This window comes from Pedobacter chitinilyticus (genome assembly GCF_003313385.1).
Lineage (GTDB): Bacteria > Bacteroidota > Bacteroidia > Sphingobacteriales > Sphingobacteriaceae > Pedobacter > Pedobacter chitinilyticus.
In genome coordinates, this window is sequence record NZ_QMHN01000006.1 from 1 (window position 1) to 111,057 (window position 111,057).

Consider the following 111,057-nt stretch of genomic DNA (forward strand, 5'->3'; position numbering starts at 1 on the left):
GTAGGAAAACTTTCACTTTCCGCAAGAAAAAAATAAAACTTTTTTTCTTCCTGTTTGTTGCAGCTTTTCATCAGCCCCTCTTCCTCCGAAGCGGAGTGCAAAGGTAGGAAAATATATCCCGTACGCAACACACAAAACCCTTTTTATGGCAAAAATCCACATAAGACCCTGGTAAACAACAGGAAAAAATGCGGTTCAATGAATAAACATCAAAGAAATAGCCAAAAATGAAAAGAAAGGACCATTTCTTTCGTCCACAAGAAATGAATATGGGAGCTTCAGCACAAGTCACAGATATCAAAGGCAACAGAGGCTTCATCTCCGTATCGCAAATCGAAAAGATAGGATGGCCATAGCTTAATAATAATGCGGGGCAAATAACCTATACAATATCATACATACGACAAACCTAATCATATACTACATGCGCGGCCAACATTCCTATTCCATCACTCCCTTCCATGGAGGGAAAATAATACATATATATACATCTATTAATTAAGCTCAACTCTCACACCATAATTAGGCAGACGTGTATCATATATATATTAAAAACTTTACTTGAAAACTAGGCCCACCTTACTATAATACAAAGGAAGCATTAGCACAAAATGTTTCTTACGGGTCACTTCCAACCTCTTCTTTTTTGCCACAACTCCATCTAACCCTCTGCTTCCATAAGCCAATACCTTCGTCAATCCATCATTTAAGAGCTCACAAAAACAAATCTACCCAACAAAGAGAGTATGCCTGGAAATTCCAGCATACAAATCTTAAATATGCAGCGCACCTCCATCACACCAAGCTTACACAGAAAAGTTTGTCTGGAACGTCTGGTTTCTTGGGACACGATATACTCCACACATATATTATGGATCATTTAGATATTTTCATGGTCATGTTTTAGCAATACACATATATATAAAGCCAATTGAGTATAGCTAAAGTAAAGCTACCCTTGATTAAAAGACCAACTACAGTGCAAAATGCATGCACTTATACGGACTTCTACGCACTTGTACGAAGTTTTACGGACTTTTGGAAAGGATATTGATGGAGGTAATACGATAGCAACCCCTAATTTATAAAAATTAATGGAGAAGCATTGCATCTCTTTTTGATCATCTACCGCTCCACCAGAGCACATGCTCTTTTAACCATTAGCATTTAAGTTGCTTTCTAAACCCGACGGGAATGGAAATCCTTTTTGTTTTTTTCTACTCCGAGGAACGCAGAAGCTCTTTTTAGTCTGTATAAGCAACCAGATCCTTTACTAGCGTTCAGGATGACTAATAAAAACAAAAAGATTGGAATGAACGGCGGGACTGTCCTTATATAGTAGCGGTGCTATTGCTTTTCAAAAATTGGTTAGCGGTTGTTAAAATTTGTTAAGTATTTTAAAGCTGCAAAGGGTTTAACTAGTTTAGCCCTTATTATTTAATTGACGTTGTCGTATTATTACCTTATCTTTGCAAAATGTTTAAAATTAAACACCTTATTATTTGTGGCATCGCCGTTCTGCTTATGGGCATGGGGGCGTGCAAAAGTCGTTTCGAAAAATTGCGTTTGAGCAATGACGTGGCCAAGAAATATCAAGAAGGGATTAGACTTTATAATAAAAAGGATTATAACAAGGCGTTGATCTTATTTGAGGGTCTGGTTCAAAAGTACCGTGGTACTGCTGAAGCGGAAGACTTAAACTATTATTATGCTTATACATTATATCGTTTAAAGGATTACACTACTGCTCGTTATAAGTTTAAGGAGTTTGCCGACACTTATCCTGCAAGTAAAAATGCAGAGGAGTGCCGATACATGGGCGCTTATTGTTATTATCTAGATTCTCCTAAATCGTCATTAGATCAAGAGAATACTTACAAGGCAATTGATGCGTTACAGTTATTTATTAACCTTTATCCTAAAAGTGACAGGGCTAAACAAGCTGCACAGTATATTGCGAACTTAAGGGACAAACTGGAAACTAAAGCGTTTGACAATGCTAAGCTTTACTATGATTTAGGTGGTTATGATATTACCAACTACAAATCGGCTGTGGTAGCACTTAAAAATGCTCAAATTGAGTTTCCTGATATTAAGTATGCTGAGGAAATGAACTTATTGATTGTTAAGGCTCAATTTATGTATGCTAAAAACAGTTATGCCAACAGACAGGAAGAACGTTTTGAGCAAGCGATTGAGTATTATAACGAGTTTATGGAGGCCTACCCTGATAGCAAATATGCCAAAGAGGCTAAACAGTTGAAACAAGATAGCGAGAGTGGCATTGTTAACGCTAAAAAACAGCTCGCTGAAAACGCTGCGATGATAGCTAAATACAAAGCGCTAGAAGAAAGCGACAAAAAGAAAAAAGACACTACTACTAACAAGAATTTAGATAATAAAACACAAAAATAAAATGAGTACTCCAAAACCAGCTATACCAAACACTACGGTTACTAGAAATGTTCATGATTTGGATAGGACAACCGACAACATCTATGAGTCTTTAGTGGTTATTGCTAAGAGAGCTAATCAGATTTCGAACAACATGAAAGAAGAACTTCATGGCAAGTTAGCGGAGTTTGCTTCGTCTAACGATAATTTGGAAGAAGTTTTTGAAAACAGAGAGCAAATCGAGATCAGCAAGCACTATGAGCGTTTGCCTAAGCCTAGCTTAATTGCCATCGACGAGTTCTTAAATGACAAGGTTTACCACAGAAACCCTAGTAAAGAGCAAAAATAGTATTATTGCTTAGGCAATACTTTATGATAACTGGCCACAGGTATACAGAGATTCCAAAATCTGTACATCTGTGGCTAAATGCTTTTTAAGCTATTGGATTTTCTATCTATATTTGCTTTCAGATGCTGAAAAATAAAAACATTATCCTTGGCGTTTGTGGCAGTATTGCCGCCTACAAATCGGCTTTGCTGGTGAGGTTACTGGTTAAAGCTGGTGCCAATGTTAAGGTGATTTTAACCCAAGATGCGAGTAATTTTATTACGCCGCTTACTTTGGCTACCCTTTCAAAAAACCCCGTTTATACTCAATATTTTGAGGCCGAAACTGGCGTTTGGAGCAACCATGTTGAGCTTGGCCTATGGGCCGACTACCTGCTGATTGCACCCGCTAGTGCCAATACACTAGGCAAAATGGCCAATGGTTTATGCGATAATTTACTCACGGCAGTTTACCTTTCGGCGAAATGCCCAGTTTTGTTTGCTCCTGCAATGGACCTAGATATGTGGAAACATGAAAGCACGCAAGATAATGTTGTCAAGTTGAAACAGATGGGCAATACAATGATTGCTCCTGGTAAAGGTGAGCTGGCAAGTGGCTTGTATGGCGAAGGCAGAATGGCAGAGCCTGAAGAAATTTTAGCCTTTTTAGAAAACGAAATCAAAAAAGGTCTTCCTTTATTGGGCAAAAAAGTATTGGTTACCGCAGGCCCAACTTACGAAGCCATTGATCCTGTACGTTTCATTGGTAATCATTCCTCTGGTAAAATGGGCTTTGCTTTGGCGGAAACGTTATATCAACTTGGTGCTGACGTGACTTTAATTGCAGGACCTACTTCTCTAAAAAGTGGCGATGGCATTAAAAGAATTGATGTGACTAGTGCTGCTGAGATGCTGAATGCTTGTATTGCTCAATTTAACGGAACTGATATTACGGTGATGAGTGCTGCTGTAGCAGATTATACGCCAGTTGAAGTGGCACAGCAAAAGATTAAAAAGAAAGAAGATCATTTTAACATTGAGCTTAAAAAAACCACCGATATTTTAGCTACCCTGGGCAAACAAAAATCTGATGGACAGCTGCTGGTAGGCTTTGCCCTAGAAACAACTGACGAAGAAAACTACGCCAAGGAAAAGTTGAAAAAGAAAAACTTGGACTTGATTGTACTCAATTCCTTAAATGATAAAGGTGCGGGTTTTAAATCGGAAACGAACAAAATTACTATCTTTAATAAAGCTTTAGAGAAAACTGCCTTCGAAACAAAATCGAAAACAGAAGTAGCCAAGGATATTTGTGCTGAAATACTAAAGTTGATGAATATTAATAACGCTAATCTCTAAAAATCGATGAAAAAAACTATTGGCATATTCTTTTTAACGTTGGCCAGCTTATTTGCTCATGCACAGGAATTGAGTACCCGTGTTCAAATTTTGGCCCCAACCATTAACAATGCCAATAGACGAAGCTTGGATGTGCTGCAAAATACCATTAGGGATTTTATGAACAATAACAAGTGGACTACCGAAACGTATTTGCCTCAGGAAAAGATTGAATGCAATTTGGTAATTAACATTACCGCTTGGGATGGCAATGCCAATTACACTGCCGAAGCTCAAATTCAATCGAGCAGACCTGTATATGGTAGCTCCTACTCTACCACCTTGCTGAACATGAGCGATAAGGATTTTAGCTTTAATTTCACCGAAGGACAAGCGCTCGACTTTTCTGAACAGAACTTTCTAAGCAATTTGAGTTCTCTTTTAGGATTTTATGCCTATACGATTATCGGATTGGATAAGGATAGCTTTGTAAAGCAAGGAGGCACTCCTTATTATCAAAAAGCCTTAAACTTGGTGAATGTTGCACAAACGGCTGGGGCAAAAGGCTGGCGACCTGTAGATGGTTTGCGTAACAGATATTGGTTAAACGAAAATTTACTTAGCAATTCATTTAAAGGGCTTAGAACCTTTATTTACGAATACCATTTAAATGGGCTGGATAAACTACAAGAAAATGCTAGTGCAGGCACTAAAAATATCTTATCTTCTTTATCAGACCTTAAACAAACGGACCAGCAAAAGTTGGGGTCTATTTTTCCAAATGTATATTTTGCTGCAAAAGCTGAAGAAATTACCAATGTGCTATCCCTTGCAAATCCACAAGACAAGATGAAAGCTTATAACCTGTTGATTGAAATTGACCCTCCTAATAGCGGGAAATACGACGGGCTGACTAAAAGAAATTAAAAAAAACCTTCTCTATTCTTATCTAAAATGTGTTTTCAGCTACTTCAACAGTATTAGCTGCAACATTTTCTATCTGCTTGCGTCTTATTGAAAAATCAAGATCGTTAAAATTTTGTTAAAATATTTTGATTATACGAAAATGTTCGTACATTTGAATACGAAAAAATTCGTACAACAGATGAGCAACACAACTTTGAAGCCTACGGAAGGCGAAATGGAAATTTTACAAGTGCTTTGGGAAAAGGGCAATTGTACGGTTAGGGAAGTACACGAAGCATTGGATAAAAAGGATTCGGGTTATACCACTACCCTTAAACTAATGCAGATTATGCATGAAAAAGGATTGGTTGATAGGGACACGAGTTCAAAAACACACATCTACAAAGCGTTAGTGAACAAGGAGACGACACAACAACATTTGGTTAAAAAAATGATCGACAATGTGTTTAACGGATCGGCAGCAAGATTAGTGATGCAGGCTTTAGGCAACAAAAGTGCGAGCAAGGAGGAGATAGATTTAATTAAAGAATATCTAGACAAACTTGAAAACAAATAATCATGGAAGCCATTATCAACAACCTTATTAAAGCTATTGGATGGAGCATTTTACATTCTTTATGGCAAGGTGCAATTGTATTTGCGATACTATTTATCGCATTATCTGTAAAGCCTAAAATGAGTGCTAGGCTGAAGCATAACTTGGCAATGAGTTCACTTTTTCTAATTTTCATTAGTTTTTGTCTAACTTTTGCATCGTTATTTAACTTGCCTTCAAAAGCAACTGATGCTGTTGGCAATGTTCAACTTAGTGATCATGCGCTTCAACAACTTTACAACCTAACACATAGCTGGAGCTTTAAAACCGAAAGCTATTTCCCTTATATCGTAAGCTTATATGTTTTGGGAATTAGCTTCCAATTAGTGGTGCTTGTGTCTGGCTACATCAGACTTAAACAACTGAAAAACAACAATATTTCTAATTTCCCATCAGAGTGGCTCAATGTTGCTCAAACCATGTTGCAAAAACTCAACATCAACAAAAAAGTCCAATTTTACCTATCCGAAAAAGTAAATGTTCCATTGGCCATAGGCTTTTTAAAACCTGTAGTTCTTTTCCCCGTTGCGCTAGTTGCTCAGCTCGACATTAAACAGGTAGAAGCTATCTTGATCCACGAACTTTCTCACATTCGACGAAACGACTATATGTTAAACCTGATCAAAACTGGTATTGAAACGTTATTGTTCTTCAATCCTTTTGTATGGCTTAGCTCTAGGTTTATCCACATCGAAAGAGAACATGCTTGTGATGATTTAGTAGTAAAATTTACTGGTGCACCAGTTGCCTACGCCCATGCGCTATTAAAGTTGGAGCTCATCAAAGACAAAACCCAACCTGCCCTTAGCCTAGCTGCTACTGGCAATAATCAACACTTGTATCAACGTATTAAAAGAATTACCGATATGAAAACGAACTATATGAATGCGAAGCAAAAAATATTAGCCCTTTGCTTAACGCTGGCCACCGTGGTTTCATTGGCCTGGATTAATCCAACTAAAAAAGAAAATACTGCTAAAAAACATCAAAAAACTACTTCTGTTCATCAACTGATAAGCACTCCTCCTACTCAATTAGTCAGCTTGAAAGCAGACACAGATACTGTTAAACGTAAAAAAGGTTTCAAAGCCATCATCAAAGATAAAAATGGCAATAATGTAGTTTACCATTCATTAGAAGAAATGCCAGATAGCGTTAGGATGAAACTAGCGGAAATGGATAAATACTTCAATTCGAAAGAATGGAATGACAAAATAGCTAAGATTACATTCAATGGGAAAGAACTAGATAAAATGTTTAATTCCAAAGAATGGAAAGATAAAATGGCCAAAATTGAATTTAACAGCAAAGAGCTTGAAAAAACCTTCAACTCTAAGGAGTGGAAAGACAAAATGGCTAAGATTGAATTTGACGGTAAAGAATTTGAGAAGATTTTCAATTCTAAAGAATGGAAAGATAAAATAGCCAAGTTTGATTTCGATGGCGTAGAATTGAGCAAAAAATTTGAGTCGGCAGAGTGGAAAAAAAGCATGGAGGATATTAGCAAAATGGGCAGAGACATGTCTGAAAAATTCAGTTCTCCAGAATGGAAAAAGAAAATGAAAGAGATGGATGAGCTTAAAAATTCTCCAGAGTATAAAAAGCTTCGTGAAAAATATGAGAAGGATTTAGAGGAATTGAAAAAGAAAAAAGGTATAAGTACTGAAAAAGCTTTCCTTATTTACGATGGCTCAAGTCCAATGCAAATTGCTTCATTGCCACAAAATACTTTAGAAATCATTAACAAAGTTTTGATTAGCCCAAAAAACCTAATTAAAATTGAAAAATCTGTCGAGCCAGTAATGCCAAAACCAGCTAACTAACCGCATGTAAACCAAACAAACATCAAGTGAAACCTTAAAAGGGCAAGAGTAATCTCTTGTCCTTTTTTAATTATTGTGGAGATAAGCGAGGCATTTTGAAGAACAAAACTTTCCTTGAGAAAAAGAAAGCAAAACTCCTTCGTATTTGTTGTTTGTAAAAAAATCTGCTTACCGAGCTATTTCTCGAATTAAAATTACATTTTTGCAAAAATTTTTTGAAACAATGCAGAGTTACTCCGAATTTCTTGATCTTAGTGTGGGCTTTCCTCAAGATGGCTTTAGCATCATAGATGATGAGCTATATTTCCACGATCTTAATTTGATGGAAATGATTGAAACGTATGGTACTCCCCTACGCTTTACCTACTTGCCCATGGTTAGCAAGAAAATCCAGCAAGCAAAATTGCTGTTTCAAACTGCTATCATCAAAAACAACTATCGAGGTGACTATAAATACTGCTATTGTACAAAAAGTTCGCACTTTAAGCACATTGTAGAAGAGGCCTTAAAAAACGATATTCATCTAGAAACCTCTTCAGCTTTTGACATGCCAATGATTGATGCCTTAGAGAAAAAAGGTGTTGTTTCTAAAGATATCACAGTAATCTGTAACGGCTTCAAAACCTTTCAATATAAGCAGTATATCATTGACATGCTACACGATGGGTTTAAGAATATCATTCCTGTTTTAGATAACAAGGAAGAGTTCAACCTTTATGATGACGAAATAGAAATGGATACTCCTTGTAATTTAGGGATCCGTATCGCCGCAGAGGAACAGCCAGACTCTCAGTTTTACACGTCTCGTTTAGGTGTTAGGTTAGAGGACGTGATTGATTTTTATAACAGTAAAGTGGCTGCAAATCCTAATTTCAGGGTAAAACTGCTCCATTTCTTCATCAACTCTGGTATTTCTGATACGCCTTATTACTGGAATGAGCTAGAGAAATATGTAACCCTTTATTGCAAGTTCAAAAAAATCAATCCTGATTTAGATACCTTGGATATTGGTGGCGGTATGCCATTTAAAGATAGTTTGGTTTTTGATTTCGACTATGAGTACATGGTGAACGAAATTGTAAAACGTATTAAAGAGATTTGTGCTGAACACGATGTGGTTGAACCAGACATCATTACTGAATTTGGAAAATATACTGTAGCAGAAGCTTCGGGTATTTTATACAAAGTATTGGGCCGTAAACAACAAAACGATCGTGAAAAATGGTTGATGTTGGATGGATCGTTCATTACCAACTTACCAGATGTTTGGGCTTTAAACCAGAAATATATTTTATTGCCTATTAACAATTGGGATGCGGAATATGAGCGTGTAAACCTTGGTGGTATCACTTGCGATGGCCAGGATTATTACAACCAAGAAGCGCATATGAACAGTGTATTTATGCCGCGTACCCGTAAAGTTCAATATTTGGGCTTTTTCCATACTGGTGCTTACCAAGAAGTATTAAGTGGTTATGGGGGTATCCATCATTGCCTATTGCCTAGCCCTAAACATGTGATTATTCGCCGCAACAGAGATGAAACTTTCAACTTTGAGGTTTTTGGCGAAGAGCAAAACAGTAAGCAAGTACTTAAAATTTTAGGTTATACTTAGTATTTAGATTAAGGAATAAGTAGCAAGGAATAAAGACCGAGCTGTATCAATCCTTTCCATTTTTGGGAGGGATTTTTTGCTTTTAACATAAGGGACGTTAAGCAACAATCTTTTTTAACCACCTAAGACATCTTAGAACATTTTTTCTTTACTACCCGTCTTAATTTCTTAATGTTTGATTATTTACCACCTAAGACACCTTAGAGCATTTTAGTTTTTGAAACCATGAAGATATTAAGTTGCATAAAGAAATAGTTTAGGAAAAAACTAGTAAATTGGATTTACCAATCCTCTAATCTATGTTAGAACACATCAAACTCAACAATATCTTTCTCATTGATATTGAAACCGTTCCTCTGTACGAGAATTTTGATGAAATGCCTGCTCATTTTCAAGTATTATGGGACCAAAAAAGCCAATACCAACGGCCAGCCGGACAAACTGCAGCTGAATTTTATGAACGTGCTGGCATTTGGGCCGAGTTCGGTAAAATTATTTGCATCAGTATCGGTTTTTTCCATTTAGAAAAAAAGCACATCCACTTAAGGATACGCTCTCTTGCCGCACACGACGAAAAGCTATTGTTGTTACAATTCATAGAACTATTGAACAACCAGTCGAACAATTTACAGTTATGCGCACATAATGGAAAAGAATTTGATTTCCCCTACCTGTGCAGAAGAATGTTGATCAACGGCCTAAAAATTCCAAAAGTATTACAGCTATCAGGAAAGAAACCATGGGAAATCAATCATCTCGACACGCTGGAGCTATGGAAATTTGGTGACCATAAGCATTTTACTTCGCTTAACTTACTGGCTGCAATTTTTGATTTACCTACGCCTAAAGGTGATCTAGACGGCAGTAAAGTTAGGGAAGTTTATTATCAACAAAAGGACCTGAATAGGATAGCCCGTTATTGCGAAAATGATGTCATCACTTTAGCCCAAGTTTTATTACGCCTTAAAGGATTACCGATAATTCCGCCAGAAAATATTACTTTAGTAGAGTAATGCTTAACGTAAAAGACCTTGCCGTAAAATTCTACAACCAAGAAGACAAAATTTGGTTGGAAACTGTCCATAAAGTGAGTTTTAACCTTGAAAAAGGAAAAGTACTAGGTATCGTGGGTGAATCTGGCTCAGGAAAATCGGTTACTTCTTTTTCGATCATGCGTTTACACGACAGTAAAAACACGCAAATAGATGGAGAAATAAAGTTAGACACCATCAATTTGCTTCAACTTGATGATAAGGAAATCAGGAAATACAGAGGCAACAAAATTTCGATGATTTTTCAAGAGCCAATGACTTCCCTCAACCCAGTATTCACTTGTGGTGAACAAGTAAGGGAAGCGATCATGTTACACCAAAACATCGACAAAGAAACAGCAAAGGATAAAACCATTAACTTATTTAAAGAGGTTCAGCTTCCACGGCCTGAGAATATTTTCGAAAGCTATCCTCACCAACTTTCTGGAGGGCAAAAACAGCGGGTAATGATTGCCATGGCTTTAAGCTGTAATCCAGAGTTGCTGATTGCAGATGAGCCCACTACCGCATTGGATGTGACCGTTCAAAAAACCATTCTGCAGCTTTTGTTACGTTTAAAAACAGAGCGTAACATGGCCATGATTTTCATTTCGCATGATCTTGGTTTAATGAACGAAATAGCCGATGAGCTTCTGGTAATGTATAAAGGTGATATTGTAGAACAAGGCAATGCTAAAATCTTATTTGAGAACCCTCAACATCCCTATACTAAAGGTTTGTTGGCTTGTCGCCCCTCTCCCAAACGATTATTGAAAAAACTACCTACCGTTGCCGATTTCCTTAACGAAAGCAAAGCGGTGGGTTTAAAGCATTTGCTAGAAGAAAATGCCTATACAAAAGAAGAAGTTAACCAAAGAAGAGAAAAACTCTATCAACAGGAACCACTTTTAAAAGTACAAGAATTATGTACTTGGTATCCTATTAAAAAAGGCTTGTTTGGAAAAACTCAGGATTTCGTGAAAGCTGTTGACCACGTTTCTTTTGAAGTTTTTCCTGGCGAAACCTTAGGTTTAGTAGGCGAATCTGGCTGTGGCAAAACCACCCTTGGACGTACTATTTTAAGACTGGTAGAACCAAGCTCTGGTCAATTGATTTTTGAAGGAAAAGACATTACCCATATTGGGAAAAAAGAATTAAGAAGCTTGAGAAGAGATATACAGATTATCTTTCAAGATCCTTATTCTTCCCTAAATCCAAAAATAACGGTGGGACAATCTATCATGGAACCTTTGATTGTACATGGCGTTTTTGCTAATGATATGGAGAGAAAAGCCCACGTGATACAGCTCCTCGAAAAAGTGAATTTAGGGGCCGAATATTTTAATCGCTACCCTCACGAGTTTTCGGGCGGACAACGCCAAAGAATTGTCATTGCTAGGGCTTTAGCTTTGAAACCTAAATTTATCATCTGCGACGAATCTGTATCGGCACTTGACGTATCTGTACAAGCTCAGGTTTTAAACTTGCTCAGGAACTTACAAGAGGAATTTGGTTTGACCTACATATTTATTTCCCATGACTTAGCTGTGGTAAAACACATCTCTGATCGGATGATCATTATGAATAAAGGAAAAATAGAAGAACAAGGCTTTCCAGAAGAAATTTATGAGCATCCAAAAGCGGCCTATACCCAAAAATTGATTGAGGCAATACCTGGGAATTTTTAAACAAAAAACATGGGGAATACCTTACTCAAAAATAGAATAATTCCCCAATACAAAACCACAGTTCCACAACCATATGCTATAAAGATGACGCATAAAAGGTGTTTAAGCGCATATTCTTAATAGTTTTAGATTTTGGTACAGTTTTTTCATATGGAATATTCAGATTATATCAATTAAAACTAAAAGAAATGTCAAAAAACAAGTATTTATTAGTTGCCTCGCTCTTATTAACTGCAACTATTTACTCTTGTAAAAAAGAAACGCAAGAAGTAGTGGCTAAAGAAGATGGAGCATCAAACATCATCAAAATCAATAGCAATCCTTCAAATCGCGTTGATTTGAGTAATGAAGGTTTAACCTTAGACTTTCAAGCGGCAACAGAAACTAATGGAAAAGTAGCTACCGCTGCTACAGCTTCTGCTGAATTCCCTTATCAATTGGTTTTCAAAGGAAAAATCAATCCACTAATTGGAGCTAGCAACAATGCACTTAGCGCATTAGAAGTATCAGCTTATGGTAACTACTACGCAATTGCTTATCAAACACCAGGTGCTGCTTACGGTGGTGGTGTAGATGTGATCCAAATTCAATCAGGTGCCCCTCAATTAATTTCTTCAGTAAGCACTCCAGATGCTGATGTAACCTGCATTAACAACGGGGGCGGTCGCCTTTACTTAGGTATGGACCTTAAAACTTTCGAAAGCTATAGCTATCCTGCACCTGCAGTAGTTGGTATCGTTAAAACTAACGGTGGTAGCTTAGAAGATCCTCAAGTAGTAGGCTTGGAAGGCTACTCAACCAAAGATGTTAAATACAATACTCAAAATGGCAAATTATACGCTGCTTCTTCTACTAATGGAGGTGTAAGTATCATTTCATTTGCTGGACAAAAAGCAAGCAGAACTGCTTTCCAATCTTACGGTGGAGCTAGATCTATCACTTTCTCAAACAACGATATCATTGCTACCAATGGTTATAGCTATACTACTTTAGATGCGAATACAGCGGCACAATCAACTTACAAATGGTGGCCAATCCAAAGCAACGAAGTAAATATCGGTAGCGTTGCTTCTTTAACTAACGGTAATTTCCTTTTTGGAAATAACTACTACCTTATCCACGTAGATAAAACAAATGGTCAGCTTTTAGATCAAGTAGATTTAGGCGGATGGGTAAATTCAATCTCAATTGTTGCTGACAAAATTTATGTTTCTACTGGAAACAGCTTAGTGGTAGCGCAAATTGAAAACAACAAAATCAAAGTTCTTGCTAAAACACACTTCTCAAGTACTTTTGGTGGCGACTTTAACGTAATCAGTTCTAGAGTTGCAGGTAGCTATGTATTTGTAGCTTGTGGCAACAGAGGAACTTACGTATTCAACCTTAAAAAATCCTAGTTGATATAATTGTTAATTTTTTTTTGAAAAGGCCCGAGTAAAATCGGGCCTTTTTCATTAAACACCTATTTGAATCGTAATTATTATTAGATTAAAAAAACCTTTCCTATGGTTACATTTGTTATCTTCGGTACAATTGGAAAACGATTATGGCAAAAAATAAGAATGCTCAATTCAAACTTGTTCTCACTCAGCTCATCAGCGATATTTTTGAAAAAAACAAAAACATTGCACTTAATCATAAGCAGGTAGCATCACGTTTAAATCTTAGCGATAAAACATCTATCGACACAATTTTAGAGGTTTTGATTGAACAAACAGAAAAGGGAAAATTTGTAAGGCCCGAAAGAGGAAAATTCAAACTTAAAGACCTTAAAACTTTTATCACGGGTACTGTGGATATGACTGCGGATGGCTCTGCGTTTATTGTGCCTGATGACGAATTTGAAAAAGACATCTTTGTTGCGCCAAGAAAGCTCAGAAATGCCCTTCATGGTGATAAAGTAAAAGTATATGTTTTTGCTAAGAAAAGTGGCGGCAGAAGAAATGAAGGTGAAATCGTTGAAATTATTAAACGAGTTAAAACCGAATTTATCGGTGTTGCCAAAATATCTGATCGCTTTGCATTTGTCATCCCTGATGACAGGAAAATGCTACACGATATTTTCGTACCGCTAAGTGACTTAAATGGTGCCAAAAATGGACAAAAAGTACAAGTGGCTTTAACAGATTGGCCAGAAGGCGCTAAAAATCCAATTGGCAAAATCATCCATATTTTAGGAGACCAAGGCGAAAACAATACCGAGATGAACGCCATCTTGGCGGAATATGGTTTTCCATTAAGCTTTCCTTCCGAAGTAGAAAAAGAAGCTAACGCCATTCCAGAACAGGTTAGTGAAGCCGATATTAAAGGACGAAGAGATTTTAGAGATACGGTTACTTTTACGATAGACCCGATTGATGCCAAAGATTTTGATGATGCCATCTCTTTCAAAAAATTGGAGAATGGACATTACGAAATTGGCGTACACATTGCCGATGTTTCTCACTACGTACAACCTAACTCTAATTTAGATAAAGAAGCTTACCATAGGGCTACCTCTGTTTATTTGGTAGATAGGGTAATCCCAATGCTTCCTGAACGATTGAGTAATGGTGTATGCTCGTTACGTCCAAATGAAGATAAGCTTTGCTTTGCCGCTGTTTTTGAGCTCGACGACCAAGCAAATATCCTTGATCAATGGTTTGGCCGTACGGTAATCCATTCGAACAGACGTTTCACTTACGAAGAAGCGCAACAGGTAATTGAGACTAAACAAGGAGATTATGCAGAAGAAATCCTGAAACTAAATGAGCTGGCCTACGTGCTTAGAGACGCTAAATTCAAAAATGGTGCGATCAGTTTTGAAAGCACCGAGGTGAAGTTCAAATTAGATGAATTTGGCAAGCCCATTGGCGTTTACGTAAAAGAACGTAAAGATGCCCATAAGCTCATTGAAGATTTTATGTTGCTGGCTAATAAAAAAGTGGCAGAATTTATAGCGAAAAAAGGAAAAGGCAAGCAAAAATATACTTTCGTTTATCGTACACACGATTCGCCAAATATGGAAAGCTTAACTAGTTTCGCCAGTTTCGCTTCGAGGTTTGGTTATAAAATTAGTACAAAATCTGACAAGGACATTGCCAAATCCCTTAATTACCTGATGGAAAATGTAGAGGGCAAAAAGGAGCAGAATATTTTGACTTCGTTGGCTATCCGTTCCATGGCAAAAGCCATTTATACGACCAAAAAGACAAGCCACTACGGTTTAGCTTTTGATTATTATACACACTTCACCTCTCCTATCCGTAGATACCCTGATGTAATGGTGCATAGACTACTTGCGCTATACTTGGATGGTGGAAAATCGGCCAATGCCGAAGAATATGAAGCAGCTAGTGTGCATTCATCAGCAATGGAAAAACGTGCGGCAGATGCAGAAAGAGCTTCCGTAAAATACAAACAAGCCGAATACTTGGAAAACAATATTGGTTCTGTGTACACTGGTATAATTTCAGGTGTTACCGAATGGGGAATGTATGTAGAAATTGAAGAGAATAAGTGTGAAGGCATGATCCGATTGCGCGATATTAGTGATGACTTCTACGTATTGGATGAGAAAAACTATTGCATCATCGGACAGCGCAAGAAACGCAAATACCAGCTTGGTGACGAAGTGCAGATTAAAGTGAAAAAAGTAGACCTTTCTAAGCGACAAATAGATTTTTCATTGGTACAGGACTAAATCAGTGTTGATTTCATTTCTGCGGTCTGATTTTTTACCTTTGGCCTTTCATTCACTTTGATGCGTAACTGCCTTTTAACTGTTTTTTTGCTGTTTGTGTTCACCACAATCAAAGCCCAAACCATTCAGGGTAAACTGGTTGATGAGATCACTGGCGAAGCGATTCCTTTTGTTTCTATTGGTGTGATGGGCACCAACAACACTACCGTAACTAACGATGCGGGAGAGTTTATCCTTAAAAACGTCAATTTTCCAGTTAAATTAAGATACAGCCATGTGAGTTACTTTATGCTAGAGCAAGAACTCAACGGGCCTGCAAACAATCTAATAGTTAAATTAAAGCCTGCAGCAATCAATTTAAAACCTGTAGTGGTTGACCCCTATCGCGGTTTAAAACTGGTTAAAGCCGCGCTGGAAAAAGCCGCAGGATTTAGCACCCAACATTTTTACGGCAATGCCTTTTATCGTCAGTTGACTTCATTAAATGGCAAACCAAGCCAAGTATATGAGCTTTTCTACGATTTGGAATTTAATCTATCTAAAGTAAAAGGTTGGATCGCCAAGCAAAGCAGATTTGCAGAAACAAATGATGGGATCGCCTTTTCGATGAGCAATCAATCCTATCTTACCTTTTCTCTGGCAGGCTATCTGTTTGAAGAAAAGAAGACAGGTAAAACAGTTACCCTAAAAAGCTTGAATGATTTCGAAATCTCTATAGAGAAATACATCGAACAGAAAAATCAGGATATTGCAGTGGTTTCCTGCAAATACAAAGGCAACAAAAAGCAATTCTACATCAATTCAACTTATTATATCGGCGTAGAAGACCTTAAAATTTACCGATTGGAGAATAGCATTTTTAATCTACCCATCAAACTTAGCGGTTCATCCAGCAAAATACCTCCAATAGCAACTACTATAGCTACTTTTAACGGAGAGAAAACACCAATCCCAGTGATTGAGAATATCTCCACCAAGCTATATCTTAATTTAATTGCTGGCGGCAGAACATTAACACCCGTCATCAGCTCGATGTTAACCATATATCAGCTAGACAAAACACTCAACACACAAAAATTTACTGAACTAACCAAAAACGTAAAAGATAAAGCCATCATCGAATCGATTGCGTACAACCCAATTTTTTGGAAAGACAACCCCTTTGTGAAGCAAACCACTTTAGAGGAATCTTCCATTAAAATGATGGAAAGCAAATCGGCGTTTGGTACCATGATAGATCCATAATAATGCACAGCCCTACAGAATTACAACAAATTATTGAAAACGAGATATTTAAATTAGCTTATCCATCAAAGCCAGCTGATTTATATGACCCCATTAAATACATTATGAGTTTAGGCGGCAAACGCATTAGGCCCGTTGTTGTATTGATGGCGACAGAGCTGTTTACCGATGAGCCGTTAAAGGCGATTGACGTTGCCTTGGCCATTGAAACCTTCCATAATTTCACCTTAGTGCACGATGATATTATGGACAATGCACCACTTAGACGTGGTAAGCAAACTGTACACGAAAAATGGAGCGTAAACAATGCCATTTTAAGTGGCGATGTGATGATGGTCGAATCCAACAAACACTTATCCAAAGTTGACATAAGCGTGCTAAAACCAGTGCTTGATACCTTTAACCAAACCGCTCAGGGCGTTTGCGAAGGGCAACAACTGGATATGGAGTTTGAAACCAGAGATAATGTAAGCATTCCAGAATACATTGAAATGATTCGCTTGAAAACAGCAGTTTTGTTGGGCGGAGCGATGAAATTAGGAGCTATTGTAGGCGGTGCCGATGAAAAAAATGCAGATTTACTGTATCAATTTGGAGAAAACCTTGGCGTAGCTTTCCAATTACAGGATGACATTTTAGATGTTTACGGCGACCCAGAGAAATTCGGCAAGCAAGTGGGTGGTGACATCATCTCCAATAAAAAAACATTCCTACACCTCACCGCGAAGGCACTGGTACAGCCAGAAGAACTGCCTACCCTTTTGGGCGATCACGAAAACACCGAAATCAAAGTTAAAGCAGTTACTCAGTTATACGACAGTTACCAGGTAAAAGAACAAGCGAATGTAGAGATGGAAAAATATTTAAACAAAGCTTATCAAGCACTGTATCAAATCGCCGTTTCGGAAGATAGAAAAAACCTTTTAAGGCAATTGGCGAAGCAAATTATGGATAGAGAAAGTTAGCTCTTAAATTTTCTTCTAACCAAGATATAGTCACTAAAAAAATGATTATTATTGGCACATGAAGAAAACTATCTATTCATTATCGATCTCACTTTTACTTTGTTTTTCTGCTAACGCTCAAAACAGTTTAAAAAGTGCATGGGAAAGCTTCTTAAAAAATGATACCGAAGCTGCCAAAAAAAGCTTTGAGGAACTAGCCAAACAACCTCAATTTGCTAACGATGCCAATCTATCCTTAAGTTTACTTGCCGAGCTTGAGCAAAAAAATGATGACGCATTCAACTATTTCCAAAAATTTTATGTAGGCAATAAAAATGTAGAACCTTATCTTTCTGCATTGTGGCGCAGTCCAGCGGTAAACAGTAGCTACAGCAAAATACGTCCTGAAGCAATGCTGCTGATGAATGAAATCGTGAAGAACAAATCTTTTGATGGTTCATTGAACGCGATGGCCTCTTCGGTGATCGGGAAACATTATCTAAATGTTAAAAAAACGGCAGAATCTGAAAAGGCGTTTGCACAAATTGGAAACTTAGACCATTGGCTAATTACGAGCACATTTGAAAACATATCAACCAGCGGCTTTGATAAAAATTATGCTCCGATTAATCATCCGCAAATGGATGCCAAATTTACGGGCAAAAAGAACGTTGAATTCGGCTGGAGAAAAGTACCATACCTGAAAAGAGAAAAATGGTTTGACTTTACATTTTATGACGATTCGTATAATGCCATCCTATTTGCTCAAACCTTTGTTAACGCCCCTTCCGAAATAGAAGGTCAGCTTAGAATTGGCGTATCTGGTTCTGTAAAAGTATGGGTTAATGACCAATTGATTATTACCGAGGCTGAAGAAAGAAACAATGACTTGGACTCATATATCTCTACCTTAAAGCTAAATAAAGGTTACAACCGAATTTTGATACAAATAGGAGAAAGTTATGCAGGCAATTCCAATTTTATGCTAAGGCTGACCGACAACAATGGCTATCCAATCCCTGGCCTTACCCATATTAATGAATACCAGCCTTACCAAAAAGAAGAAAGTTTTAAGGCGCAAAGCATTACCCCAAAAGCCTATGCCTATTTTAAAAACCTAGTAGCTGCCGACACCACCAATTACCTTAACCAGCTGCTATTGGCTAAACTCTACTTAAGAGATGATTTCGTATTTGAACCAAGAATTATCCTTGAAAAATTAAAGCAAAAATTTCCTGAAAGCACCTACCTAAACACTTTGATGATTACCCTTCATTCTAAAGAAGATAATCGTACTGGTGTAGAAACCTTACAGGAACAAATTAAAACTTCGGACCCGCAAAGTACTTATGCATTAAGATTAACCTATAGCGACTATTATAACCAAGAAAATTATGATAAAGCAGAGGAAATTATGATGCAATTGGAGAAAAGATTTGGGGAGGATGAAGACATCGTCAGCAAAAAAATTGGTATATCGGGGAAGAGAAATGAACAAGATAAAGTTTTCAGTTTAGTAGAAAAGGCTTACAAAAATTGGCCAAATAATAGAAATTTTTCTTACGTCAAGTACATCTTAGAAAAAGAAGTGAAAAAGAATTCACAAGCAGAAGGCGTACTGGTTAAGTATCTAAATGATAATGAAGATTATGAATATGCTACAGTTTTAGCTAGTGCTTATTTCAATAAGGGAAATAGCAAAGGCGGTTTAGATGTGTATTTAGAAAAACTAAAAGCAGATCCTGTAAGTACTGGAATTTATAGCGATTTGAGCGAAAAGTTCTATGCGTTGCAAAAATACGATAAAGCCGAAGAGTACATTAATAAAGCAATAGCTTTAGCTCCTTATATTGGTTCTTATTACCACACACTGGGTAAAATATATGAGGCACGCAAAGAAAACACTAAAGCCGAAGAAGCTTACAAAAAGTCCCTAAGCCTTAACCCCAACTATTATGATGCAATAGAACAGTTACGAAGGTTAAAGAAAAACAAAGACGTATTCAGTTATTTTGAACAGCCAGATGTTGTTGCCATCATTAAAAATGCTCCAAAAGCACAAGATTACCCAGATGACCACTCGGTTATTTTAAACGAAGAAGTTCAATCGGTGGTTTATGAAAACGGTGGTTCAGAAGAAAAGCACTTTTTTACCGCAAAAATACTCACTCAAAAAGGACTAGAAACCTATAAGCAATATAATATCTCCTATAACAGCGACCAGAATTTAAACGTAGAAATTGCCGAAACCATTAAATCAAATGGCAGTAAAACACCAGCCGAGCAAAGTGACAATCAGCTTGTTTTTACTAACCTAGAAGTTGGAGATGTCATCAACATACGATATAAATTGAGAAATTACAATGTAGGCAGCCTAGCATCACACTTTTGGACTTCGTTTTACTTCTCTCACGGAACCCCGTATGTGAACACCAAATTTTCATTGTTAATAAGCAAGAACAAAAAATTCAATCATAAATTTTCTTTATCAGAAATACCAGTTCTTAAAACTGATGCAGACGAGTTTGATTTATATACTTGGAAAGCCGAAAAAAATGCAGGCATGACCTACGAAGACAAAATGCCGCCTCTTGATGATGTTGCGAATATACTTTACCTATCTACCATACCAGACTGGCAGTTTGTTGCCGATTGGTATAACAACCTAGCAACAGCAAAAGCCAGAAGCAGCTATGAGATTAAAACATTAGTAAATGAACTTTTCGCTGGGCAACAGCTTAATGATACACAAAAAATAAAAAAGATATATCAGTACATTACCCAAAACATCTCCTACAGTTCTGTCTCCTTTAGACAAAGTGGTATTGTCCCTCAATCGCCAGCTACCGTAATTAATTCTAGAATAGGTGATTGCAAAGACGTTTCCACTTTATTTGTGGCCATGTGTAAACAGGTGGGAATAGATGCAGAATTGGTATTGGTAAGAACAAGAGACAATGGTCAAAATACCTTATTACTACCTAGTATCGACTTTAACCATTGTATTGCTAAAACCAATGTTAATGGGATAGAAAACTACATAGAACTTACTTCTAACTTTTTACCTTTTTCTTCATTCAACAATCAGGATATAGGAGCTCCCATCCTACCTATCAATAAAAATAGCAATCAACTGATTAAACTACAGCCTAAAAATAGGGTGCAGAACCGCATGAGCTACCAAACTAAAGTAACTATTAAGGATGCAAACATGTACATTACCGAAACTAATTTCTGTACAGGTTCAATGGCAAGCTCAATACGTTCTAGCTATAAGGATCTTTCGGTTAAAGATCAATTGAAAAAAATGAAAGAAGAAATTAGTGCTAGATTCCCTGACAACGAAGCAGTTTCTTTGAGCTTTGAGAACTTAGATCCTAAAACATCAGTTTCCGACACCTTAAAAGCAACTTCAGCTTATAATTTACTAAAAGTATGTAAGCCAGTAGCTGGAATGAATATATTTTCTTTGCCTTGGACAACTGCCATCCCGCCTTCTTCATTGACCATCACAGATCCTAGGCATTTTGGTATTGATCTAATCCAATTATTTTGGGCAGACAGGACTGACGAGCAAATAGAATTGTCTTTTCCAGAAGGCAAAAAGCTAATGGAAGGCATCAAGCCTCTTTCCATAGATAATGAGTATTTTAGTTATAAACTCAATAGTTTTCCAAAAGGCAATACCGTTATTGTTAAGCGTGAATTGATTTTCAAAAAAGATTTTGTAACCAAAGAGAAAGTAAATGATTTCAATGCTCAGTATAAACAAGCAGTAGAGGCCGACAATCAGCAGTTAGCTTATAAATAACAAGTGCAGCTTGCAAAAAAGCGTCAGAACATTATCTGACGCTTTTTTATTTCCATTTATACTAGTGAAATAAGCTTATTGGTGGCGTTTTAGGTATGGCCACAAAAGTACATCAATAGCATTTTGATATTCGTTGAGTGCATCCTCCCCCACATGTTGATCGGTAAGCTCATTATGGGAAAGCCAAAAGTCATTAATGATAAAAAACTGCTTTACCAAACCGCTCTTATTAGAAGTGGGAATATCATCTCTAAAAATACCATTGGCGATTAAATTCTCGAACACCTTTAGAAATTGCTGCTCCCGTTTTCGGATAAGCTGGTAATAAGCATCTCTTATTTCTGGTATCCAATTCCCTATTTCAACGAAGTTGATAAATATGAACCTGTATTTATTGACCAATTTAAACGAAGATTCAGTTAAAAAAGCAATCGCACTCAAATCAAGCGGAACACTTTGTGCATTAGCCATCAATCCATCATAAGCTAAGGCAAGTTCATCAAACAAAGCCCTTATAATGTCCTCGGTATGCTTAAAATGGTAATGTAAATTCCCTCCGCTCATGCCTATACTCGCCGCAATATGTCTGGTGGTGATATTCCTAATTCCTTGCTCATTATAAAGCAATAACGCGGCATTCAGTATTTTTTCTTTGGATTTCACACTCAAATTTAGAACATTTGTTCTAAATTTGAAAAAAAATAAAAATAACCCATTATGGAAGAAAATAAACAGGGCAATTGGTTTTTCAGAAATTTATACGAAATCAGGACTACGATATTTCCTGAAGATGTTAATGACTCCAGGCTGAAAAAAACTGGGAAAAGAATTGGATGGTCGATGTTTTTAATGCTTGTATTATGTGCAGCCGTAGGCGTTTTAACCGCAGCGTCTTTCGCTCATTAATTCTCATCACCCTCGACAAGTACTTTATATTTTATTGCTGTTCGTGGTTATTGATCAGGTACACCCGAAAACTACACTTCCCCATCCCTCTTCTTAACAATTGGCTAACTGATTTTGTATTTGTGCCATTGATTGCACATGTTGCATTTGTATTAGGCTCACTAATCTTTACAACAGGTGGAACTTTTAAATACCCTATTTACCAAATCTTAAGCATTTCATTACTCACTGCATTGGTTTTCGAAGGCTTCTTACCATACTATACCCATTACAATACGGCCGATTTTTATGATGTATTGGCTTATTTTGCTGGCGGAGTGTTTTATTATGCAGTGCATCAAAACCATACTTCTAAGAAAATCAGGAAAGCTTTTGAGAGAAAGCTATCGCTTAGCAAATAGCCTAAAAACAAAAAAGCCGAACAGTGATGTTCGGCTTTTTCATGTATTTTGTATTACAAATATTATTCAGCAGATTCAGCAGCTGGAGCTTCTTCAACTTTAGCAGCTTTTTTTGCTGGAGCTTTCTCCGCTTTAGGAGCAGCAGCTTTCTTAGGAGCAGCTGTTTTTTTAGCTTCAGCTTTAGGAGCAGCTTCCTTTTTTGCAACAGGAGCAGCATCCTCAACTTTAGGAACTACTGATACATAAGATTTGTTATCAAATTTCTTTTTGAAAACAACAATACCTGGTACCAAAGCAAATAAAGTGTGATCTTTACCAATACCAACACCTTTATCTGGGTGGTGTTTTGTACCGCGCTGACGAACGATGATGTTACCAGCAATAGCTTCTTGACCACCGAAAATTTTGATACCTAAACGTTTACTATGCGACTCGCGACCGTTTTTTGAACTACCGGCTCCCTTCTTATGTGCCATTTTTTATCTTTTTTATAATTAGCTAAGTAGCTAAAAATGAATTTACAAATAAATTAACTACAGAGTGATGCTCTCAATCTGGATTTTGGTGAATGACTGGCGGTGACCATTTTTCTTTTTGTAACCTTTTCTACGTTTCTTTTTGAAAACGATTACTTTATCACCTTTTAAATGAGACACGATTTTAGCTGAAACCTTAGCTCCTTTAACTGCAGGTGCGCCTACAGAAATTTTACCACCATTGTCAACCAACAATACATTGTCAAATTCAATACTAGCGCCTTCATCTCCTTGTAAGCGATGTACAAAGATGTGCTGGTCTTTTACAACTTTAAATTGTTGTCCTGCTATATTTACTATTGCGTACATTGTTAAATAATTATTTTATTTCTATTTATTTTTTTAATCGAGGTGCAAATATAGAACAATTCTTTTTCAAACACAATAGCTTAGCAAAAATATTTAGTTGAACCGCTATACCTATTTCTTCTTTACCCCTGCTGATTTACCACACTTTACTACATTCTTCTTTCCTCGTTTCTTCATTACGAAACAAATTATTTCTTTTATTACGAATATTTCGTAGATTTACGAAAAATAGGTAATTATGAAAAGTCTAATTTTACTCGTATTTAGCTTTTGCACTACTACATTGCTCTTTGCACAAACTTCGGAACGGGCAGTAGCCAAAGCAAAATACAGCTATGTCCACGTTAGAGACACCAATAACCGCAGCAATCCCTATCAGGAAGAAATGATTTTGCTGATTGGTAAAAACTCCTCACGATATACCAGTTATGTGAAGATGAAACAGCAGGTCGAATTTTATCAGCATGTGAATGAACAGATCAAAAATAATGGAGGAACTTTAAATGGCGCACATATTAAATCTAATAGAAAAGGTATGACCGTCCCCGAAGATTATTACTTTTTCCATGCTGAAAACCAGCTCATCAGATCTGAGCACTTAGTTAACACTTATTTTATCACCGAAGCCATTCCTCAAATTGATTGGAAAATCACCACAGATACTGCCACCTTGTCGGGAGTGAAATGCCAAAAGGCCACTGCGCTTTTTAGGGGAAGAAACTGGATTGCTTGGTTTGCTCCTGATATGCCTTTCCAAAGTGGCCCTTGGAAATTACACGGCTTACCTGGTCTTATTTTAGAGGCCTACGATTCCAAAAAAGAAGTGCAATTCCTTTTTGGAGGTTTAGAAGTTGCCGAAAAAAAGGCAAACGTTAGCAAGGAGCCTTTTATAGGGGAGATGGCCAACGTAGATTTAATGGAGAATGAAATCAAAATTCCGAATAAGGCGATCAAGGCGAGTAAAGAAGAATTTCTAAAACTGAAAAGGGCCCAAGCAGAAGATCCTGTAGGTTTTGCAAAAACTCAACTTGCGGGAAGCGGCATGTCTGGTCTGGCACAAATGATTAAACAAGCTCCTGGAAGTAGGCCTACACCAGCAGTTAACATTTACAACAACCCCATAGAACTACCTTAAATGGCGTTATGCCGTTAAAAAGTGTTAAATCGGTTTTACATCTACGATAATTTCGTAGATTTACGAAAATTTAATTATTAAACGCATGAAAATTTTAAAAGCAACCTTAATTATCTCGCTTATTGGATCAACCGCCTTCGCTCAAAGCGCCGATAAAGCATTAGCAAGAGTAAGATATAGTTTTTCGCATATGCGAGATACCACACAGAGAGATAACTTCTACACGGAAAACATGCTATTAGTGATTGGTAAAAATGCATCTGTTTATACTAGTTATGATAAAATAAACAGAGATGAGGAAATGAAGAAGAAACTTGAGGAACAAATTAAAAACCAAGCAGGAACTACTGGCAGCATTAATATTAATGGAAGTTCCTATAAACCTGTTACCCCTATTGATTATTTCTACTTTATTAACGAAAACAAATTTTTCACCAAAGAGCGAATCATCACCAGCTATTTAATTGAAGAAACTGCTCCTAAAATTAATTGGAAAATAACGAAAGATACGGCTAGCTTTTCTGGCGTAAAATGCCAAAAAGCGACTACCTATTTCAAAGGCCGCAATTGGATTGCTTGGTTCGCTCCTGAATTGCCTTTCCAAAGTGGTCCTTGGAAATTGAATGGTTTACCAGGTTTAATTGTGGAGGCGCACGACGAAAAGAACGAAGTTAAGTTTCAATTTGCAGGCATCGATAAAGTTACCGAGACCGCACCTGCAAAAGAAACCGAGCAACCTGTTGCCATGGCGAATGGTGGCACAGGCATTATCAAATTTGCAGGCATGGACGGTAGTGCTTCTTATTTAGGAAATGAGATCAAACTGCCTACCGATGCAGTAAAAACAACCCAAAAAGAGATAGACAAGCTGAAAGAAGCCAGAGACAAAGATCCTCAAGGATTTCTTAATGCACAATTAGCCAGCAGAAATACAGGTGGAAGCTTTGGAGTTACCAATACCACAAGAATATCAGCCCCAAGTAGCATAAAAAAAATGGTTCTCAACAATCCTATTGAGCTTCCTGAGAAGAAATAAACCAAACCAACAAACTATTTATGGTGGCCATCGGTCTTGATGGCCACTTCCTAAACACACAAAAGATGAAAAAGGTACTGTTTCTGCTCATTGCTTTAATAGGTATGGGCACTTCAATCGCTTTTGCCCAAAAACAAATAAAAGGGAACGTTAAAGACGAAAAAGCCAAGCCAATTCCTTCGGTGATGGTTAGTTTAAAAGATAAGGAAGGAAACACGGTAGCTTTTTCCCGCACTAACGAAAAAGGTGATTTTACGATCAATGTTGATCCAGTAGGTACAGGACTTACCCTAGAATTCAGCACCTTGGGATTTGAAAAGAAATCTATTGCTGTTACTGACCTTAACAAGCCGTATCAAGTGGTTTTGGCCGAAAGCGAAATTGCACTGAAAACAGTTGAAGTAAAGAATCGCCCGAAATTAAGCTCAAACGGTGATACCTTAAATTATAAGACTTCTGATTTCTCGGACAAACAAGACCGAAGCATTGGTGATGTACTGAAAAAAATGCCTGGTATTGAAGTCGCCGAAAACGGAAAAATAAGCTACAATGGCAAGAATATCTCCAATCTATATATTGATGGCGATAATTTACTGGAAGATAAATATGGCATAGGCACCAAAAGCATTCCTCATGGAGCAGTTGATAAAGTACAGGTAATTGAGAATGACCAACCTATAAAAATGCTACGTAAAAACAACACCAGTGAAGATGTAGCACTCAATCTAGTGATTAAAGACGAGGCCAAATTAAAGGTCATGGGCGATATTAAAGCAGGTGTGGGAACTCCAGAAAGGTTTGATGGCAATTTTAACGCCATGATGTTTAATAAGAAAGTGAAATTTTTGAACAACTTAAAAGGTAACAATATTGGCATTGACCCAGGAATTGACCTTACTTCGTTCAACCCGTTAGCTACCGACAATAGCAAGCCTTCCAACTTGCTTACCGCAGGGGCAGCAGGCGTACCTACCCTACCGCAAAGCAGAACCCTGTTTAACAAAGCTGGACAGGCCAACCTTAACAATCTTTTCAAGTTTAATAATGACTTACAGCTAAGAGCCAATGTTTCCTACTTATATGATGAACGCAAGCAAGTGTACAACAAATCTTCGGAAACCAGATTAGGCGGCCAAACCATTAGTTATCAGGAAAACCAAGACAATTTTTTAAACCCTCAAAAATTAAGAGGTCAATTCACTTTAAACGGAAATACAGATGGCTACTTTTTTAATAATGCTCTTGTGGTTGAATATAATCCTAATCGTACAAATTCTAATGTATTTATTAACGGCGTAGGCGCTTTTCAATCGCTCAGTCAGGATATGTTTACCTTATCTAATGATTTGGGCTACCGCAAGAAATTGAAATCAGGGAATATCTTTCATCTTTCTTCAAGCCTCAGCCGTTCTTCGCAACCCGAAACGCTTAGCATCAAACCTGGACTTAATGAAGACATTCTGAACAATGGCATGCCTTATAATAGTTTAAACCAATATTTGAAACTGCCTACGTGGTACACCAACAATGCAATATCCATGGCATTTCCGAAAGGCAACTTTGTGCAAACGTATAGGGCTGGCTTTTTACTTCAACAGCAAAATTTAGAAACCGAACTTAACAAAATTCAAAATGACGGTCGTAGTGAATTGGCCATAGCAGGTTCCTTAAATGATCTGGATTGGTTTCGTTCAAGAACTTACCTTGAGAACAGCTATGAATACACCACCGACAAAATCACCGCTACGGTTCGCATTCCATTAAGCTACAATACGATCAGCTACGATGACGCCAATCATGCGGTAAACAAAAAGCTCGAACGATTTTTTGTGAACCCTTCGGTATATTTCAAATATCAAACCAGTCCCGAAAATTATGTGAGTGCCAATTATGGCTATAGAAATTCTTTAGGCACTATTGATGATGTCTATTATGGAGCTGTTTTACGAAACTACCGCTCGTTATTTGCCAACAATGCACCTGTTTCCGAAAGCGCTACACATGCCATTGCGGGTTCGTTCAATTTCCGCAAAGCCATACAAATGGTATTCGGAAACATTGGCGTTGCCTATAGCACTACCAATTTAAATACCATTTCAGCCTATACTTTAACCAACAATACACAGCAACGCATTGTACTTCCTTTGGAAAACCAAATGAAAACTTTATCCTTAAACAGTGGTTTGAGCAAATACCTATTTGCATTAAGAAGTACTGTAAATGCAGGTTTTAATTATAGCCACAACCAGTACCAGCAGCTACAGAACAATGAGCTATTACCTTTCGAAAGTGATACTTACACCTACAAAGCTGGTATTGAGGCAAAGCTTACCAAATTCATGAACTTTAGCTACAACGGTACTTTTTCAAACAACAAAAACAAAACGGTGAGCAATGGAATTTCAACCAATTACCAACAGCTAAGGCAACAAGCCGGCTTAACCGTAACCATGCTCAAATCGGTTTTTCTGAATTTCTCAGCGGAGCACATCTTTACCCAACAGTCAAGTCAGCCAGATTTGAAATATTTGTTTGCCGATTTTAATGTGAGGTATAAAGTATTGAAACTGAAAACTGACCTTGAGTTTGGCATTACCAATTTGGCCAACGTGAAAAGATTTGAAGCCATCAACGTTTCTGCCAACTCTTTAACCGTGGGCACCTATGAAATTCCTGGAAGAGTAGCCATGGTTAGAGCCACCTTCAATTACTGATTGTAATTAGTTATTCATTTAATTGAGATGATTTGAATAGCGATGCAATAAAATCTCGATAGGTTAGTTATATATTCTAGAGCGTTAATTTAATAAAGCGGAAGTAGGTTGGATTGACCACTTCCGCTTTTCCTTTACTGGAGCTACTCGTTACAAAACAAGCGAAATACATCTATTTAGAATAGAAATATGAATAACATCAACATCCTATCTACCGAAGTACTAAGTGATAACTGGTATGTTTTAAATAAGGTTACCTATGAAATTACGCAGCGTGATGGTTCTAAGCAAATACAAAACCGAGAAGCTTACGACCGAGGCAACGGTGCCGCAATTCTATTGTATAATGAAGCAAAGCAAACCGTCATTTTGACCAGACAGTTCCGTTTACCTACGTTTTTAAACGGCAATCCATCAGGCATGCTGATAGAAGCTTGTGCTGGCCTACTTGACCAGGACAATCCTGAGGATTGCATTAAACGGGAAACTGAAGAAGAAACAGGCTATCAAATTAGCGAGGTGACCAAGGTATTCGAAGCTTATATGTCTCCAGGTTCGGTGACTGAAATTATCTATTTCTTTATTGCTGCCTACGACACATCAATGAAAATACACCATGGTGGTGGTTTAGCACACGAAGAAGAACATATTGAGGTATTGGAATTTCCTTTCGAAACGGCATTGGGAATGATTGATAGTGGCGAAATCAAAGATGCCAAAACCATGATGTTGATCCAGCATTTGAGGTTGAAAGGTATTTTATAAAAAAGAGAATCGATTAAAGTTCGGTTCTCTTTTTAGTTTCTATGCGTATTTGAGGATTATTGCCTCCATCTGCTTTCACAACCTGTACGTGTTGAATTTCGTTAGGGTTAAGCCTATTGAAGTCTGTAACATGCGATAATTTACCATTGATCAAATAATCTACTTTGCCTGCATTTTTTGTGCTGTCGTTAGATCTGAATGCCCTTACCATCACGACCTTATCTTCATCGTTAGGTGCATCTGCAAAGCTGCCAGCTGCTTTAAACTGGATAGATAAATTTTTAGCATTGGCCATTTTAGAAGCATCAACGCTGTCAGATTTCACAAATATAATTCGTTGGGTAATTTTCCCCTTGCCCTTTACCAGTTTAGCAGCTTCAGGCGAGTTAAACGTATTCTTTATTGCAGCAATCATCATCTCCTCAATCTCTTTTGGGCCATGCTTAGTACTATCTCTTTTGATTAAAATATTACTTACAAAAACATCCATTTTAGCAACAGTATCTACCGTTGTCTTTTCAGGTGCCTCTTTTTTAACAAATACTTTATGCTGATGCGCTTTTACATGTGCAACTGCTTTCACTGGTTCTGCGGCTTCCTCTTCTGTGGCAACGGTCACCATTTTCGAAAGCATTGGCAAATGCTGTTTCAGCTCTTTTTTAGATACGGTAAAGGCCAAAGTAGTCAGCAAAAGTACAGGAAGTGCAAAAAGATATCTACTCAATGTGATTTTTGAAGAACGCTTGGCATTCATCATCTGAATCCGTTTCTTTAAATCGGAAAGATTAAAGTTGTTTACAATAGCCGCCGAAGGTGTTAATTGTCCTACGCCTAGCAAGCTATATTGATAAACTTTTCGATCCATCCCCTTTTTAAGGATATTTTGGTCGGTAATAAATTCCAGATTTTCCTTTACAGCCTTTTTCATCAACCACACCCCCGGATTGAACCAGTAAAACACCACGCTCAGTTCGGCTAAAATAATATCCAACGAGTGCCATTGCTTTACATGTACCATTTCATGCGCCAAAATGGTATCTAACTCATGGTCGCTATGCAAAGTTGGATTAACATACACCGTTTGCCAAAATGAAAAAGGGCTTACACTTTCGTTCAACAAGCGCACATTATAGTTTGCTACTGTACCAGGTTGAGATTTACGATGGATTTTGTAAAGAGATAAAAACTGCACCCCTAACCTAATAGTCATAAACAAAACCCCTAAATAAAAAAGCGCACTTAGTATAGGCCAGTTATTGATAAAAAAACCAGTAGGCACCAATTCAGAAGCCGTTTGGTTAAGCTGTGGTAAATAGGTAACTACGTTGTTGTTGATCTCCTGTCTGTGAAAAAACTCCGTTAAATCTATAAAAGGATAAGCGGTTGAAAAAACGATCCCCAACATCAAGAAACAACGATTCAACATGTAAAAAGTTAGCCTTCTCAGCACAAGATAATAGGTTGCTGCAAATAATAGCAGCACCAAGTTTATCTTCAAAAGGATAATGAAAAGATGTGGCATCTCTATTGATTTTCTGGTTTCTCAATCAGGTCAATTATCTCTTTAAGTTCGGCCGCACTGATCTTTTTGTCTTTGGCAAAAAACGCAACCAGTTCTTTATACGAATTTTGAAAATAGTCGTTCACAAAACCGTTCATAAAACGCTTTTTATAGTCAGCTTCCTTTACTTTAGCGCTATAGCGAATGGCATTTGCATAACGCTCACCTTTTAGGAAGCCCTTACGTTCCAAATTTTTGATGGTTGAAGCCAAAGTCGTGTATGGAGTTTTTGGTTCTGGCATAGCATCCATAAAGTCCTTAATAAACCCTGCTCCTACTTGCCAAACGGCTAGCATTGCCTCTTCTTCTTGCTGTGTTAGTTTCTCCATCAGTTAATTACGAAATAATCGTAAATATACGAAACTAATTTACAAACATGCAAGGGCTTAGGTGTTAATTTGTGTTAAGGAGAATGCAAGCTACCCGAACATCTATTTTTCATTTTTGAAGCGCAGTTTTTGTACGGGAGTTAATGGAAAGTCCCGCCATTCGTTTTACTCGTTAGCACGCTACGCCTGCTAACTCGTGCTCACTACTGTCGGGGCTATCGGGCATTTTTAATGCAATTATCTTCTGAGTTTAAAGATTTCTCCTATCGTCGAAATGACAAAAATAACGGACAGAAAATAATGGGAAAATCTTGCAACCTATGAATAGAAACAGTTAGAAATGTCACCCTTTCAGGGTTCCTTTATCACTTGCATAGCTTGTTAGAATAATTTCACCACTTCGTGGTTAGGTGATACGTTTAAAGGATTAATTTTTCGGATTTGCACGGTCACAAAATCAAGCTCCAAAGAAATGTTAGATTAATAGCACCAATCTTGGTTAGGCATAATATCCAAAGTATTGATTTCACGAAATCATAAGACAACAAGTCCGAAGGACTGACATTATTCTAGAAAATAATATTTCAGTCAATAAACCACGAAGTGGTGACATTATATTTATTGCACATATTCCATTAAGTTTCTTTTAATGTTGTTCGCCTAGCATATCGAAAGATTTTACTTCGTAGCTGCTACGCGGTCTCCTATCGTCGAAATGACGAGAAAATAGTACTGTAGAAATGACGGTGAAGGTGATTCGAAATAGCGATTACTTAAATATAAAACTCCTATTGTCTTTTTTCCAATCAGGACCAATGGCTGTTTCTAACCAGAAAGGCTTTTTCAATTCGGTTTTCTTTTGCCAAATTCCATCCGACATTTGTAAATCATTGCCCATTTTTACAAAACCTGCAACAATACTAGCACCTTCTACCTGATTGTTTTGCATTTTCAAGTTTTTCGGTTCATCTTGGGTAACCAATAAAGTTGTTGGGTTAATAACGTAGTTATTGCTAATGTTAACGCCGTCAGGAGCTACTGTTCTATCGTTATCCTTCCCCGAACCTAACACAAAAGCTTCTCTGGCACTTACAATAACGTTGTTTTGAATATCTGCATTTTTCACCTGCCAATAATCGCTTAGTGCTGGTTTTTCATAAGCATTCATCACAGAAATCGCGGAACGTAATGTTCTTCCTGCCACTTTGTACAAGTAATTTCCGTGCACTTTTTGGTTTTCACCAATAAGGCGTATTCCGCCGCTGTTGGTGACATTGTTCGCAATAAAATAGTTACTGCTCACTTCAGAGTTATTGCCATGTCTAAAAGTAACTGTACCTGCACATTCGTAAAACAGGTTATTCATAATTTTATTAAAACCAGATTTGATAGAAATGATTTCTACCTCGCCATCGCATTTATCAAAAATATTGTTCTGCACCGTTGCATAAGAATCGTTCATTGAAAAAGTGCTTGTCCCTATGCGGATGGTTTCACCACCATTAGCCCCTAATTCTGGTCTAGGACCAAAATAATTATGGTCTATTTGGTGATAATTTGGTTTATCATCTAACCAAACCACTAAAGTCGTTCCCTGGTGTGCTTTTCCTGTAATGGAACAATGATCAACCCTATTATGATTTCCGTAAAGCGATACCCATTTATAGTCTAAAGTTTTGTCGCTCGGATTATAATTTTCGATGCTGGTATTGGTTAAGCGACTGTTAGAAGTGGCTTTAGTAAAAATCACCACGTCATCTTTTAAGGAAGACCCATTTTTGAAAAAAAGTCCGTCGACCACTAGCCATTCACCATCAATTTTAAGGTTAGAGTTGCCGGATAGAATCACACTTCCCTTGGTTTCTGCAATCAGTGTAATGGGTTTTTCGGCTGTTCCTTTTCCTTTAAAGTTAATGATTTGGCTCTTCCATTCGCCCGATTTCATGATCACTTTATCGCCAGGAGCCAATTTTAATTCATTAAGTTCTGCTGCGTTGGCAATGGTATATGTTTTGTCGCTGTTGGTTGCTTGTTCTTCTACCTTTTTAGTCAGCGAATCTGCCTCAACTGCTTTTGCACAGCTGCTATAAGAAAGTCCGCAGATAAGCACTAAACCAGCATAAAAATTCAATTTCATTTTAAAATATCTTTAGTATAAATTATCGTAAAAAACGAGCGCTTCATCGTAAGTAGTGGCTAATCCCGTTGAACTTACCGCCGAGCTGATGCTCACCACACCAGTCCAAGGTGCTGTAGCGCCATACGCTTCCCAACATCTGTAAACTACATGAGTGGATAGATTAACATTGTTATTTCCACCGTATAAAATCTTAGTACCGTCTAAGCCTAATTTGCTAGACATGATGGCTCTTTTTTCGGTAACAGTTCCAGTTCCTAAAGTTGCAGCATCGGCAGCACTTATTAAGTGCGTACGACCAGTTGGATTAAAACCACTGTGGTGAAAAGCCAAAGCAAATCTTGTACTCTGATTCCCGACCGTAGCGTAATTAAAATTGTTTTTCGTCACCATAAAACTGGTTCCAAAGGTCTCATCTCCAGGGTTTACATCATTAAAAACAGGCACTTCTACAAAAATTGGATTTACACCTATTCCGTTTACGATGTAGGCACCTGTTGAATTAAAAGTATTGCCGTAAACTACGCCATGGGTAGAATTATCGCCCCTAAATCTAATGAATGAACCCGAACAATCTGTAAAGGTATTCTCTAAAATTTTCAATCGTTTAACGCCAAAAGCGCCGTAAATCATATGTGCGGTTGAGCCTACTCCAATGTTAGAGAATTGGTTTTGCCTGATGATAATATTATTGGAAGTGGCGTAATGGGCTCCAACAGCACCGTAATACAAATTAGGCATATTTTCAAAACGACAATAAGCCACCGTTATGTTTGGACTGCGCTGAATTACTAAAGCATATTCTGATACGGCACCAGTAAATTTTAACCGATGAATCAATATATTTTGGCAGTTGTTTAGCGACATCAGCTTGGCAATTGATCCCGTAAGCACCGCAGCACCCACGGTATTTGCTTTTAACTGAAGTCTTTTAGTGGCACTTCCAATGTTCGACAAAGTGATGGTAGAAGTGATATTGTAAGTTCCGTCAGCAAAAACCACATCTACAGCGTTCGTTTGCAGCATGGTTTGTATACCCGACCAAAATGCAGCATCGAGCGTGGTTGATGGCGTTACATTGACTACGGTAGTTGTTGCTTGCGCCAGTGCTTCTTTCTGCACTTCAACCACAATCTTTTCTTCTTTTTGTGCTACTACGGCATCTTTTTTACACGAAAAAATTGTCGCGATTAGCAAGGACATTAAAGCATATTTTTTCATTGTATGGTTATTTAAGGTTTAACCTATAAACTTGCACCCACACCTCCTGCAGCTTTTGTTTTTGACGAAAGCGCTGATCCATCCTTTAAATTAAAATTGAATTCTTTGATATTGACAAACTCTGGCTTAATCTCGAAAATTTGCTTTCCAAGTGCCTTATTGTAATACGTATCCACTTTTCCAGATTGATAGAAGTTGCAATGATCCACCAAAATATCGTCCCAACGGAACTCTCTAAACTCTAAAGATCTGCCTCCCTGACCGCTGTTAACGAAATTTGTATGAAGCACCCTAGCGTATTGAGCACCCAACAAACGAAGCGCTGAACCTTGCTCTCTGTTATCCACTTCGTTGATGGTACAATTCTCAATGGTTACAAATGGTCCCAAGGTGCTCTCGTCGTTTCCACCACGATATACATTGATGGCACTTCCTAAAATATTGGTAAATACACAGTTTTTCACCACGGTATATTCTGCTCCATAAATGCCTTTATCGTCTCTTTCTTCCGCTAAATTGATTCCTGTTCCTGAAATATTCCTAAACAATGAATTGGTGATGACCAAGCTATCAGCCAAGGTTGATTTACTACCCTTAAAGCCTGCAAAAGAGCCTTCGTTGTAATCGTAAAATTCACATCTGTCGATAAAAGCTTTGTAGGGCTTGTTCATCGGCAATTCGGTAGAGCGGATACCACAACGCACATCACCCCCACTACCATAAGCTCCCTTGAAAGCAATGCCACTTACTTTCAATGTTGCTCCGTTATCAATAGTGATGAAAGCTGGCAGGGTTTTACTGCTCCCGTTCACCAAAATAGGTTTGCTTTTTAGTTCAGCTGCTGCTCTAATGGTAATCGATTTGTCGACGATAATTTCATCATCAACACTATAAAAACCTGTGTCGGTTAGTTCAATGATATCACCATCGCTTAATTTGGCTATTGCTCGTTGAATGCTATTGCTTTCTTTTGCACTAATTTTTACAATTTTAGGCTGTGTATTGACCGCTTTTATTTCTTGTTGATACCAAGATGCACCTACATCTTTCTTTTGCACAAACTTCATTTTCTTTAGTGGCGCTCCATAATCGGCCAGATAAGGAAACGAAATGCCGTTAATGGTTACATTGGTTGTTTTCTTGTTCACGAAACCTTCCTGCGTAGGCAAATCACCTTGTAAAGCATTGTCTTTAATAGCAATACCGCCATCTTTATTTTCATCTACATAAAGCGCTTTAACAGGCTGAACCAATAAGTTTTTGGAGAAAATCACGCTTTGCGGAGATAAAGTACGTTCAGCATCTTTACCCGTTCCAAACAATGATGGTTCACAATTGATGAAAGTATTTCGCTCAATTTTTGCATCAACTACTTGATAATAACGATTGATGAGCGAATTTGGCACCCCATTCATGACCGCTAATGGCGAACGAAATGCAGTACCTTTTAAATCTTTAAATACATTATCAAACACATGATGACCTGGATTAATGACCCTAACCCCGCCTGTGAATGGCTTATTATTTCCCAAGAAAAGATTGCCTTGCACTACATTTTTAGAACCATGCCTCAATACCAAACTTCCTTCGCATTCCACGAAAGTGTTGAAGCTGATGTTGTTTTCTCCCGATTTGATGGACACGATCTCTACTTCGCCATTGCATCTTTCGAAAAGATTGTGCACAATTTGGGTTTTGGATGCGGTAAGTGAATATCTGGACACGCCAATTCGGATCGTCTCTCCTCCATTAGAACCGAAACGCTGACGACCGTTGAAATAGTTAGAATCGATGCTGTGGTAGTTTTGTTGACTACGCTCATCGTTAAGCTCGGCAATAATTACTGGTCCAGCGTTAAGCTTATTGGTAAAAGTACAATGGTCAACACGGTTATTCTTTCCCCATAAAGTCACCCAAGAATCGCCTTTAAAACGTTCTGGCTGACTAAAGTCTTCGATTGCAAATTGAGTGATGCGACAGTTATTTGCCAAGTTATCGTTATCTATCCTAAAATTAACCACATGATCTTTAGGACTGTAACCACTTTTGAAATGTAAACCTTTGATAATGATGAATTCGCCACCAATCTTAAGGTTAGACTTCCCCGAAATTTGCACTTTATCACCGTTCTCCGGTTTTACCCAAATTGGTTTTTCTTTAGTGCCTTTACCTGAAACAACTAATTGCACATCATTCCAAACTTTATTTTTAAGCAGAATCACATCGCCAGGTTTTGCTTTGGCAACCGCTGATTTTAATTCTTGCGGAGTACTTACCAGAACATCGGCGGCTTTTGTAAGCGAGGCAATGAACAGAAGGGCTAAAAAAGAAATAGGGAACTTTGTCATGAATGGATGTTTAGTTGATTAGTCGATTGTTTTTCCGCTGATCATCGCAGATTCAAACGCAGATTGCCGCGGATTCTTAGTTGGTTGGTTATTTTAGAAATTGACCATTGGATTTTTATCATTAGTTATTCAAAACTGACACCTAATTACTAGTTCCTAATCACTAGTTAAAATGTTGCCGTCCCAATCGGAGGTTCCGACTGAAACGACAAATCATTTTTACATATAAACCAAAAAGCCTTTATTTCTGAATATAGATATCGAATTTTATGGTTGAGTTGCCTATTGGATTAGCAGCAACACCTTCTTTTACATGGATTATTCCATTTTTTACTATTGATGTAGAAGGATCGGTTATTTTAATGAAGATTACCCTCGCTGTAGTTGCATTAAAAACAGACGTTGTTGGTGCAGCAGCAGCGTCAAACCTTGGGTTATTTGATGAAGGGTTTGAAATACTATTCGCACTGAAGAAAGCATTGCTTAAATCATCCAGTTCTCCATTTTCCAACAAATCATAAATGGCTGATTGTCCCGTACTTGCACCATCAATAAGCACCCTAAATTTTGTATCGTGGATAACAGAGATATTGGTTGGGCTCCAGCCTACGTTATTACATTTTAAGTTAGAAGCTATTGAACCTGTTGCTGCCGTTGCAGGGTTAAACAATACTGGCCCTGTGCTTTGTGCACCAAATATCAAATACATATTGGCTTCGTTAGCGTTCAACTCGCAGTTTCCAATGGTGTTGCCATTTTTCAGGAATCCCGTTTTGGTACCTAGTGTTTGTGCATTCATCTCTACGTCTCTATAAAGCACACTTTGATAGGTGACGTTCAACGGAATAATCAATTCGGTTTGTAAGTCATCATTATCTACAGCAATGATTTTTAAGTGTTCAGCACGTTTTTTGAATTGATAGTTCTCTGTATAACTGTAATTGGTTTGCCCTGCTAAAGTTTTGGTCGAAAGCAATGCATAGCTTCCATTTCTATCATCGTAAAGTTCTACTTTTTTCAATCCTGTGATAGAAGTAATTTGCCCGCCAACTGGTGTTGTTCCGCCTACTACTGGAGTGATGTTCGCCGCAAAACCTACAAATTTAGGCTTGAAGATAGACACATCTACTGGCATATTAATGATCAACTCGTTGGTTTGATTATAAATATCAGTAGCAATGATTTTGATATGCTGTGCTGCTTTACGATAGTTGTAGGCATAGTTTAAAGCGTATTGTTTAGCATTGCTGGTATTCGTGATACTGCTGACCAAAACATAAGTGTTCTCCAGTTGATAATCGTCGTAAATATTTACCTGCTTAATTCCATATTCTGATTGGATATTACCTGCAATGGCAGTTGCACCACCATTAAGATCTGCAGTGATGGTAGGTGGAAAAGCACTGAATTGTGGTAAAGCTGGATCGAAGTATTTGATATTCACAAAGCCTTCCAAAGAGCTGTTGTTCCCTTGTTTTACCATGATTTTCACCCCTTTTACTTTACTCATGTTGTTTACGGGAAAAGCAGTGATAGGGATAGAGAGCTCGTAAGTTGGGGTAATGGCTCCTTTGTTATCTGTTACGTGAATTAGTGAATCGGTTCCAGTGGTACGTACCAAGTAGCAATACACAAATTTAACTCCTTCGGATGCTGAGATGCTGCTCTTTAGCTCGTTCCCTAAATCAAATGTTTTGGTAGCTCGGTTAAAGATGTAATCTTGGGCAGTTACCGTGCCATCGCCAACGTCAGAAAAATCATCTTTTTTACAGCCAGCTATTATTGCCAGTGCTAAACAGCAGTACAATAATGGGTTTAGGATTTTCTTCATTTGTTTAATTTTATTTTTTTACCATTTAAGGCGTTTTAATTCTTTTTTACCACCTAAGACATCTTAGAGCATTTTAGTTTTTAAACCATTAAGAAATTAGAGACATTAAGTTTTGTATCATGTGGTCTTCTTAATTATCTTCATTCCTTAATGTTTAATTCTTTTTAAACCTTTATTAATAACCTGGGTTTTGTGGAATTTTTATGTCTGTATTGGTATCTATTTCTCTTTGTGGAATAGGCAATAACAGTTTATCATTATTAATATTTGCTTGCAACGTAGCTAAAGGAATCGTTGGATTAAATCTGCTATAATACGCACTGTATTCTGTAGCATAGTGATTTTGCATGTTCGTTACTGCTTGCCCAAAGCGCATCAAATCAAATAAACGTTGATTTTCAAAGGCAAACTCTAATCGTCTTTCTTTCAATATCGCTGTTTGGAAATCGGCTGCGCTGGCAATTGAACCTGTACCCGAAGCTGGATATTTATAAAATGCCGAGGTAAAATTTCCTGTGATGTAATTACCTGCGCCTGCTCTTTCCCGCACCTGATTAATTAATCCAACTGAACTTCCTGCAGCACCATCATAACCTTGAGATTCGGCTTTCAATAGCAATACATCAGAGAAACGTAGCACGGTAAAGTCATTCTCCGCATCGTTAGCCACCACTACTTTTGAAAAGAATTTGTTCACGTAAAGTGGTGTAGTACTGTTTGAATAAGCTGCAATTGTCACATCCTTACGAGCATCAGAAAAACTGGTTGCACTGGTGGTAAATGCGGTATTGATACTGGTTGTTGGGTAATTAAAGCCACCTCCATCACCGTTAATTATGGCATCGCCACTACTTGCTGGAGCAAACATATTGGCCATTGGATTACCCAAACCAACCAAGCCTGCTTTGTATCTTACCGCAAATAAAATCTCCTTGTTCATCTCGTTGTTGATGGCAAACACGCGGGCAAAGCTATTTTCTAGGCCATATCCACTATTTGCAATCACATCGTTCAATAAAGTTAAAGCATCTGCTGCGCGTGGGGTTGGCAAGGTTAAATATACTTTAGCTAAAAGTGCCTTGGCCGACCATGCATTTGCCCTACCTAAGTCTGTTGAAGTAATTTGGCCGAAAGGCTTAGCGCTTGCTTTGGCTACCGCTGCCTCCAAATCTTTAACAATTAAATTATAGCAATCATTTACCGATGAACGATTCACTTTTCTCGCTTGTGCGGCTTCTAAGGGTTCCGTTACAATAAATACTCCACCGTATAAACGCACCAAGTTGAAATAATGGTAAGCTCTAATAAACAGGGCTTGTCCAACCAACTCATCGCGTTGTGCATCGGTAACAGTGGCTGTAGGCGTACCAAAAACCAACTGACCGCCCTGATAAGTTACGCCTAAACTTCTTAATACGTAATTAACGTTACGGATGTTTTTATATACAGCCAGCCAATAGTTGTAAATCTGTTGATGTGAGGGGCCCGCGGTATACAGATTTAGCACATTAAGTTCCATATTAACGTTTGTGGTACTATTTACCGAACGTTGACGGGCATTATCGCTCCTCAATTCTGTAAACTGCCACTCATTGATCAATGGCTCTTGCATCCCATTATAACATCCCGCTAGAGCAACACTAACTTCTTTGTAATTTTTATAATAGTTTTTAACTGCTTCGTTGGAGATGGGATCTACATCGACCACCTTTTTACATGAGGTAACGGCTGATACCAATGATACCACAATGATGAAGCGAGCTGATATTTTTCTGATTTGTTTCATGATGTGCAGGTATTAGAAGTTAAAATCAAGACCAAATGTATATGTACGGTTTACTGGGAAACCTCCTCTTTGATAACCCACAATCACTGGAGAAGCATAAGAAGCAGACGTTACCCTCGCTTCTGGATTAATGCCTCTATATGAGCTCCCAGTAATGAAAAACACATTATCTACCGAAGCGTACAACCTTAAACTACTTACTTTAAGCTTTTTAGCGATAGAAGAAGGCATTGTGTAACCTACAATCACATTTCTTAAATAAGCGTAAGAGGCACTTTCTACACCGTAATCCGTTAATAGCAAATCTGCTGCGATACCATTAGTGAAATAAGGCGTTTTCCCATCTCCTGGATTGGCTGGACTTACCCATCTGTTTTTAATATAGTTTTCGTTTTGTCTCTTTGATTCGTTGTAATATAAATCGCCGTTAATTAATTGTCCACCTTGTGAGCCTTGCATCAAGATGTTTAAATCGAAATTTTTATACCTGAAAGTATTGGTGATTCCCCAAGTAAAATCAGGAAATGGCGACCCCATGATTACTCTATCGTTCAAATCAATTTTATTGTCGCCGTTGATGTCTTTTAATTTTACACCACCAGCCGCAAAATAACCTTGCAAAACAGAAGTTTGTCCTGAGGCTACGGCTGCATTGGCTTCATCTTGCGACTTCCAAACCCCATCCGTTTTGTAACCGTAGAATTGTACATAAGGTTGACCTACGATAGAAGCATAAATTTCGCTACGCTCTCCATAGTTGAACAAATAAGGTTCATCGCCACCTAGTTTGATCAACTTATTTCTGTTGGCTGAAATGTTAACGGAAGTAGTCCAATTGAAGTTTTTGGTGCCGATATTGTTAGAGGTTAACTCCACTTCGAAACCTTGATTTCTGATTTTTCCGTTGTTGGTCCAGAAAGAAGATGAACCTGTAATGGCTTGTTGTGATTGCTGTAACAATAAGTTGTTGGTAATAGAGCGATAGAACTCTAAACTCAGTTGCAATTTATTTCTGAACAAACCGACATCTAAACCAATATTAGTTGATCTCGTTGTTTCCCAAGTAATATCTCTTCCATAGGTGACCACGTTATTAGGCGATTGGCCTGCCGTTAACTGACCAGTACCTTCCCCGAATACGTAGTTAGACCTGAACAACAAATCTAAATACGAGAATGGCGTGATTCGATTATTCCCTGTTTCACCGTAACTGGCTCTCAATTTTAAATTTTCCAACCATTTCTTGCTGCCTTTCATAAAAGATTCACTGGCAATGTTCCAACCTGCTGAAAATGCAGGGAACCACCCTCTTCTGTTACCTGGACCAAAAATCGAACTTTCATCCGTACGTAAACTTGCCGTAGCTATATATTTCCCTTGGTAATCATAGTTCACACGTCCTAAATAAGAAATCAACCCTGTTTTTACATTGACTGGAATAGCAGGTGCTTGATCGAAATAAGCAGCTTGGTTAAGCGTGGTAAAGTCATCAGAAGGGAAGTTATAACCCGTTTGCTCTGTGCCTTTTACGGTATTGCTTTGTACGGTAAAACCTAGCAATCCTTTAAAGTTGTGATTACCGAAGCTTTTAGTGTAGTTCATGGTATTTTCCCACAAAATATCGATGGTAGTGCCGTTAGTAATGGTGGCCATATTCACGTCGCCATCTTTACGAGCTTCGCTTCTAATTAACGTTTTATCTTCCCTAGATAGATAATAAGCACCTAAAGAGGTTTTAAACGAAAGGCTTTTGCTTGGGTTATAGGTTAAATCTGTACCTCCTTGAAAACGATAGCTTTCAGATAAACGATCTTCTCTTTCTGCATGTGACAACGGTGTATTGTTGGTTGATGAAAAAGGAGAAACCGCTCCCGAACTTTGCCAAAAAGAACCATCAGGCATGGTACCTGCATAATTAAGATTGGTAAAGTGACGAGCTTGCGCCCAATCGCCAGCCCTTAGGTTTGCCCATTGCGAATTTTGGTTCACAAATGCCGCTGTAAATGCCGAGTGGTAAACCGGCAAAAACGATGGAAAACGGTAATAATTGGTAAAATTTTCTGCTGGTCGTTGAATTTTGGTATAGGTTGGGTTGATGTTTACGTTTAACATCAATTTTGGAGAAAGGTTAACGTCCAATTTCACTCGGATGTTTCCTCTATTGTTCTCGCTATCTTTCATGATGCCCTGATCCTGCTGTAAGTTCCCAGAAACGTAATATCTCAAATCTTTTTTACCTCCCGCTACATTAAGTTGTAGGTTATAGATTCCTGCATTTCTCAATGACTCTTCCTGCCAATCGGTAGGTGTACCGCTAATTTGGTTTTCGATAATATAAGCAGCACGCTCGTTATTGTTGATGATGTTTTTAGCATTGGCTGGTACGCTAGGGTCATTTTGCCTTAAAGCCGCCTCTGCAAATAACAATTTTGTGTAATCTGTGGTTGATAAAATTGGATATACCTTATAAGCTTCCTTTAAACCATAATATGATTTAACCGAGAATTTAGGTTTATCGGCAACCCCTTTTTTGGTAGTTACCAAAATTACCCCGTTAGCACCTCTTGAACCATAAATGGCTGATGAAGCCGCATCTTTCAACACCTCAATTGATTCTACATCGTAAGGATTGATAAAAGCTAAGCCATCTGCAATGGGATGTCCATCTACTACGACTAAAGGATCAGCGTTGGCGTTAATGGAACTTGCTCCTCTGATTCTTAAAGTTGGGTCCGAGCCCACTTCTGAGCTGTTATTTTGTACGGTTAAACCCGCAATTTTACCAATCAAAGCATTATCCAGCCTCGACGTGGGAATTTCGTCCAAGTTTCTATTCTCGAGCTTACTTACTGCCGAACTAATGGTGGATTTTTTTTGCGTACCATATCCTACGACCAATACTTCACTCATGGAGTTGACGTCTTCTGCTAAAGTGACATTAATAGTAGTGCTATTTGCTACACCTTGTAAATGTATTTTATAGCCGAGCGATTTGAATTCGAGGATTTTACCTTTTTGAACAGAGATTTCGTATTCTCCTTTTTCATTGGTAGAAACGCCTTTATTGGTATCCTTAATGGTTACCGATACGCCAGGAATACCTTGTCCGTCTTCAGATTTAACAACGCCTTTGATTTTCACCGTCTGTGCACTTAGCCCGAAGGATATTAAGCACAACAGCAAAAAAATGACGCCGCCAACGCGATTTTTTAATGTCATAGCAAATCAGGTTTTATATATGGTTAGTTTGCGCCAGTTTTCCAAAAATTGACGGCTTAAATTGGTTTACCAAAAATTGGTTTACCAAATATATCATTATTATTTATATTCAAAAAAAATACGAGGAAAAGTTTTTCAGCCGATTGGCTTTTTCCTCAGAGCGAAGGGAATTTTGATTGATAAATCATTACTTATTCTTGCGTTTTATTGGTTCTGGCAAGTAATAAATAGTTTGTTGGTTGTTTGGATTTTTAGTTGGTTAGTTGCTTTATAAAAAAGGGATGGTCTTTAAAAACCAGTATCCACCCCTTTTTTGAGTATTTAAATTTAATTAAAACCTTAAATAAAAACGGTGTATTCTTTCCATTAAGAAAATGCTAAACCACCATTGATATCAATGTTGTTACCTGTTAAGAAGCTTGACTCATCCGAAGCCAAATAAGCTACTAAATCCGCAACTTCTTGCGCATCACCTTCTCTTTTTAAGGCAGTGGCATTGGCTACATTGGTTCTTACTTCAGGCTTGCTAAAGGTATCGTGGAAAGTAGTTGCAATCATTCCTGGTGCCAAAGCGTTTACACGAATATTTTTAGGACCAAATTCTTTTGCCAAAGCTCTGGTGTAAGTCATTACCGCACCTTTTGAAGTGGCGTAAGCACTTGCACCTGGACCACCACCGTCTCTAGCAGCTAACGAAGAGAAGTTTACAATTGAAGAACCTGCTGGCATGAAAGGAGAAACCGCCTTAACTGCTAAGAAAACAGATTTCAAGTTCACGTTCATTACAAAATCCCAGAAATTTTCGTCCATTTCTGCAGTAGATTTACGTGCAACTAAACCGCCAACTACGTTTACTAAAACATTGATCTCCTCACCAAAAGCTTGTCTAGCATCAGCTACTAAAGCTTCCACTTCGGCTGCTTTGGTCATATCTGCTTTTACAATAATGCCTTCTCCGCCTAAATCTTGTATCATTTTTAAGGTTTCTTCGGCTAAATCTTTATTATCAAAGTAATTTACCACCACTTTGGCCCCTTCCTTTGCCAACTGCAAAGAAACTGCTCTACCTATGTCTCTAGAGCCTCCAGAAACTATCGCAACTTTGTTTTTTAAACGCATACTATTATTATTTAATTCTTTATTTTTTTGATGAAATATATTTAATACATAACCATGAAACTGGCACTAATACTGCCGCTAATACGAAGAAAGACACATAACTGGTTTGGGTAATTACTGGAACTGCCCAAGTAGTTAGCAAAGTGCCTGCTACTGCTGCCGTACCGCCCATACCTGCTACTGTTCCTACGTTTTTACCGTTGAAATAATCACTAGGAAGGGTTTGAATGTTACCGATCAAGTACTGGAAGCCAAAAAGCGTAAAGCCAATCAGCATCATCGCTAAAGTTGGGGTATCTTTTAAGCTACCTAACTGATAAACGATGACAATCAAGGAAGCCAACATGATGACACTACCTACGGCAATAGCATTTTTACGTGCTTTTTGCGGCTCAACGCCTTTTTTTATTTGAACAGATGCATGGTAACCACCTACCAAACTTCCTATCGCAGCAAATAGATAAGGCACCCAAGTAAACGCACCAATTTGTTTAATGTCGAACATGAATTGCTCTTTTAGGAAAGTTGGTAACCAGGTGACGAACAACCACCAAACAGGGTCGATAAAAAACCTACCCGTGATGATTCCCCAAGTATTTCTGAATTTCAAAAGCTCTCTCCAAGTTAATACTGGTGCTTCTTCTACTTCAACCGCATTCTTTACTTCTGGCTTAGCCAAAATGTAATTGCGTTCTTCTTCTGTGATCCAAGGGTGTTTATCTGGCGTTGCCTTGTTGACATAAAGCCATGGGATGATCCAAATCAATCCTAAAATTGCAATGAGTACGAAAGTCATTTTCCAGCCGAAAGCCACATACAAAATGGCAATTACGGGTGCAGCCACTACCGAACCTAATGATGCTCCTGCACCAAAAATTCCTTGTGCAATACCTCTTTCTCTAGCTGGAAACCATTCTGCATTGTTTTTGGTTGCTCCTGGCCAGTTACCTGCTTCGCTAAAACCTAGCATAAATCTAAAGATGTTGAAAGACAGTAAGGACTTTGCAAAGGCGTGTAAAGCAATGGAAATGCTCCATCCTAAAATAGATAATGTCATACCCATACGCGTTCCAATCGCATCCATCATTTTGCCTGTAAAGGTTTGCCCTAAGGCATACGCGATCATAAAGAAAGTAGTGATTAACGCTAAGGCACTTTTGTTATCAACATCGGCAATGCCAAATTCTTTATAGATATAAGGCCAAAGAATGTTAATCGCACTTCTATCGATGTAGTTGATTACTGTCGCTAATGCGATTAGCGATATAATCCACCATCTTAATCCTTTTACTTTCATCTGTTTATTTTTAGTTTTTGATAAATCTTTAATACTAGTGGTCTTGATCTATCCTTATTTGTTAGTCAGTTGAATATTTGTAATGCCTTTAGCATTAATAACTTTGTTATCCTGATACACTTCATTCCCCACCGCTTCGCCTTTTGCGCTTTTTAAGCGGACGTTAATACCGTAACCATCCGTATTTAAATGGCTGATATTACCTTTAAACTTGTTATACGAGCCCCAACCTTCATAAGCACAATTGACCTGATAACCATCCAACAATATAGACGGTTGGGTATTGTAGCCTGTATTTCCTTCAATCAAATAATGGTTACCTTTTACGTCAATCCAACTATCAGCGCTGTTCGCACCAGTAATTCCTTGCGCTTCAAAAGTGTTTCCTCTGATAATCCCTCCGGTCGTACCTTCTTTAATATCAATACATTCGGCTGCAACGTAAGGTCCCAATTTATTGTTCAGCACTTGGTTCGAATCACATTGATCTGGCTTTCCGTCACTATGCTTGGCCCAATTGCTGTAGGCCGAACCGATGTAAATAGCTTCTCCGTAACCTGGACTTTTCTTTCCTGTGTGGGTTACTTCGCAGTTTCTAACGATGTTGTGTTTACTGAAAGCCCGAAAGTGGATTCCTTCTTCACCTAACTGAGTGACCAAAACACCATCGATGATGTTATAATTTGCCCCATCGGTCACAAGGCCTTTCAAGCCATTTTGCAGGGTAAGCCCTTTGATTTTCCAATAGCTGGCTTTTAAGTGCAGTACATACCCCGTTTGGTTGTTACCTGCATCCAAAATGGCATTTCTACCGCCTGTAAGCACCACAGGTTGTTTTGATGTGCCACTAACCGAAGCTTCAATCACAAACTTACCTTCGTATACCCCATCTCTTAAGACGATGGAATCTCCAGGCTTTGCAGTAGCCAATGCTCTCTTAAGCTGAGTACTGTTTTCCACAATAATTGGCTTTGACGTTTTTTGAAGAAAAGGCTGTATTGCATACCCCAGCCCACTTAAGCAAGTTGAGATAGCAATAGCAGCCATAACCAAATATATATTGAAGATCTTTTGCATTGATGTTAGTTTATATTCCTTCATTTCGATCATAAGGAGAAATCTTTAAGTTTGCTGTATGAGATCTGTCAAGTTCAAAGATTTCTCCATTTCGCTTCGCTCCAGTCGAAATGACGGGATATTACTAGTTATTTGTGAATGCCCAATTCTTTTAAGAAATCAATGATCGCTTTGTTTACTTCTGAATTTTTCTCCGCTGGAAATTTTCCATGCTCGCCACCTTCAACCGTAATGAATTTGTTTTTCACACCCAACTCATCCAACTTCTTTTTCAAGTCTACAGATTGTTGGTAAGGCACTACTGGATCAGCATCGCCATGTACAATAAATACTGGTGGGCTGTTTTTCTTTGCTTGATACAAAGGAGAAACAGATTGCACAAAAGCTTGGTCATTCGCTCTATCACCTAACCATCTCTTTGCCGAGCTACTAGGCCAATTACCTACGTGGGTAATGCCATATTTATCGATAATGGCCGCCACTTTCACGTCTTTCACTCCTGGGCAATTACCATCAAATTTGGTATCGTTACCTAGTAAGCCGCCCATTAAAGCTAAATGGCCACCTGCCGAACCTCCCATAATTACAATTCTATTTGGGTCGATATTCAGTGTTTTGGCATTTTTGATCAGGTAAATCAAAGCGCAGCGAGTATCCTCAACCGCAGCAGGTGCTGGTGCTATTTGCACCAAACGATAAGCAATGTTAGCTACGGCATAACCGTTTTTAAAGAAGCTATTAAAGCCCGTTTGCGACTCTTTATTTCCTTTGTTAAAACCACCGCCATGGATGTTAATCACAATTGGTGTTGGTCCTTTGTCTGTAGGTGGCAGGTACAAATCCATTTTACCTTCCCAATCGCCAACTTTAGCATAAACCACATTTAACTGTTCAGAAAAACCTGTTGGGTAGGTTACTTTCTTTACCTCGGCGGTCTCTTGTGCTTGCGTAAAACTTGCAGCTACTAATAGTAAGCAGCTTATGATTAATTTTTTCATGTTGTCATTTATTTTGTTTCCTCCCCCTGCCCCCCTCGAAGAGGGGGATAAACAGAACGCCTAGGCGAAATGTATCTCCCTTTGGAGGGAGAATTAAAGAGGGAGGAAAAACCTACTTAATAAAATCTTCTCTATGAGGAGCGAAAACATCAATTAAAATTCCTGGTTCAATACATACGCAACCATGAACTGCGTGAGGTGGCACATAATAACCATCGCCTTTTCTGATGATTTTTTTCTCATCGCCAATGGTCATCTCAAAAACGCCACTTTCTACGTAAGTAACCTGTACGTGATAATGCTCGTGCAAGGGGCCAATGGCTCCAGCTTCAAATTTGGCTTTCACCAACATGATTTTATCATCATAACCATAGATTTTACGTTGTACGCCGTTGCCTAAATCTTCCCAGGTAGTTTCTGTTTCTATTTGAAATAATTCGCTTTGCATATATAAATATTGTTTAATTGCTTAATTGTTAAATTGGTTAGGCCCTCCCATCTGTCCTCCAAAAGGAAAAAAAGCGCCTATGAATATCTTTACTCTTTGTTCCTTATTCTTTTATCTTAGCGATATGTAATTCTCTTTCTCTGTATAATTGATCTGATAGGTATAAGTCTTATTGTTCAGTTTAAAGCTGATGATGGTTTGTTGCGCATCTGATTTCACCAACTTCAGTTCGCTTACTGATGGCAGGGCCGATGAAACCGTTTCATTGATTGGATCTGTGCCACCATGGGTTTCTGTAATGCTCACAAAGGTTTGGTTTTGGCCACTGCTTGATAGCATGAATGCTTTACCATCTACCAAATTCATTTCTGGATCGTTAGCACCGATAGAAAGCAACTTCACTTCTAGTGGGTTATCAGAAACAAAGTGATTGGTGTAGAAACGATTTTTATTTAATAAGCCTACCATTCCAGCTTTGTTCTCTAATTTATTGCTGGCATTTAACCAAATGTGCTGATAGCCATTTTTATCTCCAAGTGCGGTCAATTGATTCGCTTTCGCAGTCACAGGAAAAGAGGTATTCACCAATTGTCCTTTGTACCAAAATGGCAAATCATATTGGTGATTTTTAGCCGATTGCGCCTGCATCACATCAATCAACAAAGGTTTTTCTAAACCATCAACTTTTACCAAAGCAGAAGTTCTTAGCATGGCTACATCGGTATAGGCTTTAGCTTCCTTAGCACTCACCGCCTTTAAATTTGGCTGATTTGAGAAGTATAGTAAGGTTGGGCTGGCTTTATCCGCAGGTTCCAATTTAGCATTGAAGTGGGAAGTTTGATCTACCACCAATGCATTATGCGCTACGGTTTGTTTTGCCCAAGTGTTATTTTCTGGCAAGTAACCGCCGCCATTTTTAGTATCGATATTTAAAAATCTGGCAGCTCCGTAATCAGGAAAAATTTCGGTGGTGTTATCGTAAAACAAAAGGTTTAATCGGTCGAAATGTCCATGACCCATGCCTTGTGAAGAAGCCTTTAGCACCACACATTGCTGGTCGGTATTGGCACCGCTACGCAGAATACCTAAACCGCCTTCGTCACCTTTACCACCATCTCTGATCCATAAAGACTGGTATTTGAACGGAACCGATTTTCCTGCAGCCAAATCTGCCGCTACTTTCAAACCAGCATCCGAAACAATCACACGATTTTGTTGCTTGGCAATATCCAATAAATCAACTTCTGCTTTGATATCGGCATAAGCCAAATCAACACCGTACACCAATTCAACCGACTCGTAGGTTTTGTCTTTAATGGCATCATTTAGGGGAAAGAAAGTTTTATCGGTATAAGAAGTTTGCAAAGAAGTATGGATCGCTTTTGATAGCAGTTTATCACGATATTCGAAAATTTTGCGTGAAGGCTCATAGTTGTTGATTGCCTTGGCAAACAATACGAAAGGCAACAGAGCATAGCGCTGATAATATGGGCCTTCCATGTAATAACCATCAGGTGAAAACAGTTGGTCTATTTGTGCTAAATAACCTGTTTTACCATCTTTTTTAGAACCTTTAATGGCTATTTCTACATACTCACGCTTATTGAGCACATAACCTGTAATGCCCACAGCCGCCAAGTTCCAAGTACCATGATTGTGAATTTTGTTGAAGACGTCGTACCTATCTTCTGTAAAAAACTTCAAGATAGGCACGAACAATTTTTCTTCAATGGTTTTCCTGTCAGTTGCAGGAATCCCGTCATAAACCAAATCATATGCTTGTATGGTGTAAATTTGCCATACGAAGTCGTTTAAGCTTTGCCAAAAAATACGGCCGCCGTCTTCCTCGCTTTTTCTTTTTGGATGAAGGGGCCATTTTTCGTATTGCGAAGCGTAATTAAGCATTACGTTTTTCACGTAATCTGCATATTTCTTTTCTCCCGAGATCTGATACGCTACCCCACAATTGAGCAAATTCGTATAGTTCTTTTTGTGCTGCTCATGCGTATAACCGCCGCCACCATCTTTAGGCACAGGTACCACAATAGGTTCTGCCAATGCTTTATCTGCCGCATTTTTAACCGTTTGGTATGATTGGCGCAAAAGTGGATAGGTATTTACTCCTTTTTTCACGGCCGCCACATTTGCCTTGGTTAGCATAATGCTGGGGTGTGTTTGCGCCATTAACGATAGGCTAAAAAAGGCACAAAAAGATACTAATACCACTTTTTTTAAGTAGTTCATACGCTTGAATTTATATTTAATTGATTAAGCTAGGAGGACCTATTTTCTCGAATTATCTCTCTGTTTCGTTGATGATGCTTTGTGCAGCAAAACCTGCTTTACTAATTTGCCATATCTCATCAAGGTGACCAGCCATTGCTTCTTCAGCTTTGGCCATATCCTGCGATTCGATAGCGGCATAAATCATTCTGTGTTCTTCAATAGCTGTTTTAGCTCTATTGTCGCCACAGATTTTATTTTCTACAATGTTTTTAATCAAGTCGGGCACTAAAATCAAGATCATGGATTCGATGACCGAATTTTTCGTCGCTTTGGCAATTTTGATATGGAAAACCATGTCTTCCTCTACGGCGTCGCCACCAGCACTTACTTTACTTTCATAAGCTTCCATCGCTAACCTAAGGCTTTCCAAATCTTCTTCACTTCTGCGTTCGGCAGCCAATTTCACCGCATTTAGCTCCAAATGATAACGTGCTTCAATTAAGGCATTGAAATCGTCCTTATTAAATTTGATGATATCTGAAATGATGTTATCAATGACGTTGATACTCAAACCTGCCACATAAGTACCACTTTGTGGGTTGGTTTTTAAAAGACCGTAAAACTCTAGTTTTAATATCGCTTCGCGGATGTAGCTTCTTCCTAGGCCAAAACGTTCAGAAAGGACTCTTTCTGCTGGCAATCTATCTCCTGGTTTTAATTGACCAGAGATGATCAACTGCTTTAATTGACCAATGATTTTATCGACTGGCGACTCCACCTGTATGGCGGTAATATTTTCTATCAATGACTTCATTCCTTGGTTTTTCTATTTGGTCGACCAATTAATTGGTTTACCAAAAATAAACATTCAATTGGGTATTCAAAAAGTTATTTCAAATTAAATCATTTTATCTTGGAATTACCTCTAAATCAATCTTCCAATTATCCGTTCTAAATGGGCTCATTGGCAAATTTGCTCCATTATAGAAGTAACTTTTACCAGGATTATCTGCCCAAGCACAACGTACCGCTACTGGATTTTTCACTTCATTACTCCAAACCACCACTTTATTCCCTTCCAATTTAGCTTGCGCCCAAACAAATTTTTGGTCTTTACCTGCAATGATAAAATTGCTGCGTTCGGCTTTGTTATTTACGGTTAAACCTTCTGCATGGTCAAATTCCAATATCGCCTTACCCTTTTCAATCTTCATCGATTTAAATACTGGCCCATCAGCTGCTACTTTTTGTCCATAAACCAATTGCTGTACTTTAGCTGCTACACGCTCTCCTACTGGAAATTTATCCGTTGGATGGATATCATCTGCCAAGCCTAGATCGATGATATTGACCAAGCCTACATTGGGTTGACGAGCAGCCTTATCTTGTCCTTCTCTTAACAATGCCCAAGTAGCGTTTACTTCGGGCGTGCTGAGCACTTTTTTATAATTAGGCAATTGTACAATGACAAAATGCAGCTTTGGCTGATTAAATTGCTTTCTCCAGTCCTTAATCAAGGATTTCAACAAGCCTTCATATTCGTCGGCCCAATTGGCGTTGCTCTCTCCTTGATACCATATCACTGCTTTATAGGCTAAACTTTTCAGTGGATTGATCATCGCATTGTAGATGGACGAAGGCACGTCATTTGGATGCACCGCGATATTGATTTCCTGTATTTTATAGTTCCAATTGCCGTCAATAGCTATTTTATGATTTCCAGCTTTAAAGAACAACTTACTTTGAGGGCCCCAAATACCGCCGTTTCTTCCTTTATTGGCTACTCGAATCAGAATTTTATTGACTCCGGGCTTTAGCAAACTTTTGGCAACGGTAAATTCCCTGATCAAATCGCGGCTATCAGGCGAAGACCCCAACTTTTGATCGTTAAAGAAAACCACGCTTTGATCGGCAATTCTACCTAGACTTAAAAAAGCATCCTTCTCACAATCGGCACTGCTTAAATTAACTTCCTTATAAAACCAAATCACTCCATCTACATTAGGCAGACCTGCTTTTTCCCATAAGGTGGGCAATTTCATGGTTTCCCAATTCTTGGCATAAACTGGAAGTGTTGGCTTAATGGTGTCCCAAAGCACCTCGGTATTGGTGTATTGGTTCAACTTACCATGTGATTTCTCTAGCTCAGCAATCTTCTCGGCGATGTATTGTTTTTGGTTTTTAGTTCCTATTTGATCTAGGATAGGCTTTAATCTGGCAATGGTATCCAACGAAGGCGCACTGATAAAACCTTCAATCACTGTTCCTCCGTAAGCGCTACTGACTAAACCAATGGGTACATTCAATTCTTTTTGCAGTTTACGACCCATATAATAAGCCACTGCAGAAAATTTCCCAAGTACCTGCGGACCTGCCACCTGCCAAGGCGTTTTTTTGGTCAAATCATCCAAAGGTTGAAATTCAATATCTCTGGTCACATTCAACACCCTAATGTTTGGATTGGCGGAATTGGCCAAGTCTTTCTCTCCACCATCAGCTTTCATGAGCAAAAAGGCCATATTACTTTGACCACTACACAAAAAAACATCACCCAAAAGCACATTATCCAAGGATATTTCGTTGATTTTCATCGTAAAAGGCCCACCAGCAGGAGCTGCTTTCATTAGCACTTGCCATTTACCATCTGCATTGGCTTCAGTAGTATAATCACTTCCTTTGAAATTTACAGTTATCTTCTCTCCCACATTGGCCCAACCCCAAATTCTAATGGGCTCATCCCTTTGCAAAACCATATTACTTCCAAAAATCTGTGGCAATTTCACCTTTGCCAGAGCACTAAAGGAAATGCTTAGAAATAAACCTAATGTTAGTACTGCTTTTGAGTGTTTGTTCATTTACATTTTACTGGTTACGAGCTATAAGTTGCGAGTTATAGGAAAAACTTATAACCTATAACTCGCAACCCACAACTGAATTATATTTTAATTACTTTCTTAGTGCTTGTTACTTTTCCAGCATTTTCTATAGATAAAATATAGGTACCTGCTTGGATATTTTGCACATTAATTTCTTGCAATTGGTTACCGCTTACTTTTTTGGTCAACATAACTTGACCTTGAATGTTAATAATCTTGATCACATCTCCATTTACCGCACCCGCAACACTGATATTGTTCTGCGTCACTGGATTTGGATAAACTGCCACGGCATTGCCTAATGCTATTCTTACCGATTTCACCTCGCTAGGATGCTCTGTACCGTCATGATCAACGCCTACCAAACGATAGTAGTTAATTCCTTCTGTTGGGTTTAAATGAGTATAATCATAGTTAAAAATCCCTGCTTTATTGTTGGCGGCAACCGAATAGATTTTTTCAAAACCATTAGCACTTTTATGCTGTAGAACATATTCTTTCAAATTTACCTCATCGGTAGTTTGCCAAGCCAGTTTCACACTGTTTAAGCTTTCTTTAGCTGTAAAGCTCAACAATCTCAATGGCAAAGTGGTGTTAGCTTCCCCCACTACAAAAGGAGAAAATGTACTTGTAGTAATTGTAGCGGTATTTGACGTTGCATTTCCTGTACCAGTAAAAGTTCCATAAGCACCCGAAGCATAAGCTGCAATACCAATTTGCGCATTACCGAAGCCAGCAAAATCAGCACCCTCTAAAGCATTATCCCAGCCTAAGGTTAAGTCTACATTGCCGGTTCCCGAAGTACGGTTAATGTTCCAAACAGCATCTACCATTCTCAATTTTTGGGCTGCAGTTAGTGCTGTTCCATTAGAAGTTGCATCTGTCGTAGCACCTTGAAACACATTGATCTCAAAGTTTGAGATGGCGGTTGGATTTAGGGTTACAGGTGTGTAATGGCCTACTGTACCTACTGGAATCAATGTAGATGCAGATACATCAGCTATTTTTAGTACTCCTGTATTGCCACCCGCTGCATTAGTGACAATATATGATGAAGCGTTAAATGTACCTGTATTGATACTGGTATTGCTCAAACTCAAATTGTCACCTTCCCTCACCGTAAGGATGGCATTGTTTAAGGTTAACTTACCGTTAATGGTTACATTTTTGTTTGTGGTGGCAGCTGCATTAAAAGTCACATTTCCCAACGTATTACCTGTTATTGTAGAAAATGGTGCTAAAGTTGATGAGTTAAAAATAACGTTTGTCCCCGTTGACAATGTCAAACTTCCATTGGCGTTAATATTAAATCCTCCATCGATACCATTGGTATTAGCTATTTTTAAAGTTGGTGAATTGCCGATGACTGCAATCGAATTTCCATTTCCTATAGCAGACTTTGATAAAGTAATGATCCCAGTGCTAGAAGTGCTGATCACATAAGTATTTGGTTGAATTTGCGGTCCAGTAATTAAATGTCCTGGAGCAACATCCAATGTGTTATAGTCAGCAACATTTGCAAAATTTATAACATTACTACCATCAACTACGGTGGCTGCGTTAGTAGAGGTATTTACCGCTGCCCTAAATTGCACCCTTCCTGTATTAGCCGAAACGCCATTCCCTATAATTTGATTACCTTGTAAATCAAGAGTACCATAAATGTAAGAAATTAGCGCTCCGCCTAAATTAATCGACGAATTTAAAGTAACATTAGCATCATTAGCAATAGATAAAGCACCTAAGTTAAACGTTCCGCTCCCTGAAATACTTTGAGCTGTTGTACCTAACATCATTAGGTTAGATGATCCAACTCCATTTACGCCAAGAGTACCATTATTCAATACATTTCCTGATACAGGAGACGGTCCAGTAGGATTTAAAAGTAGTGAAGCACCATTTTCAATGGTCAAGTTTTCTACTCCCAAAAAATTTTCCGAGAGGGTAATCACTGCATTGTTTCTCACCATTACGTTTCCGAAATTCTTACCGTTAAAAAGCCCTGCCACCGAATTGTTCGCTTCCAAAATGTAATTACTGCCCGATTTCATTTCCGCGACATAACCTGTAGAATTATCTCCAAAAGGACTACGTCCACCTTGATAAATTAACGATGTACCGCTATTAAATACGATAGATTTAGTTCCAGAAGCAGAAATGCTGCTTAAAGGATATTGATTAACAACATTTACATAACACTTACTATTGTTAGAAAATACACATGATCCTGTTGTTGGCACTTGAAGACGTTGAGCTCCTGCTGTACCTAGAATATATAACTCACTATTGTTGAAAGTAGCGGTTGAAGTAGCCGCTACCGAAAGCACAAAACTACCGCCAGCACCATCAATTAATCTAAGTTTGCTATTTCCTGTAACTTCTAAGGCGCTGTTAGTTCCATTGCTAAGGGCTAAAGTGGTTGTTCCAGAAGAAGCATTCCTAGTAAAACTAACATCGGCCCCATTTTGTAATTGTAGTTTACCTATAGTAGTTCCCCCTATAGTGAATGCAACAGTTACATTATCAAAGATGAGTACATCAGCAGTATTACTCCTAGAAACTGCTGTACCTCCAGGTGTAAGGCTCCAATTTGTACCCGCAAGAGAAGTTGCTGTAGCTCCTCCTACCCAGTAATAAGTACCTTGTGCAAAGCCAGTAATGGCCATGCAGCTTAAAATCATTAAAAGTAAAATTCTTTTCATATGCGTTTAATATTTGGTATAGGTGAAGGAGCGCTGGTTAAACGCTCCAATTATTTCTTTTATAAGTTTCCGTTGATTTCCAGATTATCCATCCAGGCTTTAGCCATCGTTTCATTACCTTTTGGCGTTACGCCATAAAAAACAAAGCCGTTTAAAGTTTTACCTGATTCTAAACCTCCACTGGTAAATTCACCAGCCAAGCGCTTACCGTTTACCCAAATGTGATAAGTTCCAGTATTTAATATTTGCTCACCTTCTTTGCTGTATTTCTTAGCTTCTACACTATTATTACTATATACTTCAATTAAGTAGTCGGTATTTTTTGAGAAAGAAGTGCCTTTTACCGAAGTCCATTTGGCACCGTTACGGGTATAAAAGTTGATTTCATTAGCGGCAGATAAATTCCATCTTAAGCCTGCAAAAATCTCTGTGGAAGTTTCCTTAATCCCACCGTTGCCCTGAAAAAGATCATCGGAATTATCGGAATTGCCATTAGCAAACACCCACTGTCCAGCGGTAGCAGCATCTATTTTAAGGTTGAAACTCGTTTTAGCAACACCTTCTAAAGTGAGGTTATAAATAGAAAACTTGCTGGTAGTGGTGCCTGCTACAATTTCCAAACCTGCACCTTTGATGAAATCAGCACCGCTTTTCACCAAATCAAAAGCACCTGTACCATCTGATGCAGTACGCACCCTTACTTTGATGGCTTTGCTTAAGACTATTTTAGGCAAAAAAGAAGTAGAAGATGCTCCTGGATTAGGATTGAAAGTAGCTTCTTTATCTCCAAAATCATAATTGATTACTGGTGCTTGCGACCAAGCAGAAAATGTAAATGTCGAGAGCGCAATAGTTAAAGCCAAAAGTTTCTTCATCAGTTCTTTATTTAAAGGGATTAGTATTCTGTGATATTGAAATCGTTGAACCAAAGGGTTTCATCTCTTAACATATCTGGTTGAAGTGTTCTTCTGTAAATACCCCACTTCGGGCGACAGCTGGTGGTATTTTTTCGCCACATTTCGATATTGGTAAATGCTTGCTTCAACAACACCTTGTTATCACTAATTCGAGTGATCTGTATTTCGTATTTACCGTCGAAAGAAAAGGTAGCTCTTTCCGTCACCTCCACCCATTGTCCTCTGAAATCGGACAAAGGAACAGTAGCAATATATTTTTGAGAAGTAGCATCTGTATCACCCGTATGAATGACCTGTAGGATATCACCGCCAGCTTTATATCTAGGCGTTAGCGTGATGATAGGAAGCGTATTGTCACCATCAATAGGTTTTAGTTGATGAATATGGGTAAAATCGCTAGAAGGCTTGAAACCTGCATCCAATTTAAATTTCCATTTGTACAGCACCTTTTCATCTTTACTAGCTTTTAAATTTTCTGGAGATCTATCATAGGTTTTGATTTCATTGCGTTGCCGATCTGAGTCTTCACATTTATCATTATCTGGAGTCACATGAATTTTAAAAGCGAAAACCGTCCTCTTTAAATCCTGATCGTAAACTTGTGTAATATGCTTACCAAAAGCGATGTGACTGCAATCGGGCGCTTCAATCACATCGCCTGTGCCACCAAAAATATTATTGATTAACTGATAGGTATCAACAGCTGCATTGGCAGTCAACGTTATTCCCTCTGTATTAGCCGTTTGATTACCACCACCAGCGATCTCCTCTTTTTCAAGGACAGCACTTTTTTGTTTACTACAGGCATAGCTGAAGAAACAAATGCATAATACATAAAGCAAGTTTTGCTTATTCATACACAAGGATAAATTTGGTTGACCAATATTTGGTTGACCAAATTTATACAAATAAAGTTATGAAGCAAATTTTTTAGAAAATTTTAACACATAGAATTCCGTAACGTTTTTAATGGGGTAAAAAGAGGATCGGGGCCTTGTGATAGGTGATTTTTAGAATGCAAAAAACCTCGTAGGTTTTGAAAACCTACGAGGTTTGAGTATCGGTGCTTTAAACTTCGTAAGTTTTAAAAACTGGTGAAGTTGATTACTGCATAAGAATTAAAATAGTTTATAAAAACAGCGGATGCTATTTCCTAGCGAAGCGTCCCTCTGCCTCGTTGATGGTTTGTTGCACGAGCTTTTGCAATGCACTGGCTTTGTGACCTATCAAAGGATCTTTGTCGTAATTGGTAAGGTAGATGATATTTCTGGTCGTGTCGTCGTATACAAATTGGAATTGATAGCGCAGCACTTTTGGATCTTTAAAATTAGCACCTGCATTCGCTATCGTATCTGGAAGATTAAGCAAATCCTCCTCATCAATTTTACTATGCAGATAAATGACGTTATTGGTACGAAGCTTAAAGTTCTCTTTAATTAAGCGATCACGTTGATCTAGGAATTGATAGTTGCCCGTTTTTGAATTATAACTGTTCTGCAAGCTATCGCCTACTCCCCATTGATAGTTAAGGCTTACAAATGCCACTGCTTTTTTTCCACCGCTTCTCAGTTTCATCATGTAGTAACCGCCAACCACTGCGATTAGCAATACAGAAGCTATTTTTAAGATGAATTTTTGATTGGCATTCATTATCTAGCAGCGTTTTCCTTATCGATCAACGTAAGTTCTATTTCCTTTTGCATTTTACCGATGGCACCTTTCATGCGCTCGCTGCCGCTAAAGTTTGGCAAATAGGTTACTTCTTTAGATTTCTTCTGGTAGTTAAATTTGATGAAATAACGCAATTGCTTAGGATTATTGACATCTGCCTCGTTATTGGCTATTATGTTTGGCAGGTTCCAAAATCCCTGAACATCGGCAATGCTATCCAAGTATTTAATATCTCTTTGGCTAAGCTTAACGTTACTTTTCACCAAAGAATCGTTCTTATTCAAATATTTGAATTCGCCAGTAGCTGAATTATAACTGTTTTCCAATTGCGTACCCGTTCCCCATTTATACTCTAAAGAAACAAAGTATTTTTCTTGAAACGGTGCATTTTTAATCATTGGCGCATAATATATCACACTGTATATTACAAATGGTACTACTACGCTTAATGTTAAAAAAATCTTTTTCCCTCTTGAAGTCATATTTATTCCGCTACAAAATTCTTCGACGCCTCATCGTCAAACTCACCCTCCCATTTGGCCACTACTACAGTTGCCAAACAATTACCAATTACGTTTACCGAGGTTCTAGCCATATCCATCAGCTCATCAATACCTAAAATAGCAGCAATGATAAACACGGGAAGACCGAACTGCTCGGCAGTGGCAATCAATACAATTAGCGACGCTCTTGGTACTGCAGCAACACCTTTTGAAGTAATCATCAAGGTAAATGCAATGGCCAATTGTTGTCCTATTCCCAAATGCATTCCTGCCGCTTGGGCTACAAAGATAGACGCTAAAGAAAGATATAAAGAAGTTCCATCTAAATTAAAGCTGTATCCTGTTGGTATGACGAACGATACAATTTTACGTGGCACCCCAAATTTCTCCATATTGCTCATCGCCTTTGGCAAAGCCGCATCTGAACTGGTAGTTGCAAAAGCAATAGAAACAGGTTCTTTTACAGCCTGTATAAATTTCTTAATCGATATTTTTAAGAAAAGCATGATCGGCACAAATACCGCCAATACAAATACAATTAACGCAATGTATAGGGAACCTAAAAGCATGAACAGGTTCTTCAATATATCTACCCCTAAATGACCTACGGTATAAGCCATTGCAGCCCCCACACCAATAGGTGCAAAGTACATGATGAGATTAGTGAATTTAAACATTACCTCCGACAAGCTCTCGGCAAAATCTACCAGAGGCTTTCGTTTCTTCTCTTCTACCATCGCTAAGCCAATACCAAAAATCACCGAGAATACTACGATTTGTAATACTTTGTTCTCGTACATTGATTTCACTACGTTTTCTGGAAATAGTTCGTAAAAGAAGTGCGCAAATTTATAAACACCGTGTACGTTTTGTGGTAGTGCCTCTAATTCTGTATCCACTACTTTAGCTGTCGGCAATTGTTGTTGAGGCATTTTCTGAATATCTACGCCAACTCCAGCATGTGTAATGTTAATTACCGCCAAACCAATGAAAATGGCACATGAAGTAGCGCAAAAGAAATAAAGCATTGATTTCCACGCCATACGGCCTACTTGTTTCAAATCAGAGTGACCCGCAATACCATATACCAATGTTCCAAAAAGGATTGGACCTACGATGGTTTTCACTAATTTGATGAAGCCTTTGCTAAGAGGGTGTAATGCCGCCGCGAATTTTGGAAAATCAACACCTACGAATACCCCTAAAAGCATACAAACCAATATCCATGTGGTTAAATTCCTTTTTACTAAGGCGTATCCTATCAACACAGCTGCTAGGCCCCATCGTGCCGACATCATCACTAGTTCGGACACTTGCACAATCTCGAATTCTTTTAACAAAGTGAGAATTAAAGCAATGGTAATACAAATTACGGTGATGAGACCTATTTTAGTTTTTTTCATTTTTTGTTTTTTATTGTGTCTATTTATTCAAAAGGCACAAATTCTATTTGGTTTATTTTGGTTTGTACTAAGCTCCCTCAACAACCATAAAAGTTGTATGCTGGGTATCATTAGACCGACAAAAATAAATAAATGCATTAAGCACACAAACATTTATTAATTTAGCCAGCGTTTATGGTGTAACAATTTAATGTTGCACTGTTCTAATAGACATACAAAAACAGTAAATGGACCGAAAAGATCAGCTTTTTAAGGAAATTTTCGATAAAAATTCAAAGAAGATATTTCACTTGTGCTACGGTTATACTGGCGACAAGGATTCGGCGAATGATCTTTTGCAGGAAACGTTTTTAAAGGTGTGGCAGAACTTGGATAAGTTCAGAAATAAATCCCTAATATCTACATGGATTTATAGGATTGCCGTGAATACCTGTTTAACTTACTTACGCTCCGAAAAAAGACAGGCCAAAGATGAACTTACTGATAATATTATAGAGAATAAGATAGAAGAATACTCTGAAAAAAATGAACAGGTAGCCTTGTTGTATAAGTCGATCTCTAAATTGGAAGAAAATGACCGTTTAATTATCACGATGGTATTAGATGAACTTCCTTACAACGAAATAGCAGATATATCGGGCATTAGTGAGGGAAATTTAAGGGTTAAAATCCACCGCATCAAACAGAAACTTACTGAAATATACAACCAACATGCAAGAATTTGATCACATAGAAGCATTATGGGCTAAGCATACCGTTGATGTGAAAATATCTGCCGACGAGATGCTAAAGCAGGCCAAAAAGGATGTAAGCAACATGCGTACCAAGTCGTTACTGAACATTATTGGTATGATGCTTTCTGTTTTTGCGGTAGCGGCCATTTGGCTTTTCTACGATGTAACGTCTATTTCTACACATTTTGGCATTAGTATAATTATTTTAGCCATAGCAGTTTACACCATTATTTTATACAGCAACCACCGCGTAATTTCCCGCAACGATTTCACAGAAAACCCCAATATTTTTCTCCAAAAACTAAAAGTGTACCAGTTGCAAAGGCACCAATTGTATAACCGACTATATTGGTTTTACGTGATTGCACTTTCTCTGGGTATGGCCCTCTATTTTTATGAAATACTACACAATTTCGAGCTTTGGCTACAAATATTGACTTTGATATTAAGCTTTGGCTGGATCATCTTTTGCTCCACACTGGTTAGAAAAGCAGTCATTAAAAAGGATAAGGAAAGAATTGCACTTTTAATTGAGAAATTTGAACGCATTAGCGGCCAGTTTAAGGAAACAGAATAAATTGGCACAAGTTTCGTTCTTGTATGGTTAAATGAAGCCATTAAAGAAGTATATAATGATGCTAGCAATATTTTTGCTAGCGACCGCTTTTGTACCCTATGAGCGTATTTACCCCGAAACGCTCGATTGGGATACTCATTTTAGGGGAACGCCCGATCATAATTCGCAGTATGCCGCGGTAACCAGTACCATTTGGCAATATGGCTATACTGCTAAAACCAGAGGAAACAATTTAACGATTGATTTCAGTTTTCTGGGCGGTGTGGATGCCAATAAATCATGGGTAAAGAGGGAGCGGATCAGCAATAGAAACACTAGTAAAATTTTATTGAACCACGAACAAGGGCATGTTTACATCAATTTCCTTTTGTTAAAGAATGGAGAAAGGATTTTACGCAATCAGCAATACACTGTACAAAATTATAAACGCTTGGTGGACAAAACTGCCAAAGAGCTCAGCAAGTTTTACAACAATATGCAGGACCGATACGATGTAGAGACTAAACATGGTTCTGATTTGGAAGCTCAAGAACGTTGGAATAGCTTTTTTGAAAGTGAATTGAGCAAGTTATAGTATTTCTACAAACCCAACTCTGATTATTTTAAAGCTCTAATAATACTTCACACGAGTTCGATTTTAGAATACTTTCTAGAGATTATGGCCAGATTTTGAGTTTTAAAATATCCGTTTTCTGCTTCTATGAATGGTTCTGTCGCTTCGCGGACAAACTTTTTTCCTATAGATGAAAAAAGTATGCAAAAAAATCCACGGCTGCGCCCTGTTCTGTTAACGTAACAATCAGGGCCAATTTGTGCTTGCCGAACAGGCCAAGGCCGATTTTAGCAAAACGAAGAGGCTTTGCTAAGGCTGGAGATAATGAAAAATCACAAAACGCTTATCTCGAATTCAAGTTACTTTAAGCTTTGTCGGTCGTCACTGCAACCATAGCTATGTTTGAAAAGGCAATAATGAAACTCTAGTTAAAAATAAAAGGACGAGAAATAAAATCCTCGTCCTTTATAGTGACAGCTGTTTAATTGGCCTCCCCTGGTTTTACTTCCGAAGAAGAGAAGCTATTTCCAGATAAACGGTATTTCAAGGTTTTCACCAAAGTGCTTGTTTTTCCTCCTTCTGTTTGTACAATAGGTACTGAACGGAATAAATCTCCATTTTTAACAAAGAATTTATCATCTCCTTGATAACCTTTCATGGTACTAATGCCTGGGAAACTGATCTTATTAAAGTCGTTCCCAAATTCGTAAACATTCACATCGGTTACATTTTTACGCACCAGTGATTGCACATAAATCTCTGGATTACCATCGTTATCCAAATCCATATTCCAAGCATCGGTTATGATACCATTTCGTTCTACAGAAATCGATTTGTAATTATTTCGGGCAGAGTCAGACATTAAAATCAAAAATCCACCTACACTATCCACTCCTTTTCCCCAGCTTACTACTTCAAAATAATAACCAGGTTTTATTTCTATGCTCTTATAGAATGGAAATGGGTTAGGTGCCTTTGTTTCTGCTGGAGCCAATTGTGTTTGCGCAGCTTTTTCATTTTCGCTACAAGCCACAAATGCCACAGCTATTGTAGCTACTACAAATACAGATTTCAAAAAATCTTTTAAAAACATCTTCATCATATTTTAAAAAGCCAATTTATGTGTTTTACACGTTTTATGCAAAAGGCTATTTAACTTTAACATCTGTTGCGCCATTATTTAAAATGGTTTCCACCACTACACTACGCTTTCCGCTAGCAGTAACCACAATGGTTTTTAATACTTTTTTGGTTCCTTGAGCCACATTGATATTTAAAGGCTGGGTATATTCCGCAGCATTTTCAGAAGGCCGATATCCATCTAAAGTATAATAAACTTTTGCCCCCAAAACTGGTGCAGCCAAAGTAATGACATGGTTTTCGCCGTTTACAGTTTGAGTTGGTTGTCCAGCTGCTGGAGGTACCCAATAGTTCGTAGCGGTTCGGTCTAACCTTGCCAAATGCAGAGGTAAACGCTCGTTGCTAAAGTTTGCAATATCTTTTTTGGCTAATGGTGTCCAAGCAATTTCAGCTAAGGAATAAACCCTTGGAAAAATCATGTACTCTGCTTTTGAGGGAGTTTCGACATATTCTGTCCATAGATTTGCCTGTACGCCTTTGATGTATTTCTTTTGATCTTCGTTAAGCACATCAGGTACTGGATTGTAGTTATAAACCTTGGTAAAATCAGAATAGCCTTTACCTCTTCCGCTGATGGTAAGCGGTTCGTCTTCTGATATTGATTGCTTGTGGTCAAAGTATAAACCATTAGAACCAGGGGTCATCAATACGTCGTGGTTTTGTTGAGCGGCTTCAATACCTCCCTTTTCCCCTCTCCAGCTCATCACCGTTGCATTAGGTGCCAAACCTCCTTCTAAAATCTCATCCCAACCAATAATAGAGCGTCCTTTGCCATTCAAGTACTTTTCAATACGTTGTATAAAATAGCTTTGCAATCCATGCTCGTCTTTAAGTCCTTTTTCTTTGATCAATTGTTGGCAAAATTCCGATTCTTTCCAATATTTCTTTGGGGCTTCATCGCCACCAATGTGGATGTATTTAGAAGGGAAAATAGCAATCACTTCGTCCAACACATTTTGCAAAAACTGAAAGGTATTTTCTGACGGCACAAAAATATCGTCGAATACACCCCAAGTTTGCTGCACCTGTTTGCCATTTCGAGGTCCAGACCAAGGAGTTTTATCTCCAATTGGCGTATCTCTATCTGGGAAGCAGCTCAATTCAGGGTACGCCGCAATAGCTGCCGAACCATGTCCTGGCAGTTCAATTTCAGGAATCACATTGATGTATCTTGCCGCAGCATAAGCCACAATCTCCTTAGCTTCAGCTTGTGTGTAGTAACCTTTATAAACCTCATTATCGGTTCCGCCAGTACCTGGATAATTGCCAATAATGGTCCCATTTCTACTGCCACCAATTTCCGTAAGTTTAGGGTATTTCTTAATTTCTAATCTCCAACCTTGATCTTCAGTTAAATGCCAATGAAAGTTATTCAATTTGTACTGGGCCATTACGTCAATATACTTTTTGATAAAAGACAGCGGGAAGAAATGGCGGCCGACATCTAAGTGCAAACCTCTGTAGCTAAAGCGCGGATAATCATTAATTTCTGCACTTTGAATATTAATAAGACCTTGTTTCTGATCAGGTACCAATTGCATGAAAGATTGCAACGCATAAAACAAGCCTGCCTCTTTACCAATCAATTTAATGCTATGACTACTGATTTTAATTTGATAGCCTTCACTAGGTAATTTGTCTGCTCCTGTACTGGTTAACTCTATGGCTTTTTGCCCAGCAGCTAAAGTTTTTACCAGTTTCAAGTTTAATCCTTTAGTAGCCGCAAATGATTGCAATGTTTCGGCTATTTTGGCATTTTTAGGATTGCTGTTGAGTAAAACAACATTCTTATCAAGAATAAAGCTCCCGTTTCCCTTTTGTACGGATACAGGGGCAGGAATAATCCCCATGTTAGCATCGGTTTGTGCCTGAGCATTTAGCAAAAAAAATGCAGCAACAGCCGTTAAAAACAATCTTTTCATCAGTTTTGGTTTATGATATTTTGGTTTAGTTTAATGCGATCGATAAGCGTCTTAGTTGTTTACAAGATATAAATTTTCAACCTGATCGAGAAAGAAAAAGTTAAAACATAAAAAAAGCCCCCTATTTAGGGAGCTTTCGAAAATTTTATTGGCAGTGGTTATTTAGCGTCACCTTTGGCAGCCAAATATCTTTCAGCATCTAAAGCGGCCATACAACCAGAACCCGCAGCTGTGATGGCTTGTCTGTAATAGCTATCTTGTACGTCACCGCAAGCAAAAACACCTTCAATATTTGTTTTAGAAGTGCCTGGGATTGTTTGTAAGTAACCTGTTTCATCCATATCTAACCATCCTTTAAACATATCTGTATTAGGTTTATGGCCAATAGCCACAAAGAAACCTTCGATATCTAAAGTAGTTGCTTCTTCTGTTTTATGGTTGAATACTTTTACACCCGTTACATTTTTACCATTTCCAATGACCTCGGTGGTTTCTGTGTTGTAAAGCACTTCGATATTTTCTGTATTTAATACACGGTGAACCATCGCTTTTGAAGCTCTAAATTCATCTCTACGTACCAACATGTAAACTTTTTTACAAAGCTTGGCTAGGTAAGTTGCTTCTTCGGCAGCAGTATCTCCGGCACCTACAATGGCAACCGTTTGGCCTTTAAAGAAGAAACCATCGCAAACGGCACAAGCTGACACCCCAAAACCGTTGTATTGTTGCTCACTTGGTAAACCCAACCATTTTGCTTTTGCTCCTGTAGCAATAATCACAGAATCCGCCAAAATCGTTTTCGTTTCGTCTACGGTTACTTTATGTGGTAATGAAGAGAAATCAACCGAGCTTACATATCCAAAGCGAATTTGCGTACCAAAACGCTCTGCTTGGTTTTTAAAGTCTTCCATCATTTCAGGCCCCATGATTCCGTTAGGATAGCCTGGGAAATTGTCTACATCAGTGGTTTGCGTAAGCTGTCCGCCCATTTCCATACCTGTGTACAATACGGGTTTCAAATCGGCCCTAGCAGCATAAATAGCTGCGGTATAACCTGCTGGCCCCGACCCAATAATGAGGCATTCTACGTGTTCTAATTCTTCTTGTTGAGACATTGTGTGTAATTTGTGATGCAAATTTAATCTTTAAGCCCTAAAGCGCAATATTTGTGGAGAAAGATGAAATTGTGGAGATAATTCGTTTAGTAGTTAGGGACTAGTGGTTAGGAGTTAGTATTTAAAGAAGTCAGGAAAGTTGATAGACCTTAGGTTGGGAAGTAAATTGGTTAATTGTAAAAGTCAGGAAGTTGATAGACCGTAAGTGGGGAAGCTGGAAGTTCAAGGATATACGATACTCTTAATCTTTCGGACGTTCCGACTCTAAACTTTCGAACTTTTAACTTCCAACAACCTACTTCCCTTTATTGGCTTTCAGCAAGCGCACAAAGTTTCCGCCTAATATTTTATAGATATCAGCTGCGCTGTAACCTCTTTTTAAAAGGGCGGCAGTTACTTTGGGAAAATCGGCTACACTATTTATTCCCTGCGGAAAGGATTCTGCGCCATCAAAGTCGGCACCTATGCCTACATGATCTACTCCAATCAATTTTACGATATGATCAATGTGGTCTACTACTTTTTCAATGCTTGGCCGTATCTCATCTGCCTCTACTTGGTGCAAGCTAATAAGGGTATCAATCGCTTTTGACCTTCCATATTTATCGCTAAGGGCTTTAAGTTCATCTTTGTATTTCGCTAAAAACCCTTGCTGTTTTTTTGAGTAGGTGGAATCTAAAAACCCGCTATAGAAATTCAACGAAATTACGCCCCCATTTTTGCCTACGGCTTTGATCTGGTCGTCTTTCAGGTTTCTAGGAATGGGATTGATGGCATGCACACAACTGTGCGATACCAAAATCGGCTTTCTAGATGTACGGATGGCATCATAAAAAGTTTGCTCTCCTACGTGGGATAGGTCCACCAATACCCCAAGGTCATTGAGCTTTTTCACTACTGACTTGCCAAAATCGTTTAGACCTGGCTTCTCCATCTTGCCTTTGCTTTCTTCTGCTGCCGAACTTGCCCATGGTGTGCTGTTATTCCAAGTAAGGGTAAGATAGATCATCCCTCTTTTAGCCAAGGCTTCGAGTTTAACTAAATCACTCTCGATCATGTGTCCACCTTCTACCCCTATTAAAGCGGCTAGCTTGTTTTGCTTCACAGCATTTTCCAGCTCTAGTACATTGGTGGCTAAGGCAATTTTATCGGGATATCTTTTGATCAGGCTATATAAAGAGTCGATCTGCCTATTGGCCAAATCAAACCCACCTTTTTCATCGCACCAGATAGAAAATACCTGTACATCTAACCCACCCTGTTTTGCCCTTACTAAATCAAAATTACCAGACGATTGTAGTTTACCTACATCGATCCCCGATTGTATCTGGTTGTAAAGGATGTCGCCATGCGTATCTATCATTACCGCTTTTCGATGTATTTCGCTTGCGGTTTGTGCAGATACACTTAGCGACAACATGCTAACTGCCAATAAAGCTATTTGCTTCTTCATTTTATTCGATTGCTTGTATTTCTTCTCTAGTGAGTCTGCTGGTACTGATGAGTTTATCTTGATCATAAACTTCCTTGGTTCTCTTTTTCAGGTTATACCAAGTACCGTCCATTAACCCATTTTTGTAATGTCCATAAATCTCTCTTCTACCTTTATAATTGAAAAGCGCTACATCACCATGCAGTTTACCATTTAAATAGGTGCGATAGCCTAATATCCTTCCATCTGGAAAAAAATCTGTCCATCTTCCTTCTTCTAAGCCATCTACATAAGATCCTTCTTGAGAGATGTACCTATCTGTTTTAGCATTCTTGAAATTGGTAAAGTTCTCATCGTTATAATCAAAGATACTCCCGTAGAAAATAAACTTGCCGTGTGGCTTAGAAAGCTGTTCGTCTTTATAAGCCCCAGAAAGCATCAAATTATCGTATAAGTCATATCTTTTTAATACCCATAGGTCTTCACCGCTTAATTTTCCGTAAACGCCATAGGAGGTAGCCTGTCGAGCATCTGAAGTGATCCTGTTTCCATTAAAATAAATAGGCTTAGCTTGCGAAAAAGCCTGTAAAACCGTACAAAAGCATAAAAATATCAGCAGTTTATATTTCATTTCGTTTAAGTTTGAATTACCCCTACGTTAAAGGTTTTTCGAATAGGCGATTGGTTGGCAGCCTCAATTCCCATGGAAATCACCTTACGTGTCTCCAGCGGATCTATCACACCATCTACCCATAAACGTGATGCGGCGTAATATGGTGTGGTTTGTGCGTTATATTTATTGGTGATCTCATCCAATAATTGATTCTTTTTGTCTTCGGCTATCGTTTCTCCCTTTGCTCTCAGAGCGCTTTCCTGAATTTGCAGTAATACTTTAGCGGCTTGTGCCCCTCCCATTACGGCTATCTTTGCACTTGGCCAAGCATAAATCAACCGTGGATCATAAGCCTTGCCGCACATGGCATAGTTACCTGCACCGTAGGAATTACCCAACACCACCGTAAATTTAGGTACTACCGAGTTAGCCACTGTATTCACCATTTTAGCACCATCTTTAATAATACCGCCTTGTTCAGACCTGCTTCCCACCATAAAACCCGTTACATCATGTAAAAACACTAAAGGGATTTTCTTTTGGTTACAGTTCATGATAAAACGGCTGGCTTTATCGGCACTATCAGAATAGATTACACCTCCAAATTGCATTTCTCCTTTTTTTGATTTCACCACTTTGCGCTGGTTGGCCACAATGCCTACCGCCCATCCATCTATACGTCCCAAACCGCAAACGATACTTTGCCCATATAATTCCTTGTATTCTTCAAATTCCGAATTGTCCACCAAACGTAGGATAATTTCCCTCATATCATAAGGTTTCTCACGGTTGTCAGGCAATATACCATAAATATCTTCTTGCTTTAATTTTGGTAAAGCCGATTTTACACGATCAAAACCAGCATTCTCAGGAGCGCCCAACATGCTCATGATATTCCTGATGCTATCCAAGCAAGCTTGATCGTTGGGATGTTTGTAATCCGTAACGCCCGAAATTTCACAGTGCGTGGTTGCGCCACCCAAGGTTTCATTATCAATATCTTCGCCTATAGCCGATTTCACCAAATATGAGCCCGCTAAAAATACCGAACCTGTACCGTCCACAATCATCGCCTCGTCACTCATGATAGGCAGATAAGCACCGCCAGCTACACATGAGCCCATAATGGCTGCTATTTGCACAATCCCTTCTGATGACATGATGGCGTTATTCCTAAAGATACGTCCAAAATGCTCTTTGTCAGGAAAAATTTCATCCTGCATCGGTAAATAAACGCCTGCACTGTCTACCAAATAAATAATTGGTAAACGATTTTCCATGGCAATTTCCTGCGCACGCAGGTTTTTCTTTGCCGTCATGGGAAACCAGGCACCCGCCTTTACGGTAGCGTCGTTAGCCACTACTACACATTGCCTTCCTGATACATAGCCAATTTTCACCACTACGCCTGCACTCGGACATCCTCCTTCTGCTTCATACATTCCTTCGGCCGCAAAAGCACCCACTTCGATAGAAGGCCTATCGGGATCCAATAAATAATCAATACGCTCCCTTGCCAAGAGCTTTCCTTTTTCTTTTTGTTTAGCAGAACTTTTCTCGCCGCCGCCTAGGTAAACTTTTTTTAGTTTTTCTTTCAATTGGTAGACTAACTGTTTATTGTAGTCCTCATTCATGTTAAATGACAAATCCATACTGGTTTTAATTTTGGTTTTTGGTCTTAGCTGCACAGTCACACAGCCAATGATGCTAAAATAGTATTTTAAGCGTTGTAATAGCATGAAATGGCCTATATTTTTTATATTACTGATTTCTGGAAGTCTAGTACATGCTCAAAAGTTTAGCTTTCCGAAACTGTTAACACAAAGCGATAAAGTCACCAATTTAGTCCCTAAAAACTGGAAGGTTTTAGATTCGGCTTATGGCGACCTGAACCACGACAAACAGCAGGATTTGGCATTGATTTTAGAGTACCATCAGGCTGTTGATGAGGATAGGGCTTATGGCAATTATGAAATAGAATTAATTAGGGAAACGCAAAAGCCCAGAATGCTTGTCGCTTATTTTAAAATAGGAAACAAATATCGTTTGGCCTTGCAAAACAATGATTTCATTTTACGTTCTGAGGAAGGTGGAAAAATGGGCGAACCGTTAAAGGGCTTGAGCATTGAAGCCAATAAACTCAGTTTATCTTTTGAAGGTGGTAACGAATGGCGTTGGAAATTGAATTACCAATTTGAGTATCTACAAAAACAATGGAATTTGGTTACAGCCAACAACGTATACTACAATAAGGATAGTGGCGAGATGGTAGATAAACAGTATGATTTTGTTGACCGTACAATAAAAACGGTAGTAGGAAGTATTTTTAAGCGCAATATTTCCAACGAAACGGAAGAGGATATCTTGGTTTTCTCACAGCCTAGAACGTTAAGTGATTTCAAAAAGCCTTGGACTTGGGAGGTGACTAAGGATAATTATTTGTAGCGATAGAGTGGCATTTAGAGCGCAACGCAATAAAATGAAGAGATCTTTTTATTAATTTCTTATCAAACTAATTCAAAGACCTCTCCACTGCGGTCGGGATGACGTATCACCTATCCCTTTATCGCGTTAATGATGTCATATTGAGTGATGATATCAAACCTACCATCTTCTAATTCTACCAAAACAGCACTGTTATCTTTATTAATCAAAGAAGATAGTCTATCGATAGAAGTATTCAAGTCTACAAAAGGAAAAGTTGAACCCATTACGGTTTCTACTGTGGCTGATTTTACGCTTGGGTTTTCCAACAAAGCACTTAGGATATCACTTTCTTCTAATTTACCTACCAACATTCCTTTTTGGGTAACTGGTATTTGAGAAATGTTCATGGTACTCATGGTGTTAAATGCTTCAGAAACGGTTTTCTCACAATCGATGGTTACAATTTCACCTGTTTCTTTTTTAGCCAAGATGGTTCTAGCGGTCAGTTTCTCATCTTTTAGGAAACCACGTTCACGCAACCAATCTTCGTTGTACATTTTACCCATGTAGCGACTTCCGTGGTCATGGAAAATCACCACTACTACATCTTCTGGTTTTAATTGGTCTTTTAGCTGCAATAAACCAGCTACTGCCGCTCCTGCGGAGTTCCCCACAAAAATCCCTTCCTGACGGCAAACTTCCCTCGTCATCAAAGCAGCTTCTTTATCCGTTACCTTTTCAAAAAGATCGATGACATCAAAGTTCACATTGGCTGGCAAAAAGTCTTCACCAATGCCTTCGGTGATATATGGATAAATTTCGTTTTTATCGAAGATGCCCGTTTCTTTATATTTTTTGAAAACAGAGCCATAGGTATCAATGCCCCATACTTTAATGTTTGGGTTTTTCTCCTTTAAGTATTTTCCTGTTCCAGAAATCGTCCCGCCTGTACCTACGCCTACGATCAAATGGGTAATTTTCCCTTCGGTTTGTTCCCAAATTTCGGGACCTGTTTGCTCGTAGTGTGCTTGGCTATTGCTTAGGTTATCGTATTGATTAGGTTTCCAAGAGTTAGGTACTTCGCGTTCTAAACGGGAAGATACCGAATAGTAAGAACGTAGATCTTCTGGTTCGACATTGGTAGGGCAAACAATTACTTCGGCACCAAAGGCACGTAGGGCATCAACTTTTTCCTTAGATTGTTTATCGGTAGTGGTGAAAATACATTTGTATCCTTTAATGATGGCGGCCATGGCCAAACCCATTCCCGTATTTCCAGACGTACCTTCGATAATGGTTCCTCCTGGTTTTAGCTTACCACTCTTTTCGGCATCTTCAATCATTTTAATCGCCATACGATCTTTAATTGAGTTCCCTGGATTGGTTGTTTCTATTTTAGCTAATACGGTAGCAGGAATATCTTTAACGATATTGTTCAATTTTACCAATGGTGTGTTACCAATGGTTTCTAATATATTGTTATACCACATGCCACAAAAGTACGCAACAACAATAAGTATTTCAGACGATAAAACTTATTTAAAATTTAATTTTAAAATTAACCAATAAACAAAATTTAGTTACATAAACTACAAAAATGATATACTTTATATACTATAAATTTGGCGAAACTCATTGCCTGTAATTTTTTGTATTTTATTTATTGATTGGAATTAGCTAAATTCATTCTTCTTATTTCTATGATCATTGTCATGCTAACCGATGTTTGAACGAAGGATAGACGAAGGATGAACGAAGGATGAACGAAGGATGGCGCTACTTTAACACTATTGATAAGCTGGTTGAAAACCATATCAAATCATTGACGTAGATAGGAAAACTTATCTGTAAAACATCAATTACTGCGCCATCGTATTTTTTTGAGATTGCTTCTTGCCTCGCAATGACGAACGATGATAGTGTTACTAAACCAATTTGAACAGCTTCCCTGGCAAGGCGACAATGATGCCTTTCATTTCCAAGGTGAGTAGGATAACAGCGAGTTTGCTTTGGGCAATATTCGTTTTTAAGGCTAGCTCATCTACTGGCAGTGCGGCTTGTAGTAGTGCGTTACAAACGGTTCTCTCGTCGTTATTTAGGTTTAAAGGCAGCTGCGCTTGAACTGCTGATTTGTTTTGGCGGGTGTTGTCATCCCATCCCAAATAGTAAATTAAATCTTGCGGATTATTGATGAGCCCTGCCCTATTTGTTTTGATCAGAAAATTACAGCCCTCAGAAAATTCGTCATTTATCCGACCTGGAAAAGCATACACATCCCTATTATAGGAATTGGCAATCTCCGCTGTAATTAAAGCACCTCCTTTGATAGAAGCTTCTACAACTATCGTTACATCGGCCATGCCTGCAATGATGCGGTTGCGCTTTGGAAAATTTTCTCTATCAGGATTGGTCCCTGGCAAAAACTCGGTAAGTAAACCGCCACATTTTAGCATCTTAGCCGCCAGTTCTCTATGTGCAGCGGGATAAACTCGATCAAGTCCATGGCCTAAAACTCCAATGGTAGGCATTTCGTGCAATAAGCTTTCTTTGTGTGCAGCTGCATCTATCCCATGGGCCAAACCACTTACCATTAACACGTCATAGGGTTTCAATACTTCAATCAGTTGCTTACAAAGCATTTTACCGTAGGCTGTGGCATTCCTAGTTCCTACAATACTCACTATTTTAGATGCATTTAGGTCTGCCGTTCCTTTATAGTATAATAATAAAGGAGCATCGTAACAGCTCTTAAGTCTTTTAGGATAATCTTCATTTTCATAAAAAAGCACCTTTATTTGATGTTTCTCTATAAACTCCAACTCTTTCTCGGCTAAAGCCAAGGCATTGGTTTGCAGAATAGCTTCTGCGGTCTTTTTTCCTATGCCGTCTATTTGCAGCAATTGCTTTTGATTAGCATTAAATACTTGGGCAGCACTACCAAAATGCTGGAGTAGTTTTTTGGCAATTAAAGGCCCTACCCCTTCAATAAGGGTAAGGGCAATTTGATGTTGTTTACTCATAGATAAAATTATAACACTGTATTACAGCAGCTTATCGTTAAAACTATAAAAATAGTTTGCAAACTATTTTTATAGTTTTAACTTTATATTATTAAGCAATATAATTCATTATGAGAGAATTAACAAAGGCAGAAGAACAAGTGATGCTTATCCTTTGGGAACTGAAAGAAGCCATTGTAAAAGATGTGATTGACCGCATGGAGGAGCCAAAACCTGCATATAATACCGTATCAACGGTAATTAGGGTATTAGAAGGAAAAGGTTTTATTGACCACAAGGCCATTGGTAACACGCACGTTTATTTCCCTTTGATTACCGAAGAACAGTATAAACACTTTGCTTTTGACAAGGTGTTGAATAACTATTTTGAGAATAGCTATGAAAGCTTAGTTTCTTTTTTGGTGAAAGAGAAGAACATGGATGTTTCTCAATTAGATGAAATTATTGCGCTTGCTGAACAACTTAAAAACAAGAAATCATGAGCTGGCTATATTATTTGTTAGAAGCGAACCTGTATTTGGCGGCTTTTTATCTTTTATACAAATTATTATTGCAGCATACCACTTTTTATCAAACTAATCGATATTTTTTGGTATTGAGCATTGCGATGGCATTTACCATTCCTCTGATGCAATTAGGTTTTTTAAAGCCGCCATTGGAAGTGGTAGAAACCTTTCAGACGGAAGAAGTTCCCCAGCAATTTATAGAAGTAGTGGTTGCAGACCAACCTACGGCATGGACCTTAAACGACTATCTTTTGTACGGTTATTTGGCCTTGGCTATTGGCTTATCGCTCAAGTTCCTTTTTTCGATTTCAAAAATCATTCGTTTATATTTTAAGCACCAAAAGCGCGAATTGGGCAAATATACCTTGGTGGAACTGTCTGCCGAACATGCTGCTTTTTCGTTCTTCAACGTGCTTTTCATCCATCCTAGCATGGCAAAAAACAATGCGGTGCTTACCCACGAAATGATCCACATTAAACAAAAACATAGTTTGGATATCATTTTACTGGAGCTTTTGAAAATCATCTGTTGGTTTAATCCTTTGGTGTATTTCATGAAAAGGGATTTGACGCTTTTGCATGAATACATTGCTGATGAAAGTACTACCGCTAAAAACATTTCTAAACATGAATACGCTATGTTTCTCATTGAGAATTCCATGGCTTCGTATTCGCCTTCTCTTGTCAATCAATTTTTCAATCAATCAATATTAAAAAGTAGAATCAACATGTTAAACAAAGAAAAAACGGCAAATTGGGCTAGGCTCAAGTATTTGCTAGCCGTACCGCTGGGTGCGGGTTTGTTATGCGCATCGACGCTGGGCTTTAGCAAAAGCTATGGCTATCTAGAAATTGGCACTCAAAAGAAGATGAAGCAGGAAGCTGCAAAATCAAAACAGGAAAAAAAGACTTATTATCCAGATTACAAGTATGACGAAAATAACAATTTTATCTCTTTAGAAAAACGAGCAATTGTTATCAATGGAAAAGTTATCAAAGATAAAAACAAGTATTATGGTTCCGCTGAAGCTGAAAAGATCTTTTTTTTATCAAGTGAAGACGCTATTAAAAAGTATGGAAATGAAGGAAAAGATGGTGCCGTTGAGATTATAGGAAAAGATGTTAAAATGGCCCCAGCACCACCGAAAATGCCTAAAGAAAATAAAAACAAAAGTGGTCGATTAAAGTCCCCTCCGCCCGCGATAGAAAACCCTCCAAAAGGTAAAAAGCTTAAAAAATTCCCACCACCGATTGTAATACCTGATCAACCGAACAAAACGGCTTCGCTTAATAGCGCCAAAGTTGAAGAATTAACTATTATTCCAAGCAAAAAAACTGAAGAGATAGAGATTGAGGAGAAAAAAACATCTAGTGATAATGGATTACACTCGCTTCCACTTAAGTACGAGAAGTACCCTTCGAAAAAAGTAGAAGAAATTACGCTAGAAGAAATAAAGACCAAAAATATTGAAGGCAAACCAGTGGAGCTAAAAATAAAAGCTAACAATCCTACTCAAAAAGTAAAAGGGATTAAACTGGATGAAACCAACGGCACTAAATCAAAAGAAATTAAATCTATTAAAATTGAAGCTACAGGAACACCTACCAAAAAAGTACAAGGTGTAAAGCTTGGAAAAGTGAAATTGCCAGCAACAACGACTACCAAAATAGCCCTTTCACAGCAATTAAAAACTGGTTACAATGGTAAGGCTTGGCTTTTATATAAACCTCAACCTGTAGTGGACAAAAATGACCGCTGCTAGCGGTTAGTTACTGTGGAATGTAAACCACATATTTGGTTTCAAAGAAATCTTCCTCAAAATAGGCTGAAAGCGGATATAATTCTGCTTTCAGTTTTGATTCTTTAATCTCTTCGGTTAAATCACCTCCTTTTAGGTACAAAATACCATTTCTTAGGGCATTGATATTTTCCTTGGCAAATTTCCCTCTCACCCAAGGATAAAAGTCGCCCAAACGTGTTACCGCTCGTGATACCACAAAGTTATATTTATCGGTAATCTGCTCTGCCCTACTGTGTGAACCTTTCACATTTTTCAGTCCCAATGCCGCTGCTACTTCGTTCACCACTTTGATTTTTTTCCCAATAGAATCTACCAAGTGGAACTGCGTTTCTGGAAAAAGAATGGCCAAAGGAATACCCGGGAAACCTCCACCTGTACCTACGTCCAATACTTTTTCATCTGGCTTAAAGGTGCAGAATTTTGCAATACCCAATGAGTGTAGAATGTGGCGCTCGTACAATTCATCAATATCTTTTCGGGAAATCACGTTGATTTGGCTATTCCAAAAGCTGTACAGTTCATACAGTTTTTCAAATTGCTCAATTTGTTGCTGAGTTAAATCAGGGAAATACTTGAAAATGATATCGGGTTTTACCATTGGGCAAAGTTATAAGTTAAAGTGGAAAGTTAAAAGAGGGATTAGGGACTAGGAGTTAGTGGCTAGGAACTAGTGGTTAGGAGTTAGGAGCTAGTAGTTAGGAGCTAGTAGTTAGGGGCTAGGAACTAGTGTTTAGTACTTGTTGCGCAAATTTACGTTTAGATGGTAGCCCATCTTTATTCTTTGCTCCTTGTTCTTTATTCTTTGTCCTTACTCCTAAATCCTTTCTCCTTATTCCTTTCTCACACTACTTCCACTGCACTTTCTTTACAAAAATGGATAGTATGGCGTTGAACACTAAAAAGGCCATCAATATAATATCCAAAATTGGGAACCACCATCTTAATTCGCCATAATTTAACCTTTTCAGCAATTTAGGATAAACAAAACTTCTGATGATTAAGCTCAGCAAGAAAATGCCTGCTGCAATAAAGCGCGTATTGGGTAAAATGGCCAAGCCAATTACTAAAGCATAAAAACAAAACTGAATGGCTATTTGTGCAGAAAGTATCAACTTGTGCTTAGGCTTATAGAATTTTCCTGCGCCAATATGTCTTTTCTTTTGGCGTAGGTATTCAAAAAAAGAAGTTTTCGGCTCGCTCCATACTTGCGCTTCCTTATGGATTTGAATAATGGTATTGTCGGGCCTAGCATTGGCATTCACAAATAAATCGTCATCACCCGATGGGATGTGCATGTGCGCTGCAAAACCTTTGTTTTTAAAGAAAAGCGTTTTTTTATAGGCCATGTTTCTGCCTACTCCCATGTAGGGCATGCCTTTTATGGCAAAAGACAAGTAATTAACGGCGGTAAAAAATGTTTCGAAACGGATCAAGACATTCAATAGGGATTTTCTTTTGAAATAGGGAGAATAGCCTAGTACGATCTCTGTATCATCGTCGGTAGGTTGCTGCATTCCTTTTAGCCAGTTGTTACTTGCTGGTTCACAATCTGCATCGGTAAACACCAACCACTCGTGGCTAGCGGCTTTAATGCCCATGGTTACGGCAAATTTTTTCCCCGCTATAAATTTATTTCCTTCGGCTACGTGTACTACCTTTAAGTTGTTGTATTTCTTCTCTAACGCTTCCAACAAATCTACCGTTCCATCCCATGAACGATCATTAACTACCACCACTTCAAACTGTGGATAGTCCTGTTCAAATAAGCTAGGCAGGTATTTTTCTAGGTTAGGTTTTTCATTGCGTGCGCAAACAATTACGCTAATGGGTTTACGGTCTGCGGTAGGCAGGTCGTTGATAGGGTATTGCGCTAATTTCAAGTGTACGCCTAAAACATAGTAAAGATGTATCAGGAAACAGATGCCCAGAGCGCTTAGCAAGCAGATTTCGAGTATGTTAAATTCCACGATGGTATTATAAAGCTAGCAAAGGTCTGTTTTTTAATTTAATTTGTGGGTATTGTTGAAAAAATTGGCTAGTGGCTAGTGATTAGTGGTTAGTGGTTAGTGGCAAGCTGCCTAAGATGGTTTCGTTCCTTGTAATTATTTTTCCCGCAGATGCCGCAGATTTTACCGCTGATTATTTTTTGGAAAAGCAGTTGCGGTGGTGCTTCGGTTTGTGCAGTCCCGCTTTACGTTACAATCTTTTTGTGATTGCTGGTACTCAAAACCTCGTAGGTTTTAAAAACCTACGGGGTTTATTTGGCAACTGCTACAAAAAGTATTTCCCCTAAAATCGGGTTTAGGCAATTTAATTTGTGCAGGGAAGCTGTTTGATAAACCCGTAGCAGCTGTAGGTTTAATGGGAAGGGATAAAATCTTTGCGTAAACTTTTAAAACCTTTGCGGTTAGTTTATCATCGCAAAGAAAAAAGAGCAACGCTAAGAACGCAAAGTTGGTATTTTTATACCGCCTTATGTTATTTAAACCCGATTGTAGCGGGCACGAGCAGCGGCGCTAGCGGTGCGAAGTAAAGCGGAAAGCGGGACTTACTTAGATAGCTGTAGTGATCTTGCTTTTCTAAGAAAATAATAGTGCCGCCCAACAATTGGCTTTAAGCATTAAGCTATTTGACAATTAATCTTTACTTTTGTCGGATTTTGAAGAGGACAGCAACGCATGAAATTTAACTTACAGGCAAAGGACCCAAATTCCAAAGCAAGAGCGGGAGTAATTAGCACTGCTCATGGCGATATACAGACCCCTATTTTTATGCCTGTAGGCACCGCGGGAACGGTAAAAGCGGTACACCAAAAAGAATTAAAGGAAGATATTAAAGCTCAAATTATACTGGGCAATACTTATCATTTGTACCTGCGCCCTGGTTTGGATATTTTAGAACCTGCAGGTGGTTTGCACAAATTTATTGGTTGGGACAAACCTATTTTAACGGATAGTGGTGGTTATCAGGTTTATTCGCTAAGCCAAGTGCGAAAAATAAAGGAAGAAGGGGTTACTTTCCGTTCGCATATTGATGGGTCTAAACATTTGTTTACACCAGAGTATGCGATGGACATTCAGCGTACGATTGGTGCGGATATCATCATGGCTTTTGATGAGTGTACGCCCTATCCTTGCGACTACAAATATGCCGCGAACTCCATTAACATGACCCACCGTTGGTTGAAGAGGTGTTGTGAGCGTTTTGATACGACGGAACCTAAATATGGCTACAACCAAACTTTATTCCCTATTGTTCAGGGTTCTGTTTATAAAGATTTAAGGGTAAAATCTGCAGAGTTTATTGCTTCGATGGGCCGTGAAGGTAATGCCATTGGCGGTCTTTCGGTAGGTGAACCTGCTGAAGAGATGTATGCCATGACTGAAGTGGTTTGCGATATTTTACCTTATGAAAAACCTCGTTATTTAATGGGCGTTGGTACTCCAATCAATATTTTAGAGAATATTGCGTTAGGAGTAGATATGTTTGACTGCGTAATGCCTACTAGAAATGCCAGAAATGGGATGTTATTTACCAGAAATGGGATGATTAACATTACCAATAAGAAGTGGGCGAGTGATTTTTCGCCAATTGACGTGGAAAGCGACTTATTAGCCGATCAGGTTTATTCGAAGGCTTACTTAAGGCATTTAATGCAGAGTAAAGAGATATTGGGCTCGCAAATTGCTACGTTACACAACTTACATTTTTATTTATGGCTGGTAAACCAGGCCCGAGAAAAAATTATTAGCGGCGAGTTTTATGAGTGGAAAAACAAAATGGTTACTATCTTAGGAACAAAACTCTAAATGAAATTTCTTTTTCGACGTTCAAAGCTCATAGACGCCTATATTATTGGCAAATACCTAGGTACTTTTGTGTACACGTTAGCGGTATTTGTGGTGGTTATTGTGATTTTTGACCTTTCGGAAAAGCTAGATGATTTTTTAGAGAACGACATGACGATTTGGGAGATTTTCTCTCAATATTACGCGGGTTCTATTCCGTTTTACGTGAACATGCTCTCGCCTTTGATGAATTTTATTGCGGTTATTTTCTTTACCGCAAAAATGGCCGACCAAACGGAAATTGTGCCTATTTTAAGTGGTGGCGTAAGTTTCAATCGCTTTTTAAGACCTTATTTCATCTCCGCTTTTATCATTTTTGCTTTAAACTTGGGCGCTAATCTTTTCTTGTTGCCTTATACCAACAAGATTAAGAATAGCTTTGAAAACCAAGTAATTAAAAAGAACGATCCTTATACGAAGTCGAATATTCACATGAAAATAGATGAACATACGTACATCTTTATCGACAATTTCGACAACCGTAGTAATATAGGCTATAGATTTACGCTAGACCGCTTTAAAGGTGACGTATTGGAAAAAAAACTAATGGCCGAGCAGATTAGCTACGACTCGGTAAAAAGGGTTTGGAAACTGAGCAATTACACTACACGTAATATCGATGGTTTAAAGGAAAGCATGGTGTATGCCAATACTAAAACCAAAGATACTGTTCTGGATATGAAACCAGACGATTTCTCGGTATACGACAACGTGGTGGAGAGCATGACCAGCAAGGAGTTATCAGACAAAATCAAAAAAGAAAAGATTAGGGGTTCTGGGGTAATGAATGATTTGCTTTTTGAGCAGTACAAACGTTTCATACAACCTTTATCAGCTTTTGTGCTTACCCTTATTGGGGTAGCATTATCGTCTAGGAAGGTGCGCGGGGGCGTGGGCTTACCGTTGGGAATTGGAATTGTACTGAGTTTTTTGTTTATCGTGCTGAATCAATTCGCCAAGATGTTCTCGACTAAGGGGGGGTTACCGCCATTGGTTGCCAACTTGTTGCCTGTCATTATATTTGCCATACTTGGTTTATATTTACTACGAAGAGCGCCTAAATAGCATTTAACAGCATATTTAACCACATAGACACATAGTGCGTATTTGCATTTATGATGGCCCAATGGGTTCTTTAAAAACAGCCAAAGCTGATTCACTACGTTTAAAAAGCTCAAAACCTTCGCGGAAAAAAACCAGTATTCTCTATGTGTCTATGTGGTTCATCTAGATTGCTTTCCGTTTTAGGAACGGCAAATCCGAAAAGAAGTTAATAAAGAAAATATTAACCACATAGACACATAGGGCATTATTTTGACCTACAATAACGTGTAATCTTTTAAAGAATAAATAACGCTGACTTCCTGTAGAATGGAGAGAAATTGCTTAGACTGGAGATATATCCATAAATTGCAAAATAATTAAACCTATATACTTAATTTCTATGCCAAAAATTGAGCTTATCACGAAAATAAACGCTCCCGTAGCGATTTGCTTTGATTTGGCCAGAAGTATAGATTTGCATCGGATTTCCACCTCACACACTTCCGAAGAGGCTATTTCAGGCGTCACCAGCGGACTTATTGGACTGAATGAGTATGTGACTTGGAGAGCTACTCATTTTGGCATTCGACAAACGCTTAGTTCGAAGATTACGAGCTTTGATAGACCTTATTATTTCGTAGATGAACAGATCCAGGGTGCCTTCAAATCTATTCATCACCTGCACAAATTTGAGAAAATAAATGGTGTCGTGGTCATGACTGACTACTTCGAATTTAGTACTCCTTATGGGATATTCGGAAGACTTTTCAACGCCCTTATCTTAACCTCGCATCTTAGAAAATTACTCCTCAAGAGGAATGAAATCATTAAGCAATATGCCGAAACAGACCAATGGAAATTGGTATTGAACGAGCAAGAATACGCCTAAAAAAAGCATAAGTTAAGAACCAATTTTCGTTATACATTTCCTCTATTTTGCAACCCAAAAAGTCTTAAAGCAGTTCAAAAAAAACTACTTAAAAAGCCCGATTCCTTGTCTCGATTTCGAGTCGATTTCAACTCAAAATCATCTGTAAAAAGAAGGAGAAAAGGGCAAATCATTCAATCAAAAACAAGCCAAAAATAGCGCCCCGCCAACAAGATTATCGAGCAGCAAAACACGCTAAAACAGTCAAGCAAATCACTCCGAAAACACACCCATTTTACCGCTCAATTCAAGCATTATTTTGCATCAAAAAGCATGCTTAAAAGCAGCTAAAAAAGGTAGTTTTTCCACTCAAAAAAACACCCACAAAACAGGTGTATTTCTGAAAGATTTTCGACCATTAAAACAGTCTAAAATCAATCAAAAAACAGTGAACAAAAACCTCCAAATTAGCTACTATCACACCTCCAAAAAGCTGCCTAAAGCAAGCGAACATTCCCCATCTAACAAGGGTTAAAAGCACACTCATTTAGCAGTTCAAAAAAAGACCAACGAACTGAATGACCACCCCAACATTTTCGAAAAAACACTTACAAATCACCACTTGAAAAATCTATACTAGCGCTAAAAACATAGAATCAAAACAGACCTTTAGCAAGTACTCCATCTACATTACGCCTTCAAAAAAATGCTTTAAAGCAAAATAAAAAATTACACTATCTACCCGACAATGTAGGAGCAAAAATCAGAGCGATACTATCACAAATTTTCAAAAAAACTTTGCAAAAAGAAGCTTCCATTTCTTCAGCAAATGAAAATATTTCTTCATTTTTTATCATATTTCTTAAGCTACAACTGAGCCATTGACTAAAAATTCCTCATACATTTCCAAAAACTGCATGAATTTTACCGCAAAAAAATAAGCGTCAATAGTGTACATATTATATCGGCAAAATAGCTTATCTTAGAAATCGAAAATAACGCCATAAACCAACAAAAACACCAATAAAAAATTCAAAAAACACACTAAAACACTCTTTAACATATCATCATTTAACAAATTAAAAATCAACATCATTAAAACAACCACATCAACAATCTATAAAAATAAAATACGCTACTAAAGCAAAACAAAAACTAATATTTTTAGCAAACATTTTATATCCCTCACCATTAAAATAAAAATCAATTGAAATTCAGAATATTACTCCTATCGGTATTAAGTTTTTATTCACTAGAGGTTTTTTCACAATTTTTTGATGAAAGTCAAACGCCGCTTAGTGTAAAATGGAGGCAAATTGATCACAGGGGCTTCAAAATCATCTATCCCAACTCGCTAGAAAAAGAAGCGCAAAGAATGGCCAATACGCTAGCCTACATCTACCCTACTGTGGGCAAAAGTTTGGGACAGCAAAAAACACTGATCCCAATCGTGCTACAGAACCAAGGGACCACCTCAAATGGCTTCGTTCAACTGGCCCCAAAAAAATCACAATTCTACACTATGCCCTCTCAGCAGTTCGACAGTCAGGACTGGCTAAACAACCTAGCGGTGCACGAGTTGAGGCACGTGGCGCAGTTCAATAAAATCACTGGAAGTGCAGGCTTCCCCTTTCCCGAAGAAGTGTATTTTGGTTACATCGGCGTAAGCACTCCACTTTGGTTTTTGGAGGGCGATGCGGTGAGCACGGAGACCTCACTTACCTACTCAGGAAGAGGTCGCCAACCCAGCTGGATTATGCCTTTCAGAACCTCCATTTTAGAGGGCAAAAAATTCAACTATTCCAAGGCCTATTTTGGCTCCGAAAAAGATGTCACACCAGGCTATTATCAACTCGGCTATTTGATCAATTCTAACCTCCAAAAAAACTACGGAAATAACATCGGAAACGAGCTGCTTTCCGACCTCAACAAACGCCCCCTAAGACTCTACCCTTTTTCGCAAAGTCTGAAAAAAATTACGGACAAAAACACCAAGCATTATTACCTCAAAACCCTCGAAGATCTAAGGTCGGCTTGGAGCAAACAAAACGAGCAAAATTCGACCACCGATTACAAGAGTTTAAATCATAAAACTACCTATGCCACCAACTATCATTTACCTACCCAACTGCCCGATCAAAATATCCTAGTTATCAAACAAAGCAAGAGTGAAACACCAGGTTTTATCAGCCTCGCTCCCGACGGAAAAGAAAAGACCTTATTGAAGATTGGTTACCAAGAACAACCTTGGTACAGTTACGGAAATGGCAAGGTCGTTTGGGACGAACGAAGAGAAGACCCGAGGTACAAACAGCGAAGCTATAATGTGATTTGTATTTACGATTTGCAAAGTGGCAAAAAGCAACAACTCACTCACCAAACTCGTTTGTTTGCACCAAGCATTTCTGGAGACGGCCAAAAGCTCATTGCTGTAAGAGTAGACCTCGGCAACCAAAACACGTTAGTGACTTTGGATATGGCTACTGGAAAAATCATTGATAGTTTGTCCAATCCAGAGAATTACCAAATACAAACTCCCGCCCTTAACCACGACGGCAGCAAAATGGCATGGATTACCGTTACCGAAAAAGGAAAGTCGCTTTGGCTAAAAGAAGGCCAGAATTTAAGTGAATTAATCAGCAATAGCAGACAGCAATTGAGCAGACCCATATTTTTTGGCAATAAAATCGCATTTAACGCTCATTTTAGCGGAGTAGACAATATTTACGAGATAGAACCCGCCTCTAAAAAAATAAACGCGCTAACGGCTTCTAAATACGGCGCCTTTAACGCAAGCTTCTCTACTGACGGTAAAACGCTTTTGTTTAACAACTACCAATTGATGGGTTACGAAATCGCCAAAACCGAAATCAACCCCACTGTTATACCAGAAGACCACTTTGTGTACTTCGGTCAGCCGACCAAAGCCGAGGACTACGTATTTGCTTATGTCCCAGATAGTACTTTTAGCTCCAAAAGCTATAGCCCCCTCAAACACATGTTCAACTTTCATAGCATTAGCCCCACTTCCGATGACGACGTAGAGCGTGTAGGCTTACAATTTAAATCCGACGACCTACTTAATACCACCAGCGTTTATGCAGGCGTTACCTACGAGAGTTCACTACGCCGTTTTGAGTACAATGCTGGTTTTAGATACAAGGCACTTTACCCTGTCATTAACATCAACTATCGCAACCGACCACGTTTGGCCAACTATCGCTTCCAAAACGCCATTCACCAGGCCAAATGGCGTGAAGACTATATCAGCCTTACCACTTCCCTGCCTTTAAGCTTCAATTCGTTTAACCACCTGTTTAGCTTTATTGGCGAGGCGGGAACCTATTATGTGAACCGTCATTTCAACCCTGTTGACGATCAGCGACTGGTGAATACCATCGAATTCCCGATGACTTATCGAATAAGCTTTAACCATCAAGTACGCAGTGCGGAAAGAGACATCGCGCCAAAATGGGCGCAGCTTATCGAGCTTAAATATCAAAATCTACCGTTCGACCGCAGCCTAACGGGACGTCTTTTTGCTTTCGAAAGCTTCTTCTACTTCCCTGGCTTGGCCAAAAACCACACCCTATTGGCCAGCTTTAGCTACCAACAAAACAGCGGCACCTTCAGAACCGTGAACGATATTCCTACCGTGTATGGCTACAACCAAATCAGGGCAAAAAGCCTACTCAAAAACACACTATTGCTTAACTATCGCTTCCCTTTCCTTTTTCCTGATCTCGAAATTGGTCCATTTGCCTACATCAGAAATGTGAGAGCAAACTTTTTTAGTCATTACGAAAACATTGGCAAAGAAACCAACTTGGCGCAGCCCAAAACCTTTGGCATCGAATTGCGTAGCGACATGAACCTTTTGCGCTACCAACCCGTGGCCGATGTGGGTGCCCGTTTAATTTTTGTTAACAACATCTACCATCAAAATCCTATATTCGAAGTATTATTCAACTATTATTTCTGAGATCATGAAAGGCAAAACCATATCCATCATTGTCATTACTGCATTATTGACTTTGTTTTTAGTGGCCAACAACGACGCTGTTGAGTTTAATTTCCTTATTGGAAAACCCGTAGAAATATCAAAACTTATCGTTATTGGCATCTGTATACTCATTGGCTTTATTTTGGGCTTTATCGCTGGTCGTCCTCGTAAAACCTATAGCAGCTACAACGATGAAGTGGAGAAAAACTACACCAACGAGCAAAAGAGTACGCTAAGCGACGAGGATAGAGATTATATCAGTTAGTTTCTTTGAAAATCAGGGGCAATAGCCATTAACAACTCTCAGCCCTGCTTTTCGGCTTTAGTCCCTTGCTTCGCTTCGGGTGCTGCCGCCTACAATCAGGTTTAATTGGCAAAGGGACAAGAAATGATTAATGGTTAATGGTTAATGATCAATGGGCTCCAATTAAACAGTTTTCAGTGAGCAGTTGGTAAACAACATTAAAAATCACCACATTACAAACATCAATCAGCGGCAAAATCAACGTAATCTGCGGGACAAAAATCAGCCAACAAAGTTCAAAGATCTTACTTCGTAGCTGCTTTCGCGGTCTCCACAAGGTCGAGATGACGGTATAGCGAGGGATTACGATATAGGAGCGATGTGAACTAACTAAACAGTTTCCAGTGAGCAGTTGGCGAACAACATTAAAAATCATCACATTACAAACATCAATCGGCGGCAAAATCAGTGTAATCTGCGAGATAACAATTAGCCAACGAAGTTCAAAGATCTCTCCACAAGGTCGAGATGACGACATAGGGACGGGATGACGGTATAGGAACAACGTAAACTAATGAACAAGTGAACCAATGAACTACTTCATGAACCAATGAACTATTTCACTAGCAACTAGCTCCTAGGAAACAAAAAAGGCCAGTATTGCTACCGACCTTTTCACGACATAACTAACCCTAAATAATTATTCGTATTTGTAAACTACTGTTTTGCTGGATGCAGATAAACTGGCCACGACATATATCGAGCCGTTTGGTGCAGCCTGCATATCAAATGCAGTTACTTTTTCATTAATGATTTTACGCTCGGTGTTCCAGTTATTGGTGGTTTTGTTTAAGGTTTTCACCACTAAGGAAGTTGCATTAGCATAAGCAAAATACAAGTCATCCTCCTTGTCAACTACCAGAGCGAAAGTATCTGAAACTGCGCCACTCAATACACCATTGCCAATTTCCTGCCAAGCATTAGCCCCAGCATTGTATTTCATTACGTGGTTCATCCTGTTAGCGCCTGAACCTACTTGGAAAGCCAGATAAGCTTGTCCAGTTTTATCAACCGCAACGGCAACCGATTGGAAACCTACCAAACCATCAGGAGCTGAGAAAGAAGTTGGTCCTACAGCAGTCCATACATTATTGGTAAACTTGTACATCGAAGGTCTGTTTGCACCAGTGGTTCTTTCCATTAAGCCTAAATAGATATTTCCGTCCAAACCTCTAATCAGGTTATTTTGGAACATTGTTTTTCCTGCTAAAGCACCTGTAGCATCGCCCCATTGACTATTTTTATAGCTAGTTACGTAAACACCTCTTTGCGGAATGCTAGGATATTCCGTGGCATTGCTTTGCTTAGTCATGGAAATTACTGGCACATCGCTGGCATCTATGGCCATTGTCAGGTAATCCACCTTCATAGGCGTGAATCTATTATTGCCAACATTTGCCCAAGCAGCACCTGTATATTTTTTAACAGTACCTCTTTGTTCTGCGTTTAAATAGTCCTTATAAGCAATATAAAGCTCGCCTGTACTATTAAAAGCAATAGTTTGCGCATCAGCTCTAAAATCGGAAATACCCAATTTATCACCTAGGTTTTGCCACTGTCCACCCACGTATCCCATTACCGCTACTTTTCTGTTATCTGTAGCAATGGTTAAGCCATCTTCACCTTTACCCGTACGTTGATAAATAAAATACGGATTGTTGTTGATTGGATTGATCGCCATTTTTGGAGAGGTAGCGGTTGGCACCGTTAAATTATCTCCAAAAAGTTCCCATTGTTTACCCAAAAACACCACATTTACTTTGTAGTCAAACGGTGTCGTTAATGATGCTTCGTTTAATGTGTAGGTTACTTGGCTGTCAAAGTTATTTGCAGTTACTTTACTTTGTTGGTCTACGCCCCCCACTTTCAACGTTGCGCCAGTAGTAGTGGTAAATCTGGCTTTAAGTCCTAAAAAAGAAACCGTTTCTGGCAAGGCCACTTCAACCTGCAAACCTCTAATTACCCCTACATAATCAGTAGGTAAACTTGGGTTATCCTCTTTATAGAAACCATAACTGATTAAGGCAATTTTCTTGCTTACGGTTACCGCATAACTTCTGGTACTTTTGTCCTCCGCCTTTACTCGGTAGCTTTTGGCAGTGGTAAAATCCTGTATCGTAATGCCTGATTCTTGCACTTCCGTGCCCACTTGTACAATGGTTCTTGGGTTATCCGTTTTAAAAATCGCCTTTAGTTCCGTTACATCTGCTTCGGTAGGCACGGTTACGGCAATGCTCCCATCGGTAATTACCCCTTGGTATTCCTTTTCTACATTCTGGGCATCTTTTATTTTAAAAGAAAATGATTCGATACCCTTAGCGTACATTACTGGATCTTTTTTACAACCAGCCATCACTGCTATTAAAAGCAGCAAGGAAACGCTCAGTTGGTTAAAAATGGTCTTCATGTTATTTGTTTAAAGTCTTAAAGTTTTCTGGCATTAATATGGCCTTAATACCAGGTTGGTTGATGATATATTTTTTTGCATACTCGGCAATTTCCGCTGGCGTAATGCTGTTCACCATTTCTTCGTATTTGGTGAAATAGCTAAAGTCTTTGAAGCCGAAATAAAACTGGTTTCTTAATGCGGTACTCCAGAACAGGTTTTTAGTCGATTGCTTTTTGTAGCTATCAATTTGTTGGATCTTGATGTTCTTTAGGTCCTCTGCAAAATAATCTGGGCGACTGGCCACCTTATCTAATTCTACTTGTACTTGTTTCACCAAGAAATCTGCGGCCTCAGGTGCGCAACTAAATGACACCCGTGAGCGGATCAATGGGTTAGGAATACTGGTAGAAGAAACTGAAACGCCAACGCCATAAACTCCTGAGTTCTCCTCGCGAAGGTTTAAACGCAATTTTACTTTCAGCACTTCCTGCAACAGCGTTTGCACCAAAATATCTGGATAATCATATTTTACGTCGTTACTTTGGTAAAAGATGTTGACCGTGCTTTTAGGCGCTTTACCTGCATACATTAAAATATCTTTTGCTTTGTTCCCACCTGTTGGGCCTTTGTATTTGAAATCTTTGACATAATCGCCTGATGGCAAACCACCAATATATTGTTCGACCATTGGCTTGATGCTATCGAGGTTAAAATCGCCAACAATTACAAATTGGAAATCTTTAGCCGAGCCAAACCTGCTTTTAAATACAGGAATGATGTTTTCAAATTTCACCTCTTTGTTGATACGTTCTATCGTAACATCTGAGGCAAAATCGTCATCACCTTTTAAAAGCTCAGAAATGGCCTGGTTATAGGCGTAATTCGGAGACAGCTTCGCATTTTCCAACCCTTCCAATGCCTTACGCTTGGCTTGATCGAAAGTAACCTTATCCGCATTTGGATACATCCATTTCAGATACATCAGTTGGAACATGGTTTTGGCATCTTTCCAATCCGCATTGGTGACCACGCCCTCTCTGTTTCCCGAAAGAATAAGCACTGCCGATGCAGAGTTACCCGTTAGAAATTGAGTCAATGCTTTTCTTCCAAAGTTTCCTGCACCACTTAGTCCAGTGACTGGTTTCACAAACTGTGCAGTAACATACTGGGTAGAATCCAAGGCGTACATTCCACCTTCTCTAAAGCCCGAGATGGTTAAGTAATCCTTCTTTTCTTTGGTTTGCTTGATGTAAACCGTGGTTCCGTTAGACAACGACCATTTGGTTACCCCAATTTCAGCTAATTGTTCTTCTTTAGTTACCTTGCCCGCTATTGGTTGTTTTTCCAACAACTGCTTTGGAACCTCCACTTCATCGTTCCAAGGAGACACTTTTTGTTTCAGCGCATTGGCCATTAAAGTTTTTAATTGCGCTTGGCTTGGCAACAAAGCTTTGTCTTTTTCTGGCGCTGTAAGCAGTACCACCATGTTATCTGGGGTCAACTTAGTCTTCAAAAAGTTAAGTAAACTTACTGAGTCTATTTTTGCTGCATATTTAAGGGCAAGTGCTGTGCGTTGTGGTTTATCCATCATCACACTACCTACATAAAAATCTTCATGCATCTCATTCAAATAGGTTTCAGCCTGGCTTTTTTCTTCCTTCGCTCCTCTCTTAATTGCCGCCATATATTCTTCACGGTATTTCGAGATTTCCTCAGCCGTAAAACCATATTTCAGGATACGTTGCAGTTCCAACAGGTAATTTTCGATACCGCTCTTCACCTGATCACGATACAAAGAAACACCACCAGCAACCACGCCATTTTTTAGCACAATATTGCTGATAGAGAAGCTACCATCCTTGAAATTGTCGCTCAACTGTGAAACTCTGCTGAATCTATTTTTTGCCAAGGCGTTAAAGAAGCTTCTGATTTGCTGTTGCTGATAATCTTGTTCACTTTTAATGGCTCCCGAAGATTTGATTTTATGGAAGAAACTGAAATCAATCGCTCTGGCTTCCTTATCGGTGACAATAGAGAATAAAGTATCTTTATGGCTTGGTAGCTCATAATATACTCTTGGATCTTTGCTTTTGGCTTTGTACTGGGTAAACTCCGCCTTAATGTATTGTTCTACTTTTTTAGGATCGATATCCGTGACGATGGCGATGGCCATTAAATCAGGGCGATACCATTTCTGATAAAAATCTACAATGGTTTGGCGTTTAAAGCTTTTGAGGATATCCACTTTACCAATTGGCAGTCTCTCAGCATATCTTGATTTGTTGAATAGCACTGGCAGATATTGATCTCTCAATCTATTTTCTGCACCTTGTTTGCTACGCCATTCTTCAATCACTACACCACGCTCCTTATCAATCTCTCCTGCATCAAAAGTAACACCGAAAGCCCAATCAGCCATGATATCGATCGACTTCTCTAGATTTTTCTCTTCTTCAGTATTGATGCTGATTTTATAAACGGTTTCGTCGAAACTGGTATGAGCATTTAAATCGGCCCCAAATTTCACCCCTTTTGATTCTAAGAAAGTGATGACATCATTTTTAGAATAATGTTTAGTGCCGTTAAAAGCCATGTGTTCCACAAAATGTGCTAAGCCAAGTTGCTTTTCATTCTCTTGCAGAGACCCTGCGTTTACAAACAAACGCAAGGTTGAGGTTCCAGGGTCTTTATCGCTTTTGTAGATATAATAGGTAAAGCCATTAGCCAATTTCCCCTTTACCAAATTTGGATCTTGCTTAAGGGTTTGGGCAAAGCCTACTGTGCAAAGTACTGTTAAAATGAGGAGCGTTGTTATTTTCTTTAAATTCATTACGCTGCTTATTTTTTAGTGATGATTAATTCTTTTTGTAATTGATCAGGTCCTGGCAAACCAATTGTATAGTTCTTGCTATTGCTCAACAAACGAATGGTTATGGTGTTATTTTTTGTAGCGTCTACCGGAGCAGCTATCCATTTAATGGTTACTGGACGCTCAAAAATACCATTAGGAAAGTTTAGGGTATTGCCCTGGGTAATCAATTCGAAATCACGACCAGCCAACAAACCGTTACCTACAATTACTTCATATTTAAGGTCAACGGGTTCAAATTGTAGCTTGGTACTGAAATAAACTTTATAGTCTGTTTGATCATTTCGGTCCGCAGCTACCTCAACAGTCGATCTATTTGCAACGTGAATATGAAAAAATGGATGGTCATAAGGTTCAAATTCATCCTTACACGCCGATAACATCGTTATGCTTAGCAATAACGATAAGATATATATGTATTTATTCTTTTTCATCTAGATTTTAGTTATATCCAGGGTTTTGTTTCATCCCTTTATTTGCATCTAATTCTTTAGTGGTAATAGGCAATACGAACTTATCGTTAGGGTAAGTCAGTGTGCAAACTGTAGAGTTACAATCTACACCACGCGTTAAACTTTCTTTTCTCCTTACAAGATCATATAAACGGTGCCCCTCAAAGCATAATTCTCTATTCCTTTCCTCTGCAATCAACCTATACAAATCATCAGGAGACGGATTACCAATATTGATCGTTTGATTAGGATGAGCTCTTTGAGAAATGACACGTAAATCTTCCTTAGCGTCATCATATTTTTTTAAATTCCAATTTGCTTCAGCTCTATTCAGGTATACTTCTGACAACCTTACTACTTTTATAGCATATGCTCCAGCGGTATATTTAGTAGTATATATCCTGGGAGAATTAAGCGTATTAAAAAGCTGAGTTTTTCTGATATCGTCAGCATCGAACGTATTTAACAGCTTCGATGAAGCACCATATTGACTTGCAAAAATAACATTCAACTCTGTAATGCTAACTTTTTCAATACTAGCACCAGATAGTTGGAATAAAATCTCTGATTTTGTTGACGACGTATTTGCATTTGGGGTGTAAGTAGAATATAACGATTTATATTCGGTAGCCGTTGCTAATTTATACCTCGTATCGGCGATAACTAAGTTTGAAGTATTTAAACAATTTTGCCAGTCGCCTTTGTATAGATACACCCTAGAAAGCAATCCAAGTGCTGCCTGATAATTAACCAATGCCTGATTGGTAAAATTATTGTACTTGTTCAACAAAGGCAAAGCACTCGTTATATCTAGTAAAATCTGGTCATAAGTTTGTTTCATTGACCTTCTAACCACGTTTTCTCCAGGAGAAGGTGTTTTAGTTAACACTGGCACACCAAGATGAGAAGCATCTGCCGTAAAATTATATGGCTGAGCATAAACTTTGCTCAAATCGAAATGGCACAATGCCCTTAGTACCAAGGCCTGCCCTTCTATAGTTTCAATTTGGCTTAACTGATCCGGGAATTTTTCCTTTAATGCAGGTAAAGCATTAAGCACATTGTTAACATTATTTAGCGCTTCGAAAACGCTAAGCCATATATGACCAGTTACAAGGGCGTCATCTTCTGGTGTACTGCTAAAATTAAACGACTGACCCATAAATTGCGCTGCAGGAGTTGGGGTATAAACCATATTATCAGACGCTACATCACCATGCATCCCAAATTCGTCTCTATTGTAATCTAAAACCAATCTATATGCCCCTACCAAACCTAATTGGGCTCCATTAACATCCTCAAACAATACCTGCTTTCCAACTTTACCAATTGGTTCCTTTTCTAGAAATTTCTTACATGAAGCAAAGCTGAAAACCAGCATGGCCATTAAGGTTATTTTGTATATTAACTTATTCATATTAATCAAAAATTAAAAGCCTACATTCAAACCAAAAGACAACACCAAGGGCTGAGGATAAGGGTTAAATGAATTTCTATATCCGTTGTAGTTCTTTTTGACTTTATATGGTGTCCAAAAGGCTACATTATCTGCCTGAACATAAACATTTGCTCGCTGTAAACTTATCTTGTTCACAAGCTTAACAGGGAAATTGTAATTCAAGCTTACATTGGTAAGTCTAAAAGCAGTACGGTTATGTAAAAAACGAGTTGAGTTTCTGCCATTGTCTGCATTCTCTGTTAAAGCAGTTTTTGGAACTAAGGTTAAATCTCCAGGTTCTCTCCATCGATCTAATTGGTTTCGTGACTGATTATCATCGGCTAAGTTTCTACCGTCAGACTCTGCTTCACGTTGTAAATTACTGAAAAGATAGCCTCCTACTGTGTATTGCAATAAAGCTCTCAAAGAGAAAGACTTATAATCAAAGGTATTGGTCATACCACCAAAGAACGTTGGGTCTTGTGTTCCAGCTAAAACCCTATTATTCAAATCAAAAACCTTGGTAATATTATCATTTGCATCATACCAAAGCGGACCGCCATCTCTAGGATCAACACCTGCCCACCGAATTAGGTAGTTCGTTTTGATAGGCTCTCCAACTTTTCTAATGGTGCTACCAAATACTTTCTCGTTATTGTTATAAAGTTCAAGAATCGTATTTCTATTTAGTGAAAAGTTGAGACTAGTTTTCCATTCAAAATCCTTGTGCATGATGTTTTGAGTATTCAAGGTAATCTCCACCCCTCTATTTCTGATTTTACCTACATTTTGAAGTATACCTGTAAAACCAGTAGTCCTGGTCACATCTACATCATCAAGTGCATTTTTGGTTACATTTTGGTAGACTTCCACATCAAGCGCTATTCTTTTGAATAAGCCTAAACTAATTCCTCCATTGATAGCAGTTGTCGTTTCCCACGACAACACTGGGTTTTCGCCATTAGTCATTGTAGCACCTAACATTTCATTATAAATATTATTTGTGACATCGAAGCTATAGATACCTTTAGATCTGTAAGCACCAATCCTTGAATTTCCATTGGTACCATAGCTCAATTTAATTTTGGCAAAATCTATCTGCTTAATCTTCCAAAAATCTTCATTACTGATATTCCATGACGCACCGATAGACTTGAAAGTTGCCCATCTCACATCAGATCCGAAATCGGAATTAGCATCTCTTCTGAAACTAGCTACTGCATTATATTTCCTATTGAACGAATAGCTCAATTGTCCATAATATGAAAGTTCGCTTTGCTCAGTTGCCGAGCTATTACCATACCTGGTTTTAGCGTAAGTTACTTCTCTAATTTTATCATTTGCAAAACCCCAACCATAAGCTGTTGCCGATCTTCTACCGCTTTCCCCCGCTTCGGCTCCCAATAAACCACTTATGCTATGCTTATTAATAGTCTTATCAAAATTCAACCTATGCTGCGAGTTCCATTTAAGATTAGTGCTTTGTCCCTTGCTAGCGTCACCACCATCTAAACTGCCCACGTAGGTAAGCATAGATACATAGCTGCTTTCACTCAAAGAAGTATAATCTATTCCGTTGATTGTAGTATACCTTAACCAATCAGTAATTCTGGCAGACCCTCCAACATTAGCGTACATCGCCATTGTTTTTTGGTCATCGTCATTGAGTTTAGCTTCTGCTAGCTTATTGTAAAATTGCTTAACATAAGAGCCATCCGGATTAAACGGACTATCTATTGGCTTATTCGTATAATAGGTATCTCCAGCGTTAAACATATTATTAATCACATAGGAAGCTCCCATTTTAAAAAACAGATCGATAGATTTATTGATATTTTGATCAATATTTATTCTAGTAGAAAAACGCTGCGTCTGATTGTTAATCATGATCGGTTTTTCGTTAAAGTAAGCGCCAGAGATGTAGTATTTTGTTTTCTCTGTTCCACCTCTAAAAGATAAATCGTGCTGCGTAGTTACTCCATTCCTGAAATAAACATCATACCAATCCGTACTACTCCCCAAATCAATTACTGGGTTTGTTACCAAACTAGAATTTGCAAATGATTCTGCTAAAAGTTCACGATATTCACTTGCAGATAATACATGGAAACGGTTATTATTCAACAAATTCACCCCAGTTCTAAATGAATAACCAATATCATTTCGGCCAGGGATACCTTTCTTTGTAGTAATTAACACTACACCATTTGATCCGTTTGCTCCATAAATAGAAGTAGCTGTTGCATCTTTAAGAATCGTAATGGTTTCAATATCATTTGGATTAATATAGGTCAATGGACTAATACTGGTATTTGCTCCTGGTATCATGTTCGTTTCGTCGCCTGTGTACATGGGTACTCCATCGATTACCCAAAGTGGATCTCCAGACGCTTGAAACGAACCTTCACCTCGTATTCTTGTTTGAAACCTTGGACGCGCACTTGAAGTTGTTTGATCTTGCATTTCTACCATTACCCCTGGAACCACACCTTCTAACAATTGATCAATTCTATTTAAAGGCTTCATATCCAAGTCCTTTCTAGTCAGCTGCACTGCACTACCCACTTGACTTTCCTTAGTTTCTTTGGTACCATAGGCTGTAATAATTACTTCCTGAAGGTTACTGGCAGTTTCTTTTAAAACCACATCGATATTCATGTTACCAGCTACAGCAACTTCTTGAGTGCCATAACCAATAATGGAAAATACAAGAACACCATTTGAAGGAACTTTGATGGCGTAATTACCTCTAGCTCCTGTATTTACCGCCCTTTCTGTTCCTTTTACACGAACAACAACTCCAGGCAGAGGTTGAGGTTCTTTACCTGGCCCTTCATATGAACTTACCACCCCTCTTACATTAATTTCTTCTTGCGAAGCACTTGCTTTGGGTTCAGTTAAAATGACCGTTTTATCAATGATCTTATAATTTAGATTCAGCTGATTGGTAATTTTAGCTAAAACATCCTTAAGTTCTTCGTTTTTTACGTCTAGGGTAATGGTTCCTTTTTGATCAGCTTGTTTAGCATCATACAAAAGGAAATAACCAGTTTGTTTTTTAATACTTTCCCATACTTGCTCCAAGCGCTGGTTTCTTGCGCTGATGCTTACCTTCTGGGCATAACCCGAAGCTTTTACACCAAATGAAGCGAGTACAATTAGGTATACGGTTAGTCTCATCATTAATAGTATTTTTCTATTAAATAGTTTGCTTGTTCCCGACTGCTTGCCGAGAAGAAATTGTTTCATATTTTTGTATGTATTGGTTTTAAAATTTGATTGGATTAGACACTCATCAATTTGACAACAACCATACTGTTTGTCCGGAAGCATTGGCGTGCTTTCGGATTTTTTTATGATGGCCGCTGTGTTGGCTTTGTAGGTTTACATCATATTTAAGGGTTAAAGTTTACGGTTACTGTTCTATCTGTTAGGTTAAATTTTGCATTGGTTAAAGTACCCAGCATGTCTAGTACTTGGTTAAGGGTAGCTTGTCTACGGATGTTTCCAGTAATGGCCTGTTGACTCGGCTTACCCTGATACACAATTTCCACGTCGTACCACCGAGAGATCTGATCAAGAATTTCTTTGATATTGTCTTCTTTGAAATAGAAAACACCTTCTTTCCAAGCGATGGATTTATATACTTCTGTTTTTTGCACCTCAATTTCGCCTTGCTCAATCAAAGCTTCCTGCCCTGGCTTCAATAAGGTTTGATGTCCACCTTCGCTAATGCTTACAGAACCTTCTAATAAAGTGGTTTTGCTGGTATTGCCATAAGTGTTGATATTGAAATGCGTTCCCAATACTTTTACTTCGGTATCATTAAAGCTTACAATAAAAGGTTTTGAAGGTTGATGGGCTACTTCAAAATAGGCTTCTCCTTTTAATTGAACTCTACGTTCGTTACCATCAAAGTTTTGAGGAAAGCTCAAATAAGAAGAAGCATTTAACCAAACCTTTGTACCATCAGGCAATACCACTTTATATTCACCAGCTCTTGGTGTACGCAAGGCATGATGATTGGTTTGACCACTTTTGGTGTGATTGGCGGTAAAATACAATGTCCCTTCTTTTACATCAAAGCCTTGGGCCTGATCATGGTCTGAATGTTTTTGATAGCGACCCAAATTTACCACTGCACCATCGGCAAGTTGTAAAATTGCCCTTTCGCTTCCTGGATTTACATCATAAGCGAGAACAGCATCTGAAGCGGTTGATTTTTTTTGCGACTGATAAACGTAAAATGCTACAGAAGATGCGACCAACAAAACTGCGGCTACACGAGGCCACCATTTAGCTAGGCGCAGTTTCTTAGGTTGGCTATTGCGGATATTAGCATTAAACCGTTCCCATTGAGCGTTAACATCTATACTTCTTAGTTGATCAATATCTTGTTCTACTTTGGCAGTTTGTCGAAAGGATTCTAAGAGCGATTTATTATTTGGGCTTTCTTCCAGCCATTCATTAAGGATCTGCTGCTCCTTCTCTGTAATATCATTTTTCAGATATTTTAGGATCAGCGACGATAAGTATTCAAAATCTCTATGAGGTGTCATATATCCTATAGAAACCTGAAAAAGAAAAAGGGGTGAAAAGATTTTGAGATTTTTTAAAAAAAATTCATCATTTCAACAGAAACAATGCGGCAATGGCAAAAAAATCTGGATTTAGCCTCATCTTTAATAATTGGAGTCCTCGTTTTTTCTGAGTTTTAACGGTATTGATACTAATGTCTAAGGCATCTGCAATCTCATGATTTTTAAGACCCTCCAAGTATCCCATTCTAAAAATCTGCTGACAGCTTGCAGGTAGCGTTTCCAGCACTTTATTAATCTCGGCGATCACTTCTGATTTGATCATCAGGTTAAGCGCTACCGCATCTTCTATAGGCTCAACGTCTTGTTTATTGAGATAAGAATGTTCTAACTTTTGCCTACGTAGGCGATTTAAAGAGGCATTTTTAACGCTTTGATACAAAAAACCATTTACCGACCCAATGTTCTTTTTCTCTTCGGGATTAAGGTTCCAAAAAGTCATAAAGGTTTCTTGAACGACATCATTGGCAGCCTCAGAATCATTCAATAACTGAGTGGCAAAATAACACAGTTTGGCATAGTTGTCCTTAAACAACTGCTCAAAATTAGCGGTATTTTCTACTGATTTGCCCAAAGGAATTAGCTCTGCTGAAAAGATTAGTAATCAAAAATAGTTGTAATCTATCAGTAAAACAAGTCTATAGCAACTACAAATCACAAATCAACTATGTTTTTACACATTATTAGTGAAGTATATAGACGATCAACTCAAAATTATCCTGACAATCTCCTACTCTCTTCTTTCTATTCCTGTTTTCTCTATCTGAAGCAATCTTTCATCGAAATAACACCATACCAGTGCCATCAATAGCAAAGCTATTAAAATAATGATAATCAACACTCTCTGATTTTTGAGTTTATACATGTGCTATTTGCGTTAATTTTACACTTAAAAGTTTTACAACGAACATAAATCTCGTTGCTAAAAGTGATAAATACATTTTTTGTGGCGGACAAAAAGCGGACAATTTGATAGATTTCTCGACTAATGTCCCCTCATTATTATACCAAGGAAAGGATATAGGTTTCGAGCGATTGGTCTTCTGCCAAGGGCAAACGTTGCTTCAAACGCCTTTTACTTCTAGCTACGCTATCTGCGCTTATACCCAAAGTATTGGCAATTTCTTTATTGCTCATTTGCAGAAAAATCAAACTAGCTAAACGCTCCTCAGCCGAGGTTAAATCAGGCAATACTGCGTGTAAACGAGGGTAAAATAATGGATAAACTTTATTGAAATCCTCTTTAAATCTTCGCCATTCTTCATCGGTTACCAGTACGTATTCCAAAAGGTTCTTATTTACCAATTTTTCGTCAAAGTTATTTTGAAGTTTATTTTTCTTGAGCGAAAGACTTAAGTTTTCAATTAGTTTATCTTTCTCCAGCATCTGGCTTCTAAACTGCTGCAAGCTTTGTTTTGCTTTTTCTACGGCATTATGTGCTTGTTCGGCCTCAAGTGCTCTTTGCTGCTTTTCTAAGCGTATTTTTAAAGCTTGCCTATTATAAAGTAACCAGCCTATAATGCTCAAAAGTGCGATTGCTATAAAAATGGCTGTTCGGGTTTGCTTAAGGTTTTGGATACTGGTATTGGCCTCTTCCAGTTTTTTCTGTGCATTGTCAAACAGCATCCTGGCGTTCATCGCAGATAACTTCCCTTTATTAATCATCTCGTCCTGCTCCTGTTGATACCGTCCATAACTATGTTGGTAATAAATGGCGCTATCTGTCTGCCCCAAATGGGTATAAGCAATAGCAATGCTTTTAGTAGCTTTCACTTTATCGTCTAATTTCCGACTCGTAATGGCGGCTTTCAACGCTTCTTTAAAAGCAATTAATGCCGTTGCGTATTGCTTTTGCCTTAGAAATATTTCGCCTCTGGCATTTTGAGCAATGGCAATATTGTTATATTGCTTGTATTTAATGCCCGACTGCAATTGTTGATCGATTAAAGGCAATGCAGCCGCAACATTTCCTTCATAAAAATAACACCTGCCTATGTTACCGTTAGCAATAGCCATCCACAGCTCGTCAGCCTCAGGATGTATCGGCTTTTTTTGGATAGTATCTATAATCTGCTGATAATAATTGATGGCCTTTTTGTATTCTCCAAGCGCCAAATGCGAAGCGCCCAATACGTCCAGCTGGAAAATGTAAACCATGGGGTCCCACTCATAGACTTTTACTTTTTTAAAGGTCAGGCATTTTTCTCCGTATTTGATGCTCTCCCGAAAATCTTTAGTTTTATAAAGTGATAAACTTGCCCCTAAATACCTATTTTGAACGTAAGAAAAATATTGATATCCTATTCTCTTTTGCAATTCTATCGCTTTCAAGTTATAAAGCAAATATCCTCCCTCATAATCTATATCGGCAGCCAAGGCATAAATCTCAGCAAGCAATTGATCGTCTTTCAAATTGCTGGCCATCTTAATAGCTTCCTTAATTTTTAAACTATCCTGACGAGTTAACTTGACATTAAAAACCCTCCGCCCTAGCACATCGAACATACAATATCTTGCTCTCAATCGCTTATCGGTATTATTTTCAAGATAACGGTTAAATTCAGCAGTTAGTTTCAGAAAGCTCTTAAGCTTAAATTCATTTCTAAGAATCACATAGCTAGCCTCAGCACTATCAGTTTGGGCCGTACCCGTTACCGACCAAGATTTTACAAATGCGTTTATATAGCTCTCTTGAGCGAAACAAGAAACACTTAGGAAAAGCAGCAAGCATAAAAAAAACACCGGTCGGAGCATAAAGAAGATATCTTAGACCAAAGATAATATTCCTAATTATTTAAACCTGTAAAACACAAAAGCTAATCTTCATAATCTTAGTATCTTTGCAAGCTAATTAAGTAAGATGATTGCAATAGGGAAATACAATAAATTACGTGTAGCTGCAAAAAATAGTCAGGGTTTAAGCTTAACTGATGGTACCGAAGAAGTGCTCTTGCCATTTAAGGACGTACCAAGTGATTTAAACTTAGGCGATGATGTAGAAGCTTTTGTTTACCTCAATAAAGATGGCAGTACCGTTGCTACTTTAAAAGAAGTGTTGGCAACCGCTGATGAATTTGCCTTGTTAACGGTAGTGAGTGTAAATGATGATGGTGCTTTTTTAGACATCGGCATTGATAAAGATATTTTTGTGCCCAAAAGGGAGCAAAAAAAGCCAATGGAACTCGGTGAGAGCTATGTGGTATTTGTTTACCTTGATGATTTCTCGAATAAATTACTGGCTTCATCTAAAGTAGATCAGTTTGTTGAACTCGAAAATTTTGATTTCGAAGAAGGCGATGCGGTTGATCTTTTGATTGTGGATAAATCTGATTTGGGCTACAATGCCATCATCAATAATGAATTTATTGGTTTACTATACCATAACGAGGTTTTCTCGGTGATTGAGGTTGGACAAAGAACCACTGGATGGATTAAGAAAATTAGGGTAGAAGGCAAAATTGACTTAACCTTGCAACCGTCGGGCTTTGGACATATTTTAGAAACGAAGGATTATATCCTGGAAGAATTAAGAATTGTTGGCGAGATAAACCTTGGTGACAAAAGTACGCCAGAAGAGATTTACAATAGGTTTCAGGTAAGTAAAAGTGCTTTTAAAAAGGCCATTGGTGGTTTGTATAAAGAACGTTTAATTACACTTTCAGACCATCATATTAAGTTGGTGAAGTAGCAGAACCGCCAATTATCCGTCATTGCGAGGTACGAAGCAATCTCCTTAATAGCTTTAAGATTGCTTCGTACCTCGCAATGACGTGATGCATAAAAAAGCAGCTCCCGCTCATCCTTCGTCATCTCGAACGAGTTTACGAGGAGAGATCTATCTCCATCGTTAACACAGCTGTTAGATTTCTCCATTTCGCTACGCTTCAGTCGAAATGACGTGTTCGTTATAAATAAAAAAGGAGCAAATTAATTTTGCTCCTTTTTTATTTGCTCTTTGGCAAGTGAAAACTGTTAATTGAAAACTGCTAACTGTCCAACGCCTGCTCAATATCTTTCAAAATATCATCAATATGCTCTAAGCCGATAGACAAACGGATAGAACCTTGCTCAATACCTACAATATTACGCTCTTCTTCGGTCAGTTTACTATGTGTACTGGTTGCTGGATGTGTTGCAATCGACCTTGTATCAGCTAAATTCGCAGAGATAGAAAACATTTTTAAGCCATCCATAAATTTACGAGCAGCTTCTATGCCTCCATTCACCACAATGGTTACAATACCACCACCTTGTTTCATTTGCTTTTTAGCAATGCTATACTGCGGATGCGATTCCAAGAAAGGATATTTAACCAATTTAATTTTTGGATGCTTCTCCAAGTATTGCGCAACTTTTAAAGCATTTTCGCAATGACGGTCCATGCGCACAGCCAATGTTTCTAAACTCTTCGACAAAATCCACGCATTAAAAGGCGACAAAGAAGGTCCACTGTGACGCGCAAAAGCAACAACTTCTGCAATGAGTGCTTTGCTGCCTAAAATAATTCCACCTAAAGCACGTCCTTGTCCATCAATGTATTTAGTGGCCGAATGGATAGAAATATGGGCACCTAATTTAAGGGGTTGTTGTAAATATGGCGTGGCGAAACAATTATCTACCGCCAATAAAACATTGTGCTTTTTGGCCAGTCCACCTAAAAATTCCAAATCAATAATGTCGATACCAGGATTTGATGGTGTTTCTACAAAAATCATTTTGGTATTTGGCTTGATTAAGCCTTCCCAATCTTCGGGTTTATCTAAATCAGCATAATCAAATGTTACCCCCCATTTTGCGAACACGTTGGTCAATAATTGGTGTGTAGAACCAAATACTGAACGGCTTGAAACAATATGGTCGCCATTTTTAAGGAAAGCAGCAAACGTAGTGAAAATAGCCGCCATACCCGTTGCCGTGGCAAATCCGTCTTCAGCACCTTCCAACAGCACCATTTTCTCAATGAACTCTGAAGTATTTGGATTAGAATAACGGCTGTACACATTACCTTCTTTTTCGTTGGCAAACAAGGCACGCATTTCTTCCGCATCATCAAACTTATAGCTCGAAGTAAGGTAAATAGGTGATGAATGTTCCTTGTGCGAACTTCTTTCGGTTTGAGTGCGTATGGCTATGGTTTCGAAATGATCTGACATTTTTTCTAGTATCTAGATTTGAGTATCAAGTATCAAGACAGCGAACGAGCACAAGCATTAAATCTTGATACTCGATACTTACTACTTGCTACTAATTGTATATGTAAAATTTATTGTTGCTGACCTGCCCAAAATATTGGAAACAGAGCAGTATTTATCAAAAGTCATTTGTAGGGCACGTTCCACTTTCTGAACGCTTAAATCTCCAAATAAGTTGAAATGAATGTCTATCACATCAAATATAGGAGGCATTTCCTCGTCCTTTCGAGTAGCTTTAATATTGATTTTGATATCGTTTAAAGGTTCTTTTTGTTTGGTTAGTACATTGACCACATCAATACCGCTGCAACCGCCCAAACCTACCAATAACATTTCCATCGGGCGAAAGCCTTTGCCTTCTCCGCCAATGGCAGGCTTTGCATCCAGTTCAACGGTAAAGCCGTTATCGTTTTCTGCCTCAAAATTAAATTTTCCGCTTTTGCGGATTAGGTTGATTTCCATTATTTCATTAGCTTAAAGCTTAAAGCTCAATGCCAAAAGCTTTCCGCCTTTCGCTTTAAGCCTTCCGCTTATATATCGTAAAAAACTAAATTCTCTTTCTCTAGATCTGGCAGTTTTACCTCTTTTTCAAAAATTGCAAATACCGAAGAGCCGCTACCACTCATGAGTGCAAATTTAGCCCCAGCTTGATAAAGCTTTGTTTTTATTTCGTCAATTTGTGGATATTTTGCAAAAACAGAAGGCTCAAAATCGTTGAAAATATGAGCTTGCCAATCTTGTAGCGGCAAATGTATCAAATCTTTTAAAGAAGTGGAAGGCTGTTTTACGTTTATATTGCTGTAAGCCTGTGCTGTGGAAACATGCACTGGTGGTTTTACCAATACCAAATAATACTTAGACAGGTCTACCGACAAATCTTCAAATTCATCGCCTTTGGCAAAAGCATAGGTGGGCTTATTTTTGATGAAGAATGCACAATCAGCGCCCAATGGCCTGGCATAACTCTCCATCTGCTCATCAGTTAAACCTAGTTCGAACTTTTGGTTGGTCAGTTTAATTAAAAAAGCGGCATCAGCACTGCCACCACCTAAACCTGCCCCAACAGGAATATTTTTAAGTAACACAATTTGCTGATGAGGTAAATTAAAATCTCGCTGCAAAGCTTGAAATGCCTTTAAGCAGATATTATCGCTAGCATCTCCTGGTATATTAATTCCTTTGATCAGCATCGACGTTTCATCCGCATCCACCAGCTCTACTACATCATGTATCTTAATGGGATAAAAAACGGTTTGCAGGTTATGGTAACCATCTGCTCGTTTTTCGGTAAGAAACAAGCCTAAATTTATTTTAGCATTGGCAAATGTTAGCATCCCCAGATTTTAGATTGATAAAAGAATAAAGAGCAAAGATAAAAGAGCAAAGACCAAACCTATCACTTAAAACTTAAAACTAATAACTTACAACTGATAAGTATAATGTCCAATAATCTTCCAATCAAAAAGTACATCCTCTATTACCTGTCCACCACCTATGTTATGTACAATTAAATAGCGTTTGCCATCTCCAGATTTACGATTGACCACTAAACCTATATGCGTTTGCCTGCCATTTAAATCCCAGCACACAATATCTCCAGGTAAATAATCTTCTGGCTTCTTCGTCATTGGCTTTTTCACTCCCTTTCTACCAAAAAACACCATTAAATTAGGCACGCGCCTATGGTCGATATTTCTATCCGTAGTTTTCATGCCCCAGTTTTTTGGATACAGCCTGAAATTCGCTTTCATATCTTCGTGTACTTCTTTTTGCAAATCTGTACCCAGTTTGCGATAAGCTCTAATCACTACATCGGTACAAACTCCCTTTCCTACGGGCACATCTCCATTGGGATACGCAATCTTAAAATAAGCAGGATCATAAACCACCCTATCTTTAGTAAGCTCAAGGGCAGCGTTCGACAGTTTTTGAGCTTGCGGACTTTGGGCAAAACTATGGATGCCAAACCAGCAAGCAATCGTAAATGATAAGATAATTTTTCTGAACATCATGATGAACAAATCTAAGGCATTTACGGCATATTGAGGCACTTCCTGGAATGGAAATCAATAAAAAATCATCTTGTGGAAAAAGGGGTGAACATTCCTTCCTATTTAATCTTTAGATTTGTATTTTACAATTTAACACGGACACCTAATCAATGCGTCATTTCGAGCGAAACATTGTGTAGCCGAGAAATCTTTTAAACATATCCAAAGATTTCTCCATTCCGCTGCGCTTCAGTCGAAATGACGTAAAAACACCTTTAGAGGAGTATATGAAACAATATTTAGATTTGATGCAGCATGTGCTGGACACTGGCACGCAGAAACACGACAGAACGGGAACGGGAACAATTAGCGTATTTGGCTACCAAATGCGTTTTAATTTACAGGAAGGATTTCCAATGGTGACTACCAAAAAACTGCATTTAAAATCGATCATCCACGAATTGATTTGGTTTTTGCAGGGCGATACCAATATTAAATACTTGAAAGATAACGGTGTGCGTATTTGGGACGAATGGGCGGATGAAAATGGGGATTTAGGGCCTGTTTATGGTTCACAATGGCGCAGCTGGCCAAAACCTGATGGCGGCCATATTGACCAAATTACCCAAATCATCAACACCATTAAAAACAACCCCGATTCACGACGTATCATCGTATCTGCTTGGAACGTTGCCGAGATTGAAAACATGGCCTTACCTCCTTGTCACGCTTTCTTTCAATTTTACGTTGCGGATGGGAAATTAAGTTGCCAATTATATCAACGCAGTGCGGATATTTTCTTAGGTGTACCTTTTAATATTGCTTCTTATGCTTTACTAACCATGATGGTGGCACAAGTTTGCGGTTTAGAGGCTGGTGATTTCATCCACGCCTTTGGCGATGCCCATATTTACAATAACCACTTGGAGCAAGTGAAACTGCAATTGAGCAGAGATCCTAAGCCATTGCCAACGATGAAAATCAACCCAGAAGTGAAAGATATCTTTGATTTCAAATTTGAGGATTTTGAATTGGTGAATTACGAAGCGCATCCGCACATCAAAGGGATTGTTGCAGTGTAATTAGTTCAATTGTTCATTGGTTCATTAGTTGATTTTCTATAGCTTAGTCAAATCAACTACCAAACTATGAGCCACAACAGAATAGAAGAGCTAGAGGTTTATACCCTTGCCGAAGAAATATCCGACGAAATATGGAATATTGTCTTAAATTGGGATTTTTTCGCAAAAGATACCATTGGAAAACAAATTTGCAGAGCAGCAGACTCTATAAGTGCAAATATTGCGGAAGGATATGGGAGATTTCATTTTAAAGAGAATAAGAACTTTTGTTATTACAGCCGAGGTTCGATTTTAGAAGTAAAATCTTTTATTAGAAAATCAAAACAGAGAAATCTAATCACTAAAGAGCAATACACTAACTTGCTTGGAAAATTAGAAACAATACACCTCAAATTAAACAGTTACATCAAGTTTATCGGAAAACAAGAAGCTAGTACAACTCGGCAAAAATGAACCAATGAACTAATGAACCTATAAACTAATGAACCAAATATCCATTGTAGTAGCCATATCAGAAAATAACGCCATTGGCAAAGACAACCAATTGCTTTGGCACTTGCCTTCTGATTTAAAGCACTTTAAAAACATTACCACGGGACATACCATTATCATGGGCCGTAAAACTTACGATTCTATTGGCAAGCCCCTGCCCAACAGAAGAAACATCATCATTACACGTCAAAAAGATTTAAACCTCGAAGGTGTAGAAGTAGTGAATTCTTTGGAAGAAGCTTTATCCCTAAGTAAAGACGAGGAAGAGGTTTTTATTATTGGCGGAGCCGAAATCTACAAACAGGCCGTTGCCGTTTCACATCGTATTTACCTTACAAGGGTACATCAGGAATTTGAAGCCGATGCTTTTTTCCCTGAACTTGATCATGAGACCTGGAGAGAAATTGAAAAAGTGGATCACTTACCCGATGAAAAGAACAAATTCGCTTATACTTTTTCTACTTTGGAAAGGGTTTAAACTTTTCTAGCCACAGATACACAGATCAATATTTCTAAATCATTTGTGCATCTGTGGCTTAATATATTTCTTATCCCAATAAAATTACAATAAGAGGTTCTATTATTTAAAAAAATAATTAGATTTGCCGACTTGTTAAAAAACAGCTTATTATAAAATAGAATTAAACAAACAATGCAAGGTAAAGGTTTTATAAAATTCATGGCGATACTTTTAGGTATTGTCTGTCTGTATTCACTTTCTTTCAACATCATTACTTACAACGTAGAGAAAAAGGCTAAGGAATTTGCTAAAGGCGATGAAGCTAAAGAAAAAGCATACTTAGACTCGATGGCTACCGAAAAGGTATATCCTTTATTAGGCCTTACCTATCAGCAAGTAAAAAGCAAAGAAATCAACTTAGGTCTAGACTTAAAAGGTGGTATGAATGTTACCATGGAAATTTCTTTGGCAGAGTTGACCAAATCATTGGCGGGTAACACTTCTGATGAGAACTTTAACAAGGCACTATCTAACGCTCAAACTCAGATGAACGCCGGTGGCAAAGATTTCATTGCATTGTTTGTAAGCGAATATGAAAAATTAGTGCCTAACGGAAAATTAGCAGACTTTTTTGCTAACCAAGACAACTCAGCACAACTGAAAGCTACTGCGAGCAACGCTGATGTAAAAAGTTATTTGAGCAAAGAGGCCACTAGCGCTATCGACCGTTCATTTATCATTTTACGTAGTCGTATCGATGGTTTTGGTGTAGTGAGTCCAAACATGCAGAAACAAGAAGGTTCAAACAGGATCTTCATTGAGATGCCTGGTATCCAAGACAAAGAACGTGTTCGTAAATTATTACAAGGTTCTGCCGAGCTTCAGTTCTGGCAAGTATACCAATCGCAAGAGGTATACCCTATTTTAGAGAACATTAACAAAACCCTTGCTACTACCTTAAAAGATACTACAGCTAAAACTGTTGCTGCTGACACAACCGCTAAGGGTGGTAAATTAGCTGGCTTAACTAAAGGTGCTAACACTCCTGCAGCTAAAGATACTAGCGCAAGTGCTAAAACTGCTGAGCTTGCAAAAGCGAGCCCGCTTATCAATACCGTATTACAATTACCTATCTATCAAGGCGAAAATGGCCAACGACAATTAATGCCAGGTGCAGTAGTTGGTTACGCTTTGCAAAAAGATACCGCTAAGGTAAATGCTTACTTATCTAAACCAGAAATCAAGTCTTTAATCCCAACCACCATGAAATTCATGTGGGGATTAAAACCTAGAACTGGAACCAAAGCATTTGAACTTTATGCTATTAAAGTAACTTCATTAGATGGTCGTCCTGATTTAAGTGGTGATGCGGTTGCGAATGCTCGTGACGGTTTTGACCAAAACAACAATCCAGACGTTACCATGTTCATGACCAGCGAAGGTGCTACGAAATGGAAAAAAATGACGGCTGAAGCTGCTGCTGATCCTAACAACAAAAAAGCCATTGCGATTGTGTTAGACAACACGGTTTACTCAGCGCCTACGGTACAAAACGAAATTCCTAACGGTGTTTCTTCAATCACTGGAAGTTTCACTAAAGAAGATACTAAAGATTTAGCTAACGTATTAAAAGCGGGTAAGTTACCTGCTCCTGCTAAAATCGTTTCAGATTTTGTGGTAGGTCCATCATTGGGTCAACAAGCTATCGATAGTGGTTTACTATCATTCGTATTAGCTTTCGTGGTAATTCTTGCTTTTATGGCATTCTATTACAACAAAGCAGGTTGGGTAGCAAACATTGCCTTGGTCATCAACGTATTCTTTATCATGGGTGTTTTAGCTGCATTTGGTGCGGTGTTAACACTTCCTGGTATCGCAGGTATCGTATTAACCATTGGTTTATCGGTAGATGCTAACATTCTAATCTTCGAGCGTGTTCGTGAAGAATTGGCACAAGGTAAATCTACCAACGTAGCCATCAGAGAAGGTTTCAAACATGCCATGTCGTCCATCTTAGACTCGAACATTACCGTATTCATCCTAGGTGTGATCCTATTTGTTTTCGGTTCTGGACCAGTACAAGGTTTTGCCACTACTTTGTGTGTGGGTATTGCTACTTCATTGTTTGCAGCGGTATTAATTTCTCGTTTAATCTTCGAATCGATGATGAACAAGAAAGCAAATATCACTTTCGATAACAGCATGACCCGTAACGCCTTCAAAAACCTAGCGTTTAACTTCGTAGGTCGCAGAAAGCTTTACTATATCATCTCTACGGTAATCATCATTTTAGGTGCTGTTTTCTATGTGAAAAATGGCGGACTTCACTTAGGTGTTGACTTTAAAGGTGGTAGAACTTACATGGTGAAGTTCGACAAGCAATTGAATACTGAAGAAGTGGCTAAAACTTTATCAGCAAACTTTGAAGGTGAAGAAGCTTTGGTTAAAACCATTGGTACTGACAATTCATTAAAAATTACTACACCTTACCACATTACCGACCAAGATGCTAATGCAGATAAAGTTGTTGAAACTGCATTGAGAAAAGGTTTAGATGGTTTAGGTGCAAAATATACCATTGAAAGTTCACAAAAGGTAACGCCTACTATTGCTAGCGACATTATTACAAGCGCTGTTTATGCAGTATTGTTCTCGTGTTTAGTGATGTTTATCTACATCTTGGTACGTTTCAAAAAATGGCAATATGGTTTAGGTGCGGTAATCGCTCTATTCCACGACGTTTTATTGGTACTTTCTTTCTACACTATTTTAGATGGCGTGTTGCCTTTCCCTCTAGAGATTGGTCAAGATTTTATTGCTGCAATTTTAACCGTAATGGGTTACACCATGACAGAAACGGTAATTGTATTTGACCGTATCCGTGAGCGTTTGGCTGAAAGCGGTAAAACTGATGTACAAGGCGAAGAGCGTAACAAGTTGATCAACTTTGCTTTGAACAGTACCTTAAGCCGTACCATCTTAACCTCATTATCGGTGTTCTTCGTATTAATCGTGATCTTCATTTTCGGTGGCGATAGCATCCGTGGTTTCATCTTTGCCTTATTAATTGGTCGTATCATTGGTACCTACTCATCATTATGTATCTCTACGCCTATCGTTATCGACTTGTCAAAAGACGATAAGAAATAAATCGCATAACTAAACCAAATTATAAATCACTAGGGTCCTGAATATTTCGGGACCCTTTTTTGTTTTATTAGAGATGTAAAACCATTAAGGAATGAAGAAAATTAAGAGATTATCGAAAAACCCTTCTTTGCGATCTTTGCGGAAA

At 38.4% G+C, this 111,057-nt stretch carries 84 protein-coding genes; 37 read left to right on the top strand and 47 right to left on the bottom strand.

Annotated elements, in window-relative coordinates:
• Positions 1-227 precede the first annotated feature (227 nt).
• The 15 genes from DUT70_RS21510 to DUT70_RS16935 all read left to right on the top strand — a co-directional run bounded on the left by DUT70_RS21510 (position 228) and on the right by DUT70_RS16935 (position 21,420).
• Positions 228-356 (top strand): hypothetical protein, encoded by a 129-nt coding sequence (locus DUT70_RS21510; protein ID WP_262512187.1) that lies wholly within the window; start codon positions 228-230, stop codon positions 354-356.
• Between the two features lie 1,120 nt (positions 357-1,476).
• Complete coding sequence (locus DUT70_RS16870) at positions 1,477-2,415, top strand: outer membrane protein assembly factor BamD (RefSeq protein WP_113648543.1); 939 nt, start codon at positions 1,477-1,479, stop codon at positions 2,413-2,415.
• A gap of 1 nt (position 2,416) precedes the next feature.
• The gene (locus tag DUT70_RS16875; protein WP_113648544.1) at positions 2,417-2,743 is read left to right on the top strand and encodes a DNA-directed RNA polymerase subunit omega; all 327 of its coding nucleotides are present in this window, start codon (positions 2,417-2,419) and stop codon (positions 2,741-2,743) included.
• Between the two features lie 122 nt (positions 2,744-2,865).
• Positions 2,866-4,080, top strand: coding sequence for a bifunctional phosphopantothenoylcysteine decarboxylase/phosphopantothenate--cysteine ligase CoaBC (gene coaBC, locus DUT70_RS16880; protein ID WP_113648545.1), 1,215 nt, complete (start codon positions 2,866-2,868; stop codon positions 4,078-4,080).
• Positions 4,081-4,086: 6 nt separating this feature from the next.
• Complete coding sequence (porD, locus tag DUT70_RS16885) at positions 4,087-4,986, top strand: type IX secretion system protein PorD (RefSeq protein ID WP_113648546.1); 900 nt, start codon at positions 4,087-4,089, stop codon at positions 4,984-4,986.
• Positions 4,987-5,164: 178 nt separating this feature from the next.
• The gene (locus tag DUT70_RS16890) at positions 5,165-5,542 is read left to right on the top strand and encodes a BlaI/MecI/CopY family transcriptional regulator (RefSeq protein WP_113648829.1); all 378 of its coding nucleotides are present in this window, start codon (positions 5,165-5,167) and stop codon (positions 5,540-5,542) included.
• Between the two features lie 2 nt (positions 5,543-5,544).
• Entirely contained in the window at positions 5,545-7,404 is a 1,860-nt protein-coding gene (locus DUT70_RS16895) for a M56 family metallopeptidase (RefSeq protein WP_113648547.1), read from the top strand.
• A gap of 223 nt (positions 7,405-7,627) precedes the next feature.
• On the top strand, positions 7,628-9,019 hold the full coding sequence (locus DUT70_RS16900; RefSeq protein ID WP_113648548.1) for an arginine decarboxylase: 1,392 nt from the start codon (positions 7,628-7,630) through the stop codon (positions 9,017-9,019).
• A 299-nt stretch (positions 9,020-9,318) separates the two neighbouring features.
• Positions 9,319-10,032: a 3'-5' exonuclease gene (locus tag DUT70_RS16905; RefSeq protein WP_113648549.1), complete on the top strand. Its 714-nt coding sequence runs from the start codon at positions 9,319-9,321 to the stop codon at positions 10,030-10,032.
• Positions 10,032-11,738, top strand: coding sequence for an ABC transporter ATP-binding protein (locus DUT70_RS16910; RefSeq protein ID WP_113648550.1), 1,707 nt, complete (start codon positions 10,032-10,034; stop codon positions 11,736-11,738). The genes DUT70_RS16905 and DUT70_RS16910 overlap by 1 nt, the downstream gene beginning before the upstream one ends.
• A 188-nt stretch (positions 11,739-11,926) precedes the next feature.
• Positions 11,927-13,135: a hypothetical protein gene (locus DUT70_RS16915; protein ID WP_113648551.1), complete on the top strand. Its 1,209-nt coding sequence runs from the start codon at positions 11,927-11,929 to the stop codon at positions 13,133-13,135.
• Between the two features lie 149 nt (positions 13,136-13,284).
• Positions 13,285-15,420: a ribonuclease R gene (gene rnr, locus DUT70_RS16920; RefSeq protein ID WP_113648552.1), complete on the top strand. Its 2,136-nt coding sequence runs from the start codon at positions 13,285-13,287 to the stop codon at positions 15,418-15,420.
• 60 nt (positions 15,421-15,480) lie between these two features.
• Positions 15,481-16,665: a carboxypeptidase-like regulatory domain-containing protein gene (locus DUT70_RS16925; RefSeq protein ID WP_113648553.1), complete on the top strand. Its 1,185-nt coding sequence runs from the start codon at positions 15,481-15,483 to the stop codon at positions 16,663-16,665.
• A 2-nt stretch (positions 16,666-16,667) separates the two neighbouring features.
• Complete coding sequence (locus DUT70_RS16930) at positions 16,668-17,630, top strand: polyprenyl synthetase family protein (protein WP_113648554.1); 963 nt, start codon at positions 16,668-16,670, stop codon at positions 17,628-17,630.
• Between the two features lie 58 nt (positions 17,631-17,688).
• Complete coding sequence (locus DUT70_RS16935) at positions 17,689-21,420, top strand: transglutaminase domain-containing protein (RefSeq protein ID WP_113648555.1); 3,732 nt, start codon at positions 17,689-17,691, stop codon at positions 21,418-21,420.
• 75 nt (positions 21,421-21,495) lie between these two features.
• Here DUT70_RS16935 and DUT70_RS16940 read toward each other — a convergent pair whose 3' ends face one another.
• Positions 21,496-22,083, bottom strand: coding sequence for a TetR/AcrR family transcriptional regulator (locus DUT70_RS16940; RefSeq protein ID WP_128353381.1), 588 nt, complete (start codon positions 22,081-22,083; stop codon positions 21,496-21,498).
• Positions 22,084-22,137: 54 nt separating this feature from the next.
• Between DUT70_RS16940 and DUT70_RS16945 the strand changes: the two genes are divergently transcribed.
• Entirely contained in the window at positions 22,138-22,326 is a 189-nt protein-coding gene (locus DUT70_RS16945; RefSeq protein WP_113648557.1) for a hypothetical protein, read from the top strand.
• Positions 22,327-22,448: 122 nt separating this feature from the next.
• Positions 22,449-22,727, top strand: a complete 279-nt coding sequence (locus DUT70_RS16950) for a hypothetical protein (protein ID WP_113648558.1) — start codon at positions 22,449-22,451, stop codon at positions 22,725-22,727.
• Between the two features lie 62 nt (positions 22,728-22,789).
• On the opposite strand, the gene rpmA is transcribed toward DUT70_RS16950, so the two are convergent.
• Together rpmA and rplU are read right to left on the bottom strand one after the other, a co-directional pair.
• A complete protein-coding gene (rpmA, locus tag DUT70_RS16955; RefSeq protein ID WP_113648559.1) occupies positions 22,790-23,203 on the bottom strand; it encodes a 50S ribosomal protein L27 in 414 nt (137 codons plus the stop codon).
• Between the two features lie 57 nt (positions 23,204-23,260).
• Positions 23,261-23,572: a 50S ribosomal protein L21 gene (rplU, locus tag DUT70_RS16960; RefSeq protein WP_113648560.1), complete on the bottom strand. Its 312-nt coding sequence runs from the start codon at positions 23,570-23,572 to the stop codon at positions 23,261-23,263.
• A gap of 238 nt (positions 23,573-23,810) precedes the next feature.
• On the opposite strand from rplU, the gene DUT70_RS16965 reads away from it, so the two are divergent.
• From DUT70_RS16965 to nudK, 4 genes are all read left to right on the top strand, one after another.
• Positions 23,811-24,707 carry a GLPGLI family protein gene (locus tag DUT70_RS16965; protein ID WP_113648561.1) on the top strand — a complete coding sequence of 299 codons (897 nt, stop codon included), beginning with the start codon at positions 23,811-23,813 and terminating at the stop codon, positions 24,705-24,707.
• A gap of 85 nt (positions 24,708-24,792) precedes the next feature.
• A complete protein-coding gene (locus DUT70_RS16970; RefSeq protein WP_113648562.1) occupies positions 24,793-25,743 on the top strand; it encodes a GLPGLI family protein in 951 nt (316 codons plus the stop codon).
• Positions 25,744-25,808: 65 nt separating this feature from the next.
• Positions 25,809-28,457 (top strand): TonB-dependent receptor, encoded by a 2,649-nt coding sequence (locus DUT70_RS16975; RefSeq protein ID WP_162926653.1) that lies wholly within the window; start codon positions 25,809-25,811, stop codon positions 28,455-28,457.
• Positions 28,458-28,646: 189 nt separating this feature from the next.
• The gene (gene nudK, locus DUT70_RS16980; protein WP_113648564.1) at positions 28,647-29,222 is read left to right on the top strand and encodes a GDP-mannose pyrophosphatase NudK; all 576 of its coding nucleotides are present in this window, start codon (positions 28,647-28,649) and stop codon (positions 29,220-29,222) included.
• Between the two features lie 13 nt (positions 29,223-29,235).
• On the opposite strand, the gene DUT70_RS16985 is transcribed toward nudK, so the two are convergent.
• The 22 genes from DUT70_RS16985 to DUT70_RS17095 all read right to left on the bottom strand — a co-directional run bounded on the left by DUT70_RS16985 (position 29,236) and on the right by DUT70_RS17095 (position 60,891).
• Positions 29,236-30,744 (bottom strand): M56 family metallopeptidase, encoded by a 1,509-nt coding sequence (locus DUT70_RS16985; RefSeq protein ID WP_113648565.1) that lies wholly within the window; start codon positions 30,742-30,744, stop codon positions 29,236-29,238.
• A 2-nt stretch (positions 30,745-30,746) separates the two neighbouring features.
• Positions 30,747-31,112, bottom strand: a complete 366-nt coding sequence (locus DUT70_RS16990; RefSeq protein WP_113648566.1) for a BlaI/MecI/CopY family transcriptional regulator — start codon at positions 31,110-31,112, stop codon at positions 30,747-30,749.
• A 769-nt stretch (positions 31,113-31,881) separates the two neighbouring features.
• A complete protein-coding gene (locus tag DUT70_RS16995) occupies positions 31,882-33,249 on the bottom strand; it encodes a polysaccharide lyase 6 family protein (protein ID WP_113648567.1) in 1,368 nt (455 codons plus the stop codon).
• Between the two features lie 12 nt (positions 33,250-33,261).
• A complete protein-coding gene (locus tag DUT70_RS17000; RefSeq protein ID WP_113648568.1) occupies positions 33,262-34,470 on the bottom strand; it encodes a right-handed parallel beta-helix repeat-containing protein in 1,209 nt (402 codons plus the stop codon).
• 23 nt (positions 34,471-34,493) lie between these two features.
• Positions 34,494-36,818, bottom strand: a complete 2,325-nt coding sequence (locus tag DUT70_RS17005) for a polysaccharide lyase 6 family protein (protein ID WP_113648569.1) — start codon at positions 36,816-36,818, stop codon at positions 34,494-34,496.
• Between the two features lie 241 nt (positions 36,819-37,059).
• Positions 37,060-38,649 carry a hypothetical protein gene (locus DUT70_RS17010; protein WP_113648570.1) on the bottom strand — a complete coding sequence of 530 codons (1,590 nt, stop codon included), beginning with the start codon at positions 38,647-38,649 and terminating at the stop codon, positions 37,060-37,062.
• Positions 38,650-38,824: 175 nt separating this feature from the next.
• A complete protein-coding gene (locus tag DUT70_RS17015; protein WP_113648571.1) occupies positions 38,825-40,435 on the bottom strand; it encodes a RagB/SusD family nutrient uptake outer membrane protein in 1,611 nt (536 codons plus the stop codon).
• 12 nt (positions 40,436-40,447) lie between these two features.
• The gene (locus DUT70_RS17020) at positions 40,448-43,654 is read right to left on the bottom strand and encodes a SusC/RagA family TonB-linked outer membrane protein (protein ID WP_113648572.1); all 3,207 of its coding nucleotides are present in this window, start codon (positions 43,652-43,654) and stop codon (positions 40,448-40,450) included.
• A gap of 366 nt (positions 43,655-44,020) precedes the next feature.
• Positions 44,021-44,773 carry an SDR family NAD(P)-dependent oxidoreductase gene (locus tag DUT70_RS17030; protein WP_113648574.1) on the bottom strand — a complete coding sequence of 251 codons (753 nt, stop codon included), beginning with the start codon at positions 44,771-44,773 and terminating at the stop codon, positions 44,021-44,023.
• 19 nt (positions 44,774-44,792) lie between these two features.
• Positions 44,793-46,070, bottom strand: coding sequence for an MFS transporter (locus DUT70_RS17035; protein WP_113648575.1), 1,278 nt, complete (start codon positions 46,068-46,070; stop codon positions 44,793-44,795).
• A gap of 54 nt (positions 46,071-46,124) precedes the next feature.
• Positions 46,125-47,147 (bottom strand): chondroitinase-B domain-containing protein, encoded by a 1,023-nt coding sequence (locus DUT70_RS17040; protein ID WP_240432175.1) that lies wholly within the window; start codon positions 47,145-47,147, stop codon positions 46,125-46,127.
• Between the two features lie 128 nt (positions 47,148-47,275).
• Positions 47,276-48,145 carry an alpha/beta hydrolase gene (locus tag DUT70_RS17045; protein WP_113648577.1) on the bottom strand — a complete coding sequence of 290 codons (870 nt, stop codon included), beginning with the start codon at positions 48,143-48,145 and terminating at the stop codon, positions 47,276-47,278.
• Positions 48,146-48,257: 112 nt separating this feature from the next.
• Positions 48,258-48,593, bottom strand: coding sequence for a cupin domain-containing protein (locus DUT70_RS17050; protein ID WP_113648578.1), 336 nt, complete (start codon positions 48,591-48,593; stop codon positions 48,258-48,260).
• 111 nt (positions 48,594-48,704) lie between these two features.
• A complete protein-coding gene (locus tag DUT70_RS17055) occupies positions 48,705-50,837 on the bottom strand; it encodes a heparinase II/III domain-containing protein (RefSeq protein ID WP_113648579.1) in 2,133 nt (710 codons plus the stop codon).
• 52 nt (positions 50,838-50,889) lie between these two features.
• Positions 50,890-51,633, bottom strand: a complete 744-nt coding sequence (locus DUT70_RS17060; protein WP_113648580.1) for a FadR/GntR family transcriptional regulator — start codon at positions 51,631-51,633, stop codon at positions 50,890-50,892.
• Positions 51,634-51,727: 94 nt separating this feature from the next.
• Entirely contained in the window at positions 51,728-53,674 is a 1,947-nt protein-coding gene (locus DUT70_RS17065) for a sialate O-acetylesterase (protein ID WP_113648581.1), read from the bottom strand.
• Positions 53,675-53,754: 80 nt separating this feature from the next.
• Positions 53,755-56,397 carry a T9SS type A sorting domain-containing protein gene (locus tag DUT70_RS17070; protein WP_113648582.1) on the bottom strand — a complete coding sequence of 881 codons (2,643 nt, stop codon included), beginning with the start codon at positions 56,395-56,397 and terminating at the stop codon, positions 53,755-53,757.
• 59 nt (positions 56,398-56,456) lie between these two features.
• Complete coding sequence (locus tag DUT70_RS17075) at positions 56,457-57,272, bottom strand: hypothetical protein (protein ID WP_113648583.1); 816 nt, start codon at positions 57,270-57,272, stop codon at positions 56,457-56,459.
• Between the two features lie 20 nt (positions 57,273-57,292).
• Positions 57,293-58,171 carry a heparin lyase I family protein gene (locus DUT70_RS17080; RefSeq protein WP_113648584.1) on the bottom strand — a complete coding sequence of 293 codons (879 nt, stop codon included), beginning with the start codon at positions 58,169-58,171 and terminating at the stop codon, positions 57,293-57,295.
• Positions 58,172-58,460: 289 nt separating this feature from the next.
• Complete coding sequence (locus DUT70_RS17085; protein ID WP_113648585.1) at positions 58,461-58,964, bottom strand: hypothetical protein; 504 nt, start codon at positions 58,962-58,964, stop codon at positions 58,461-58,463.
• Positions 58,964-59,383: a hypothetical protein gene (locus DUT70_RS17090; RefSeq protein ID WP_240432178.1), complete on the bottom strand. Its 420-nt coding sequence runs from the start codon at positions 59,381-59,383 to the stop codon at positions 58,964-58,966. The genes DUT70_RS17085 and DUT70_RS17090 overlap by 1 nt, the downstream gene beginning before the upstream one ends.
• Before the next feature lie 86 nt (positions 59,384-59,469).
• Positions 59,470-60,891, bottom strand: coding sequence for a dicarboxylate/amino acid:cation symporter (locus DUT70_RS17095; protein WP_113648587.1), 1,422 nt, complete (start codon positions 60,889-60,891; stop codon positions 59,470-59,472).
• A 227-nt stretch (positions 60,892-61,118) separates the two neighbouring features.
• On the opposite strand from DUT70_RS17095, the gene DUT70_RS17100 reads away from it, so the two are divergent.
• From DUT70_RS17100 to DUT70_RS17110, 3 genes are read left to right on the top strand one after another with little or no spacing between them, the layout of a single operon-like run.
• The gene (locus tag DUT70_RS17100) at positions 61,119-61,616 is read left to right on the top strand and encodes an RNA polymerase sigma factor (RefSeq protein WP_113648588.1); all 498 of its coding nucleotides are present in this window, start codon (positions 61,119-61,121) and stop codon (positions 61,614-61,616) included.
• Positions 61,603-62,202, top strand: a complete 600-nt coding sequence (locus DUT70_RS17105; RefSeq protein ID WP_113648589.1) for an MFS transporter — start codon at positions 61,603-61,605, stop codon at positions 62,200-62,202. The genes DUT70_RS17100 and DUT70_RS17105 overlap by 14 nt, the downstream gene beginning before the upstream one ends.
• A gap of 55 nt (positions 62,203-62,257) precedes the next feature.
• Positions 62,258-62,776 carry a DUF922 domain-containing protein gene (locus DUT70_RS17110; protein ID WP_113648590.1) on the top strand — a complete coding sequence of 173 codons (519 nt, stop codon included), beginning with the start codon at positions 62,258-62,260 and terminating at the stop codon, positions 62,774-62,776.
• Between the two features lie 460 nt (positions 62,777-63,236).
• Here DUT70_RS17110 and DUT70_RS17115 read toward each other — a convergent pair whose 3' ends face one another.
• The 6 genes from DUT70_RS17115 to DUT70_RS17140 form a co-directional block, all read right to left on the bottom strand.
• Entirely contained in the window at positions 63,237-63,857 is a 621-nt protein-coding gene (locus DUT70_RS17115; protein ID WP_240432179.1) for a hypothetical protein, read from the bottom strand.
• Positions 63,858-63,903: 46 nt separating this feature from the next.
• Entirely contained in the window at positions 63,904-65,817 is a 1,914-nt protein-coding gene (locus DUT70_RS17120) for a beta-N-acetylhexosaminidase (protein WP_113648591.1), read from the bottom strand.
• Positions 65,818-65,975: 158 nt separating this feature from the next.
• Positions 65,976-66,932, bottom strand: a complete 957-nt coding sequence (trxB, locus tag DUT70_RS17125; RefSeq protein ID WP_113648592.1) for a thioredoxin-disulfide reductase — start codon at positions 66,930-66,932, stop codon at positions 65,976-65,978.
• Between the two features lie 295 nt (positions 66,933-67,227).
• Positions 67,228-68,385 (bottom strand): dipeptidase, encoded by a 1,158-nt coding sequence (locus DUT70_RS17130; RefSeq protein ID WP_113648593.1) that lies wholly within the window; start codon positions 68,383-68,385, stop codon positions 67,228-67,230.
• 1 nt (position 68,386) lies between these two features.
• A complete protein-coding gene (locus tag DUT70_RS17135) occupies positions 68,387-68,995 on the bottom strand; it encodes a toxin-antitoxin system YwqK family antitoxin (protein WP_113648594.1) in 609 nt (202 codons plus the stop codon).
• A 5-nt stretch (positions 68,996-69,000) separates the two neighbouring features.
• On the bottom strand, positions 69,001-70,629 hold the full coding sequence (locus DUT70_RS17140) for an acyl-CoA carboxylase subunit beta (protein WP_113648831.1): 1,629 nt from the start codon (positions 70,627-70,629) through the stop codon (positions 69,001-69,003).
• 85 nt (positions 70,630-70,714) lie between these two features.
• Here DUT70_RS17140 and DUT70_RS17145 point away from each other — a divergent pair, with 85 nt between their 5' ends.
• Positions 70,715-71,422: a hypothetical protein gene (locus tag DUT70_RS17145; protein WP_113648595.1), complete on the top strand. Its 708-nt coding sequence runs from the start codon at positions 70,715-70,717 to the stop codon at positions 71,420-71,422.
• Positions 71,423-71,532: 110 nt separating this feature from the next.
• Here the strand turns inward: DUT70_RS17145 and DUT70_RS17150 are convergent, their stop codons facing one another.
• Positions 71,533-72,894, bottom strand: coding sequence for a pyridoxal-phosphate dependent enzyme (locus DUT70_RS17150; RefSeq protein WP_113648596.1), 1,362 nt, complete (start codon positions 72,892-72,894; stop codon positions 71,533-71,535).
• A gap of 435 nt (positions 72,895-73,329) precedes the next feature.
• Positions 73,330-74,424: a DNA-processing protein DprA gene (gene dprA, locus DUT70_RS17155; RefSeq protein WP_113648597.1), complete on the bottom strand. Its 1,095-nt coding sequence runs from the start codon at positions 74,422-74,424 to the stop codon at positions 73,330-73,332.
• A gap of 110 nt (positions 74,425-74,534) precedes the next feature.
• On the opposite strand from dprA, the gene DUT70_RS17160 reads away from it, so the two are divergent.
• Positions 74,535-74,906 (top strand): BlaI/MecI/CopY family transcriptional regulator, encoded by a 372-nt coding sequence (locus DUT70_RS17160; RefSeq protein ID WP_113648598.1) that lies wholly within the window; start codon positions 74,535-74,537, stop codon positions 74,904-74,906.
• Positions 74,903-76,693 (top strand): M56 family metallopeptidase, encoded by a 1,791-nt coding sequence (locus DUT70_RS17165; protein WP_113648599.1) that lies wholly within the window; start codon positions 74,903-74,905, stop codon positions 76,691-76,693. Before DUT70_RS17160 ends, DUT70_RS17165 begins: the two co-directional genes overlap by 4 nt.
• Positions 76,694-76,700: 7 nt before the next feature.
• On the opposite strand, the gene rsmG is transcribed toward DUT70_RS17165, so the two are convergent.
• Together rsmG and DUT70_RS17175 are read right to left on the bottom strand one after the other, a co-directional pair.
• Entirely contained in the window at positions 76,701-77,330 is a 630-nt protein-coding gene (rsmG, locus tag DUT70_RS17170) for a 16S rRNA (guanine(527)-N(7))-methyltransferase RsmG (protein WP_113648600.1), read from the bottom strand.
• Positions 77,331-77,577: 247 nt separating this feature from the next.
• On the bottom strand, positions 77,578-78,699 hold the full coding sequence (locus DUT70_RS17175; protein ID WP_240432181.1) for a glycosyltransferase: 1,122 nt from the start codon (positions 78,697-78,699) through the stop codon (positions 77,578-77,580).
• A 711-nt stretch (positions 78,700-79,410) separates the two neighbouring features.
• Between DUT70_RS17175 and tgt the strand changes: the two genes are divergently transcribed.
• From tgt to DUT70_RS17210, 5 genes are all read left to right on the top strand, one after another.
• The gene (tgt, locus tag DUT70_RS17185; RefSeq protein WP_113648602.1) at positions 79,411-80,541 is read left to right on the top strand and encodes a tRNA guanosine(34) transglycosylase Tgt; all 1,131 of its coding nucleotides are present in this window, start codon (positions 79,411-79,413) and stop codon (positions 80,539-80,541) included.
• The gene (locus DUT70_RS17190) at positions 80,542-81,645 is read left to right on the top strand and encodes an LptF/LptG family permease (protein ID WP_113648603.1); all 1,104 of its coding nucleotides are present in this window, start codon (positions 80,542-80,544) and stop codon (positions 81,643-81,645) included. It begins immediately after the preceding gene.
• A 379-nt stretch (positions 81,646-82,024) separates the two neighbouring features.
• Positions 82,025-82,513 carry an SRPBCC family protein gene (locus tag DUT70_RS17195; protein WP_113648604.1) on the top strand — a complete coding sequence of 163 codons (489 nt, stop codon included), beginning with the start codon at positions 82,025-82,027 and terminating at the stop codon, positions 82,511-82,513.
• Between the two features lie 1,186 nt (positions 82,514-83,699).
• Positions 83,700-86,474: a hypothetical protein gene (locus DUT70_RS17205; RefSeq protein WP_113648606.1), complete on the top strand. Its 2,775-nt coding sequence runs from the start codon at positions 83,700-83,702 to the stop codon at positions 86,472-86,474.
• 4 nt (positions 86,475-86,478) lie between these two features.
• Complete coding sequence (locus DUT70_RS17210; RefSeq protein ID WP_113648607.1) at positions 86,479-86,760, top strand: LapA family protein; 282 nt, start codon at positions 86,479-86,481, stop codon at positions 86,758-86,760.
• A gap of 679 nt (positions 86,761-87,439) precedes the next feature.
• Here the strand turns inward: DUT70_RS17210 and DUT70_RS17215 are convergent.
• The 8 genes from DUT70_RS17215 to DUT70_RS17250 all read right to left on the bottom strand — a co-directional run bounded on the left by DUT70_RS17215 (position 87,440) and on the right by DUT70_RS17250 (position 101,272).
• The gene (locus DUT70_RS17215; RefSeq protein ID WP_113648608.1) at positions 87,440-89,206 is read right to left on the bottom strand and encodes a Kelch repeat-containing protein; all 1,767 of its coding nucleotides are present in this window, start codon (positions 89,204-89,206) and stop codon (positions 87,440-87,442) included.
• Position 89,207: 1 nt separating this feature from the next.
• The gene (locus DUT70_RS17220; RefSeq protein ID WP_113648609.1) at positions 89,208-92,018 is read right to left on the bottom strand and encodes a M16 family metallopeptidase; all 2,811 of its coding nucleotides are present in this window, start codon (positions 92,016-92,018) and stop codon (positions 89,208-89,210) included.
• 8 nt (positions 92,019-92,026) lie between these two features.
• Positions 92,027-92,491 carry a hypothetical protein gene (locus DUT70_RS17225; RefSeq protein ID WP_128353382.1) on the bottom strand — a complete coding sequence of 155 codons (465 nt, stop codon included), beginning with the start codon at positions 92,489-92,491 and terminating at the stop codon, positions 92,027-92,029.
• A gap of 7 nt (positions 92,492-92,498) precedes the next feature.
• Positions 92,499-93,926 carry a RagB/SusD family nutrient uptake outer membrane protein gene (locus DUT70_RS17230; RefSeq protein WP_113648611.1) on the bottom strand — a complete coding sequence of 476 codons (1,428 nt, stop codon included), beginning with the start codon at positions 93,924-93,926 and terminating at the stop codon, positions 92,499-92,501.
• Positions 93,927-93,938: 12 nt separating this feature from the next.
• Entirely contained in the window at positions 93,939-97,196 is a 3,258-nt protein-coding gene (locus DUT70_RS17235) for a SusC/RagA family TonB-linked outer membrane protein (protein ID WP_162926654.1), read from the bottom strand.
• Between the two features lie 146 nt (positions 97,197-97,342).
• Positions 97,343-98,506 (bottom strand): FecR family protein, encoded by a 1,164-nt coding sequence (locus DUT70_RS17240; RefSeq protein ID WP_113648613.1) that lies wholly within the window; start codon positions 98,504-98,506, stop codon positions 97,343-97,345.
• A 67-nt stretch (positions 98,507-98,573) separates the two neighbouring features.
• Entirely contained in the window at positions 98,574-99,119 is a 546-nt protein-coding gene (locus DUT70_RS17245; RefSeq protein WP_162926655.1) for an RNA polymerase sigma-70 factor, read from the bottom strand.
• A 428-nt stretch (positions 99,120-99,547) separates the two neighbouring features.
• On the bottom strand, positions 99,548-101,272 hold the full coding sequence (locus tag DUT70_RS17250) for a tetratricopeptide repeat protein (protein WP_162926656.1): 1,725 nt from the start codon (positions 101,270-101,272) through the stop codon (positions 99,548-99,550).
• Positions 101,273-101,405: 133 nt separating this feature from the next.
• Between DUT70_RS17250 and DUT70_RS17255 the strand changes: the two genes are divergently transcribed.
• On the top strand, positions 101,406-102,233 hold the full coding sequence (locus DUT70_RS17255) for a CvfB family protein (protein ID WP_113648616.1): 828 nt from the start codon (positions 101,406-101,408) through the stop codon (positions 102,231-102,233).
• Positions 102,234-102,531: 298 nt separating this feature from the next.
• Here the strand turns inward: DUT70_RS17255 and DUT70_RS17260 are convergent, their stop codons facing one another.
• From DUT70_RS17260 to DUT70_RS17275, 4 genes are all read right to left on the bottom strand, one after another.
• Positions 102,532-103,698, bottom strand: coding sequence for a trans-sulfuration enzyme family protein (locus DUT70_RS17260; RefSeq protein WP_113648617.1), 1,167 nt, complete (start codon positions 103,696-103,698; stop codon positions 102,532-102,534).
• A gap of 81 nt (positions 103,699-103,779) precedes the next feature.
• Positions 103,780-104,199 carry an OsmC family protein gene (locus DUT70_RS17265; protein ID WP_113648618.1) on the bottom strand — a complete coding sequence of 140 codons (420 nt, stop codon included), beginning with the start codon at positions 104,197-104,199 and terminating at the stop codon, positions 103,780-103,782.
• A 68-nt stretch (positions 104,200-104,267) separates the two neighbouring features.
• Positions 104,268-105,071: a 4-(cytidine 5'-diphospho)-2-C-methyl-D-erythritol kinase gene (ispE, locus tag DUT70_RS17270; protein WP_113648619.1), complete on the bottom strand. Its 804-nt coding sequence runs from the start codon at positions 105,069-105,071 to the stop codon at positions 104,268-104,270.
• Positions 105,072-105,158: 87 nt separating this feature from the next.
• On the bottom strand, positions 105,159-105,749 hold the full coding sequence (locus DUT70_RS17275; RefSeq protein ID WP_205529831.1) for a DUF1287 domain-containing protein: 591 nt from the start codon (positions 105,747-105,749) through the stop codon (positions 105,159-105,161).
• Positions 105,750-106,015: 266 nt separating this feature from the next.
• Between DUT70_RS17275 and DUT70_RS17280 the strand changes: the two genes are divergently transcribed.
• The 4 genes from DUT70_RS17280 (at position 106,016) to secDF (ending at position 110,912) form a co-directional block, all read left to right on the top strand.
• Positions 106,016-106,810 (top strand): thymidylate synthase, encoded by a 795-nt coding sequence (locus DUT70_RS17280; RefSeq protein WP_113648620.1) that lies wholly within the window; start codon positions 106,016-106,018, stop codon positions 106,808-106,810.
• Positions 106,811-106,876: 66 nt separating this feature from the next.
• The gene (locus DUT70_RS17285) at positions 106,877-107,263 is read left to right on the top strand and encodes a four helix bundle protein (protein WP_113648621.1); all 387 of its coding nucleotides are present in this window, start codon (positions 106,877-106,879) and stop codon (positions 107,261-107,263) included.
• 28 nt (positions 107,264-107,291) lie between these two features.
• Positions 107,292-107,780, top strand: a complete 489-nt coding sequence (locus DUT70_RS17290; protein ID WP_113648622.1) for a dihydrofolate reductase — start codon at positions 107,292-107,294, stop codon at positions 107,778-107,780.
• A 174-nt stretch (positions 107,781-107,954) separates the two neighbouring features.
• Positions 107,955-110,912 carry a protein translocase subunit SecDF gene (secDF, locus tag DUT70_RS17295; protein WP_113648623.1) on the top strand — a complete coding sequence of 986 codons (2,958 nt, stop codon included), beginning with the start codon at positions 107,955-107,957 and terminating at the stop codon, positions 110,910-110,912.
• The last annotated feature ends 145 nt before the right edge of the window (positions 110,913-111,057 follow it).

Coding starts and splice junctions, on each gene's coding strand:
- DUT70_RS21510 (WP_262512187.1), top strand. CDS start 228: ATGAAAAGAAAGGACCATTTCTTTCGTCCACAAGAAATGAATATGGGA.
- DUT70_RS16870 (WP_113648543.1), top strand. CDS start 1,477: ATGTTTAAAATTAAACACCTTATTATTTGTGGCATCGCCGTTCTGCTT.
- DUT70_RS16875 (WP_113648544.1), top strand. CDS start 2,417: ATGAGTACTCCAAAACCAGCTATACCAAACACTACGGTTACTAGAAAT.
- coaBC (WP_113648545.1), top strand. CDS start 2,866: ATGCTGAAAAATAAAAACATTATCCTTGGCGTTTGTGGCAGTATTGCC.
- porD (WP_113648546.1), top strand. CDS start 4,087: ATGAAAAAAACTATTGGCATATTCTTTTTAACGTTGGCCAGCTTATTT.
- DUT70_RS16890 (WP_113648829.1), top strand. CDS start 5,165: ATGAGCAACACAACTTTGAAGCCTACGGAAGGCGAAATGGAAATTTTA.
- DUT70_RS16895 (WP_113648547.1), top strand. CDS start 5,545: ATGGAAGCCATTATCAACAACCTTATTAAAGCTATTGGATGGAGCATT.
- DUT70_RS16900 (WP_113648548.1), top strand. CDS start 7,628: ATGCAGAGTTACTCCGAATTTCTTGATCTTAGTGTGGGCTTTCCTCAA.
- DUT70_RS16905 (WP_113648549.1), top strand. CDS start 9,319: ATGTTAGAACACATCAAACTCAACAATATCTTTCTCATTGATATTGAA.
- DUT70_RS16910 (WP_113648550.1), top strand. CDS start 10,032: ATGCTTAACGTAAAAGACCTTGCCGTAAAATTCTACAACCAAGAAGAC.
- DUT70_RS16915 (WP_113648551.1), top strand. CDS start 11,927: ATGTCAAAAAACAAGTATTTATTAGTTGCCTCGCTCTTATTAACTGCA.
- rnr (WP_113648552.1), top strand. CDS start 13,285: ATGGCAAAAAATAAGAATGCTCAATTCAAACTTGTTCTCACTCAGCTC.
- DUT70_RS16925 (WP_113648553.1), top strand. CDS start 15,481: ATGCGTAACTGCCTTTTAACTGTTTTTTTGCTGTTTGTGTTCACCACA.
- DUT70_RS16930 (WP_113648554.1), top strand. CDS start 16,668: ATGCACAGCCCTACAGAATTACAACAAATTATTGAAAACGAGATATTT.
- DUT70_RS16935 (WP_113648555.1), top strand. CDS start 17,689: ATGAAGAAAACTATCTATTCATTATCGATCTCACTTTTACTTTGTTTT.
- DUT70_RS16945 (WP_113648557.1), top strand. CDS start 22,138: ATGGAAGAAAATAAACAGGGCAATTGGTTTTTCAGAAATTTATACGAA.
- rpmA (WP_113648559.1), bottom strand. CDS start 23,203: ATGGCACATAAGAAGGGAGCCGGTAGTTCAAAAAACGGTCGCGAGTCG.
- rplU (WP_113648560.1), bottom strand. CDS start 23,572: ATGTACGCAATAGTAAATATAGCAGGACAACAATTTAAAGTTGTAAAA.
- DUT70_RS16965 (WP_113648561.1), top strand. CDS start 23,811: ATGAAAAGTCTAATTTTACTCGTATTTAGCTTTTGCACTACTACATTG.
- DUT70_RS16970 (WP_113648562.1), top strand. CDS start 24,793: ATGAAAATTTTAAAAGCAACCTTAATTATCTCGCTTATTGGATCAACC.
- DUT70_RS16975 (WP_162926653.1), top strand. CDS start 25,809: ATGAAAAAGGTACTGTTTCTGCTCATTGCTTTAATAGGTATGGGCACT.
- nudK (WP_113648564.1), top strand. CDS start 28,647: ATGAATAACATCAACATCCTATCTACCGAAGTACTAAGTGATAACTGG.
- DUT70_RS16985 (WP_113648565.1), bottom strand. CDS start 30,744: ATGCCACATCTTTTCATTATCCTTTTGAAGATAAACTTGGTGCTGCTA.
- DUT70_RS16990 (WP_113648566.1), bottom strand. CDS start 31,112: ATGGAGAAACTAACACAGCAAGAAGAAGAGGCAATGCTAGCCGTTTGG.
- DUT70_RS16995 (WP_113648567.1), bottom strand. CDS start 33,249: ATGAAATTGAATTTTTATGCTGGTTTAGTGCTTATCTGCGGACTTTCT.
- DUT70_RS17000 (WP_113648568.1), bottom strand. CDS start 34,470: ATGAAAAAATATGCTTTAATGTCCTTGCTAATCGCGACAATTTTTTCG.
- DUT70_RS17005 (WP_113648569.1), bottom strand. CDS start 36,818: ATGACAAAGTTCCCTATTTCTTTTTTAGCCCTTCTGTTCATTGCCTCG.
- DUT70_RS17010 (WP_113648570.1), bottom strand. CDS start 38,649: ATGAAGAAAATCCTAAACCCATTATTGTACTGCTGTTTAGCACTGGCA.
- DUT70_RS17015 (WP_113648571.1), bottom strand. CDS start 40,435: ATGAAACAAATCAGAAAAATATCAGCTCGCTTCATCATTGTGGTATCA.
- DUT70_RS17020 (WP_113648572.1), bottom strand. CDS start 43,654: ATGACATTAAAAAATCGCGTTGGCGGCGTCATTTTTTTGCTGTTGTGC.
- DUT70_RS17030 (WP_113648574.1), bottom strand. CDS start 44,773: ATGCGTTTAAAAAACAAAGTTGCGATAGTTTCTGGAGGCTCTAGAGAC.
- DUT70_RS17035 (WP_113648575.1), bottom strand. CDS start 46,070: ATGAAAGTAAAAGGATTAAGATGGTGGATTATATCGCTAATCGCATTA.
- DUT70_RS17040 (WP_240432175.1), bottom strand. CDS start 47,147: ATGCAAAAGATCTTCAATATATATTTGGTTATGGCTGCTATTGCTATC.
- DUT70_RS17045 (WP_113648577.1), bottom strand. CDS start 48,145: ATGAAAAAATTAATCATAAGCTGCTTACTATTAGTAGCTGCAAGTTTT.
- DUT70_RS17050 (WP_113648578.1), bottom strand. CDS start 48,593: ATGCAAAGCGAATTATTTCAAATAGAAACAGAAACTACCTGGGAAGAT.
- DUT70_RS17055 (WP_113648579.1), bottom strand. CDS start 50,837: ATGAACTACTTAAAAAAAGTGGTATTAGTATCTTTTTGTGCCTTTTTT.
- DUT70_RS17060 (WP_113648580.1), bottom strand. CDS start 51,633: ATGAAGTCATTGATAGAAAATATTACCGCCATACAGGTGGAGTCGCCA.
- DUT70_RS17065 (WP_113648581.1), bottom strand. CDS start 53,674: ATGAACAAACACTCAAAAGCAGTACTAACATTAGGTTTATTTCTAAGC.
- DUT70_RS17070 (WP_113648582.1), bottom strand. CDS start 56,397: ATGAAAAGAATTTTACTTTTAATGATTTTAAGCTGCATGGCCATTACT.
- DUT70_RS17075 (WP_113648583.1), bottom strand. CDS start 57,272: ATGAAGAAACTTTTGGCTTTAACTATTGCGCTCTCGACATTTACATTT.
- DUT70_RS17080 (WP_113648584.1), bottom strand. CDS start 58,171: ATGAATAAGCAAAACTTGCTTTATGTATTATGCATTTGTTTCTTCAGC.
- DUT70_RS17085 (WP_113648585.1), bottom strand. CDS start 58,964: ATGAATGCCAATCAAAAATTCATCTTAAAAATAGCTTCTGTATTGCTA.
- DUT70_RS17090 (WP_240432178.1), bottom strand. CDS start 59,383: ATGATTAAAAATGCACCGTTTCAAGAAAAATACTTTGTTTCTTTAGAG.
- DUT70_RS17095 (WP_113648587.1), bottom strand. CDS start 60,891: ATGAAAAAAACTAAAATAGGTCTCATCACCGTAATTTGTATTACCATT.
- DUT70_RS17100 (WP_113648588.1), top strand. CDS start 61,119: ATGGACCGAAAAGATCAGCTTTTTAAGGAAATTTTCGATAAAAATTCA.
- DUT70_RS17105 (WP_113648589.1), top strand. CDS start 61,603: ATGCAAGAATTTGATCACATAGAAGCATTATGGGCTAAGCATACCGTT.
- DUT70_RS17110 (WP_113648590.1), top strand. CDS start 62,258: ATGATGCTAGCAATATTTTTGCTAGCGACCGCTTTTGTACCCTATGAG.
- DUT70_RS17115 (WP_240432179.1), bottom strand. CDS start 63,857: ATGATGAAGATGTTTTTAAAAGATTTTTTGAAATCTGTATTTGTAGTA.
- DUT70_RS17120 (WP_113648591.1), bottom strand. CDS start 65,817: ATGAAAAGATTGTTTTTAACGGCTGTTGCTGCATTTTTTTTGCTAAAT.
- trxB (WP_113648592.1), bottom strand. CDS start 66,932: ATGTCTCAACAAGAAGAATTAGAACACGTAGAATGCCTCATTATTGGG.
- DUT70_RS17130 (WP_113648593.1), bottom strand. CDS start 68,385: ATGAAGAAGCAAATAGCTTTATTGGCAGTTAGCATGTTGTCGCTAAGT.
- DUT70_RS17135 (WP_113648594.1), bottom strand. CDS start 68,995: ATGAAATATAAACTGCTGATATTTTTATGCTTTTGTACGGTTTTACAG.
- DUT70_RS17140 (WP_113648831.1), bottom strand. CDS start 70,629: ATGGATTTGTCATTTAACATGAATGAGGACTACAATAAACAGTTAGTC.
- DUT70_RS17145 (WP_113648595.1), top strand. CDS start 70,715: ATGAAATGGCCTATATTTTTTATATTACTGATTTCTGGAAGTCTAGTA.
- DUT70_RS17150 (WP_113648596.1), bottom strand. CDS start 72,894: ATGTGGTATAACAATATATTAGAAACCATTGGTAACACACCATTGGTA.
- dprA (WP_113648597.1), bottom strand. CDS start 74,424: ATGAGTAAACAACATCAAATTGCCCTTACCCTTATTGAAGGGGTAGGG.
- DUT70_RS17160 (WP_113648598.1), top strand. CDS start 74,535: ATGAGAGAATTAACAAAGGCAGAAGAACAAGTGATGCTTATCCTTTGG.
- DUT70_RS17165 (WP_113648599.1), top strand. CDS start 74,903: ATGAGCTGGCTATATTATTTGTTAGAAGCGAACCTGTATTTGGCGGCT.
- rsmG (WP_113648600.1), bottom strand. CDS start 77,330: ATGGTAAAACCCGATATCATTTTCAAGTATTTCCCTGATTTAACTCAG.
- tgt (WP_113648602.1), top strand. CDS start 79,411: ATGAAATTTAACTTACAGGCAAAGGACCCAAATTCCAAAGCAAGAGCG.
- DUT70_RS17190 (WP_113648603.1), top strand. CDS start 80,542: ATGAAATTTCTTTTTCGACGTTCAAAGCTCATAGACGCCTATATTATT.
- DUT70_RS17195 (WP_113648604.1), top strand. CDS start 82,025: ATGCCAAAAATTGAGCTTATCACGAAAATAAACGCTCCCGTAGCGATT.
- DUT70_RS17210 (WP_113648607.1), top strand. CDS start 86,479: ATGAAAGGCAAAACCATATCCATCATTGTCATTACTGCATTATTGACT.
- DUT70_RS17215 (WP_113648608.1), bottom strand. CDS start 89,206: ATGAAGACCATTTTTAACCAACTGAGCGTTTCCTTGCTGCTTTTAATA.
- DUT70_RS17220 (WP_113648609.1), bottom strand. CDS start 92,018: ATGAATTTAAAGAAAATAACAACGCTCCTCATTTTAACAGTACTTTGC.
- DUT70_RS17225 (WP_128353382.1), bottom strand. CDS start 92,491: ATGAAAAAGAATAAATACATATATATCTTATCGTTATTGCTAAGCATA.
- DUT70_RS17230 (WP_113648611.1), bottom strand. CDS start 93,926: ATGAATAAGTTAATATACAAAATAACCTTAATGGCCATGCTGGTTTTC.
- DUT70_RS17235 (WP_162926654.1), bottom strand. CDS start 97,196: ATGAAACAATTTCTTCTCGGCAAGCAGTCGGGAACAAGCAAACTATTT.
- DUT70_RS17240 (WP_113648613.1), bottom strand. CDS start 98,506: ATGACACCTCATAGAGATTTTGAATACTTATCGTCGCTGATCCTAAAA.
- DUT70_RS17255 (WP_113648616.1), top strand. CDS start 101,406: ATGATTGCAATAGGGAAATACAATAAATTACGTGTAGCTGCAAAAAAT.
- DUT70_RS17260 (WP_113648617.1), bottom strand. CDS start 103,698: ATGTCAGATCATTTCGAAACCATAGCCATACGCACTCAAACCGAAAGA.
- DUT70_RS17265 (WP_113648618.1), bottom strand. CDS start 104,199: ATGGAAATCAACCTAATCCGCAAAAGCGGAAAATTTAATTTTGAGGCA.
- ispE (WP_113648619.1), bottom strand. CDS start 105,071: ATGCTAACATTTGCCAATGCTAAAATAAATTTAGGCTTGTTTCTTACC.
- DUT70_RS17275 (WP_205529831.1), bottom strand. CDS start 105,749: ATGATGTTCAGAAAAATTATCTTATCATTTACGATTGCTTGCTGGTTT.
- DUT70_RS17280 (WP_113648620.1), top strand. CDS start 106,016: ATGAAACAATATTTAGATTTGATGCAGCATGTGCTGGACACTGGCACG.
- DUT70_RS17285 (WP_113648621.1), top strand. CDS start 106,877: ATGAGCCACAACAGAATAGAAGAGCTAGAGGTTTATACCCTTGCCGAA.
- DUT70_RS17290 (WP_113648622.1), top strand. CDS start 107,292: ATGAACCAAATATCCATTGTAGTAGCCATATCAGAAAATAACGCCATT.
- secDF (WP_113648623.1), top strand. CDS start 107,955: ATGCAAGGTAAAGGTTTTATAAAATTCATGGCGATACTTTTAGGTATT.